General features: G+C 63.4%; 103 protein-coding genes, 23 pseudogenes and 2 riboswitches (2 of these 128 only partly in view). Of the genes and pseudogenes, 62 read left to right on the top strand and 64 right to left on the bottom strand.

Features of this window, described 5'->3' with window-relative positions:
• The 6 genes and pseudogenes from H9L14_RS08455 to folP form a co-directional block, all read left to right on the top strand.
• Positions 1 to 570: the 3' portion of an HlyD family secretion protein gene (locus H9L14_RS08455; protein WP_187709924.1), read on the top strand. Its footprint begins 384 nt before the window's first position; 570 of the gene's 954 nt are visible here — the last part of the coding sequence; its start codon lies off the left edge, out of view; its stop codon occupies positions 568 to 570.
• 1 nt (position 571) lies between these two features.
• Positions 572 to 1,785: pseudogene (locus H9L14_RS17415) on the top strand (DHA2 family efflux MFS transporter permease subunit).
• Positions 1,758 to 2,117, top strand: a complete 360-nt coding sequence (locus H9L14_RS15790) for an MFS transporter (protein WP_246444001.1) — start codon at positions 1,758 to 1,760, stop codon at positions 2,115 to 2,117. The pseudogene H9L14_RS17415 and the gene H9L14_RS15790 overlap by 28 nt, the downstream one beginning before the upstream one ends.
• Positions 2,118 to 2,183: 66 nt before the next feature.
• Positions 2,184 to 2,819: a hypothetical protein gene (locus H9L14_RS08445; RefSeq protein ID WP_187707757.1), complete on the top strand. Its 636-nt coding sequence runs from the start codon at positions 2,184 to 2,186 to the stop codon at positions 2,817 to 2,819.
• 77 nt (positions 2,820 to 2,896) lie between these two features.
• Positions 2,897 to 3,313 (top strand): ExbD/TolR family protein, encoded by a 417-nt coding sequence (locus H9L14_RS08440; protein WP_187707756.1) that lies wholly within the window; start codon positions 2,897 to 2,899, stop codon positions 3,311 to 3,313.
• A 55-nt stretch (positions 3,314 to 3,368) separates the two neighbouring features.
• Positions 3,369 to 4,448, top strand: a complete 1,080-nt coding sequence (gene folP, locus H9L14_RS08435) for a dihydropteroate synthase (protein ID WP_187707755.1) — start codon at positions 3,369 to 3,371, stop codon at positions 4,446 to 4,448.
• A gap of 15 nt (positions 4,449 to 4,463) precedes the next feature.
• On the opposite strand, the gene H9L14_RS08430 is transcribed toward folP, so the two are convergent.
• Positions 4,464 to 5,204 carry a phosphodiester glycosidase family protein gene (locus H9L14_RS08430; RefSeq protein ID WP_222949792.1) on the bottom strand — a complete coding sequence of 247 codons (741 nt, stop codon included), beginning with the start codon at positions 5,202 to 5,204 and terminating at the stop codon, positions 4,464 to 4,466.
• A gap of 18 nt (positions 5,205 to 5,222) precedes the next feature.
• Complete coding sequence (locus H9L14_RS08425; protein WP_187707753.1) at positions 5,223 to 6,659, bottom strand: sigma-54-dependent transcriptional regulator; 1,437 nt, start codon at positions 6,657 to 6,659, stop codon at positions 5,223 to 5,225.
• Between the two features lie 124 nt (positions 6,660 to 6,783).
• Between H9L14_RS08425 and H9L14_RS08420 the strand changes: the two genes are divergently transcribed.
• The 4 genes from H9L14_RS08420 to H9L14_RS16640 are packed head-to-tail and all read left to right on the top strand — an operon-like array spanning position 6,784 to position 9,202.
• Positions 6,784 to 6,933 (top strand): aa3-type cytochrome c oxidase subunit IV, encoded by a 150-nt coding sequence (locus H9L14_RS08420; RefSeq protein ID WP_187707752.1) that lies wholly within the window; start codon positions 6,784 to 6,786, stop codon positions 6,931 to 6,933.
• A 6-nt stretch (positions 6,934 to 6,939) separates the two neighbouring features.
• The gene (locus H9L14_RS08415) at positions 6,940 to 8,076 is read left to right on the top strand and encodes an NAD(P) transhydrogenase subunit alpha (RefSeq protein WP_187707751.1); all 1,137 of its coding nucleotides are present in this window, start codon (positions 6,940 to 6,942) and stop codon (positions 8,074 to 8,076) included.
• Positions 8,073 to 8,954 carry an NAD(P)/FAD-dependent oxidoreductase gene (locus H9L14_RS08410; protein WP_187707750.1) on the top strand — a complete coding sequence of 294 codons (882 nt, stop codon included), beginning with the start codon at positions 8,073 to 8,075 and terminating at the stop codon, positions 8,952 to 8,954. Before H9L14_RS08415 ends, H9L14_RS08410 begins: the two co-directional genes overlap by 4 nt.
• Complete coding sequence (locus H9L14_RS16640; RefSeq protein WP_187709923.1) at positions 8,855 to 9,202, top strand: FAD-dependent oxidoreductase; 348 nt, start codon at positions 8,855 to 8,857, stop codon at positions 9,200 to 9,202. The genes H9L14_RS08410 and H9L14_RS16640 overlap by 100 nt, the downstream gene beginning before the upstream one ends.
• Here the strand turns inward: H9L14_RS16640 and H9L14_RS08400 are convergent.
• From H9L14_RS08400 to H9L14_RS08385, 4 genes are all read right to left on the bottom strand, one after another.
• Entirely contained in the window at positions 9,167 to 9,649 is a 483-nt protein-coding gene (locus H9L14_RS08400; RefSeq protein ID WP_187707749.1) for a YbaK/EbsC family protein, read from the bottom strand. The two genes, H9L14_RS16640 and H9L14_RS08400, sit on opposite strands and share 36 nt — an antisense overlap.
• On the bottom strand, positions 9,646 to 10,068 hold the full coding sequence (locus H9L14_RS08395; RefSeq protein ID WP_187707748.1) for a secondary thiamine-phosphate synthase enzyme YjbQ: 423 nt from the start codon (positions 10,066 to 10,068) through the stop codon (positions 9,646 to 9,648). The genes H9L14_RS08400 and H9L14_RS08395 overlap by 4 nt, the downstream gene beginning before the upstream one ends.
• A 462-nt stretch (positions 10,069 to 10,530) precedes the next feature.
• Positions 10,531 to 12,009: an EAL domain-containing protein gene (locus tag H9L14_RS08390; RefSeq protein WP_187707747.1), complete on the bottom strand. Its 1,479-nt coding sequence runs from the start codon at positions 12,007 to 12,009 to the stop codon at positions 10,531 to 10,533.
• 14 nt (positions 12,010 to 12,023) lie between these two features.
• On the bottom strand, positions 12,024 to 12,833 hold the full coding sequence (locus H9L14_RS08385) for a CHASE2 domain-containing protein (RefSeq protein WP_187707746.1): 810 nt from the start codon (positions 12,831 to 12,833) through the stop codon (positions 12,024 to 12,026).
• A gap of 263 nt (positions 12,834 to 13,096) precedes the next feature.
• Here H9L14_RS08385 and H9L14_RS08380 point away from each other — a divergent pair, with 263 nt between their 5' ends.
• From H9L14_RS08380 to apaG, 6 genes and pseudogenes are all read left to right on the top strand, one after another.
• The gene (locus H9L14_RS08380) at positions 13,097 to 13,378 is read left to right on the top strand and encodes an NAD(P) transhydrogenase subunit alpha part 2 (RefSeq protein WP_187707745.1); all 282 of its coding nucleotides are present in this window, start codon (positions 13,097 to 13,099) and stop codon (positions 13,376 to 13,378) included.
• A 3-nt stretch (positions 13,379 to 13,381) separates the two neighbouring features.
• A pseudogene (locus H9L14_RS08375) lies at positions 13,382 to 14,789 on the top strand (NAD(P)(+) transhydrogenase (Re/Si-specific) subunit beta).
• Between the two features lie 208 nt (positions 14,790 to 14,997).
• A complete protein-coding gene (locus H9L14_RS08370) occupies positions 14,998 to 15,714 on the top strand; it encodes an aspartate/glutamate racemase family protein (RefSeq protein WP_187707744.1) in 717 nt (238 codons plus the stop codon).
• Positions 15,715 to 15,753: 39 nt separating this feature from the next.
• Positions 15,754 to 17,695 (top strand): annotated as a pseudogene (gene uvrC / locus H9L14_RS08365) (excinuclease ABC subunit UvrC).
• 3 nt (positions 17,696 to 17,698) lie between these two features.
• Positions 17,699 to 18,436 carry a DNA repair protein RecO gene (recO, locus tag H9L14_RS08360; RefSeq protein ID WP_187707743.1) on the top strand — a complete coding sequence of 246 codons (738 nt, stop codon included), beginning with the start codon at positions 17,699 to 17,701 and terminating at the stop codon, positions 18,434 to 18,436.
• Between the two features lie 63 nt (positions 18,437 to 18,499).
• Positions 18,500 to 18,886 carry a Co2+/Mg2+ efflux protein ApaG gene (apaG, locus tag H9L14_RS08355; RefSeq protein ID WP_187709922.1) on the top strand — a complete coding sequence of 129 codons (387 nt, stop codon included), beginning with the start codon at positions 18,500 to 18,502 and terminating at the stop codon, positions 18,884 to 18,886.
• A 9-nt stretch (positions 18,887 to 18,895) separates the two neighbouring features.
• On the opposite strand, the gene H9L14_RS08350 is transcribed toward apaG, so the two are convergent.
• From H9L14_RS08350 to rsmI, 4 genes and pseudogenes are all read right to left on the bottom strand, one after another.
• Complete coding sequence (locus H9L14_RS08350; protein WP_187707742.1) at positions 18,896 to 19,399, bottom strand: hypothetical protein; 504 nt, start codon at positions 19,397 to 19,399, stop codon at positions 18,896 to 18,898.
• Between the two features lie 43 nt (positions 19,400 to 19,442).
• Complete coding sequence (locus H9L14_RS08345; RefSeq protein ID WP_187707741.1) at positions 19,443 to 20,051, bottom strand: DedA family protein; 609 nt, start codon at positions 20,049 to 20,051, stop codon at positions 19,443 to 19,445.
• Positions 20,052 to 20,055: 4 nt separating this feature from the next.
• Positions 20,056 to 21,018 carry a glutathione synthase gene (gshB, locus tag H9L14_RS08340; RefSeq protein WP_187707740.1) on the bottom strand — a complete coding sequence of 321 codons (963 nt, stop codon included), beginning with the start codon at positions 21,016 to 21,018 and terminating at the stop codon, positions 20,056 to 20,058.
• Between the two features lie 257 nt (positions 21,019 to 21,275).
• A pseudogene (gene rsmI, locus H9L14_RS08335) lies at positions 21,276 to 22,111 on the bottom strand (16S rRNA (cytidine(1402)-2'-O)-methyltransferase).
• A gap of 125 nt (positions 22,112 to 22,236) precedes the next feature.
• Here rsmI and H9L14_RS08330 point away from each other — a divergent pair.
• A complete protein-coding gene (locus tag H9L14_RS08330; protein WP_187707739.1) occupies positions 22,237 to 22,554 on the top strand; it encodes a hypothetical protein in 318 nt (105 codons plus the stop codon).
• A 3-nt stretch (positions 22,555 to 22,557) separates the two neighbouring features.
• Here H9L14_RS08330 and hemW read toward each other — a convergent pair whose 3' ends face one another.
• Genes hemW through rph form a run of 3 tightly spaced genes read right to left on the bottom strand, consistent with a single transcriptional unit; the run spans position 22,558 to position 25,012 of the window.
• Positions 22,558 to 23,694 carry a radical SAM family heme chaperone HemW gene (gene hemW, locus H9L14_RS08325; RefSeq protein WP_187707738.1) on the bottom strand — a complete coding sequence of 379 codons (1,137 nt, stop codon included), beginning with the start codon at positions 23,692 to 23,694 and terminating at the stop codon, positions 22,558 to 22,560.
• Positions 23,691 to 24,299, bottom strand: coding sequence for an RdgB/HAM1 family non-canonical purine NTP pyrophosphatase (gene rdgB, locus H9L14_RS08320; protein WP_246443996.1), 609 nt, complete (start codon positions 24,297 to 24,299; stop codon positions 23,691 to 23,693). Before rdgB ends, hemW begins: the two co-directional genes overlap by 4 nt.
• Positions 24,296 to 25,012: a ribonuclease PH gene (gene rph / locus H9L14_RS08315; protein ID WP_187707737.1), complete on the bottom strand. Its 717-nt coding sequence runs from the start codon at positions 25,010 to 25,012 to the stop codon at positions 24,296 to 24,298. The genes rdgB and rph overlap by 4 nt, the downstream gene beginning before the upstream one ends.
• Positions 25,013 to 25,085: 73 nt before the next feature.
• Here rph and hrcA point away from each other — a divergent pair, with 73 nt between their 5' ends.
• Both hrcA and grpE read left to right on the top strand, forming a co-directional pair.
• Positions 25,086 to 26,120, top strand: a complete 1,035-nt coding sequence (gene hrcA / locus H9L14_RS08310; protein ID WP_187707736.1) for a heat-inducible transcriptional repressor HrcA — start codon at positions 25,086 to 25,088, stop codon at positions 26,118 to 26,120.
• The gene (grpE, locus tag H9L14_RS08305) at positions 26,117 to 26,671 is read left to right on the top strand and encodes a nucleotide exchange factor GrpE (RefSeq protein WP_187707735.1); all 555 of its coding nucleotides are present in this window, start codon (positions 26,117 to 26,119) and stop codon (positions 26,669 to 26,671) included. Before hrcA ends, grpE begins: the two co-directional genes overlap by 4 nt.
• On the opposite strand, the gene H9L14_RS16635 is transcribed toward grpE, so the two are convergent.
• From H9L14_RS16635 to H9L14_RS08285, 5 genes are all read right to left on the bottom strand, one after another.
• The gene (locus tag H9L14_RS16635; RefSeq protein WP_187707734.1) at positions 26,668 to 27,093 is read right to left on the bottom strand and encodes an FAD-dependent oxidoreductase; all 426 of its coding nucleotides are present in this window, start codon (positions 27,091 to 27,093) and stop codon (positions 26,668 to 26,670) included. The genes grpE and H9L14_RS16635 overlap by 4 nt on opposite strands.
• Positions 27,000 to 27,833 carry an FAD-dependent oxidoreductase gene (locus tag H9L14_RS08295; RefSeq protein ID WP_187707733.1) on the bottom strand — a complete coding sequence of 278 codons (834 nt, stop codon included), beginning with the start codon at positions 27,831 to 27,833 and terminating at the stop codon, positions 27,000 to 27,002. The genes H9L14_RS16635 and H9L14_RS08295 overlap by 94 nt, the downstream gene beginning before the upstream one ends.
• 189 nt (positions 27,834 to 28,022) lie before the next feature.
• Positions 28,023 to 29,411, bottom strand: a complete 1,389-nt coding sequence (locus H9L14_RS15785; RefSeq protein ID WP_281389365.1) for a TonB-dependent receptor — start codon at positions 29,409 to 29,411, stop codon at positions 28,023 to 28,025.
• Complete coding sequence (locus H9L14_RS15780; protein ID WP_246443993.1) at positions 29,408 to 30,541, bottom strand: TonB-dependent receptor plug domain-containing protein; 1,134 nt, start codon at positions 30,539 to 30,541, stop codon at positions 29,408 to 29,410. Before H9L14_RS15780 ends, H9L14_RS15785 begins: the two co-directional genes overlap by 4 nt.
• A 125-nt stretch (positions 30,542 to 30,666) precedes the next feature.
• Positions 30,667 to 31,065 carry a vgr related protein gene (locus tag H9L14_RS08285; RefSeq protein ID WP_187709920.1) on the bottom strand — a complete coding sequence of 133 codons (399 nt, stop codon included), beginning with the start codon at positions 31,063 to 31,065 and terminating at the stop codon, positions 30,667 to 30,669.
• 187 nt (positions 31,066 to 31,252) lie between these two features.
• On the opposite strand from H9L14_RS08285, the gene H9L14_RS08280 reads away from it, so the two are divergent.
• The 3 genes from H9L14_RS08280 (at position 31,253) to mltG (ending at position 33,824) form a co-directional block, all read left to right on the top strand.
• On the top strand, positions 31,253 to 31,489 hold the full coding sequence (locus tag H9L14_RS08280) for an acyl carrier protein (protein WP_187707732.1): 237 nt from the start codon (positions 31,253 to 31,255) through the stop codon (positions 31,487 to 31,489).
• Positions 31,490 to 31,596: 107 nt separating this feature from the next.
• Entirely contained in the window at positions 31,597 to 32,856 is a 1,260-nt protein-coding gene (fabF, locus tag H9L14_RS08275; protein ID WP_187707731.1) for a beta-ketoacyl-ACP synthase II, read from the top strand.
• Positions 32,856 to 33,824 (top strand): endolytic transglycosylase MltG, encoded by a 969-nt coding sequence (gene mltG, locus H9L14_RS08270; RefSeq protein ID WP_187707730.1) that lies wholly within the window; start codon positions 32,856 to 32,858, stop codon positions 33,822 to 33,824. Before fabF ends, mltG begins: the two co-directional genes overlap by 1 nt.
• On the opposite strand, the gene H9L14_RS08265 is transcribed toward mltG, so the two are convergent.
• The 3 genes and pseudogenes from H9L14_RS08265 to H9L14_RS08255 all read right to left on the bottom strand — a co-directional run bounded on the left by H9L14_RS08265 (position 33,825) and on the right by H9L14_RS08255 (position 36,023).
• Positions 33,825 to 34,220, bottom strand: coding sequence for a hypothetical protein (locus H9L14_RS08265; RefSeq protein WP_187707729.1), 396 nt, complete (start codon positions 34,218 to 34,220; stop codon positions 33,825 to 33,827).
• Positions 34,129 to 34,476, bottom strand: coding sequence for a MarR family winged helix-turn-helix transcriptional regulator (locus H9L14_RS08260; protein ID WP_187709919.1), 348 nt, complete (start codon positions 34,474 to 34,476; stop codon positions 34,129 to 34,131). Before H9L14_RS08260 ends, H9L14_RS08265 begins: the two co-directional genes overlap by 92 nt.
• Before the next feature lie 135 nt (positions 34,477 to 34,611).
• Positions 34,612 to 36,023 (bottom strand): annotated as a pseudogene (locus H9L14_RS08255) (leucyl aminopeptidase family protein).
• 109 nt (positions 36,024 to 36,132) lie between these two features.
• On the opposite strand from H9L14_RS08255, the gene H9L14_RS08250 reads away from it, so the two are divergent.
• On the top strand, positions 36,133 to 36,591 hold the full coding sequence (locus tag H9L14_RS08250; protein WP_187707728.1) for a PilZ domain-containing protein: 459 nt from the start codon (positions 36,133 to 36,135) through the stop codon (positions 36,589 to 36,591).
• Here H9L14_RS08250 and rimO read toward each other — a convergent pair.
• From rimO to H9L14_RS08235, 3 genes and pseudogenes are all read right to left on the bottom strand, one after another.
• Positions 36,588 to 37,984, bottom strand: a pseudogene (gene rimO, locus H9L14_RS08245) (30S ribosomal protein S12 methylthiotransferase RimO). The gene H9L14_RS08250 and the pseudogene rimO overlap by 4 nt on opposite strands.
• Positions 37,985 to 38,029: 45 nt before the next feature.
• Positions 38,030 to 38,362, bottom strand: a complete 333-nt coding sequence (locus tag H9L14_RS08240) for a cupin domain-containing protein (RefSeq protein ID WP_187707727.1) — start codon at positions 38,360 to 38,362, stop codon at positions 38,030 to 38,032.
• Positions 38,363 to 38,398: 36 nt separating this feature from the next.
• Positions 38,399 to 38,968 (bottom strand): isochorismatase family protein, encoded by a 570-nt coding sequence (locus H9L14_RS08235; RefSeq protein WP_187707726.1) that lies wholly within the window; start codon positions 38,966 to 38,968, stop codon positions 38,399 to 38,401.
• Positions 38,969 to 39,111: 143 nt separating this feature from the next.
• Here H9L14_RS08235 and H9L14_RS08230 point away from each other — a divergent pair, with 143 nt between their 5' ends.
• On the top strand, positions 39,112 to 40,425 hold the full coding sequence (locus H9L14_RS08230; protein ID WP_187707725.1) for a UDP-glucose dehydrogenase family protein: 1,314 nt from the start codon (positions 39,112 to 39,114) through the stop codon (positions 40,423 to 40,425).
• On the opposite strand, the gene H9L14_RS08225 is transcribed toward H9L14_RS08230, so the two are convergent.
• Complete coding sequence (locus H9L14_RS08225; RefSeq protein WP_187707724.1) at positions 40,422 to 41,096, bottom strand: HAD family hydrolase; 675 nt, start codon at positions 41,094 to 41,096, stop codon at positions 40,422 to 40,424. The two genes, H9L14_RS08230 and H9L14_RS08225, sit on opposite strands and share 4 nt — an antisense overlap.
• Positions 41,093 to 42,370: an MFS transporter gene (locus H9L14_RS08220; protein ID WP_222949978.1), complete on the bottom strand. Its 1,278-nt coding sequence runs from the start codon at positions 42,368 to 42,370 to the stop codon at positions 41,093 to 41,095. Before H9L14_RS08220 ends, H9L14_RS08225 begins: the two co-directional genes overlap by 4 nt.
• A gap of 88 nt (positions 42,371 to 42,458) precedes the next feature.
• Between H9L14_RS08220 and H9L14_RS08215 the strand changes: the two are divergent.
• From H9L14_RS08215 to H9L14_RS08200, 3 genes and pseudogenes are all read left to right on the top strand, one after another.
• A pseudogene (locus H9L14_RS08215) lies at positions 42,459 to 44,014 on the top strand (putative bifunctional diguanylate cyclase/phosphodiesterase).
• 35 nt (positions 44,015 to 44,049) lie between these two features.
• The gene (locus H9L14_RS08205; RefSeq protein WP_246443991.1) at positions 44,050 to 44,547 is read left to right on the top strand and encodes a PilZ domain-containing protein; all 498 of its coding nucleotides are present in this window, start codon (positions 44,050 to 44,052) and stop codon (positions 44,545 to 44,547) included.
• Positions 44,548 to 44,615: 68 nt separating this feature from the next.
• Positions 44,616 to 46,520 (top strand): TIR domain-containing protein, encoded by a 1,905-nt coding sequence (locus tag H9L14_RS08200; protein WP_187707719.1) that lies wholly within the window; start codon positions 44,616 to 44,618, stop codon positions 46,518 to 46,520.
• Positions 46,521 to 46,539: 19 nt separating this feature from the next.
• Here H9L14_RS08200 and H9L14_RS08195 read toward each other — a convergent pair whose 3' ends face one another.
• Positions 46,540 to 47,196 carry a DUF4142 domain-containing protein gene (locus H9L14_RS08195; RefSeq protein ID WP_246443987.1) on the bottom strand — a complete coding sequence of 219 codons (657 nt, stop codon included), beginning with the start codon at positions 47,194 to 47,196 and terminating at the stop codon, positions 46,540 to 46,542.
• Positions 47,197 to 47,295: 99 nt separating this feature from the next.
• Positions 47,296 to 49,292 (bottom strand): annotated as a pseudogene (gene parE, locus H9L14_RS08190) (DNA topoisomerase IV subunit B).
• Positions 49,293 to 49,473: 181 nt separating this feature from the next.
• Between parE and H9L14_RS08185 the strand changes: the two are divergent.
• Positions 49,474 to 49,983, top strand: a complete 510-nt coding sequence (locus H9L14_RS08185; RefSeq protein ID WP_187707717.1) for an Hsp20 family protein — start codon at positions 49,474 to 49,476, stop codon at positions 49,981 to 49,983.
• Positions 49,984 to 50,087: 104 nt separating this feature from the next.
• On the opposite strand, the gene H9L14_RS15065 is transcribed toward H9L14_RS08185, so the two are convergent.
• The 5 genes from H9L14_RS15065 to H9L14_RS08160 are packed head-to-tail and all read right to left on the bottom strand — an operon-like array spanning position 50,088 to position 52,906.
• Positions 50,088 to 50,498 carry a hypothetical protein gene (locus H9L14_RS15065; RefSeq protein WP_222949791.1) on the bottom strand — a complete coding sequence of 137 codons (411 nt, stop codon included), beginning with the start codon at positions 50,496 to 50,498 and terminating at the stop codon, positions 50,088 to 50,090.
• A 22-nt stretch (positions 50,499 to 50,520) separates the two neighbouring features.
• A complete protein-coding gene (locus tag H9L14_RS08175) occupies positions 50,521 to 51,354 on the bottom strand; it encodes a class I SAM-dependent methyltransferase (protein WP_246443986.1) in 834 nt (277 codons plus the stop codon).
• A gap of 56 nt (positions 51,355 to 51,410) precedes the next feature.
• A complete protein-coding gene (locus H9L14_RS08170; RefSeq protein WP_187707715.1) occupies positions 51,411 to 51,974 on the bottom strand; it encodes an OsmC family protein in 564 nt (187 codons plus the stop codon).
• A 27-nt stretch (positions 51,975 to 52,001) separates the two neighbouring features.
• The gene (locus tag H9L14_RS08165; protein ID WP_187707714.1) at positions 52,002 to 52,175 is read right to left on the bottom strand and encodes a hypothetical protein; all 174 of its coding nucleotides are present in this window, start codon (positions 52,173 to 52,175) and stop codon (positions 52,002 to 52,004) included.
• A 38-nt stretch (positions 52,176 to 52,213) separates the two neighbouring features.
• Positions 52,214 to 52,906, bottom strand: a complete 693-nt coding sequence (locus H9L14_RS08160) for a diiron oxygenase (protein WP_187707713.1) — start codon at positions 52,904 to 52,906, stop codon at positions 52,214 to 52,216.
• Between the two features lie 322 nt (positions 52,907 to 53,228).
• Here H9L14_RS08160 and H9L14_RS08155 point away from each other — a divergent pair, with 322 nt between their 5' ends.
• Positions 53,229 to 53,777 (top strand): cupin domain-containing protein, encoded by a 549-nt coding sequence (locus H9L14_RS08155; protein WP_187707712.1) that lies wholly within the window; start codon positions 53,229 to 53,231, stop codon positions 53,775 to 53,777.
• Positions 53,711 to 55,933 (top strand): alpha/beta fold hydrolase, encoded by a 2,223-nt coding sequence (locus tag H9L14_RS08150; RefSeq protein ID WP_187707711.1) that lies wholly within the window; start codon positions 53,711 to 53,713, stop codon positions 55,931 to 55,933. The genes H9L14_RS08155 and H9L14_RS08150 overlap by 67 nt, the downstream gene beginning before the upstream one ends.
• A gap of 3 nt (positions 55,934 to 55,936) precedes the next feature.
• On the opposite strand, the gene H9L14_RS08145 is transcribed toward H9L14_RS08150, so the two are convergent.
• Positions 55,937 to 56,596: a GcrA family cell cycle regulator gene (locus H9L14_RS08145; protein ID WP_187707710.1), complete on the bottom strand. Its 660-nt coding sequence runs from the start codon at positions 56,594 to 56,596 to the stop codon at positions 55,937 to 55,939.
• A 15-nt stretch (positions 56,597 to 56,611) separates the two neighbouring features.
• Here H9L14_RS08145 and H9L14_RS08140 point away from each other — a divergent pair, with 15 nt between their 5' ends.
• Positions 56,612 to 57,496: an ABC transporter permease gene (locus H9L14_RS08140; RefSeq protein ID WP_187707709.1), complete on the top strand. Its 885-nt coding sequence runs from the start codon at positions 56,612 to 56,614 to the stop codon at positions 57,494 to 57,496.
• Positions 57,497 to 57,499: 3 nt separating this feature from the next.
• On the opposite strand, the gene H9L14_RS08135 is transcribed toward H9L14_RS08140, so the two are convergent.
• On the bottom strand, positions 57,500 to 58,036 hold the full coding sequence (locus H9L14_RS08135; protein WP_187707708.1) for a carbohydrate binding domain-containing protein: 537 nt from the start codon (positions 58,034 to 58,036) through the stop codon (positions 57,500 to 57,502).
• A gap of 192 nt (positions 58,037 to 58,228) precedes the next feature.
• Between H9L14_RS08135 and H9L14_RS08130 the strand changes: the two genes are divergently transcribed.
• From H9L14_RS08130 to queE, 6 genes and pseudogenes are all read left to right on the top strand, one after another.
• Positions 58,229 to 58,708 carry a hypothetical protein gene (locus H9L14_RS08130; RefSeq protein ID WP_187707707.1) on the top strand — a complete coding sequence of 160 codons (480 nt, stop codon included), beginning with the start codon at positions 58,229 to 58,231 and terminating at the stop codon, positions 58,706 to 58,708.
• Between the two features lie 133 nt (positions 58,709 to 58,841).
• Positions 58,842 to 60,032, top strand: coding sequence for an aspartate aminotransferase family protein (locus H9L14_RS08125; RefSeq protein ID WP_187707706.1), 1,191 nt, complete (start codon positions 58,842 to 58,844; stop codon positions 60,030 to 60,032).
• Between the two features lie 39 nt (positions 60,033 to 60,071).
• Positions 60,072 to 60,973 (top strand): annotated as a pseudogene (gene hslO / locus H9L14_RS08120) (Hsp33 family molecular chaperone HslO).
• Positions 60,974 to 61,069: 96 nt separating this feature from the next.
• Entirely contained in the window at positions 61,070 to 61,414 is a 345-nt protein-coding gene (locus tag H9L14_RS08115) for a hypothetical protein (protein ID WP_222949790.1), read from the top strand.
• Between the two features lie 167 nt (positions 61,415 to 61,581).
• Positions 61,582 to 62,288, top strand: a pseudogene (gene queC / locus H9L14_RS08110) (7-cyano-7-deazaguanine synthase QueC).
• A pseudogene (gene queE, locus H9L14_RS08105) lies at positions 62,288 to 62,919 on the top strand (7-carboxy-7-deazaguanine synthase). Before queC ends, queE begins: the two co-directional pseudogenes overlap by 1 nt.
• 1 nt (position 62,920) lies before the next feature.
• On the opposite strand, the gene H9L14_RS08100 reads toward queE, so the two are convergent.
• From H9L14_RS08100 to lipB, 3 genes are all read right to left on the bottom strand, one after another.
• Positions 62,921 to 63,241: a membrane lipoprotein lipid attachment site-containing protein gene (locus tag H9L14_RS08100; protein ID WP_187707703.1), complete on the bottom strand. Its 321-nt coding sequence runs from the start codon at positions 63,239 to 63,241 to the stop codon at positions 62,921 to 62,923.
• 97 nt (positions 63,242 to 63,338) lie between these two features.
• Entirely contained in the window at positions 63,339 to 63,596 is a 258-nt protein-coding gene (locus H9L14_RS08095; RefSeq protein ID WP_187707702.1) for a hypothetical protein, read from the bottom strand.
• 87 nt (positions 63,597 to 63,683) lie between these two features.
• A complete protein-coding gene (lipB, locus tag H9L14_RS08090) occupies positions 63,684 to 64,403 on the bottom strand; it encodes a lipoyl(octanoyl) transferase LipB (RefSeq protein WP_187709917.1) in 720 nt (239 codons plus the stop codon).
• Positions 64,404 to 64,442: 39 nt separating this feature from the next.
• Between lipB and H9L14_RS08085 the strand changes: the two genes are divergently transcribed.
• Both H9L14_RS08085 and H9L14_RS08080 read left to right on the top strand, forming a co-directional pair.
• Positions 64,443 to 64,652 (top strand): hypothetical protein, encoded by a 210-nt coding sequence (locus H9L14_RS08085; protein WP_187707701.1) that lies wholly within the window; start codon positions 64,443 to 64,445, stop codon positions 64,650 to 64,652.
• Positions 64,613 to 65,263 carry a DUF7847 domain-containing protein gene (locus H9L14_RS08080; RefSeq protein ID WP_187707700.1) on the top strand — a complete coding sequence of 217 codons (651 nt, stop codon included), beginning with the start codon at positions 64,613 to 64,615 and terminating at the stop codon, positions 65,261 to 65,263. The genes H9L14_RS08085 and H9L14_RS08080 overlap by 40 nt, the downstream gene beginning before the upstream one ends.
• Here the strand turns inward: H9L14_RS08080 and H9L14_RS08075 are convergent.
• Both H9L14_RS08075 and hemF read right to left on the bottom strand, forming a co-directional pair.
• Positions 65,260 to 65,840, bottom strand: a pseudogene (locus H9L14_RS08075) (GNAT family N-acetyltransferase). The gene H9L14_RS08080 and the pseudogene H9L14_RS08075 overlap by 4 nt on opposite strands.
• Complete coding sequence (hemF, locus tag H9L14_RS08070; RefSeq protein WP_187707699.1) at positions 65,837 to 66,700, bottom strand: oxygen-dependent coproporphyrinogen oxidase; 864 nt, start codon at positions 66,698 to 66,700, stop codon at positions 65,837 to 65,839. The pseudogene H9L14_RS08075 and the gene hemF overlap by 4 nt, the downstream one beginning before the upstream one ends.
• A gap of 175 nt (positions 66,701 to 66,875) precedes the next feature.
• Here hemF and petA point away from each other — a divergent pair, with 175 nt between their 5' ends.
• From petA to H9L14_RS08050, 4 genes and pseudogenes are all read left to right on the top strand, one after another.
• Entirely contained in the window at positions 66,876 to 67,448 is a 573-nt protein-coding gene (petA, locus tag H9L14_RS08065; RefSeq protein ID WP_187707698.1) for a ubiquinol-cytochrome c reductase iron-sulfur subunit, read from the top strand.
• Positions 67,449 to 67,465: 17 nt separating this feature from the next.
• Positions 67,466 to 68,776 (top strand): cytochrome b, encoded by a 1,311-nt coding sequence (locus H9L14_RS08060; RefSeq protein WP_187707697.1) that lies wholly within the window; start codon positions 67,466 to 67,468, stop codon positions 68,774 to 68,776.
• Positions 68,777 to 68,790: 14 nt separating this feature from the next.
• Positions 68,791 to 69,626: pseudogene (locus tag H9L14_RS08055) on the top strand (cytochrome c1); the annotation flags it as partial.
• A 228-nt stretch (positions 69,627 to 69,854) separates the two neighbouring features.
• Positions 69,855 to 70,481 carry a hypothetical protein gene (locus H9L14_RS08050; protein WP_187707696.1) on the top strand — a complete coding sequence of 209 codons (627 nt, stop codon included), beginning with the start codon at positions 69,855 to 69,857 and terminating at the stop codon, positions 70,479 to 70,481.
• A gap of 41 nt (positions 70,482 to 70,522) precedes the next feature.
• Here H9L14_RS08050 and H9L14_RS08045 read toward each other — a convergent pair whose 3' ends face one another.
• Entirely contained in the window at positions 70,523 to 70,975 is a 453-nt protein-coding gene (locus tag H9L14_RS08045) for a MaoC family dehydratase (protein ID WP_187707695.1), read from the bottom strand.
• A 62-nt stretch (positions 70,976 to 71,037) separates the two neighbouring features.
• Here H9L14_RS08045 and H9L14_RS08040 point away from each other — a divergent pair.
• The 4 genes and pseudogenes from H9L14_RS08040 to H9L14_RS08025 all read left to right on the top strand — a co-directional run bounded on the left by H9L14_RS08040 (position 71,038) and on the right by H9L14_RS08025 (position 76,197).
• A pseudogene (locus tag H9L14_RS08040) lies at positions 71,038 to 72,626 on the top strand (tetratricopeptide repeat-containing sulfotransferase family protein).
• Between the two features lie 111 nt (positions 72,627 to 72,737).
• Complete coding sequence (locus tag H9L14_RS08035) at positions 72,738 to 75,347, top strand: TonB-dependent receptor (RefSeq protein ID WP_187707694.1); 2,610 nt, start codon at positions 72,738 to 72,740, stop codon at positions 75,345 to 75,347.
• A 111-nt stretch (positions 75,348 to 75,458) separates the two neighbouring features.
• A pseudogene (locus H9L14_RS17015) lies at positions 75,459 to 76,006 on the top strand (phosphatase PAP2 family protein).
• Entirely contained in the window at positions 76,003 to 76,197 is a 195-nt protein-coding gene (locus tag H9L14_RS08025) for a hypothetical protein (protein ID WP_187707693.1), read from the top strand. Before H9L14_RS17015 ends, H9L14_RS08025 begins: the two are co-directional and overlap by 4 nt.
• Here the strand turns inward: H9L14_RS08025 and ychF are convergent.
• Entirely contained in the window at positions 76,187 to 77,287 is a 1,101-nt protein-coding gene (gene ychF / locus H9L14_RS08020) for a redox-regulated ATPase YchF (protein WP_187707692.1), read from the bottom strand. The genes H9L14_RS08025 and ychF overlap by 11 nt on opposite strands.
• A gap of 155 nt (positions 77,288 to 77,442) precedes the next feature.
• Between ychF and H9L14_RS08015 the strand changes: the two genes are divergently transcribed.
• Together H9L14_RS08015 and H9L14_RS08010 are read left to right on the top strand one after the other, a co-directional pair.
• Positions 77,443 to 78,141, top strand: a complete 699-nt coding sequence (locus tag H9L14_RS08015) for a glutathione S-transferase N-terminal domain-containing protein (protein ID WP_187707691.1) — start codon at positions 77,443 to 77,445, stop codon at positions 78,139 to 78,141.
• A gap of 136 nt (positions 78,142 to 78,277) precedes the next feature.
• Positions 78,278 to 78,964 carry an alternative oxidase gene (locus tag H9L14_RS08010; RefSeq protein ID WP_187707690.1) on the top strand — a complete coding sequence of 229 codons (687 nt, stop codon included), beginning with the start codon at positions 78,278 to 78,280 and terminating at the stop codon, positions 78,962 to 78,964.
• Here the strand turns inward: H9L14_RS08010 and H9L14_RS08005 are convergent, their stop codons facing one another.
• From H9L14_RS08005 to H9L14_RS07980, 7 genes and pseudogenes are all read right to left on the bottom strand, one after another.
• The gene (locus tag H9L14_RS08005; protein WP_187707689.1) at positions 78,965 to 79,564 is read right to left on the bottom strand and encodes a TIGR02466 family protein; all 600 of its coding nucleotides are present in this window, start codon (positions 79,562 to 79,564) and stop codon (positions 78,965 to 78,967) included.
• Complete coding sequence (gene pth / locus H9L14_RS08000; RefSeq protein ID WP_187707688.1) at positions 79,561 to 80,142, bottom strand: aminoacyl-tRNA hydrolase; 582 nt, start codon at positions 80,140 to 80,142, stop codon at positions 79,561 to 79,563. Before pth ends, H9L14_RS08005 begins: the two co-directional genes overlap by 4 nt.
• An 86-nt stretch (positions 80,143 to 80,228) precedes the next feature.
• A complete protein-coding gene (locus tag H9L14_RS07995) occupies positions 80,229 to 80,909 on the bottom strand; it encodes a 50S ribosomal protein L25/general stress protein Ctc (RefSeq protein WP_187707687.1) in 681 nt (226 codons plus the stop codon).
• A 110-nt stretch (positions 80,910 to 81,019) separates the two neighbouring features.
• A pseudogene (locus H9L14_RS07990) lies at positions 81,020 to 81,289 on the bottom strand (TraB/GumN family protein); the annotation flags it as partial.
• A gap of 56 nt (positions 81,290 to 81,345) precedes the next feature.
• Positions 81,346 to 81,534: pseudogene (locus H9L14_RS17410) on the bottom strand (TraB/GumN family protein); the annotation flags it as partial.
• Positions 81,501 to 81,830 (bottom strand): TraB/GumN family protein, encoded by a 330-nt coding sequence (locus tag H9L14_RS07985; protein WP_187707685.1) that lies wholly within the window; start codon positions 81,828 to 81,830, stop codon positions 81,501 to 81,503. The gene H9L14_RS07985 and the pseudogene H9L14_RS17410, both read right to left, overlap by 34 nt.
• A gap of 242 nt (positions 81,831 to 82,072) precedes the next feature.
• Entirely contained in the window at positions 82,073 to 82,972 is a 900-nt protein-coding gene (locus tag H9L14_RS07980) for a TraB/GumN family protein (RefSeq protein WP_187707684.1), read from the bottom strand.
• A gap of 132 nt (positions 82,973 to 83,104) precedes the next feature.
• Between H9L14_RS07980 and H9L14_RS07975 the strand changes: the two genes are divergently transcribed.
• Both H9L14_RS07975 and glyS read left to right on the top strand, forming a co-directional pair.
• Positions 83,105 to 83,965, top strand: coding sequence for a glycine--tRNA ligase subunit alpha (locus tag H9L14_RS07975; protein WP_187707683.1), 861 nt, complete (start codon positions 83,105 to 83,107; stop codon positions 83,963 to 83,965).
• Between the two features lie 47 nt (positions 83,966 to 84,012).
• Entirely contained in the window at positions 84,013 to 86,043 is a 2,031-nt protein-coding gene (gene glyS, locus H9L14_RS07970; RefSeq protein ID WP_246444584.1) for a glycine--tRNA ligase subunit beta, read from the top strand.
• Positions 86,044 to 86,079: 36 nt separating this feature from the next.
• Here glyS and H9L14_RS07965 read toward each other — a convergent pair whose 3' ends face one another.
• The 8 genes and pseudogenes from H9L14_RS07965 to H9L14_RS07930 all read right to left on the bottom strand — a co-directional run bounded on the left by H9L14_RS07965 (position 86,080) and on the right by H9L14_RS07930 (position 93,422).
• The gene (locus H9L14_RS07965; protein ID WP_187707681.1) at positions 86,080 to 86,349 is read right to left on the bottom strand and encodes a hypothetical protein; all 270 of its coding nucleotides are present in this window, start codon (positions 86,347 to 86,349) and stop codon (positions 86,080 to 86,082) included.
• Positions 86,350 to 86,466: 117 nt separating this feature from the next.
• Complete coding sequence (locus tag H9L14_RS07960; protein ID WP_187707680.1) at positions 86,467 to 87,456, bottom strand: type II secretion system F family protein; 990 nt, start codon at positions 87,454 to 87,456, stop codon at positions 86,467 to 86,469.
• Between the two features lie 15 nt (positions 87,457 to 87,471).
• A complete protein-coding gene (locus H9L14_RS07955) occupies positions 87,472 to 88,443 on the bottom strand; it encodes a type II secretion system F family protein (protein ID WP_187707679.1) in 972 nt (323 codons plus the stop codon).
• A gap of 54 nt (positions 88,444 to 88,497) precedes the next feature.
• A complete protein-coding gene (locus H9L14_RS07950; RefSeq protein WP_187707678.1) occupies positions 88,498 to 89,781 on the bottom strand; it encodes a pilus assembly protein CpaE in 1,284 nt (427 codons plus the stop codon).
• Entirely contained in the window at positions 89,781 to 90,419 is a 639-nt protein-coding gene (locus H9L14_RS07945; protein ID WP_187707677.1) for a CpaD family pilus assembly lipoprotein, read from the bottom strand. Before H9L14_RS07945 ends, H9L14_RS07950 begins: the two co-directional genes overlap by 1 nt.
• Before the next feature lie 29 nt (positions 90,420 to 90,448).
• Positions 90,449 to 91,876, bottom strand: coding sequence for a type II and III secretion system protein family protein (locus tag H9L14_RS07940; protein ID WP_187707676.1), 1,428 nt, complete (start codon positions 91,874 to 91,876; stop codon positions 90,449 to 90,451).
• A pseudogene (gene cpaB / locus H9L14_RS07935) lies at positions 91,877 to 92,904 on the bottom strand (Flp pilus assembly protein CpaB). It lies immediately after the preceding gene.
• A gap of 44 nt (positions 92,905 to 92,948) precedes the next feature.
• The gene (locus H9L14_RS07930; RefSeq protein WP_187707675.1) at positions 92,949 to 93,422 is read right to left on the bottom strand and encodes an A24 family peptidase; all 474 of its coding nucleotides are present in this window, start codon (positions 93,420 to 93,422) and stop codon (positions 92,949 to 92,951) included.
• A gap of 50 nt (positions 93,423 to 93,472) precedes the next feature.
• Here H9L14_RS07930 and H9L14_RS07925 point away from each other — a divergent pair.
• Both H9L14_RS07925 and H9L14_RS07920 read left to right on the top strand, forming a co-directional pair.
• Positions 93,473 to 94,566: pseudogene (locus H9L14_RS07925) on the top strand (NAD(P)/FAD-dependent oxidoreductase).
• Positions 94,567 to 94,723: 157 nt separating this feature from the next.
• Positions 94,724 to 95,767: a rod shape-determining protein gene (locus H9L14_RS07920; protein ID WP_281389361.1), complete on the top strand. Its 1,044-nt coding sequence runs from the start codon at positions 94,724 to 94,726 to the stop codon at positions 95,765 to 95,767.
• Here the strand turns inward: H9L14_RS07920 and rnhA are convergent.
• A pseudogene (gene rnhA / locus H9L14_RS07915) lies at positions 95,764 to 96,233 on the bottom strand (ribonuclease HI). The gene H9L14_RS07920 and the pseudogene rnhA overlap by 4 nt on opposite strands.
• A pseudogene (ispH, locus tag H9L14_RS07910) lies at positions 96,233 to 97,188 on the bottom strand (4-hydroxy-3-methylbut-2-enyl diphosphate reductase). The pseudogenes rnhA and ispH overlap by 1 nt, the downstream one beginning before the upstream one ends.
• A 92-nt stretch (positions 97,189 to 97,280) precedes the next feature.
• Between ispH and H9L14_RS07905 the strand changes: the two are divergent.
• From H9L14_RS07905 to H9L14_RS07870, 8 genes and pseudogenes are all read left to right on the top strand, one after another.
• Positions 97,281 to 97,913 (top strand): hypothetical protein, encoded by a 633-nt coding sequence (locus H9L14_RS07905; RefSeq protein WP_343070168.1) that lies wholly within the window; start codon positions 97,281 to 97,283, stop codon positions 97,911 to 97,913.
• Positions 97,914 to 97,996: 83 nt separating this feature from the next.
• Positions 97,997 to 98,099, top strand: a riboswitch (glycine riboswitch).
• Between the two features lies 1 nt (position 98,100).
• Positions 98,101 to 98,193, top strand: a riboswitch (glycine riboswitch).
• Between the two features lie 126 nt (positions 98,194 to 98,319).
• Complete coding sequence (gene gcvT, locus H9L14_RS07900) at positions 98,320 to 99,372, top strand: glycine cleavage system aminomethyltransferase GcvT (RefSeq protein ID WP_343070167.1); 1,053 nt, start codon at positions 98,320 to 98,322, stop codon at positions 99,370 to 99,372.
• Positions 99,369 to 99,739 (top strand): annotated as a pseudogene (gcvH, locus tag H9L14_RS07895) (glycine cleavage system protein GcvH). The gene gcvT and the pseudogene gcvH overlap by 4 nt, the downstream one beginning before the upstream one ends.
• Entirely contained in the window at positions 99,721 to 100,485 is a 765-nt protein-coding gene (locus H9L14_RS07890) for a class I SAM-dependent methyltransferase (protein WP_187707674.1), read from the top strand. The pseudogene gcvH and the gene H9L14_RS07890 overlap by 19 nt, the downstream one beginning before the upstream one ends.
• Entirely contained in the window at positions 100,486 to 101,844 is a 1,359-nt protein-coding gene (gcvPA, locus tag H9L14_RS07885; RefSeq protein WP_187707673.1) for an aminomethyl-transferring glycine dehydrogenase subunit GcvPA, read from the top strand. It begins immediately after the preceding gene.
• Positions 101,841 to 103,404 (top strand): annotated as a pseudogene (gene gcvPB, locus H9L14_RS07880) (aminomethyl-transferring glycine dehydrogenase subunit GcvPB). The gene gcvPA and the pseudogene gcvPB overlap by 4 nt, the downstream one beginning before the upstream one ends.
• Positions 103,405 to 104,055, top strand: coding sequence for a DUF938 domain-containing protein (locus tag H9L14_RS07875; RefSeq protein ID WP_187707672.1), 651 nt, complete (start codon positions 103,405 to 103,407; stop codon positions 104,053 to 104,055).
• A gap of 35 nt (positions 104,056 to 104,090) precedes the next feature.
• Positions 104,091 to 104,501: a PilZ domain-containing protein gene (locus H9L14_RS07870; protein WP_187707671.1), complete on the top strand. Its 411-nt coding sequence runs from the start codon at positions 104,091 to 104,093 to the stop codon at positions 104,499 to 104,501.
• 2 nt (positions 104,502 to 104,503) lie between these two features.
• Here the strand turns inward: H9L14_RS07870 and H9L14_RS07865 are convergent, their stop codons facing one another.
• From H9L14_RS07865 to H9L14_RS07845, 5 genes are all read right to left on the bottom strand, one after another.
• Positions 104,504 to 105,169: a PilZ domain-containing protein gene (locus H9L14_RS07865; RefSeq protein ID WP_187707670.1), complete on the bottom strand. Its 666-nt coding sequence runs from the start codon at positions 105,167 to 105,169 to the stop codon at positions 104,504 to 104,506.
• A gap of 69 nt (positions 105,170 to 105,238) precedes the next feature.
• Complete coding sequence (locus tag H9L14_RS07860; RefSeq protein ID WP_187707669.1) at positions 105,239 to 105,694, bottom strand: TonB-dependent receptor; 456 nt, start codon at positions 105,692 to 105,694, stop codon at positions 105,239 to 105,241.
• Positions 105,695 to 105,738: 44 nt separating this feature from the next.
• A complete protein-coding gene (locus H9L14_RS07855) occupies positions 105,739 to 106,299 on the bottom strand; it encodes a hypothetical protein (RefSeq protein ID WP_187707668.1) in 561 nt (186 codons plus the stop codon).
• A complete protein-coding gene (locus H9L14_RS07850) occupies positions 106,236 to 106,904 on the bottom strand; it encodes a hypothetical protein (RefSeq protein ID WP_187707667.1) in 669 nt (222 codons plus the stop codon). Before H9L14_RS07850 ends, H9L14_RS07855 begins: the two co-directional genes overlap by 64 nt.
• Before the next feature lie 65 nt (positions 106,905 to 106,969).
• The gene (locus tag H9L14_RS07845) at positions 106,970 to 107,734 is read right to left on the bottom strand and encodes a TonB-dependent receptor plug domain-containing protein (protein WP_222949789.1); all 765 of its coding nucleotides are present in this window, start codon (positions 107,732 to 107,734) and stop codon (positions 106,970 to 106,972) included.
• Positions 107,735 to 108,370: 636 nt separating this feature from the next.
• Here H9L14_RS07845 and H9L14_RS07840 point away from each other — a divergent pair.
• Positions 108,371 to 110,653, top strand: partial view of a TonB-dependent receptor gene (locus H9L14_RS07840; protein ID WP_343070166.1) — the 5' portion only. It continues 561 nt past the right edge of the window; the window shows 2,283 of its 2,844 coding nt (coding positions 1-2,283); the start codon lies at positions 108,371 to 108,373; its stop codon lies off the right edge, out of view.

Below are 110,653 nucleotides of genomic sequence, written 5' to 3'. Positions count from 1 at the left end.
ACACGCGCCGACTATGAGGACGCCCTCAACGAGGTGCGCACGGCCGAGACTTCTCTCGCCGACGCCCGGGCACGCGCCGCCAATGCCCATGCCGCGATTGCGCCGGGCGAGCAGCCGTCGATCGCGCAGGCCCAGGCCGCCGTCGACAAGGCTCGGCTAGACCTTTCCCGCACCGAAGTTCGCGCTCCGATGGAGGGTACGATCGCCAATTCCGACCGGCTTCAGGTGGGCCAGATGGCCGTCCAGGGCGTCGGCATGCTGTCGCTCGTCCATGACCAGACCGCCTGGGTCGAGGCGAACTTTAAAGAGAAGGACGTCGGCAAAATGGTGCCCGGACAGAAGGCCAAGATCGAAATCGACGCCTATCCCGGCATGGACTTCAAGGCTCACATTCAGAGCGTCGGCGCAGGCACGGGCAGCGAATTCGCCATCATTCCGGCCCAGAATGCCAACGGCAATTGGGTCAAGGTGACTCAGCGCGTCCCCGTTCGGATCGCGTTCGACGGCAACCCGGGCAAGCCGCTGATCGCCGGACTTTCCACCACGGTGACGGTCTACCTCGACAAGTAGAATGGCCGACACCCCGGCAAATGTAGCGTCGCACCCGCTTCCCGCGGGAGAGCGGATCATCGTCACGATCGGCGTGATGATGGCCGTGCTGTTGCAGGTGCTGGATACGACTATTGCGAACGTCGCACTCCCGCACATGCAGGCGAGCCTCAGCGCGACGCAGGAAAGCATCAACTGGGTGCTGACCAGCTATATCGTCGCGTCGGCGATTGCCTTGCCGATCAGTGGCTGGCTCGCCGACCGGGTCGGCCGCAAGCGGCTGCTCCTCATCAGCGTTGTCGGCTTCACGATCGCGTCGGTGCTCTGTGCTTCAGCGGTGTCGCTGACCGAGATGGTCATGTTCCGCGCTCTCCAGGGCGTAAGCGGAGCGTTCATCGTTCCGCTCGCGCAGGCGACCCTGTTCGACATCAACCCGCGTGAAAAGCACGGCCAGGCGATGGCCCTGTTCGGGGCGGCGTGATGATCGGCCCGATCCTCGGCCCGGTCCTCGGCGGCTGGCTTACCGACAATTACAATTGGCGCTGGGTGTTCCTCGTCAACCTGCCGGTCGGCGTGATCTGCACCTTCATAATGCTGCGGTTCATGCCGAAGGCTGAGAAGCATCGGCGCAGCTTCGATATCCTCGGCTTTGCTCTTCTCGCCATTGCGCTCGGCGCCCTGCAGATGTTCCTCGACCGCGGCGAGCAGAAGGACTGGTTCGAAAGCTGGGAGATCATTTTCGAGGCGGGCCTCGCGATTGGTGCCGCCTGGATGTTCGTCGTGCACATGATCACGGCGAAGAATCCTCTGTTCGACCGCTCGATGTTCACCGACCGCAACTTCTCGACCGGATTGATCTTCATGGCGGTTACCGGCGTACTTCTGCTCGCCGGCCTCGCGCTCCTGCCACCGCTACTCCAGAACCTGTACGGCTATTCCGTTCTCCAGTCGGGATTCCTGACGGCACCACGCGGGGTGGGGACCTTGATCTCCATGCTTCTTGCAGGGCGATTGACCGGAAGGATCGACGCCCGATTGCTTGTCGGGATCGGCGTCGCCCTGATGGGTATTTCCCTATGGATGATGACCGGCTTCGCGCTGGATCAGCCGTCGCAGCCGGTGATTATGAGCGGCGTGGTGCAGGGCCTCGGCCTTGGCCTGATCTTCGTGCCGCTGCAGAGCCTGGCCTTCGAAACGCTGGCCCCAAGATGCGGACGACCGCTGCCGCGCTCCTGAACCTGTCGCGCAACATCGGCGGCTCTGTGGGCATTTCGATCGTCAGCGCCCAGCTCGTGCGGATGACCCAGGTTGCGCACGCCGACATTGCGAGCTCGATCACCGAGCAGACGATCCCGACCGTCGATCCGACGCTTCTCCAGACGATCGCTCCGCAGGGCTCTACAGCCCTGGCGGTCATCAATGCGGAAGTGACGAGGCAGGCCTTGTTCATCGCCTATCTCGATGACTTCAAGCTGATGATGCTAGTGACCTTCGCTGTGTTGCCGCTGCTTCTGCTGATGCGCCGCGGTCAGCAGACCGGCGGACCGCCCCAGGTGGCAATGGACTAAGCCGATAGACCCACCGCCGCGCTGCGTTTAAAGGACGACGCAACGAGGCGGGGAGGCCTCTCGAGAATGACTGCGGCGACGATTTCCGACTCCTATTTGGCGGAGCAGCAGAAGCTTCACAAAAACCCGAAATACGGCGTCGCGTCCCTGTCGTTCGCCCCGGTCGTCCGGTCGCTCCTGCGGCTCGGAAAGTGCGAGAGCCTGTCCGACTATGGCGCTGGCAAATGCAACCTGAAGAAGGCACTGCATCTGCGCGACGGGGGGAAGGTCCGTTACCAGCCGTACGATCCCGCTTTCCCTGAATATGGCACGCCGCGGCCTGCTGACCTCGTGACCTGCATCGACGTGCTGGAACATATCGAGCCAGCGTCGCTGGACGCCGTGCTGTCCGAGATCTCTTCCATCTCCCAGCGGCTGGCGTTTCTGACGGTCCACACCGGCCCGGCGAAGAAGGTGCTGACGGACGGGCGCAACGCCCATCTGATCCAGGAAAGCACAAGCTGGTGGCTGTCCAGGTTCGAGCCCCATTTCGACATCCTCCACGTTCAGCAGGTCCGCAAAGGTTTCTTCGTCATCGCATGCCCAAAAGGCGCGTACCGGACGCTTGGCGCGGACCTCGACCTTCCGGCGATCTCGAAAGAAGCTGCGCGCCGCGCCAATCGCAAGCGGGGCTTCAAGGCGCTCTTCCGGGCCTTCTCCTGAATTAACTCTACATTCGCACTTACGCTTGCGATCCAGTGAAGAATGTGATGATGTAACATCAATCGCAGGAGGCAGGCATGGCTCTTATCGCTGCGGCTGAATCATCCCCGATGCGGGAGATCAACATGACCCCACTCATCGACGTGATGCTCGTGCTGCTGGTGATGTTCATCATCACAATCCCGCTTCAGACGCACGCGTTGAAGCTCGATCGTCCGCAGGACTGCCCGACGTGTCCGGAGGTTCGCCTGCTGAAGAACAAGATCGTGGTCACCAATGGAGGTGCGATCCTCTGGAACGGAACGCCGGTTTCCCAAGACACGCTAGCCCACAACCTTGCCGCGACGACCCGAATCTCGCCGGAACCCGAGCTGCATCTCCAGCCTGAGTCGGAGGCGCGATACGAATTGGTGAACGACGTCTTCGTTGCCGCGAAGCGCGTTGGAGTGACCCGCTTGGGGTTCGTCGGAAACGAGACTTACCGAGCCTTCTAGGGCGAGATCGCCTGCAGGACTTGAACATCCGCTCTCGTCCCGACACTAGCGGCAGATGGCCGCACGCACTCTTGTCCGCCCCACCGGTTTCGTTGATGCCCCGTTCGGCCATGACGGGAAGGTCGCCAGGCTTGCCGGCGGGCTGAACTTCTTCGCGAGCGTCGAGTTGCTCCGCGTCGAGGGCAGCCGGCGTGTTTCGGCCGAGTTGCTCCCCGTGGAAGCGATCGAAGGACGCCTCGGCGGGGACACCGCAGCCCAATGGGCGGCACTCACTGCGCCCCGGCAACCACTGCAGTTGGGCGATCGCACGGTCCGGCTCGACCAACCGCAGGTCATGGGCATTCTCAACGTTACGCCCGATAGCTTTTCCGACGGCGGCCAGCTCGCCGACGCGGGCTCAGCCGTCGAAGCGGGGGTGCAGATGGCCAGCGAAGGGGCCGCGATCCTCGACGTCGGCGGGGAGTCCACCCGTCCGGGCGCGCAGACCGTCTGGGCACAGGATGAGATCGAGCGCGTCCGACCTGTAGTCGAGCGCCTCGCTGCGGGCGGTTCGGCCGTCTCCATTGATACGCGCAAGAGCGAGGTGATGACGGCTGCTCTCCAGGCCGGCGCGCGGCTTGTGAACGATGTGTCTGCTCTGACCTTCGACCCGCGCGCGGCGGAGGTCGTCGCTGCCTCGGGCGCGCCGGTGATACTGATGCATCATCTCGGAAGTCCCGAGACCATGCAGGAGGACCCGCGCTACGACGATGTGCTGGTCGAGATTTATGTTTGGCTTGAGGAGCGCATCGCCGCTGCCGAGGCCGCCGGAATCGACCGGTCACGAATTCTGATCGATCCCGGCTTCGGCTTCGGAAAGACCGTCGCCCACAATCTCGAGTTGATGAACGGGCTCGCTCTTTTCCATTCGCTCGGTTGCCCGCTGGTCGTTGGTGCGAGCCGAAAGCGCACGATCGGCGCGCTATCGAACGAAGCGCCGGCCGACCGGCGTCTCGGCGGCAGCATCGCTTTCGCGCTCAAGGCAGCGGAACAGGGCGCTCAGATCGTCCGCGTCCACGATGTGCCGGAGACCGTGCAGGCGCTCAGGATCTGGCGAGGACTTCGCGACCAGGCGCTAACCCCTCGGCTCGGCTAGAGCGCGTCGCACACCTTACCGCGGCCTGTACGCAACTACCATCGGTCCCAGCGGCTTGGTAAGGTCCCGCCTCCCATTCGCCGGGTCCCAGAGCGCGCTCACCGAGCCGTCGAAGAAGAGCGCATTGCGCGCCTTCAGCCGGTCGCGGAAGAAGCGGGCGAACTTCCCGAATGAGACGGGATCGTCGCTGATGACGAACAGGGCCTTGCCGCTTGTCACTCCCACGCCGTTCCGAATGTTCCGGGACATGCCGTCGTGCTCGAATGCGGGGTGAAGCTTGCCGTCGATTACGAGCATCGGTCCCGATTGGGTCGCGATGCGTATGTCGGGCGAGGGGCGCCATTTGTCGCTCGTCACGACCTCGGCACTGCAATTCTTGCGAACCTGGAACACGCCGTTCGGCATCAGGTGAAAATTGCCGCCGCCCTTCCGGCGGTTGATCGCGTGTTTCTGGCGTCCTTCGACGATTGCGAGCCCGATCGGCCGCCCGTCGTCGTCGTACATTCCGGCATTCATCGCGAAGGCGACCGTGCCGGCTTTGGGGCCGAGATTCGTATCCAGGTCGGCCAGCCGCCGAACCGCTGGCTCATCACGACCCGCGGCGATCAGCTCGAGATTGCCTTTTCCGGGATCGCAGACCGTGAATCGGCTCTCTTCGAACATTTCCACACGACAGGCAGACTGCGCCGCTTCGGCGGTCGCACCGGTCTTCGCGCAACCGGCCAAGAAAAAGGCAAGAAAGAGGAACACTCGCACCCGGCGAGTGCTAGCGCCTCAGGCGGCGGTGTCGATGCCGATGTCGCTCAGCTTGCGGTAAAGCGTGGAGCGGCCAATGCCGAGCCGGCGCGCTACCTCGGTCATGCGGCCGCGGTAGTGGCCGATGGCTAGGCGGATGATGTCGGCCTCGATCTCCTCGAGCGTGCGCAAATGTCCGTCGTTCGTGAACAGGGTCACTCCGGAAACGCCGCTCATCGCAGCTTCGCTGGATTGGGCGCTCAAGGAAGGAGCGAAGTCGCTCTTGCGCCCGGTGAAGCGCGACTGCGACGCAATGTGAGGGAAGTCTTCGGCAGTCAGGCCGCCGCGGTCGCATTGGAGTCCTGCGCGAAAGAGAACGCTGGCGAGTTGCCGGACGTTGCCCGGCCAGCCATACCGCATGAGGACCGCGAGCGCGTCGTTTCCGATCGACAGCGGCGGGATCAGCTCCTGCTCGGCAAAGCGCTGAAGGAGGTGCCTGGCCAGGTTCGGAATATCCGCGCTGCGGTCGCGCAGCGGCGGAAGATTCACGACGGTGACGGAGATTCGCTCGCCGAGCATCTGGTTGAAGCTTTCGGCCAGCGGAGCGCTTGTCGTGGCGATCAGCCGGATATCAACGGAGGAGCTGCCGTTGCATCCGACCGGACGGACTTCGCCGGTGGCGAGCACGCGATCCAGCGTTTCCTGGGTCGACTGCGGCAAGGCGCCAATCTCGTCGAGGACAAGCGTGCCCATGTCCGCTTCGAGCATCCGGCCCGACTTCTCCGCGAAGGCGCCGGGGAAGGCACCCTTCACGTGGCCGAACAGCTCGCTGTCGACGACGTTGCCGGGAACGGCCTTGCAATCGACGATGACCAGCGGACCGCGGGCCCGAAGACTTGCTGCATGGATAGCCCGCGAGACCGTCTCCTTGCCCGTGCCGGGCTCGCCGACGATCAGGATCGGAAGGCGATTGCGCGCGGCCTTGGCTGCGACGGCGAGGGCGGCCCGATACTGCGGAGAGGAGCCTACGAGCTGTTCGAGCGACAGCGCCGGAGCAAGCTTCTCGGAGACCGGGATCAGTTCGCCGGCGGGCTTGCGGCGGTCGGAATTGGCCGCAAGCGCCTCGACGAGCCGCTCGGGCGCGACCGGCAGGGTCAGGAAATCCGTGGCGCCTGCGCGCATCGCGTTGACCGCCTGCGCCACCGATTCGCCTTTGGCGGCGACAATGACGGGCAGGGATGGACGGCTGGATCGCAGTGCGGCAATGGCCGCGGGACCCGATCCCTCATCCCAGTTCGCGAGAAAGGCGGCCTGGACTTCTCGCCCATGCGGCCCCTGGAGAAGGCTAATCGCCATCTCCGTGCAATCCGCACCGACCGTGCTCCAGCCGGCGCGCGCTGCGACCGCCGAAACGAGACGCCGTTCGGCTGGATCGGCTTCGACCAACAGGAGAGATTTGGTTTCTTGCTCGCGCATCGCAGTTCCTGCGCGTGTCCTACGACGAAAGGAGTAAATGCCGTCTTAAGACTTCAGGGGTTGGGGCGGCGAACCTGCTTGTTATGGACAGCTCCAACACTTTGAATTCGAAGAGGGGTAAGACATGGCGCATGAGGAGCCGTTGCTGAACAATCCGCCGACGCAGGAAGTCGCTCACCACGTGAAGGACTATGAGCGTTTCACGAAGCTGCTGAAGTGGGGCGCGATTGTTTGCCTGGTTATCGCGTTCCTCGTAGTCATGATCATCAGCTAGGCGCCGATGAAAATCGCAGTCGTCAGGGAGACCGCGCCGGGGGAGACGCGGGTCGCCGCAACGCCGGAAACCGTGAAGAAATTCATTGGGCTGGGCGCCGAGGTCGCCGTCGAGACCGGATCGGGTGAGTCGGCGTCGATTTCTGACGCAGACTATGAAGCGGCAGGCGCGTCTGTATCGCCGCGTGCAAAGTCCCTCGACGGTGCCGACCTTGTTCTCTGCATCGGCGGTCCTGATGCCGGCAGCCTGAAGGGCGCCAAGCCGGGTGCGATTCTCGTCGGTGCTCTCGATCCGTTCCGACGCCGCGAGAAGATCGACGGATACGCTTCGGCGGGACTCGAGGCGCTGGCGATGGAATGGATGCCGCGCATCACTCGCGCACAGTCTATGGACATCTTGTCGTCGCAGTCGAACCTCGCCGGCTACAAGGCGGTCGTCGACGGTGCAGCAACTTACGGCCGGGCATTCCCGATGATGATGACTGCTGCGGGCACGATCAGTGCCGCTCGCGTCTTCGTGATGGGCGTGGGCGTCGCAGGGCTTCAGGCGATCGCAACTGCCCGCCGCCTTGGCGCGCAGGTTAGCGCGACCGACGTTCGATCCGCGACCAAGGAGCAGATCCAGTCTCTCGGCGCCAAGCCCATCTTCGTCGAGAATGTCGCGGGCATCGAGGGCGAGGGGAGTGGCGGATACGCCACGGAAATGTCCGAGGATTATCAGAAGGCCCAGGCCGAACTGGTTTCCGGACATATCGCCAAGCAGGACATGGTCATCACGACGGCCCTGATTCCCGGAAGGCCTGCGCCGCGGCTGATCAGCGATGCCCAGCTCGCGACCATGCGTCCGGGCAGCGTGGTCGTCGATCTTGCCGCAGATGCTGGAGGAAACGTCGAGGGCTGCGTCGCGGGGCAGAATGTCGTGAAGCACGGCGTCACGATCATCGGTGCCTCGAACCTTGCCCGGACGCTAGCAGCCGACTCCTCGGCCTTGTTCGCGCGCAACCTGTTCAATTTCCTGTCCGCCTTCTGGGACAAGGAGCAAAACAGGCCGGTGCTTCCGGACGATGACGAGATCGTCAAGGCGATCCGCCTCACGCACGGCGGGAAGGTCGTAAACGAAAGGCTGACGGGCCCGGCGAGTTGAAGTCGAGCGACATCATCGTGATAGGCGGGGGGATTGCGGGGCTTTCCGCTGCCTCGACTCTCTCGAAGCATGCCAGAGTCACCGTCCTCGAGGCCGAGGGAGCAGTCGGTTACCATTCGTCGGGCCGAAGCGCGACGATGCTGCATTATGCGCTCGGCGATCCGCTCGTCCGTGCGCTGACACACGCGAGCCGCGGATTCTTCGAAGCACCGCCGAGGGACTTCACCGACGTCCCGTTGGGACATCGCATGCCGGTGCTGATCCACTCCCGCGAGGATGAGCTCGCCGCTCTGGATCAGCTCGAATCCGCGATCGCGCCGTTCGCGCAGTTGGAGCGCGTAGACGGGGCTGGCATCTGCGAGCTTTGCCCGGTCGTTCGAACTGGCGAGGGCGCCGCAGTCGCGGGGCTGGTCGATCGCAATGGCATAAGGCTCGACACGCATGCGCTTCTGCAGGGACACGTTCGCGCGCTCCGCCAGAACGGCGGTGAAATCGTCACGGTCGCGCGCGCGATTAAAGTGGAACGTTCGGGAGAAGTCTGGACTGTCACGACCGAGCACCGGGACAGCCTCGCTGCGCCCATCCTGATCAACGCGGCTGGCTCTTGGGCCGACGCAGTCGCGACGCTAGGTGGCGTTCGGCCAATTGGTCTTGCCCCGCTTCGCCGCACGATCATCACGTTTGACGCACCGGACGGCGAGGACCTGTCGGGCTGGCCGTTCGCGAAGACAGTTGGCGATGAGCTCTATTTCGCGCCGGAGTCCGGGCGCCTGTTTGCATCGCCGATGGACGAGGGCCTACCGACCCCTGCGACGCCCAGCCCGATGAATATGAGATCGCGCTCGCGGCTCACCGGATCGAGGAACGCACCACCATGAAGGTCGGCCGGATCCAAAGCCGATGGGCGGGCCTGCGGACCTTTGCGCCCGATCGTCATCCAGTCGTGGGGTTCGACCAGCAGGCCGAGGGGTTCTTCTGGCTCGCGGGGCAGGGCGGTTACGGCCTCCAGACATCCCCGGCCATGGCGCAGATTGCGGAATCCTTGATCGCCGCGACGCCCTGGCCACTCGAAGCGGCCACCGCCGCACAGCTAAGCCCCGGCCGCTTCCTCGGGCAGGCGGCATAGGTCGACCCATTTCTTCCCGACCAGTTCGAACAAGCGGTTGGTCGAAACCTTGACCGACGTGTTCAGCGAACCGCCCGCCGGGTAGACTACGTCGAAAGCCTTTAGCGACTCGTCGACATAGATCGGCAGTTCCGTCGCCAGGCCGAACGGGCAGACGCCGCCGACCGGATGGCCAGTGAGCGCAAACGTCTCCTCTGGCCCAAGCATCCTCGGCCGCGCTCCGAACGCCCGCTTCGACTTCCCATTGTCGAGCCGCGCATTGCCGCGCGTGACCAGTAGAAACGTCTCGTCCCCCGCGCGCACGGCGAGCGTCTTGGCGATCCGCCCCGGCTCGACGCCAAGAGCCTTGGCCGCCGTATCGACTGTCGCCGTGGTCTCCTCGACTTCGATCAGGGTCAGGTCGGGCGCGTGCTTTGCGAGCCAGGCGCGGACGGACCCGAGGCTCATTCGCCGACCAGGTGCAAAGCGATTTGCCGGAGCGACGGCTCGCGGCGATGCTCGAAGAGGTAGATGCCCTGCCACTTCCCGAGCACCATCCGGCCGTCGCCGACGGGGATTGACAGCTGGGTCTGGGTGAGTGCGCTTCTCAAATGCGCCGGCATATCATCGGGACCTTCATCATTATGCGTGTAGAGCGCCGGGTCTTCAGGCGCGATACGGCTGAAATAGGTTTCCAGATCTCGCCGGGCTGCGCTTGCGGCGTTCTCCTGGATCAGCAGCGATGCCGAAGTGTGCTTGCAGAAAATCGTTAGTAAGCCGGTCCCGAAATCCTGATCGCGGACCCAGGAATCGATCTCGTCAGTGATCTCGTGAAGCCCCTGTCGAGGGCCGGAAAGATTCAAAGTCGTGGACGCCTGACGAAGCATTTTGCAGCGTTAGTCGCGCGATTTCGACATTTCCAGCGAATCGGATGGTTAACGAGTCGCGCCGCTGAGTCGGAGATCGGGCGCCAAATCACTTCACCAGTGAGCGGAAGAACGTGGGCTGATTGAAGAGCTGCGCAATAGGACGCACGAAAGCGTCCGATGTTACACGGACGCCTTAGCTAACTAGTTGTAATATGTAACAAAAAACGGCCGCTTAAGAGCGGCCGTTTTCGTTAACCCTGGCTACCAGCGTTGCTCCAGCCTTGGCCGAGGAGCCAGCTCCAGAGACCCTTGGTCTGTGCTTGCTTCTTCATGTTGAACCCCTGTCCTTCGAACTGCGATTCGGCAGCTGACAGGGACGTTAACCCTAATAAAATTGGTTAGCAACAAGTTAACCTTTATTAACGCGCAGTCGTTACTTGGGCAGAACTGCCCTCACATTTGCGTGGAAATTGGGGAGTCTTAGGCGACGCTGGAGCGGCGGTCGGCGGACAGGCGCTTCGTTAGGCTGTCGATACTCATCGGACGGCCGATGATGTAGCCCTGCGCGACGTCGCAGCCCATGTCGACCAACGCGTCGAGCACACCCTGGTGCTCGACGCCCTCGGCGACGACCTTGCGGCCGAGCGAGTGGGCCAGGGCGATCGTCGACTGGACCATCACCAGGTCGCTGCGGTTGTCGAGGATCGTCTTCACGAAGCTCTGATCGATCTTGATTTCGCTGGCCGGGATCTTCTTCAGATAATCGAGAGTCGATAGGCCGGTGCCGTAATCGTCGATGGCGATCGTGACGCCCAGATCTCGAAGCGACGAGAGCATGTCGAATGCCGCCCCGCTGCCAGCGAGTTCGGCCGTCTCGGTCAGCTCAAGAGTAAGAAGGTCAGGCGACAGATGATGGCGAGCCATCATCGCGCCAAGTCGAAGCACGAGACTTCGATCGGTAAGAAGCCGGGCGGAAAGGTTTACGGCGATGCCGAAGCCGGGGTGCTTCCGGTTCACGATCGCGGCAGCGGAAATCGCCTGCTCCAGCACGAAGTCGGTTAGCTTTCCGATGCGATCATGCTGCTCGGCGGCGGCAATGAATTCGGACGCGGCGATCGGCCCCTTCTCGGGGTGAGTCCATCGTGCAAGCGCCTCGGCGCCGACGATCTTGCGCTGCTTGAGGTCGAATTTCGGCTGGTAGGCGACCCAGACCTCGCCCTTGTCGACGGCGCTGTCGAGCTGGCTGAGGATCGACAGTTTCCAGGAAGCGTCCTCAAGCGCTTCCGGATCGTAGTATTTCCACTTGAGGCCGTCGTGCGCGGCTTCTTCCGCGGCGACGAGCGAGCTCGCCAGCCGGTTGGTCAGCGAGCGGCCGCTTCCAATCTCCACGCCGAAGCTGATCGCCAGATCGATCGACTGCCCCTCGACCCGTGCGGGGTTGCGGAACAGCGCGTAGAGCGCCTCGATATGGTTGGCGAAGGGCAGTTCCGGTTCTTCGAACCAGGCGAAGATTCCACCGTCGCCTTCGTACAAAGTACGATCGGGAGCGCCGACGCGGAGGCGCGACACGATCTGGTCGACGAGCTGGCGTTCCTGCTCCGGAGGCAGTGCGGCGGCGATTTCCGCATAGTTCAGCACGCGGGCCGCGATCAGCGCCTTATCGCGGCCAGCCTTGTTGGCCTTCAGCGCGCTCAGGTTCGGCAGACCCGAAACGGTGTTCACTAGCCCACGCTGTTTCCACCGGCGAAGTGCGAGCACGGTCGAAACAACGATGACAGCGAAAAGCGCAGGCGTGACATCGACAAAAATCAGCGCGCTCTCAAGGCCGACCGGAGCAAACAGAAGAAGCAGCACCGCGCTCAGCAGGATCGAGCCAACCTGTCCCGCCGACTTGCGGGTCGCTGCAGCCCAGCAGGCGCCGAGCGCGAGAAGCAGAGGAGCCAGCCAGCCGAAGGACATTGGCCGACCGGACTTCAGTGTCTCGGCTCCGATGATGTGAACGTACGCACCGGCCATCTTCCCCAGCCGGGAATGAAATACTGATCGCCGATCCCCTCGGAGGCGGTCCCGACGACGACGTCTTTGCCCTGGACCGACTTGGGGTCGAACCGGCCGTTGAGAATGTCTGCCGCCGCAATGACCGGCACCGTCGTCGGGTCGGTCGAGTAATCGGGCATGAAGTCGCCGTTCAGCCGCGAATCCACCTTCGCGAGCTTGGCCGAGAACGATTGAACAGCCTTGCCCTGGACCTTCCTCGAATAGTCGAGGTGCCAGACCGCGTTCTGGTAATTGTACGCAACGCTGATCAGGCCGAGCTCCGCATGCTTACTGAACATTTCGGGAGGCAGCAGGTCGGGGTCGCCGGACCCGGTGATACCGGTCCTCGTAATCCCCGATCGAGTGCTGACTGCAAGGGTTACGTTGCGGGCGTTGCTGACGGCATCGGCCAATTTCGCATCGTCTGTCGAATCGCTCCGGCCGTTAAAGACGATGTCAACGAACGTGCGATTTGCGCCGGCCTGGCTGAGCTTGTTGATGATTTCGGCATGCCGGCTGCGCGGCCAGGGCCAGCGTCCAACTTCTCGCAGCGACCGATCGTCGATCGCCACCAGCACGATATCACCGGTGGCTTTGTGCTGATGAAGGCTGTTGCGGCTCGCCCGCAGCATGTCTTCGGGCAGTTCGCCGGCTCCGATCAGGCCGAAGATGATCGCAGCCACTGCCGTCCAGAGCAGTAGCTTCCAGCTTGGGGCCTCACCCTTTTGTGGCCTGCGCAAGCGCACCGAGCACGAATCCTTCAACTTTCGTGCTTCGGGTCTGCCGAATAAAGGTTATCAAATCGGAAACCGTGACTCGGTTAACGACAAAAATCCTCCTCCGATTTGGCACTGTCCTATCGCTGCCGAATTGTGCATGGTCGCGCCCGGATGACCTGCAATCACAGCGCACCCGTTCCCGTTACCTTCGCTCCAATCCGCCGCGCGCGCGTGCGAACTCGCGCGTTGAAAAGCGAACTTGGCGAACTTCCATTCTCGGAGAGGCCCTGATGGAATTCATCTCGATCCTGTCGATCTTCGTTCTCGCCTGCTTCGTCGGCTATTACGTCGTCTGGTCGGTTACCCCGGCACTCCACACGCCTCTGATGAGCGTGACCAACGCCATCTCCTCCGTGATCATCGTCGGCGCACTGATCGCAGCCGCTGCTGGCGGAAGCCCTTCGTCGAAGTGGCTCGGTCTTATCGCGGTAGCGCTTGCGAGCGTGAATATTTTCGGAGGCTTCGCCGTCACGGCGCGAATGCTCGCCATGTACAAAAAGAAGGAGCGCTAGAGCGTGGAGGCCGTGCACGACACGCCCGCCTGGGTGCTTCTCGCTTATCTCGTCTCCGGCATCTGCTTCATCCTCGCGCTAAGGGGGCTTTCGAGCCCGGTCAGTAGCCAGAGAGGCAATCGCGCCGGCATGATCGGCATGGCGATTGCGGTCGTGACGACACTCGCCGTCCACCAGATTGCGAGCTTGCCCGAGATCATCGGAGCGATGGTGATTGGCGGGGCATAGGTTTGGTCACCGCTCGCAAGATCCAGATGACGGCGATGCCGCAGCTGGTCGCGGCTTTTCACAGCCTCGTTGGTATGGCTGCCGTGCTCGTCGGCGCGGCTGCGTTCTTGAATCCCGACGCGTTCGGGATCCTGGGCCCTGACGGCATTCTGCAGGTCAGCCGGGTCGAAATGGGCCTCGGCGTCGCTATCGGCGCAATTACGTTCTCCGGCTCGGTGATCGCCTTTCTGAAGCTCAACGGAAACATGTCGGGCAAGCCGATCCTGCTGCCCGGCCGCCATGTCATCAATCTCAGTACGCTCGTCGCGATCCTCGGGCTCATCGCCTATTTCACGCAGGATCAGGCGCCGTGGATCTTCTTCACGGTCATGGCGCTCAGCTTCGCCATCGGCTTCCTGCTGATCATCCCGATCGGCGGAGCCGACATGCCGGTGGTGATCTCGATGCTGAACAGCTACTCGGGCTGGGCCGCGGCGGCGATGGGCTTCACGCTGCACAACAGCGCGATGATCATCACCGGCGCTCTGGTCGGCAGCTCGGGCGCGATACTCAGCTACATCATGTGCAGGGCGATGAATCGCAGCTTCATCTCGGTCATCGCGGGCGGCTTCGGCGGCGATGCAGTGGCGGGCGCAAGTGGCGAGGTCATCGACCGTCCCTACAAGCGCGGCTCGGCCGAGGACGCTGCATTCCTGATGAGCCAGGCCGACCAGGTCATCATCGTCCCCGGCTACGGCATGGCGGTCAGTCAGGCGCAGCACGCGCTCCGTGAGATGGCCGACCTGCTCAAGGAACAGGGCGTGCGTGTGAAATATGCGATTCACCCGGTCGCAGGCCGCATGCCGGGCCATATGAACGTGCTGCTTGCCGAAGCGAACGTCCCCTACGACGAGGTCTTCGAGCTGGAAGACATCAACAGCGAGTTCGCTCAGACAGACGTCGCCTTCGTCATCGGCGCCAACGACGTTACCAATCCAGCCGCCAAGACCGACAAGAGTTCGCCCATCTACGGAATGCCGGTCCTCGACGTTGAGAAGGCGCGAACCGTGCTGTTCGTGAAGCGCTCGATGGGGGCGTCGGCTATGCCGGCGTCGACAACGAACTCTTCTACCGCGACAACACGATGATGCTCCTCGCCGACGCCAAGAAGATGGTCGAGGAGATCGTGAAAAATATTGGCTGAGTCCGGGGACTTAGCCATTTCACGATCTGGCAAGAACATCGGTTGATGCCTGCGATAAACGGCTCGGCGCAAACCTGATTCATTTCGCGTAAATTCAGAAGTTTAAGTCTTGCCAATTGCTGCGAGCGCGAGACAATTCGAGAGTCGGAGCCAGGTGTCGCGTCTGCTCCGTTCACGACAGAGCGAGAGTGGGGAAGGGGCAGGCGTCTTGCGCAAGCTGGGGATCATTGGCGGGACGAGCTGGTCCTCGACCGCCCTTTATTACGAGCACATCAATCGGGGCATCGCCCAACGCCTGGGAGGATTCCATAGCGCGCGGCTGACGATCGAGAGCGTGGACTTCGCCGATCTCGTCTCGCTCGAGGACGCAAACGACTGGGACGGCGTCGCCAAGCTCAACGTCGACGCAGCGCAGAAGCTTCAGGCGGCGGGCGCGGAAGGCGTGCTGATCGCCTGCAACACGACACATAAGGTCTACGACGCCGTTGCCGCGAACGTTGACGTGCCTGTGCTGCACATTGCCGACGCGGCAGGCGACAAGCTCGTCGCCGATCGCTTGTCGCGCGTCGCCTTGCTGGGCACGCGCTTCACCATGACCGAGCAATATGTTCGGGGCCGGCTTGAGGTTCGAGGAATCAACCTCGTCCCGATCGAACAGTCGTGGATTACGGAGGTCGACCGCATCATCTTTGAGGAGCTGGCACGGGGACGGGTTGTCCGCGATAGCCAGCGCAAGCTGAAGACCCTCATCACCGAACTTGCGAAGCTAAAGGTGCAGGCGGTTGTCCTCGGCTGCACGGAACTCGTGCTCGCCGTCGACACGCGCGCGAACGTGCTGCCAGTCTACGACACGACCGCGATCCACGCCCGGGCCGCAGTCGAATGGATGCTCACGGAGGAAGAGCAGGCTCGGGCGGCAGCCTGACCCCTCGCGTCAGCACTGGCTAGCGCCTATCTCGTCCGGGTGAGCAAGGCCGACCGTCCCGATCAACCAGGAGCGCAGGAGCGCTTCAACGAGGATCAGGCGACCTATGCCGTACGCGGTGCGGAACAACCGGACCTTGAGAAAGGCGTCGCCGCAATCCGCGAGGTGCTGAAGACGCTGCCAGTCAGGCCTGGTGTCTACCGGATGCAAGATTCTCGCGGGGACGTGCTCTACGTCGGCAAGGCGCGCGCGCTGAGGAACCGCGTAACCAACTACACGCAGGTCGCCCGGCTGCCGAAACGGCTGCAGCGGATGGTGGCCCAGACGCGGTCGATGACGATCGTGACGACCCGAACCGAAGCGGAGGCGCTTCTGCTCGAAGCGCAGCTGATCAAGCGCTTCCGTCCGGCTTACAACGTCCTACTCCGCGACGATAAAAGCTTCCCTTCATCCTTCTCCGCGAGGACCACGCCTTTCCAAGAGTGCAGAAGCACCGCGGGGCACGGCGGGCGAAGGGTCAGTATTTCGGGCCGTTCGCGAGCGCCGGGTCGGTCACTCGCACGCTCAACGCGCTGCAGAAGCTGTTCCTGTTGCGGAGCTGCTCCGACAGTTATTTCGAGAACCGCTCGCGGCCTTGCCTGCTTTATCAAATCAAGCGCTGCTCGGCCCCTTGCGTCGGCCGCATCAGCGAAGCCGATTATGATGAACTGGTCGACGACGCGAAGAACTTCCTGTCGGGCAAGTCGACCGGCGTTCAGGCTCGCTTGTCGAAGCAGATGGCCGAGGCGGCGGAGAAGCAGGATTACGAGCTCGCTGCGGTCTACCGCGACCGGCTCCGCGCGCTGACTTACATCCAGGGATCGCAGACGGTGCACGCCGAAGGGCTGGGCGATGCAGATGTGTTCGCTCTGGCCTGCAAGGCCGGGACCATGTCGATCCAGGGCTTCTTCATCCGCGGCGGCCAGAACTGGGGCCACCGCGCCTTCTTTCCGGCGCATACCAGCGATGTCCCCGAAGCCGAGGTGATGTCGAGCTTTCTCGTCCAGTTCTATGAGGACATGCCGCCTCCCAAGCGCATTCTCGTCGATCGCGAGGTAGCTGACACCGAGGTCCTCGAAGAAGCGCTGTCGGAGCGAGCAGGGCGTCGCGTCGCGATCGAGATCCCGAAACGCGGCGACCGCAAGAAGCTGCTCGACCAGGCTCGCCGGAATGCGGAAGAAGCGCTAGACCGCCGCCTTGCCGAGGCGACCACGCAGGGCAAGATCCTGCGCGAGCTGGCCGACACGTTCGAGCTTCCGGACGTGCCGAAGCGCATCGAAGTCTACGACAACAGTCACATCATGGGCACGAACGCGACCGGTGCGATGATCGTCGCGGGCCCGAGGGTTTCCGCAAGAACAGCTATCGCAAGTTCAACATCAAGCGGCCCGAGACGAATCCAGGCGACGATTACGCGATGATGCGCGAGGTCCTCGAACGCCGTTTCGCTCGCCTGGAGAAAGAAGACCCCGATCGGCAGAGCGGCGAGTGGCCTGACCTGCTGCTTATCGACGGCGGCAAGGGCCAGCTGTCGTCGGTCTGCGAAGTGATGGAGGATGCTGGAGTCCACGACGTACCGGTTGTCGGCGTCGCAAAGGGTCCGCATCACGGTCGTGAAGGCCGGGAGGTCTTCCACTTCCCCGGCGGCCGCGAGATCACGCTGCCGCCGAACTCGGCCTTGCTCTTCTACATCCAACGGCTGCGCGACGAGGCGCATCGCTTCGCGATCGGCACGCACCGCGCGAAGAGGGCCAAGAGCCTGACGACGTCGACGCTCGATGATGTCCCAGGCATCGGCCCAAACCGGAAGCGAGCGCTGCTCATGCACTTCGGGACTGCGCGGGCGGTGAAGGGAGCCGCTCTTGAGGATCTTGAGCGCGCACCAGGTATCAGTAAGACGATGGCGCGACAGCTGTACGACTATTTCCACCCGGCCGGCTGACGCGTGAACATCGAAACGCCCGCGATAGTCTGTGCCCTGAGAATGCACGCTGAGCACGGCGCGGTGGTCCGCCTGATGACGCCCGACGATGGCCTTCAGGCCGCCTATGTGCGCGGTGCCCGTGGGCGGCGGATGCGGCCGGTCGTCGTTCCGGGAAACCAGGTCCAAGCTCGCCTGCGCTCGCGGACCGAAGAACAACTGGCGCATGCCGAGCTGGAGCTGGTGCACAGCCGCGCGCCTTTGCTGTCCGAGCCACTTCCGGCTGCGGCAATCGATTGGGTCACGGCGCTGACCGCGACCGCGCTTCCGGAAGGACAGCCCTATCCGCGACTATACGCCGCTCTCGATGCGCTGCTGGCTTTGATCGAGGCCGCACCGTCAGCGCTTGGCTGGGCGAGCCTTCTCGTTCGGTACGAGTTGTTGGTTCTAGCTGAACTCGGTTTCGGTCTCGACCTCGACCGCTGTGCGGTCACCGGCTCGAACGACGATCTGGTGGCCGTAAGCCCGCGCTCGGGGCGTGCGGTCAGCGCAACGGAGGCGGAGCCATATTCGGGAAAGCTGCTATCACTGCCGAAGTTCGTCCGCGAGGGCGGCGCCGCCAACTGGCCGGAAATTCGCGACGGCCTGGAGTTGAGCGGCTACTTCCTCCTTCGCGACGTTCTGACCGGCCGAACGGCTGGGCTCGCGGAAGCGCGCTCCCGCCTCGTTGAGCGCCTTCTTCGCGCGGGCGGCCTCATCTAGCCGTTGTTTGCGGGGCTAACCTGTCTTAGCGTTTCAACCGTGACTGGTCTCGATACGCTCGCGATGCTTTTTCCGAACGTCGCGACGACGCACGGAATCACCGTGCGGGTCGCAGTCAGCTACCTCGCCGAGCAGTCAGACCCTTCGATCAACCGCTGGTTTTGGTCCTATCACGTGCGGATCGAAAATGGCGGCGGTCGTTCAATCCAATTGCTTTCGCGAAGCTGGACGATCACCGACGGACGCGGAGCGGTTCACGAAGTACAAGGCGAAGGCGTAGTCGGCGAGATGCCGCTGATCGCTCCCGATGGCAGCTTCGACTATGTTTCCGGATGCCCGCTCGACACGCCCATCGGGTCGATGAGCGGAAGCTATCGGATGGTCGATGAGGACGGTGGAACTTTCGACGTCGAGATTCCGAAGTTCGCGCTTCTCGCGCCTACGAACTGAGGCGGTGGCTTAGCCGCGTTCTCCGGCGCCCTGCTGAACTGGCGCAGCTTGGTTCGTTCCGAGCGCTGTCCACCTGGAGGCGGAGTTGCAGCTGCTGGTCAGGCTGATCTGCTGACCGGGTTGGAACGGCCGGGAATAGGGCCAGCATTCCTGCGCCGCGCCCGTGGTCAGGCAAAGCTGACCGTTTGCCGCCGCCCACGTCCCCGGGACCGATTTTCCGCTGGAGTCTGGGTTCGCGCGACTCCGCCCGGGTCGAAGAAGACGGTGTTGGTGCCGGCGGATCTCCCGCAAAGATCGCAGCATCGCGGGCGAATTGAGGCTCGCACTGACGAGCGGGAACTCGCGCGGCTCGGCTCCATCGCCTTGAGCTGTTCTGCAACCTCGGTGGAAATCGCCGGCGCGGCGGCGAAGACCGTATGTCCCCCGCTCGACCGTCGCGGCGATGAGCGCGCCGCGGAAGTGCACGAGCGACGGCGCGTAGGAACCGAGGATAAGAACCGTCTTGCCGCTCATGGCTTAACGCTGGCGGGCGACGCCCTCATTTGCAACGGCGGGTCTATTCGCCCTCTTCCACACGAAAATGCGTCCAGAGGCGCCAGAAGTATCCGGCGACGAGCACCACCAGGATCGCGTTGGATGCCGCGCCGACATACTGGTCGATCTCGCTGAAATTCTCGCGCAGCTTGAAGCCTGCGGTCGCGAGCAAAGCGGTCCATCCCGCCGTACCCAGCGTCGACGCGAAGAAGAAGGTCTTGAACCGCATCTTCAGCAGGCCGGCTGGAACCGACACGAGGGACCGTACGGTGGGAAGCAGCCGTCCCAAGAAGACGAAGAACACGCCGTTCCGGCGAAACCAGACCTGCGCTCGCTCGACTTCCTTCCAGGTCATCGTGATCCAGCGGCCGTAGCGCCGGATGAGCGGCTCCAGCCGGTTCACGCCCAGCGCCCGGGCCGCAAGATACCAGACGATGTTGCCCAGCATCGCGCCCGCGGTCCCGCTGGCAACCACGAGCGGGAAGCTCATCTTACCCTCTGCAGCGGCCATGCCCGCGACGGGCATGATCACTTCCGACGGAATCGGCGGGAAAACCGTTTCCAGGAACATCAGGAAGCCGACGCCGAGGTAGCCTGATTGCTCGATCAGGCGGATGACCCAGTCACTCATGCGATCAGGCGCTCCGCCTCAGTTCCAGGCTTGCTTCGATCGCATCCCAGATGAGGCCCGGCGTGTCTGTGCCGTTGAACTTGTCGATGGCGACGATGCCGGTCGGAGACGTGACATTGATCTCGGTCAGCCATCTGCCGCCGATCACGTCGATCCCGACGAAGAGCAGACCTCGGCGCCTGAGCTCCGGGCCCAGGACCGAACAGATTTCCAGTTCCCGCGGCGTCAGCTCGGTCTTCTGGCCCTTGCCGCCGACGGCCAGGTTTGACCGGATCTCGCCTTCGCCGGGTACCCGATTGACCGCGCCTGCGACTTCACCATTGACGAGGACGATACGCTTGTCGCCCTCCACGATCTCCGGAAGGAATTTCTGGATTACGTGCGGCTCGCGATACGTCCGGTTGAACAGCTCTATCAAAGACGCCAGGTTCCGGCCGTCCGAGCTGACCCGGAAGACCGAGCCTCCCGCAAAGCCGTGAAGTGGCTTCACGACAATGTCGCCATGCTCGGCGAGGAAGTGTCTAGCGGCACCGATCGACCGCGTGACCATGGTCGGCGGCATAAAGCGCGCGAAATCGAGGACCCAGACCTTTTCCGGCGAGTTCCGGACTGCCGCTGGGTCGTTGACGACCAAAGTCTCGTCCTGGATCCGCTCGAGCAGGTGCGTCGCGGTGATGTAGCCGAGGTCGAACGGCGGGTCCTGCCGCATCAGGACGACGTCGACGTCCTTGCCCAGGTCGAGGATGGCGAAGTTGCCCTTGCGGAAGTGGTCGCCCGCCACCGGCTGGACCGTCACCTCGTGAGCACCCGCGTAAAGCCGGCCATCCTGCCAGGTGAGGTCTTCCGCGAGATAGTGGAACAGCTTGTACCCGCGCTGCTGCGCGCCGAGCATGATGGCGAACGTTGAATCGCCGGAGATATTGATGCTCTCCAGCGGGTCCATCTGAACGGCTATGCGCAGCGACATTGCCGCCGCCTAATTGACGCCCAAGGCTTTGTCACCCTTGCCAGATGTTCGGGACGTGGCGGGGGAGGCGGCCCGGAACGATGAAGATTGCGTCGATGCGCACATCGTCATCGGGCTTTTGGTAGCGCGCCGTGAGACGCTCCGCCCTCGCCGCCGGGAAAGCTAGCGCGCCAGGCGACGATGCGCCAGCCGTGGAGGCAGAGCCACACGTAGGCGGGTCTCCGCCCCGCGGCCGCGCTTTTCGGCTGCTTCGCGGTTCACTTCGAGAGTTCGAGGGCGCGGGCGTAGGTGCGCTTCCTTGGGACGTTGAGAGCAGCGGCCACCTCGGCTGCCGCGCGCGAAGGGGACATACGCTTCAGCGCCTCGTCGAGTGCGGCATCCAACTCGTCGTCGGTTGCTGCTACACGTTCGGCCGGAGGGCCGACGATGATCACGATCTCGCCCTTGGGCGGATGGTCTGCATAGCGATCCGCAAGCTCGCCCAGCGACCCCGTTACCGTTTCCTCGTGAAACTTGCTGATCTCGCGAGAGACTGCCGCCTCCCGCTGCCCGAGCCCGTCAGCAAGCGCGGCCAGGGCGTCCGCGAGGCGCGGACCGCTCTCATAGAACACCAATGTCGCGCGAACGCCTGCAATCTCCGCAATTGCGTCAGCCCGGGCCTTGGCCTTCGACGGCAGAAACCCCGCGAACAGGAACCGGTCGGTCGGAAGGCCTGCGAGAGTCAGCGCCGCGATCACGGCCGACGGACCCGGCAAGGTATGAACGGGGTGACCGGCTGCCCGGGCATCGCGCACCAGCTTGTAGCCCGGATCGGAAATCAGGGGGTCCCGGCGTCGCTGACGAGCGCGATGGCCTGCTCGCCCAGCTGTGAAACGATCCTTGCTCGCTCGGCTTCGTTCGTATGATCGTTGTAATTCGCGAGCCGTGTCTTCGCGCCCGAATGGGCCAGCAGCTTGGCAGTCACTCTTTTGTCTTCCGCCAGCACGAGATCCGCGCGCCGGAGCACGTCTGCCGCGCGCGGCGTCAGATCGCCGAGGTTCCCGATCGGCGTCGCAACGATGTAGAGCCCGGGCGGTAGCCGATCTTCGTCCATTCCCGACCGTGCATCGCACCCGCGGTGGCGCCCATGCAAGCTACGTTTAACCCCGTATCGCTAGGCTCTTTTAAACCAGAGAGAATAGGTTCATCTTCAGTACCTAAGGCCTTGGGGAGAGGGTCATGTTCGAGTTGGCGATCGCATCGGCAATTTTTGCGGCGGCGTTTCAGACGGCGGCCGCGGATGGCGCCCGAACCGCGCTCAGGACCTGCATCAAGCAAGCCACCGTCGAAGCAAAAAGCGCGAAGGTGACGAACGACGGCTTCACCGCCTTCGTTCGGCAGAAATGCTCGGCGCAGGAGACGAGCTTCAAGTCAGCGGTCTGGGCGTTCGATTCCAAGAACAAGGTGTCAAAGAAGCAGTCGGAATCCGACGCGGAATTCCAAATCGAGGATTTCCTGTCGATGGCAGCTGATCACTACGCGAACGATCCGCAGTAAGGTCTAGTCCGCGGCAATCTCCGCAAGCACGCGGTCGAGCAGCAGACGGCCCGACGCCGTTGCGCGAAGACGACCGCCTTCGCGCTCCAGATGGCCCGAAGCGAAGAGGCGCTCCACGGCGGGGTCATCGACGACCGGCCTCCCGAACCGATCGGACAATGCTGCGGGATCGATGCCTTCCGACAGTCTCAAGCCCATGACCAAGGCTTCGTCGGCTGCCTCACGCGGATCGAGCATTTCTTCCTCGACCATGCCGTGACCGTTCCGCTTCATCCCGGACAGGAAGTTCTCGGGTTTGCGATGCCGAACCGTGCGCTTGCCGAGCCTCCGTCCGTGCGCTCCGGGTCCCACGCCGGCATAATCGCCGTAGCGCCAGTAGGTGAGGTTGTGGCGGCTCTCCTGGCCGGCACGCGCGTGGTTGCTGACTTCGTATGCCGGGATGCCGGCGGCGGACGTACGCTCCCAGGTCACTTCGTACAGGCCAGCCGCTTCGTCGCAGTCGAGCGGTTCAAACTCGTGCTTTGCGACCATCGAAGCAAATCGCGTCCCCGGCTCGATGGTCAGTTGGTAGAGCGACAGATGCGACGTGCCCTTTTCGAGCGCGCAGTCGAGCGTCTTGGCCCAACTCGTCTCCGTGTCCCCCGGCAAGGCATAAATCAGATCGAAGCTGACGCGCGGGAAGTGCTTCTGGGCGATATCGAGAGCGCGATGTCCTTCGTCGGCTGAGTGAGCTCGTCCGAGGAACGCGAGGGCGGTGTCGTCAAAGCTCTGGAGCCCAAGTGACAGGCGATTGACGCCTGCTGCAGCAAGGTCCGCAAAGCGATCAGCTTCCACTGAGTTCGGATTCGCCTCGAGCGTGATCTCGATGTCTTCCGAGGCCTGCCAGTGCTCGCGCGCACGGCCGATGATGGCGGATACGGTTGCTGGGTCCATCAGAGATGGTGTGCCACCGCCGAAGAAGATCGAGGTCAGGCGCCGGTAGGGGAGCAAGCTCGCTTCGTAGGCGAGGTCGGCGAGCAGCGCGTCGCGCCATTCATTCTGGTCGATGGTCGACCGGACGTGGCTGTTGAAGTCGCAATAGGGGCATTTACTGACACAGAACGGCCAGTGGACGTAAAGCGCCAGAGGCTCGACGGTCACTTCAGCGCTTTCACCAGCTTCCGGAAGGCGTCGGCGCGGTGGCTGATGCCGTGCTTTTCAGCCGGATCCATCTCGCCGAACGTCACCTCGCGACCATTCGCGACGAAAATCGGGTCGTATCCGAATCCGTTGGCGCCGCGCGGCGGCCAGGTCAAAGTGCCATCGACGCGTCCTTCGAAATTCTCGACCTGACCGTCGTTCGGCCATGCGATCGCCAGCGCACAGGCGAAGTGGGCGTCGTGGCCGGCGTCAGGGCCGGCTGCCTCGACCTCGCGCCAGACGCGCTCCATTGCGCGCATCCAGTCGCGATTGCCCTGCTCGTCTTCCGCCCAGCGCGCGGAGAAGATGCCCGGCGAGCCCTGGAGAGCATCGACGCAAAGTCCGCTGTCATCGGCGAGGGCGGGAAGGCCCGAGAGGTCGGCCGCCTCGCGGGCCTTCAAATCGGCATTGTCGACGAACGTGTTCCCGATCTCCTCGGGCTCCGGAAGATCCAAATCCTTCGCGCTTACGCAGGTTATACCGAGCGGTTCGACGAGATCCGCGATCTCTCGAAGCTTGCCCGGATTGTGCGTCGCAATGACAAGCTTGTCGCCGATCGGCCTCACCGGCCGGCGGCCTTGAGCTGTGCGGCGAAGATTTCGGTGCAGCCGATGCGCGCGAGGCGAAGCAGTCTCAACAGGCCCTCTTCGTCGAAGGTTTCGCCTTCAGCCGTCAACTGCGCCTCCACGATCGCGCCGTCGGCGGTCAGGACGAAGTTGCCGTCCGACCCCGCCGTGCTGTCCTCGTCGTAATCGAGATCGAGCACTGCGGTTCCCTGATGGATACCGCAACTGACCGCCGCGACCTGCGTCCGGATGGGATCTTCGGCGACGGACTTAGACGCAATCAGCTTGTCCACCGCGATTCGAAGCGCGACCCATGCGCCCGAGATCGATGCGGTGCGGGTTCCACCGTCGGCCTGGATCACGTCGCAATCGACGATTATCTGCCGCTCGCCGAGTTTCGGAAGGTCGACCACGGCGCGAAGGCTGCGACCGATCAGTCGCTGGATTTCCTGGGTCCGGCCCGACTGCTTGCCCTTGGCCGCTTCACGATTGCCGCGCGTGTGGGTGGCGCGAGGAAGCATGCCGTATTCGGCGGTGACCCAACCCTGTCCTTTACCGCGGAGAAAGGGCGGGACCTTGTCGTCGATCGACGCAGTTACGAGCACGCGCGTATCGCCGAATGAGACGAGGCATGAGCCTTCCGCGTGGCGGGTGAAGCCGGGCTCGAAGGTCAGAGTTCGCATTTGGTCGGGGGCGCGGCCGCTCGGGCGCATTGGGTGCTCCTGATGGTGGATTCGTGGGCTCCCCTAGACCGGGCGGCACGCCAATCCTAGATGCGGGACTGGAATGGCCCAGCATATCGGCGAGCTTAGCGATCGGATGCGCGAGATCTTCGGCCGTGTGGTCGAAGCCTATCTCGAGCGCGGGATTCCGGTTGGGTCAAAGACGCTCACCGGGACCGTGAACTTGTCGCCGGCTTCGATCCGGGGCGTGATGCAGGATCTGGAGGAGCGGGGCCTGCTCACCCATCCGCACACGTCCGCCGGACGGATTCCGACCGAGACGGGGCTGAGGCTGTTCGTCGACGGCATCATGCAGGTCGCTGCACCCGATCCGCGCGAGCGGCGCGAGATCGAGCGGCAGATCGCCCGCGACCAACCGGTCGAGGATGCGCTTGCAGCCGCCTCTGCGGCACTCTCAGGACTGTCGCAGGCGGCGGGCGTGGTCCTGGCTCCGAAAAGCGAGATGCGGCTGAAGCAGCTTGGACTGGTGCCGCTCGGGCCGGATCGCGCGCTGGCCGTACTCGTCGGCGCCGACGGGAATATCGAGAATCGGATCGTCAATCTCGACGGCGTGACGAGTTCGGAAGCGCTGAACGAGGTCACCAACTTCATCAATGCGCGCCTGTCCGGGCTGACGCTTCAGGAGGCGCAGGCGCGGCTCCTGGCGGAAATTCGCGACCGCCGCGAAGCGCTGGATCGCGCCGCCGCCGAGTTGATCGCATCGGGCCTCGCCGCCTGGAGCGAAGATCACGCGCGGCGCCCAGTGTTGATCGTCCGCGGGCAGGCGAACCTGATCGACGACAATGCCGCGGCCGACCTCGAACGCGTTCGAAGCCTGCTTGAAGAGCTTGAGAACAGGCAGGAAATCGCCCGCCTGCTCGAAGGCGCACGCGATGCTCCGGGCTGCCGTATCTTCATCGGCAGCGAGAACCGGATGTTCGCCCTTTCGGGCTCGTCGGTGATCGCCGCGCCTTATCGCGGGAGCCAGGGCGACGTTGTCGGCGTTGTCGGCGTCATCGGCCCCACGCGCTTGAACTACGCGCGCGTCATCCCAATGGTAGACTTCACGGCGAAGGCCCTTACGAGACTGATGGCATGAACGAGAACGACGACAAACTTGGAGAAGAAGCGGAGGAAATCCGCCGCGAAACCGCTGAAGGCGCGCCCGAGGTCGCCGAGCACGACCGCGTTGCGGAGCTCGAAGCTGCCCTGGAGGAAGCGAACAGCAAGGCGCTTTACGCTGCCGCGGAAATCCAGAACGTGCGCCGCCGGCTGGAAACGGAAAAGCAGCAGGCTGCGAACTATGCGACCACGCAGTTCGCTCGCGACATGCTCGCCATCAAGGATCACCTCGAACGGGCTCTCGACGCGGTGTCTAAAGAGCTTCGGGACGACAAGGTGGCAAGCAGCTTCCTCGCGGGGATGGAATCGACTGCGCGCGAGCTGGAGGCGGTCTTCACCCGTCACGGCATCACCCGCATCGCCGCCCTCGGCGAGCAGCTGGACCCGCACAGGCACCAGGCGATGATGGAGATCCCGGACGGGGACGCCGAACCGGGCACGATCGTCCAGGAAATGCAGCCCGGCTACATGCTCAAGGATCGCCTGCTGCGGCCCGCGCTCGTCGGGGTGGCTCGCAAGCCCGACTAATGGACCTCGCGGTGCTGGGTCTCGCCCTTGGTGGAGAGGCTGAAGCGCGGTTCTTCCTTCAACGCTCCGAAGAGGCGCGAAGCGGCATAGCGTCCGACCTCCGGGCCGTGCTTGAAGCCGTGTCCTGACCCGCCGCCGACGAGCAGCACGTTCGACAGGCTTGGGTGCGTGTCGATCAGGAAATCGCCGTTCGAGCTGTTCTCGTACTGACAGACTTCCGCTCCGATGAGCGGAGCATTGCGCAATCCCGGGAAGCGGCGGTCGCGGAAGGCGATGATCTCGTCGAGAGCCGCCTGCGTAGGGCGGCGATCATGCGTATCCGGATCGACTAGGACGCCATGCTTGTCATGGGCGAACTTCGCCCGCGGTTCTCGAGGTCTGGGAACCCGTAGAAGATGTCCCCGTCGTTGAAGTCCGCCCATCCGGGCATCGCTTCGGGAGAATAGCTTTTGTCGCCGGCCGGCTTTGCGAAATAAAAGACTTCCTGACGGGTGGCGAAAATCTTCTTGCCGAGCACATCTGGGAAGATTTTCGGCAGCCACGGACCGAGCGCGAAGACATAACGGTCCGCCATCAGGGTCTCGCCCGACTGGAGCTTAACGCCATTGAGCCTCGAGCCGCCCGCGTGAATAGGTAGTGCAGACCCCAGCCGACATTCGCCGCCGGCCCGGACGAAGCGGTCGACGAGCGTTTGCACCGAACGCCGCGCCATCAGTGCACCGAACTTCGCCTCGAACAGACCGAACTCGATCCCGGTGAAGTCGATCATCGGGAAGCGGCGCTGCATCGTCGCACGGTCCATCTGCTCGATCGGCAGGCTGAGCTGCTTGTGCACTTCCATGCTGCCGCGGAAATAATCGTCTTCCACAGCGCTGAAGAACAAAACTCCGCACGGGATGAGGATTGGCAGTCCCGAGACTGCGCTCAGCGCCTGCCATTGCGGGAGGCTCTCGGACGCGAACCGCGTGTAGATCGCGTCCTTGCCGTACGCGGCGCGGGTCAGGCGGGATTCGCCTCCGGACGAAGCCCGGCTGTGCGATGCGCCCCAAGCGTCGATCAGGGTAACTCGGTGCCCGGCATTCTGGAGGTGATGAGCGGTCCAGGAACCGAACACGCCAGCCCCTACAATGGCGACATGCTCACCCTTCTTCCCTTGTGCCATCGCCGAACTCCCAGCCGCCAAAACGGCAGCGCCGCCCGCCCCCTGTAGGAGCGAGCGGCGCGATACCTTGAACTTCGGCTTGGCTGAAGCTTCGCCGTTGCTCATCCCAGTCCGATCAACCGCGTTCCGGAGCCGGTGGCGGCGGCGGAGGAGGAGGCGGCGGAACCGGGCAGGCCTCGGTCGCCAGGATCACCGATCCGTCCGCGCAGGTCTGCGTCGCCGGAGGCGGCGGAGGCGGCGGGGCGGAGGAGGCGGCGGCGGAGCCGCTACCGGCGGTGCTTCCCTGAACTTGTACCGGGCGGTCAGGCCGATCGTACGAGGGGTTCCGATGTTGTAGCCGATACGGGCGCGCATGCCGCGCTCGCGGTCGAATGACAGCTTCGGGTTCGTGTCGAACAGGTTTTGGACGTAGGCGACGAGCTCTAGGCCACTGTCCCATTCGATTCCGGTCGACAGGTTGACCAGATTGTATGCCTTGAGCCTCAGCGAGCCGAAGTCGTTGACGCCCGAGCCGAAGTCGCCGGTGATCGGATCGTAGAACAAGGCATTGCCGACGAAGCCGGCACCAGGCTCCTGGTCGCTCGGCTGCGTGTATCGGCTGCCGACGTACTGATAGCTTGCAGTCGCATACCAATCGGCATTGTCGCTGAAGCGCGTGCCATAGGTTGCGCTCGCAGCCAGCTGGTATTTCGGAACGGTCGGCAGGCGGTTGCCCTTCCGAATGCCGGTCCGGGTTGCCAACGGTTCAGGCACGGTTGAGTCGAACTCGGCGCTGACGATGCTGCCCGCAAGCGAGAGCTCGAGACCCGGTGCCGGATGCGCCGCAAACTCAGCCTCGAAGCCCACCGTATGGGCCTTCGGAACGTTGAGCACGATGCGCGACGAGCAGCTTCCGGCGTCCACCGTGACCTGCAAATCCCTGATCTGGCTGGTGAAGGCCGCCGCATTGAACGTGATGCCGCGACGCTGATACTTCACGCCGGCCTCGTAGTTCCACAGCGATTCATCGTCGTACGAGTTCGACTGGAATGGGCCGTAGATGGAAACGTCCTGCGCGCTGCAGAGCGGGAGGTTGAGCGGATCGTTGATGCCGCCAAGCCGGAAGCCCTTCGCCGCCTGGACGTTGACGCTGAGATTGTTGGTCGGCTCCCACGTCGCAATCACGCGCGGGTTGAAGCCGTTCGACTTGGTCTTGTCGCCGATGCGGGTGTCGCCGTTGGCGAAGATGCCGCCCGAGATGAAGTCGCGGGTTTCTTTGAAGTCGTAGTAGCGTCCGCCTGCGGTCAGCTTGAACTGGCCGAAGTCGTAGCTCGCTTCGCCGAACAGGGCGCCTTGCTTGATGTCGTATGGAAGGTCGGCGTTGTACGGCGAATCTGCCGGGAAGCCGTTGCGCGTGTCCGCGATATCTACTCCCGGCGCGATCACGTCGAGGAAGTCCTGACCGAACTCATCTGAGCCCGGAGTTGGGAGCCGCTGGGCATACTTGCGGTCGACCTTCGAATAGAATCCGCCGAAGACCCACTGGAACGGCCCGCTGCCGGTTGAGGCGAGGCGGAGTTCCTGCGTCCACGTCTTCAACTTGGTGGTGTCGCGGAGATTGGAGGCCAGATCCGCGCCGCCGATCGCAAGGGAGCGGCGCCCGCGAACGAGACATAGACGGAGGCCGTGAGCGCCGATGCGTCGCGGCTGACCAGGATGTCGCGATTGATGTAGCTGGTGACCGAGGTGAGCTCGACGCCGCCAAGGTCGACGGCTGCCGTCAGGTCGGCGAGGAGCGTGTCGTCCTTGAACTTCTCGCGAAGCCGCAGGTACTGCTTGCGTTTTCCGATCAGGTCGCCGCCAGTCGTCGTGAACTGGTTGTCGAAGAGGTTGTAATGCTCTTCGCGGTTGAAGCCGTCTGCCCGAATCTGCTGGTAGACGACGCGCGGCGTGATGCGGATATTCGCCGTGGGTTCCCACAACACCGCAACGCGGCCGCCGACGCGGCTGCCGTCGTTGATATTCTTTCCGCCGGCGGGGCCGGCCGCGTCGATGAAGCCGGCATATTTGGTGCCGTAGGCGACTGCGCGTAACGCGGCGGTGTCACCCAAAGGCACGTTGATCGCGCCCTTCATGTGATAGCCGATGTCGCTTTCGTCGACGGTGTTGATATTGGCCTCGACCAAGCCCTCGGTCGTGCCGAGCTTCGGCTGGTTGGTGATGTAGCGGATGGTGCCGCCGACCGATCCCGAACCGAACAGAGTGCCCTGAGGGCCGCGAAGGGTTTCGACGCGGTTCAGATCGAAAAGATCGAGGTCGGGTGTGAACAGCGAGAGCGAGATCACGCTCTCGTCGAGATAGACGCCGACCTGCTCCTTCACGCCCGGCTGGTCGCGGACGATTTGGCCGGCCGAGACGCCGCGCACGGAAACCTGGCTCTGGCCCGGCCCGAGGTTTTGGACGGTGAGGCCCGCGATGTTGCGGCTCAAGTCCTCGATAGTCTGGGCGTTCGCGCGCTGGATGTCCTGCTCGGTCTGTGCGTTGATCGAGAAGGGAACGTCCTGGACCGTCGTGGCGCGCTTGGTCGCCGTGACGATGATTTCGTCGCCCTGCATGTCTTCGGGCTGGTTTGCCGCTTGCGCGGTCGCCTCCGGAGCGGTTTGGGCGAATGACGGTGTTGCGAGTGCGACGGCAGCGGTGCCGACGAGAAGAATTGCCGAGCGGCGCATAGAAAGCCCCTTTGTTTGCGCGGACCCGTAATGATTAGGCGGAACGGCCGTGTATGGGAACCGAGGCTAACAAATGTGTCAGCTTTGTCCCCTCTGTGTTGCTGCCGGGTGACACGGCAATTTTCCTAGTAAAACGGCAGGATTTCGCGCGGCGGGCAGATGGTCAGCGCGCGCCCATGGTCGGCAAGAAAGCGGTGGCGGACGATTTCGGCTTGCTGCTCAAGGCCATAGTCCTCGAACCGCCGTCCGGGCTCGAGGTCGTAGCCGTATCTGCAGAACGGATGGCGCATGAGCGGAAGGTAGAAACGCCCGCGCTTCTGAGTCTGCCACACGTGGGTCAATTCATGGATGAATAGGCCTTGCCGATGGAGCGGCTCGCGCGAGAAATCCTCGGACCAAAGGTCGGAATGGGGATGAAAATGGATGTTGCCCATCGGAGCCATCGCCACGCTCTGGGGCTGGAACGGCCACCACTTGCGCCGCACCATCCTTACGCGGCCGTAGTCGATCGCGTCGCCGAACATCGATCGGGCGAGCACGATTTCGCCGGGTGTCAGCGGTCGTGAGGCATTCCCTCCGTTCAAGCGTTCATCCCTCAATCCAGCCCTCCGTAGCGTCCACGGGCAGTAGCGGAACCCTGATTTGCGCTACTTGCCGGGAAACAACTGCGGGGCTAGGGCAGGCCAAAATCAGAAAACGGAGGAATCTTCCATGAGCGAGACTGCCGATCGGGTGAAGAAGATCGTCGTCGAACATCTCGGTGTCGAAGCTGACAAGGTTACCGAGGACGCGAGCTTCATCGACGATCTCGGCGCCGACAGCCTCGACATCGTCGAGCTGGTGATGGCGTTCGAAGAGGAATTCGGTGTCGAGATTCCCGACGATGCAGCCGAGAAGATCAGCACTGTTAAGGACGCGATCGACTATATCGAGCAGAACAAGGGCTGATCGGGTCCGATAACTGCCGCCGCTGCATTTGATGCTGGCGGTACGAACGGCTTCCCGCAGCCTGTCGGGAGGCCGTTTGTTTTTGATGTCTATAGTGGAGTGAAGACATGCGCCGTGTCGTGGTGACTGGTCTCGGCCTCGTAACGCCGCTTGGCGGCGACGTTGAAACGACCTGGAAGAATATCCTTGCGAGCAAAAGCGGCGCCGGGCCGATCACCCATTTCGACGCCAGCGACCAGAAATGCCGGATCGCCTGTGAGGTAAAGCCGACCGATCACGAATATGGCTTCGACCCGTCGAAGCGCGTCGATCACAAGGTCCAGCGTCAGGTCGACCCGTTCATCATCTACGGGATCGATGCGGCCGGTCAGGCGATCGAGGACGCGGGCCTCACCGACATGGACGAAACGACCCGCCTTCGCGCCGGGGTCTCCATCGGCTCGGGCATCGGCGGTCTTCCGGGGATCGAGAGCGAAAGCCTCGTCCTTCACGAGAAGGGGCCGGGCCGCGTCAGCCCGCACTTCGTTCATGGCCGCCTGATCAACCTCATCTCCGGACAGGTCTCGATCAAGTATGGCCTGATGGGCCCGAATCATGCGGTCGTAACGGCTTGCTCGACCGGTGCGCACTCGATCGGCGACGCCGCGCGGATGATCCGCGACGACGATGCCGACATCATGCTCGCCGGCGGCGCGGAGGCGACCATCTGCCCAATCGGAATCGCCGGTTTCGCGCAAGCTCGCGCACTGTCGACGGCGTTCAACGACCAGCCCGAGAAGGCGAGCCGTCCCTACGACAAGGATCGCGACGGTTTTGTCATGGGCGAGGGCTCCGGCGTCGTCGTGCTCGAGGAATATGAGCATGCGAAGCGCCGCGGCGCGAAGATCTACGCCGAGGTTGTCGGCTACGGACTTTCGGGCGACGCCTATCACGTGACCGCGCCGCACCCCGAAGGATCGGGTGGCTATCGGTCGATGGAAATGGCGCTGAAGAAGTCGGGCCTGCAGCCGTCCGATATCGACTATATCAACGCGCACGGCACTTCGACGCCGCTCGGCGACGAATTGGAGCTCGGGGCTGTCCGCCGACTGTTCGGCAATGCCATCGGCACCGTCTCGATGAGCTCGACCAAGTCGGCCATCGGCCACCTTCTCGGCGGCGCCGGTGCGGTGGAGAGCATCTTCTGCATCCTCGCGCTTCGCGACCAGATCGTCCCGCCGACGCTCAACCTCGACAATCCTAGTGAGGGCACCGCCGGCGTCGACCTCGTTCCACACAAGGCGAAGGAACGCTCCGTCCGCGCCGTCCTCAACAACAGCTTCGGCTTCGGCGGCACGAACGCCTCGCTGATCATGAAGGCCGTCTAATGCGCACTCTCTGGCGCCGCCTGGCGCTGGGGATTGCTATCGCGGTGGGCATCCCCGTCGCGATACTGCTTTACGGCTGGTACGGCCCGGGACCTAGCGCGCGGGTTTCAGACTTCACCGTGGAGGAAGGATCGAGCGTCGCGGCGGTCGCCGGTCAGCTCGAAAAGGCGAAACTTATATCTTCCGCACGGCGCTTCAAAGTCGGTGCCCGGCTGTTCGGTGGCGCCGATCCGGTTCAGGCCGGCGAATTCGAGATTCCGAAGGGCGCCAGCGCTGCGAGCATTCTCGACTTGCTCCAACACGGCAAGCCCTTGCTGCGGCTGATCACCGTCACGGAGGGAATGCCGTCGATCATCGTCCAGGAGAAACTGGCGGCAAACCCATTCCTGACCGGCCCCACACCGACGATCGCTGAAGGTTCGGTTCTGCCCGACAGCTACAGCTATGAGCGCGATGAAAGCCGAGCGGCGGTCGTCGCTCGGATGCAAGTGGCAATGACGAAGACTCTCGACCAGCTGCTCAGGAAGCCCGCGAACTGCCCCGTCGCGTCACGGCAGGAGGTCGTCATCTTGGCCTCGATCGTCGAGAAGGAAACCGGGAAGGCGTCCGAGCGCCGGATGGTGGCGGGCGTTTACTGCAATCGCCTGCGCATCGGCATGAAGCTCGATGCCGACCCGACCGTCATCTACCCGATTACCAAGGGCAAGCCGCTCGGCCGAAGGATCAAAAAGTCGGAGCTAATGGCCATTACCGGCTACAATACGTATCGCGAGCCCGGCCTACCGATGGGACCCATCGCCAATCCGGGTAAGGAAAGCATCGCCGCGGTCCTGAATCCGGAGCAGACGAAGGCGCTCTACTTCGTCGCGGACGGCACCGGGGGACATGTGTTCGCTGACACGCTACAGCAGCATCAGGCCAATGTTCAGCGTTGGTATGCGATCCGCCGCCAGCGCGGCGAGATGTAGCTAGCCGCTCAGCGCTTCCGAGCGGACGTAGCCGACCCTGCGATCCCGCCCCGCATAGCCCCATGCCCAGCCGAGCGTGTCGTCGAGCATGCTGAACGGGTCGTCGACCTCCAACTCCGCGAGCTCCTCCGCTTCATCGGACGCTGCAATGCGTAGCGGTGAATTGGCGATAACGATCTTGTCGATCGGCTCCGCATAGTGCGACGCGATGACCTGACCGGCGAGCGCGACGTCGGCGAGGTCTGGGCGATAGGCGTGGGAGGCTGGATCGGGCGGGCTCGAACGGCCGCTGAGGGCGAACCCGCTAACGGTGCGCGTAGGCCGGCTGCTGTCCGATGACCGGCCGGTGCGAGGCGAGCCGGTCGCTCTCGCGGAGGTTTCGTTTGAACCCTTCAAGAAAGTTCGCCCCGTTGCTGGTGCGGACGACGAACACGTTTCTTCGATCGTCCTGATCACGTTCGCGGCGCAGATAACCGAGGGTACCCAAGGTGTTCAAGGCGCGGGTGACGACGGGCTTGGACACGCCAAGCACCTTGGCGAGGCCGCGGACCGTATGGGGCCCGGGCGTCAGATAGACCATCATCAGGAGGGCCATTTGCCGGTTGGTGAGGTCCGGCTCGCCAGATCGGACATAGGCGATAAGCGCCCGCATCCAACCAGCTAGCGATTCGTCGCCCATTTCGGCTCTCTCTCCCGTCCATCCCGTGATGGGCAAGTAAACAGGTGAGTTGCCGAAATGTTGCAGGTGCGGTCCGGTTTTAGGACCGGAAGACCGCAAAAAGGGCTGTTACCGTTGGGTCGGTAGCGGTCGGTAACGTTCTTCTAGGACGGCGAAAAATGCCCTTAGCCCAAGGGCTTCGCCTCCCTTGGGGCGCCCCGGCTTGGCCTTGTCCCGCCACGCATAGGTATCGAGATGGGCCCAAGGGGTCTCTTTGGGCACGAAGCGCTTGAGGAACATTGTGGCGACGACCGCCCCGGCCATCGGCGATCCGGCCGCATTGGCCAGGTCCGCGACATCGCTCTTCAGCATCTCCTCGTAAGCGTCCCAGATGGGCATCCGCCATGTAGGATCCGCAATTTCTTTGCCCGAGCGAGCCAGCTGGTCCGCCAGCTCGTCATTGTTGGAGAAAAGGGCAGGGAGGTCCGGGCCCAGCGCAACCCGCGCCGCGCCCGTAAGCGTTGCAAAGTCCACGATCAGCTCGGGCTCGCTCTCGCCTGCCTTGGTCAACGCATCGGCGAGGACCAGCCGGCCCTCTGCATCCGTATTATCGATCTCGACGTGAAGCCCTTGGCGGGACTTCACGATGTCTCCCGGCCGCAGGGCATTGCCGGACACGGCATTCTCGACAGCCGGAATCAGGAGATGGAGCCGGACAGGAAGCCGCTCTCCCGCAACGAGCCTTGCGAGCGCGAGGGCGTGGGCTGCTCCGCCCATGTCCTTCTTCATAAGCCGCATTCCGCTGGCCGGCTTGAGATCGAGGCCGCCGCTGTCGAAACAGACGCCCTTGCCGATCACGGCCACGCGCGGGTGATCCGGGCGTCCCCATTCCAGCTCGATCAGGCGCGGCGCACGCTCCGCCGTCGCCGCGCGCCCGACCGCAGCGATAAGGGGATAGCCTTCGTCGAGGTCCTTGCCGGAGGTGACTCGAATCTCGGCGCCGATCAGTTCGGCGACCTGTCTCACGGCCTTTTCAAGTTCGGCCGGGCCGAGGTCGCCAGCCGGCGTGTCCACCAGATCGCGAACCAGCGATACCGCTTCCGCCTGCCGGACGGTCGGGTCGACCCTTGCCGGTTCGCCCGTCACCAGGATGCGTGGGCCGCGTTCCGGCTCGTCGTTTTTAGAGCGGTAGGCTTCGAGGCGGTGCTGCGCGAGCAACCAGCCGAGCGCTGCCTGGCCGGGCTCTCCCGATGCAAGCTTGTAGGTCCCTCGGGCAGGCTTTCGCCGAGTTTCGCCAGACACCAGGGTGACAGCGACTCGGTGTCCGCGACCGCGCTCACGACTTCCAGCTCGTCCGCCTTTCGCGGGAGGATGACGAAAGCGAAACCCGTCTTCCCGTCGAACCGGTGGGCCTTGAGGAGCGCGAGATCCTCGGCCGGGCGGGTCTTCGCCCAATCCTCGAAGCTGTTCTTGTCGACGAGATGAATCGGATGCGCCTTCTGGCCGCGGTCCGCCACGAGCAGGGAATTGAAGTCGGTCATGGGTCCGACGCCTTAGCGGGATGCACGAACAGGCGAAATGCCCGACTGCCAAGCCAAACGGCCAAGCATGTTAACCTCTTCTTAGCCATGACGGGCCAGCTTCGCCCGAATGTCTTTGCGCGCCCAACTCGATACCGAACCCGACAAGGGCGAACGTAGGTCGGCCAGCCGCCGCAAGCTTCGCCTGGAGGTGGAAGGAGTCAGCGCCTCGACCTCGCAGACTCAGGTCGTGATCCACGATCTCTCGGAAGAGGGCCTGCTCGTCGAAAGCCCGATCGACCTGGTTGCAGGCGAGCTTCTCGAGGTGGTCATTCCCGAAGCGGGAACGGCACAGGCTGAAGTTGCGTGGAGCAGCGGACGCTTCTTCGGGTGCAAATTCACCCAATCCGTTTCGACGGCGGCCGTCAGCGCGGCGCTCTTGCGAAGCCCGTCCGAGAACCAGAAGGCCCCTAATGCCGAGGTCGTCGAAAAGGCGCTGATCGAGCTCGAAGCCTTGTCGTTCGCGATCCGGCGGGTGACGAAGGCCGTCGACCAGGCGATCGATCGTCTCAACCAGAAAAAGGACTAAGCCGGCACTCCGAACAAATCGTGCTCGTCGCTGTCCTCGACCTTTACGCTGACGATGTCGCCGGGCGACAGGTGGCCAGCGTCACGCAAGTGAACTTCCCCATCGATCTCCGGCGCATCGGCCTTCGAGCGGCCTGTCGCGCCGATGCCATGATGATGTTGAGGATGGGGAGCATCGAAATGACCCCTGTCCGCGCCTTCCTCCGGCGGAGGAACTTCATCCACCCGATCAATCAGCACCTCGATCGTCTTGCCGACCTTGGCGGCCAGCTTCTCGGCGCTGATGCGAGCGGAAATCTCCATCACGCGGTCGTAGCGCTCCTGCTTCACTTCCTCCGGCACGGGGTCGGGGAGGGTGTTCGCCGCAGCACCTGATACCGGCTCGAACTTGAATGCGCCGACGCGGTCGAGCTGCGCTTCTTCGAGCCAGGTGAGCAGGTACTGGAAATCCTCTTCCGTCTCGCCGGGGAAGCCGACGACGAAGGACGAGCGAACCGCCATGTCGGGCACTATCAAGCGCCAGCTCCTCAGCCGTTCGAGCACCTTCGCTTCATTCGCAGGCCGCTTCATCGAGCGAAGCACCTTCGGGCTCGCGTGCTGGAATGGGATGTCGAGGTAGGGGAGGACCAGTCCCTCAGCCATTAGCGGGATGACCTGGTCGACGTGCGGATAGGGATAGACGTAGTGCAGCCGCACCCACGCGCCGAGCTTGCCAAGCTCACGCGACAGGTCGGTCATGTGAGCGCGGACTTCCTCGCCTTTCCACATGCGCGGCTGGTGGCGGATGTCGACGCCATAGGCCGACGTGTCCTGGCTGATGACGAGCAGCTCCTTCGTGCCCGCCTCGATCAGCTTTTCCGCCTCGCGGAGGATCGCGTCGGGGCGACGGCTGACGAGGTCGCCGCGGATGCTCGGGATGATGCAGAAGCTGCAGCGGTGATTGCAGCCCTCTGAAATCTTCAAGTAGCTGTAGTGGCGCGGTGTCAGCTTCAGCCCGCTTCCGGGACTAGGTCTAGATAGGGCGAAGGGGCAGGGGGCGCTGCTTCATGAACCGCCGAAACCACTTCCTCGTACTGCTGCGGCCCGGTGATCGCGAGCACATCCGGGAAGCGCTTGCGGATGACATCCGCCTCATTGCCCATGCAACCCGTGACGACGACGCGGCCGTTCTCGGCGATGGCCTCACCGATCGCTTCCAAACTCTCTTCCTTTGCGGAATCGAGGAAGCCGCAGGTGTTCACGAGCACGACGTCCGCGCCCGCATAATCGGGCGACATCTGGTATCCGTCAGCGCGTAGCTTGGTGATGATCCGCTCGCTGTCGACCAAAGCCTTGGGACAGCCAAGCGACACCAGGCCCACGCGCGGGGGTCGAGGCAGAGTTGTCGTTTCCATCGGGAAGGGAGCGCCCTTAGTGAAAAAGTGCGGCTGAATCGAGGCTTAAGATGATTTTACCTCGACGGCGATGATGTGCAGGTCCGAAGACCCGACGTTTTCCACATAGTGCGGAGGCAAGGGCTCGATCCATAGAGCCTCTCCGGCGGCAGGCGCCGGCTTGCCGCGGCTGTCGGCAAGAATGTTGCCCTGATCGTCTCGCCGGATGAAATCGCTCCAGCTCAACACGTACAGCGCGGCCGGCCACTCATGCGCGTGGACGGGCGTACGATCGTCGGCAGCCAGGCGTGTGTCCAGGATCCTGACTTTTTCGTTTTCGTAGAGGACGTCGTGGTGATCCGGCGCGGACTGCATTGCGTCGAGAGGATGCACTGCCATGCAGCGAGAATGTCCTACGACACGTTTCTCGGCAATCTAGGCAGCGACGCGCAGACCCGTCAGCTCGGCCGTCGGCATCAAACGCGCAAACTCGAAGCCCAAAGTCGCCACGTGCGCACGCTGGACATCTTCAGCCGCGATCGTGCCGCCGTGGCCGTCCGGCAGGTCGAAGCAATCGCTGGCATCGGGCACCAGGATCATGTCCCAGCCCATGTTCGCGCCCGTTCGAACGGTGGTCGACACGCACATGTCGGTCGAAATCCCGAACGTGACGACATGCTTCGCGCCAAGCCGCTTCAGCCTGAGGTCGAGGTCGGTTCCGATGAAGGCAGAGTTCACGCTCTTGGTGACCAGCTGCTCGCCTTTTTGCGGTTCGAACCCGGGGCGGAAGGCATTTCCGGGAGCGCCAGGAGCGAGCGACGAGCCCGGCTGAACGGAATCATGCCGCACGTGGATGATCGGCCGTCCGGCGGCGCGCCACGCGGCGAGTAGGGCCAGTCCATTCTCATCCACCTTGTTGTTCCAGCGGCGCGGCCATGACGGACCGTCGAAAGCCTGCTGCATGTCGATGGGGAGGAGGACGGCGCGGTCGAGATCGAGTTTCATAGCGCTTCAATACGCTCGCGGCTGTGGCGATGCTCACAAAAACGACTGACCGTCCCATAAGTGGAGCCGTCGAACCGCTCGCTGGCAATGGGCGGAACTGCCGTCTAAGACGCGCCCGCTCAGCCCCTCCCCAGGAGTGAAGAATGCGCATTGCGATGATTGGCACCGGCTATGTTGGGCTCGTATCCGGCGCCTGCCTTGCCGATTTTGGCCACGAAGTGACCTGCATCGACAAGGATTCGAAGAAGATCGAGGCGCTGAAGAATGGCATCATGCCGATATGGGAGCCGGGCCTCGAGTCCCTGGTGAAGGCCAATGTCGAGCGCGGGCGGCTCAACTTTACGACCGATCTTGCTGAAGGCGTCCAAGGAGCCGAGGCGGTCTTCATCGCTGTCGGAACTCCGGCGCGCCGCGGCGACGGCCACGCCGACCTGACTTACGTTTTCGAGGCGGTCCGGGAGCTTGCCAAAGTCCTGAAGGGTCCGGTCGTCGTCGTCACCAAGTCGACCGTTCCGGTTGGCACCGGCGACCGCATTACCGAGCTCCTGGCCGAGGAAGGCGCGCCCGCCGGCACGACGGTTGCGTCGAACCCCGAGTTCCTGCGCGAAGGAGCCGCGATCCGCGACTTCAAGATTCCGGACCGCATTGTCGTCGGTGCAGAGGACGAGAGGGCCCGCGAAGTGCTCCGCGAAATCTATCGTCCGTTGTTCCTGAACCAGGCGCCTTTGCTGTTCACCGGCCGCCGTACTTCCGAGCTGATCAAATATGCGGCGAACGCCTTCCTCGCGATGAAGATCAGCTTCATCAACGAGATGGCCAATCTCTGCGAAGCGGTGGATGCAGACGTGCACGATGTCGCGCGCGGCATTGGCCTCGACAACCGCATCGGACCAAAGTTCCTGCACCCCGGGCCTGGCTACGGTGGAAGCTGCTTTCCCAAGGATACGCTGGCGCTGCTACAGACGGCGGCAGATGCGGGTGTCGAGCAGCGCATTGTGAAGACGGTCGTCGAGGTGAATGACGATCGCAAGGCGAGCATGGCCGACCGGGTTGCCAAGGCCCTCGGTGGCAGCGCCAAGGGCAAGCGCATCGCCATCCTCGGGCTGGCATTCAAGCAGAACACCGACGACATGAGGGATGCGCCCTCGATCCCGCTGGTGACCAAACTCCTCGAAATGGGCGCAAGTATTTCAGCTTATGATCCGGTTGCTGCCGGAAATGCCCGCAAACTTTTGCCGGGCGCAGAATTCGCGAAGGACGCCTACGGGGCAGCGAAGGATGCCGATGCCCTCGTTGTCGTGACCGAGTGGGACGAGTTCCGCGGCCTTGATCTGGATCGCTTCGCCAAATCGATGCGGGGCAAGCTCATCGTGGATCTGCGCAACGTCTACAACCGTGCCGACGCGGAAGAAGCGGGCCTCTCTTACATTGGGCTCGGCCGCGGCCGGATCGATTAGTCGCGCGTCCTTGGCGCGATCTCATCCAGATGCACGAGCAAGTCGGCAGGGTCGTCGTAGACCCTGATGGCGCCCGACCGCTCCAGCTCGTCGCGGCCGTAGCCGCCTGACAGCAGTCCGATGCCAAGCGCCCCGCAACGGGCAGCGGCAATCATGTCCCAGATGCTGTCTCCGATAACGTATGAGCCGGTGGTCGTCGTCCCGAGCCGCCTTGCGGCTTCGACGAAAAGGTCGGGGTCCGGCTTGGCGTATTTTACCTGGTCGCGGGTGACGACGACCGCCTTGTCGGGGTCCACGCCGACGCTTTCGAGGTTGGACCGCGCGGTCTCCATCCGCCCGCTGGTCGCGATGGCCCACGGCAGTTCGAGGCGCGTCAGCTCCTTCAGAAGCTTCACCGCGCCGGGAAGCGGGGCGACATCCTCGGACAACTCGACGAACTTCTCCGCGTGGCGCTTGCGCAGGCGATCGATCGTTTCCTTGTCGATCTCCCGGCCGACCTCACGGAGGAGCTGGTGCGTGAACAGACCGCCGCTCATCCCGATTTTCCTGTGGATTCGCCAGACGGACAGCTCGATGCCTTCCTCGCGCAGTGCCAAATGCCAGGCGCGGACATGGTTGTAGACGCTGTCGACGAGCGTCCCGTCGAGGTCGAAGAGGAAGGCCGTGTTCATCGCTGTCCTACCGGGGGAGCGGTTTCCTTCATGATCAGGAAGATGGGCAAAACACACAGACTCACGAGGGCGATCATTGCTCCCGGCGCCATCTCCCAGCCTGTCCGCTCGACCAGCAATTGTGCGGCATAGGGCGTCAGGCCGCCGAAAATCGCGGTCGCCATCGTCGCGCCGAGAGCAAGGCCGGTAACTCGGGCCTCGCCGGGGAATTGCTCGGCGGTGGCCACCGCGCCAACAGCGCTGACGCCTCCGGCGAGCGAGGCGAGCACCAGGGCACCTGCCAGGGCCTGAAGATGGGACCCACTCGCCATCAGCGCGAACATGGTCGCGGGAAGAAGAGCGCTTCCAACTGCGAGCGAGATGAGAACCGGTTTTCGGCCGATGCGGTCGGACAGGATCCCGACGAGCGGCGTGACGAGAATCACCATCACAGCCGCGATCGTAGACAGCCAAAGCGACACTTTTTCGCTGAGCGCGCCCGCTGAAGTCATGAAGGCCGGCACATAGGTGATGCCGACGTAATAAGTGATTGACCCGAGCGCCGAGATTGCGAAGGCGCGGCCGATCGCTCCGCGATGATTGCCGAAGCTGTGGCGCAGGGGGCTTTCGGGGATGGTCCGCTCCCTGACCTGCCGATGGAACTCCGGTGACTCCTCCATGGTCGATCGGGCGATCCACACGGTTCCTGCGAGCGCCGCGCCCACGAAGAAGGGAATCCGCCAGCCCCAACTCGCGAGGTCCGCTTCGCTCATCGACGCGACGGTTAGCGCCGATACGCCGACGGCAAGCAACGCGCCGACCTCGCTTGCCGCCGAGGCGGAGGAGGCTATGAGGCCCCGCCGGTGCGGTGCAGCGCCTTCCAGCAGATAGGCGACGACGCCGGTATATTCTCCGCCGACCGAGAACCCCATCACGCAGCGGAGGAGGATCAGGAGCAACCCCGCGGCAGGACCGATCTGGGCGTAAGTTGGAAGTAAAGCGGTCGCGAGCATGGCCGCCGTCATGAGCGTGACCGACAGCAGGAGCATGTGCCGCCGGCCCCGGCGGTCGCCGATATGGCCGAAGAAGACCGCGCCGAGCGGCCGCATCAGATAGGCGATCGCGAACCCGCCTAGCGCGACCAGCAGCGATGCCTCGCCCGGCCCGAAAAAGACGCGCGCCAAAACGGTCGCGAAATAGAGGTAGAGCGTAAAATCATACCATTCGACGATTGTCGAAAAGGCGGCGATCGCGAGCGAGCCGCGAGAAACAGGTCGATGGCCGGTAGCATCGATCGATGGCACAAATTCACTCCGTTACCGGATGGAAACTAACTCAATTTAAACCACAATCTTCTAGGCTTCAGCGCGACTGGAGTAATGAGTGGCGAGCATTAGAAACCTGTTGAGGACGGGGAGCAGCTCTTCGCATGAAGAGTCGCGTCCGTCGAACTCACGGGCAGAAGGGCTGATCCAGGAATTCGAAAGTAGCGAGAAAGGCTGGTTCTGGGAGACCGGCCGCGAGGGTACTCTGTCCTACATCAGCGACAGCGTTGCCACTGCTCTCGGCCGGGAGCCCGCCGAGCTGATCGATCGGCCTTTCACAGATCTGATCTCGACGGAAACCGCGGACGGAAGCGCGACCTCCGAAAGGAGCCTCGGCTTCTACCTCCTGTCACACGTGGCGTTCCAGGACCTCATCGTCCGGGCGAAAACGAAGAATGAGATTTGGTGGTCGATTTCCGGCCGACCCGTCCACGACGAGGTCGGACGCTTCTTCGGCTACCGCGGCTTTGCATCCGACCTGACCAAGGTTCGGCAATCGGAAGTCGAGCTCGATCGGCTCGCCCGGCAGGATTCGCTGACTGGACTCGCGAACCGTGAAGCGCTGCGCCGGGCGCTGGACGATGCGCTGGTCGGAGCGGCCCGCCGCAAGCACCGTTGCTCCGTCTTCCTGCTCGACCTCGACCGGTTCAAGGCGGTGAACGATACGCTGGGCCATCCTGCGGGCGACACCCTGCTCCGGCTTGTGTCGCTCCGGCTTCGCGACGTCATCGGCAAGTTTGGGCAGGTCGGCCGACTCGGCGGCGACGAGTTCGAGGTGGTGCTTCCATCCACGTCGTCCAAGGAAGACCTGTCGCGGCTCGCCCAGGGGATCATCGACAGCCTCTCGCGCCCGTATACGATCAACGGGACCGCGGTTTCGATCGGCGCGTCGGTCGGGATCGTCACATCCGACTATGACGACCGCACGTCCGACGATTTGATGCGCGACGCCGACCTTGCACTGTACGCAGCCAAGGCCGCGGGCAAGGGATGTTTCCGCTTCTTCGCGCCGGAGATGCACGAAACGGCCCGCGAGCGGCAGCGGATGGAATCCGACCTGCGCGTCGCACTCGAGAAAGGCCAACTGAGGGTCGTCTTCCAGCCCAGCGTCGATGCATCGAGCGAGAAGGTGACCGGGTTCGAGGCCCTGATCCGCTGGGACCACCCCGAGCATGGAGCGGTTAGTCCGGCGCTGTTCATCCCGCTTGCTGAGGAAATCGGGCTCATCAACGAGATCGGCGAATGGGTGCTTCGGACCGCCTGCGCTGAGGCTACGAACTGGCCGCCACAGGTTTCGGTCGCGGTGAACATGTCCCCGTCCAATTCAAGCTGCCGTCGCTTCCCTCGACTGTGCGGGCGGTGCTCAACGAGACCGGGTTGGCCGCGAAACGGCTGGAGCTCGAGATCACCGAAGGCGTGTTCCTAAGCAACGACGAGCACGTCCATGAGATGATCCACAATCTGAAGAAGATCGGCGTGAAGCTCGCGCTGGACGACTTCGGCACGGGCTATTCGTCGCTCAGCTATTTGCTTCGGGTTCCGTTCGACAAGATCAAGATCGACCAGTCCTTCGTTCGCGGTGCCTCGGGCCCGAAAGCCGGAACGCGGCGCTGATCAAAGCGATGGTGGGCCTCGCGGCCGACCTGCAAATGGAGACGACGGCCGAAGGCGTCGAGACGCAGGAAGAGTTGATGCTGATCCGCAATCTCGGCTGCTCGCTCATCCAGGGCTATTATTTCGGCAAGCCGATGCCGGCTGAAGAGGCTGCGGAGCTTGCGGCGAAAGGCGCTGCTACCCGACCGGATGCCCATCTGATCCAGCGCGAACCGCGCATCCGCATCATTCGCGCGGCATTGCTTCACTATCATGGTCGAGTGAAGGGCGCGCGACTGCGAAACATCTCCAGCGGAGGCGCCCTGGTCGAGTGCCGCGACGAGGTCGAGGTCGGTACGGACATCGGGCTCGATTTCGGCGCCGGCGGCGTAATCGCCGGAAAGATCGTGTGGGCGAAGGGTACGCAGTTCGGTGTGCAGTTCGCCGAAAAGTTCGACCTCAAGCTTCTCCAGGTCGCCGCGGCTCCCTTGCCGAAAGGCGCGAAGGTCATGCGACCGAACTATCTCAGCGGCGACTCCTCGCAAGCAGGCTGATTGTCAGCCGCTTGTTAAACCGCAGTCCTGCCGTAAACTCGTAAGGCCGACGTTGCGCGGGGGATGCGGTGCCCGGGTCAGATGCGGACATTTTCGTATCCTATAAGGCCGAGGACCGCGCTCGGCTGGCGCCGCTCGTCAAATCACTTGAAAGCGAAGGTCTGAGCGTCTGGTGGGACGCCGACATCGGCGGTGGTAGCAGCTGGCGGCAGGAAATCCAGGAGCAGCTGGAAGCCGCGAAGTGCGTCATCGTTGCGTGGAGCAGGCGGTCGGTCGGCCCGGAAGGCGAATTCGTCCGCGACGAAGCGGAGCGGGCGAGGCGGCGGGGCACCTATCTCCCCGTCTGTATCGACGACGTCGCCCCGCCGCTCGGGTTCGGTGAAGTCCAGGCCATTAAGATCAAGGGCTGGAAAGGCGACCCGGCCGACCGGCGGTACCAAGCAGTGCTTGCGGCTACGCGCGGGATTATTGCCGGTGAGCGGCCTCGAGGGCCAGCGTCTACGCACCGGCCGGTTGTCGGCAGGCGCGCTCTCGTGGTTGGCGGCGCAGCGGCGACCCTAGCGTTAGCATCCGGAACCTGGTTCGTGTTTGGCAGGCGAAGCGCCGGCGAATCCAACAGCATTGCCGTGCTCCCGTTTGCCAATCTCAGCGGCGATCCGGACCAAGCCTATTTTTCGGACGGCATTGCGGAAGAGCTTCGCAGCGCCCTGTCCCGCATTCCCGGGCTCAAGGTGATCGCACGCACCTCTTCGGAGCTGGTTCGCGATGTCGACGCTAGGGCCGCTGCGAGCACGCTGGGAGTGGGGGACATTGTCACTGGAAGCGTGAGACGGTCGTCCGAGATGATCCGTATCACCGCTCAGCTCGTCGACGGGGGAGACGGCAGCGAACGCTGGTCGCAGGTCTATGACAGGCCGATCGGGGACACGCTCCGGATCCAGACCGAAATCGCCAATCAGGTCGCGCAAGCGCTTAGTCTGACGCTCGCGGAGGACGGTGTCGGTGAACTTTCCGTCGGTGGAAGCGCCAACCAGAAGGCGCACGACCTGTTCCTCCAGGCTGAGGCGGTCCTCCAATCCAGCCCCAATGTGGGAACGTTCCGCCGGGCAATCACACTCTATGACGCCGCTATCCAAAACGATCCGAACTACGCAAAGGCCTACGCCCGAAAGGCCGTGGTGCTCACGGAGCTTACCGGCTCCGAATCAAATTTTGCCGACTGGGATAAGGGATTCGCCGACGCCGAGGCGTTCGCGAGGCGGGCAATCCAGCTCGCTCCGAACCTTACGAACGGGCATTCGGCGTTGGCCTTCGTACGCTGGTATCGCCTCGATTTTCGAGGAGCGCTGGCGGAATTCCGAAGAGCCAATTCTCTCCCCGGCGCTGATGGGGAGTCCTTGGCGAATTATGTGTTCTTCCTCGGGGCTCTCGGATTTAGCGCGGAAGCGCGAGACCTCGCCGACAGGTTCATCGCTCTCGATCCGCTCAATCCGCGAGCTCATGGCACCAAGGCGCGGATGCTGTTCTACGCTCATCGCTACAACGATGCCCTCAAAGCGGCGCAGATTGCTTTGAAGTTGGTTCCCGATCGAGAGCCGACCATCTCCGTCATGGGCGACTCGCTTTTGCTTCTCGGCAGGCTCGACGAGGCCGAGGCGGCCTATTCCCGATTGCCGCCCGACGATCTCTACGGACTGGCCAGCAGGGCAATCGCCGCGGAGCGGGGTGGCGATCATGCGGCCTCGACGATGCTCTTGGAAAAAGCGAGGCGGCTCTACGGCTTGTCGGCGATCTATCAGATCGCGGAAGTTCATGCGCAGCGCGGAGAAATGTCAGAGGCTTTCGCGGCTCTCGACGAGGCGCTGCGTGTACGAGATCCCGGGCTGACGGGCTTGCGCAAGGACCCGTTCATGGACCCGATCCGCAACGATCCGCGATATGCGTCTTTGATCGCGAAATTGAACTTTCCGTAGTCGCGCAGGTCGGCGACCGTCATTGGGCGTGAGGGCCGATCTTTCCGGTCAGGGTCCTAGCCTTCTCAAGGTGCTCGGAAACGGTCGGGATTAGCCCTGCGGCGAACTCCTTGAGCGCGGGATTGTCGCCTGACGCCGCGTAATTCTTAAGCTTGGTCAGGGTCTGGTCGTGGCCGTGCGCCAGCGCCGCCAGATAGGCCGCGTCGAAGATATAGCCCTTCTTCGATTTCATGTCCTCGAGGGTGGCCTGCTGGGCGGTGCTCAGCTGATCGTCGATGACGATGCCGGACGGGTCCTTCGCGACAATGGCTTTCAGCTTGGCAGTCGAGGCGGTGTGAGCCGCGATCAGCTGCTTGGCGAAATCCATCACCTGCGCCGAAGCTGCCGAGCTGGGGACGAGCTTCGACGTCTCGATTTCGAACCGGTCGCTGGCGGCGACTGTGTTGACGAAACCCTGGGCGCCGGACGCGGCGACGGGAGCGCTGTCGTTGGCGGAAGCGACTTCATTTGCCGCCGTTGCGTCGTTCGCTTCGGCTGTGGTCGCTGTCTCGCTCTGACCGCAGGCGGCAAGCGCAAAAGGCAAAGCGCCTGCCAAAACGAGTGCTCCGAAACGCATTCCAATCTCCATCCTTTTTGTGCCGGCAAAACGTGCAGCAGTGCCGCCCGTTCCTGTCATCACAAGGAGGTATGCAACTGCAATTGCAGCCAAGAAGAACACGCCAATTAAAATACGCTTGGCAATTATGAATTTCTTCGCTGACGCTAGCTGTATTAGCTAAGCATCAATCTCCTCTTCATCCACCGCGCTCGCTCGCGACTGGATGAACTTGAAGCGTTCCGCCGGGTCCTTGCCCATCAGGCGTTCGACCAGGTCCTTGACCGGCTGCCGATCCTCATAGGCTGACGGGAGCGTCACCTTCAGCATGGACCGCGTCTTCGGGTCCATGGTGGTTTCCTTGAGCTGGTTCGGGTTCATCTCGCCGAGGCCCTTGAAGCGGCTGACCTCGACCTTCTTGCCCTTGAACTCGGTCGCTTCGAGCTCGGCGCGGTGGGCGTCGTCGCGGGCGTAAAGCGTCTTCGCTCCGGCGGTCAGGCGGTAGAGCGGCGGCTGGGCGAGAAAGAGGTGGCCGCGGCGGACCAGCTCCGGCATTTCCTGGAAGAAGAAGGTCATCAGCAAGGTCGCGATGTGGGCGCCGTCTACGTCCGCGTCGGTCATGATGATGATCTTTTCGTAGCGCAGCGAATCCTCGTCGAACTTGTCGCGGTTGCCGCAGCCCAGAGCGAGGTTGAGGTCGGCGATTTCCGTATTGGCGCGGATCTTGTCGGCGGTAGCGCTGGCGACGTTGAGGATCTTGCCGCGGATGGGGAGGATCGCCTGCGTCTTGCGGTCGCGCGCCTGCTTAGCCGAGCCGCCGGCGCTGTCGCCTTCGACGATAAACAATTCGGTGCCTTCGGGATCGTCGGACGAGCAGTCGGTGAGCTTGCCGGGGAGGCGGAGCTTGCGGGCGCTGGTCGCGGTCTTGCGTTTGACCTCGCGCTCTGCGCGGCGGCGGAGGCGCTCCTCCATCCGCTCGAGGATCGAGCCGAGAAGAGCGCGGCCGCGGTCCATATTGTCGGCGAGGTAATGGTCGAAATGGTCGCGGACCGCATTCTCGACGAAACGCGCGGCCTCGAGGCTGGTGAGGCGGTCCTTGGTCTGGCTCTGGAAGTGCGGGTTGCGGATGAACACCGACAGCATCAGCTCGACGCCGTTGAAGACGTCGTCGGCTGTAATCTCCTTCGCCTTCTTGTTGCCGACCAGCTCTCCGAAGGCGCGCAGGCCCTTAGTCAAAGCGGCGCGAAGGCCCGCTTCGTGCGTGCCGCCGTCGGGCGTGGGGATGGTGTTGCAGTAATAGCTTTCGGAGCCGTCCGAATAGAGCGGCCAGGCGACCGCCCATTCGGCGCTGCCCTGCGACGCGCCGTCGGCTGCGGGGAAGTCCTGCTTGCCGACGAAGGGCTGGTTGGTGACGGCGGGGCGGTCGCCGATCTGCTGCGCGAGACTGTCGGCGAGGCCGCCGGGGAACTGGAAGGTAGCGCTTTCGGGGACGTCGGCGGAGGCGAGCGACGGGTCGCAGCGCCAGCGGATCTCGACGCCCGCGAAGAGATAGGCCTTGGAGCGGACGAGGCGGAGGAGGCGGCCGGGGTCGAAGTTGGACTCGGCGCCGAAGATCTCCGGGTCGGGGGTGAAGGTGACGGTGGTGCCGCGCCTGTTGGGGCAGCGCCGACCTCTGCGAGCGGGGAGGTGGCGACGCCCCTGGAGAAGGCCTGGCGGTAGAGTTTCTTGTCTCGGGCAACCTCGATGATCGTCTCGGTCGAGAGCGCGTTGACGACGCTGACGCCGACGCCGTGGAGGCCGCCGGAGGTGCTGTACGCCTTGCCCTCGAACTTACCGCCCGAGTGGAGGGTGGTCATGATGACCTCGAGCGCGGACTTGCCCGGATACTTCGGGTGCGGGTCGACGGGAATGCCGCGGCCGTTGTCGAAGACGGTCAGGCGGTTGCCCGGCTCGAGCGTGACCTCGATGCGGCTGGCGTGACCGGCGACCGCCTCGTCCATCGCATTGTCGATGACCTCGGCGGCGAGGTGGTGGAGCGCCCGGGCGTCGGTGCCGCCGATGTACATGCCGGGGCGGCGGCGGACGGGCTCCAGGCCCTCAAGGACCTCGATCGAGGAAGCGTCGTAGCTTTCAGGTGAGGGCGCAGCGGCGGGGGAAGCGAACAGGTCTGCCATGATGTGGGAACAGCTATAGGGCGCGGATTCAAGCCGTGCCAAGCTTGCGACTAGGTGTTTTCCACAGGCTTGAAATTGGAAAGGGCGTTTCCAAATCCACTGTGCCGGGCGCCACACGGGTCCGGTGACGGGGCCGAGGCCTCATGCCCAAGCCCGCCTTGTTGCTCAAATTGGAGGACAAGACATGCGTAGTGCTTTCGACTTTGCGCCGTTCCGGCGTTCCACCGTCGGCTTCGACCGGCTGTTTGACATGCTCGAGAACAGCAGCGCCAGCCAGACCCAGGAGAACTATCCCCCGTTCGACCTGATCAAGCTTGGCGACAACGAGTATCGCATCGAGCTGGCCGTCGCTGGCTTCAAGCCCGAAGAGATCGACATCACTGCCCAGCAGAACGTGCTGCTCGTCAGCGGCAAGAAGAGCGAGGAGTCGGAGAACCGCGGCCAGGACTATGTGTATCGCGGGATTGCGACGCGCTCGTTCGAGCGGCGTTTCGCGCTCGCCGACCATATCCAGGTGCGCGGTGCGGACCTGAAGGACGGCCTGCTAGCAATCGAGCTGGTGCGTGAGATCCCCGAGGCGATGAAGCCGCGGAAGATCGACATCGGCGGTGCCGAGGGCAAGCAGTCTGCAATCGAGGGCGGTGAGAAGCCTGCTTCGAAGCAGACAGTGGATGCCGAGGCTGAGCACGCGTAAGGCATTGGCTTAGCGAAAAGAAAAGGCCCCGGAGCGTGATCGCGCTCCGGGGCCTTCCTTTTTGCGTCGGCGGGGGGTGTCGAGGGGAGAGCCGACGCGGGGAGTTACCAGATCCGGGTCTCGGCGATCTCCATCTCGCCGACCACGGTAATCAACGCTTCGACCAGATCGTCGGCGGTGCAGTTCGCCCGGCGATCACCGCCGAATGAGACGCCCAGCACGCGCTCGCCCTGCCAATCACCGAGACCGACGGATTTCCACCCGCGCGATTTGAGCCGGGCGTGGATCTCCTTGGTCCTGGCGCCGAAGGTAACGGTGACGATGTCCGGCATCAGGTCGTGAAGCATCGTTGTTCCGCCGATCCCGGCGCAGGTCTCCGCGAACCGGCTCGCGGCCGAGGAATGCGGCAGCGACGGCGAAGTGCGCGGGCGCGGTGAAATACGATGCCGCTCGTGGCGTCGGTTGGGCCGATCGAGGAACTGGCGGTTCGTGCGTTCGATGAGTGCGTGGAGCATGGAGTTTCCCGGGCGCGAGCGCTCAGCCTTTCTTTGCTGTGACTTTGAGGAAGGTGGCGGGCACTTCCGTGCTGTCGCCGCCGCGGTTCTGGGACTCGAACAGGGCCATGAGCTCGGCCTCCAGCTGATCGGCTCGGCCAGCCTTCGAGGCCGCTTCGAAGGCGTTCATGGTCGGACCGTAATAGTCGCGGAAGGTCGCCAGCAGCTCGCGCGGCGGTCCCGGCAGACGGAAGAGCCATGTCACCCGCTCGAAACCGACGTTCTCCGGCTTGATTCCTGCGGTCTCAAAGCGCTCGCGGACCTGGTTTTCGTCGCCCCAGGTCATCGGCGAAACGAAGCCCTCGGGCGGGGGTGGAGTGTAGGCGGCGCTGATCTTCAGGATCTGAGCGACGAGCGTCGGGTCGCCGGGGATCCAGTTGCCCATGACGATGCGGCCGCCGGGCTTGGTGACGCGGACCATCTCCTTGGCCACGTCGAACGGCCGAGGGGCGAACATCGCACCGAAGATGCTGACGACCAGGTCGTACTTGTCGGAATCGATGCCCTCGAGGTTCGACGCATCGCCTTCGCGGAAGTGAAGGTTGGTGAGGCCGGCCGAGGCAGCGCGCTTATTGCCTGCAGCAACGAGGTTGGCCGCAATGTCGACGCCGGTGACGGTTGCGCCGAGCTTCGCGGCCGGAAGGGCGGTCGTTCCGTCGCCGCAGCCGAGGTCCAGCACGTTCATGCTCGGCGTGATGCCGAGCGTGCTCACGAGCTCCTCGCCGCTCTGCCGCATCGTGTCGGCGATGCGGGTGAAGTCGCCCTTTTCCCAAAGGGCCTTGTTCGGATTGATCTTATCGATAACCAGGTCTGACATTCTCACACCCCTTATTGAGTGGCGCCGCGCCCGGAGACGCGGCGCCGTATCGTGCGTCAGCCGACGCTGAGCGTTCCGTTCAATTTGATCGGACGGCTCATGTTGAAGTAGTTGGGCGACGTCTTCATGACCGTCTGGTGGATCTCCTCGAAATCCGCGGCCGATCCGTCACCCTTGATGACGACTTCGTAGTCGACGTGCTCGTAGCCCGGGGGCACCGCGTCGCTGAGGCCGAGGAAGCCGCGCAGGTCGAGTTGACCCTTGGTGCGGATCTCGAGCGATTCCAGCGTGATTCCCTTGAGCGACGCACCGGCGACGTAACCAACGGTGATGCAGGCATTGAACGCCGCCATCAGCAGTTCCTGCGGGTTCGGGGCGGTGTCGGCGCCGAGCAGCTCGTACGGCTCGTCGGCAACGATCTTGTGGCTGCGCTCGACGCGCTCGCCGCCGATGTCGAAGCCGGTCACGGTCGTCTCGCTGCGCGTCTGGCCTTTCCAGCGGGTGACGACGTCAAAGCCGACGATGCCCTTTGACGAGTCCTTCTCGATCGCTTCGACGACTTCGCCGAGGGCTTCGAGGTCGAGCCCGTTCACGGGCGCATTCTTTACGGTGTCCAACATTCACATTCTCCTTTGGGTTCATCGGGTTCAGGCGAAGACGGGAGCGGCTTCCGCCATGCGGGCCGCGGCGTTCGCCGAGATGTTCAGAAGCGTCGCCTTGAAGCGCTCGTGGACCATGCCGGAACCGATGTAGGTCCAGCGTGCGGCCTGGTGCTGCTGCTCCTCAATCTCCGCGCGGTCCTCGAGCTTGCGGCCGATCACCTTCTCGAGCGCGTCTAGATTGTAGGCGGCCTGGGCTTTCAGTCCGTTGTCGAGGAACCCCCGATCTCGAAGAACTCGTCGATTGCGGCGTCGATCTCCTCCTCGGTACGGCCTTCCGCAAGAGCGTCGACGATCAGGGTGTCGAGCTTCGCGTGCTGGGCTTCTTCGACCCAGTGATTCTTCATCAGGCTCTTGAACAGCGGGTCGATGTCGCCATCGTCCTTGATGCTGCCCAGGTAGTGCTGCTGGGTCATCCACTCGATCATCAGAATGACGAGACCGACCGCGAGCGGGTCGTGGCGGAGCACTTCCGCGCCGATCGCCTCGGACGGACCGATCATTTCGCATTCGACCGGGAAGCCCCGTGCGAACGCCGCATGATAGCGCTTGAACAGGTGGATGTGCTTCGCTTCCTCGCTCGCGAAGTTGAGGATCGCGCGGACGCGCCAGTCGTCGTTGAGCAAGTGCGGACGAGCATGATCGAGCAGGAACGGAAGGATGAATTCCTCGACCACCCCGAAGATCGTCAGATACTGGTGGGCCGAGATCTGGTTCAGGACCTTTTGCTCGAAAGCATTCAGGCTGCTGATCGCGCCGGTGCGAGCCAGGCTCTCCGGCATGAAGTTACGGCTGAAATCCAGCTCCTGGTCTTCCCGAAGGACGTCGTCGAGCTGCCACTGGGCCCTAAGCGACGATGAGAGCGTCGCTTCATAGTTGAAGTCGTGATACATGATATTCCCTTGGTTTGACTTAAGCGTGTACAATCGCGGGCATCACCGCAGTCGCAACTGCAGAGACCCCGGAAACAACGGCGAAGAAGAGCACCACTGCTCTTCGCGCACGTATATCCCTTTCAATACTTGGCATTTCAGATCCCCTTGATTTTTCTAGGTACAAGAAGCCACGTCTTCGGAAGCAATGCTTTCCGAACCAACTGGACGGGCTTTCAACTCGATGATGCGGTCTCTACACTTGCGACTCGTTTGCAAACATGACCGGCTTGCCGGATAACTTGACTGAAACGCCGCATACGTATGCGCCGCGGAGCTATCGATGGACGTTCTGGACGATATCCTGAGCTCGCTTCGCCTCAGAGGGGGCGTGGTCGTCGACGGGGAGTTCAGTGGAGACTTTTGCGTCGCCGCCGAGTTCACCCCCGGGCATTTCGAGCCCTTCTTCCCGGTGCCCGACAAGCTCATCAGCTATCACTATGTTCGCTCGGGCAAGCTGATCGTCGAAGTCGAGGGCATGGCTCCGGTGACACTTGAAGCGGGCTCCGTCGCCATCATTCCGCGAAATGAACCTCATAGGTTGGCGAGCAGGGCCGGCCTTCCCCCGACGGACGCGAACGAAATTAGCAAGATTACGGCCGATGGGGTCCACCGGGTCTCGACCGGGACCGACGGTGCGAAGGCCGAAGTGTGGTGCGGCTTCCTCGAGGCCGCGAACAGCAGCGACCATCCCCTTCTCGATGCTCTTCCACCGCTCCTGACCCTAAAGATCGTTGGGGGGAGGCCGAATGGCTCGACACGTCGATGCGCTTCCTGGCCGAGCAGAAACCATCTTCGGAAGTCGTGGCGAAACTTGCCGAGCTATTCCTGACGCAGGCCGTCCGGGAATATGTCGATCACCTGCCGTTCGGCGCGAGCGGCTGGCTTCGCGGACTGACGGACCCGGCAGTGACCAAGGCGCTGTCGATTATCCACAGCCGCTACGCCGAGGACCTTGATGTCGAAAGCCTCGCGCGCGAGGCGGGCGTTTCGCGAACCGTCCTGGGCGAGAAGTTCGCCGAGCTGATCGGCGAGCCTCCAATGCGTTACTGCGCGCGGTGGCGGATGCGCATGGCCGCGAACATGCTTCGGGACGGCAAGCAGAACGCATCGAACGTGGCCTATTCAGTCGGCTTCAATTCGGAAGCCGCGTTCACCCGTGCCTTCAAGCGCGAATACGGAGTGCCTCCAGCGACCTGGCGCCGCCAGTTTGAGGAAGACGCGAAGTCGCGCGGCGAGGCCCAGCGCATTGGCCTTCCGAAGCAGCTCGTCCGTCATGCGATGGCCAAAGATGGCACCCGCCTGGCCTATTCGGTGATGGGCGAGGGGCCGCCGCTGGTGAAAGCGGCCAACTGGCTCAATCACCTCGAGCATGATTGGAAGAGCCCGGTCTGGAAGCACTGGCTCCACGAGTTCACGCGCGGCCATACTTTGATCCGCTACGATGAGCGCGCGAACGGCCTGTCCGACTGGGATACGCCGGAAATCTCTTTTGACGCCTTCGTCGACGACCTCGAATGCGTGGTCGAGACGACCGGCCTCGAAAGCTTCGACCTGCTTGCCATCAGCCAGGGCGCCGCCGTGGCGATCGCCTATGCGGTCCGCCATCCGGAGAAGGTGCGCCGGCTGCTGATTCTCGGCGGCTATTCGGCAGGGTGGGCGGCGCGCGGTGATCCCGGGGAGATCGCCCGGCGCGAGGCGCTACTCAAGCTGACGGAGGTCGGCTGGGGCTCGGACCACCCGACCTACCGTCAGGTCTTCACGAGCCTCTACATTCCGGAAGGTACGCCGGAGCAGATCAAGTGGTGGAACGAGATGCAGCGGGTCAGCTGCTCGCCGGAGAATGCTGTGAAGCTGCAGCGTGCGCTGTCGCTGATCGACGTCCGCGACCTATTGCCGAAAGTCACGGTCCCGACCCTGATCTTCCATTCGCGGGACGACCAGGTCGTGCCGTTCACCGCAGGCGAATATTTGGCCCAGCACATCCCGGGCGCGACCTTCATCCCGATCGACGGCGAGAATCACCTCCTTCTGGAGAAGGAGCCAGGGTGGCACGAGTTCGTGAAGCACGCTCGGCAGTTCCTGAAGTCCGAGGGCGAGGGGAGCGATGCCGTGATCGCGGAGGCGAAGACGGCGGAGCAGAATGAGGTCTGCACTTCCTCGGATGGCGCGAAGATCGCATGGTCCAGCGTGGGCGATGGCTTCCCCATGGCCATGCCCGCGGTCTGGTTTCATCAGGTTGAGAAGGACTTTGCTGCTCCGACCTGGAGCCACTGGATGGAAGAGGCGTTGCGCGGGCGGCGCCTGATCCGGTCGGATATGCGCGGCGTCGGCCTGTCGGACCCGGATCCGCAGCGCTGGGACTTCGAGTCGCTACTTGAGGACTTCATCGCCGTCGTGGACGACGCGGAGTTGGAGACGTTCGACATCTTCGGGATGTCCCATGGCGTTCTCGTCGCGATCGCATTCGCAGCGCGCTTTCCGGAGCGGGTCCGGAGGATGGTCCTGGTCGGGGGCTATGCCGAAGGCTTCGGAGTACGGGCTGATCCCGAGGAGATCCAGCGGCGTGAGACCCTGCTCAATCTCGGTCGCGGCTATGCGCCGAGCGACCGGGTTTCGTTCGCTCGTATGCTCGGCGCGCTCTACTGGCCCGACGCGAGCAACGAGATGATGGACTGGTTCGTGGACCGCCTCGGAACGATCAGCGTGCTGAGCGAGCAATTGCAGGACGTCTTCAGGACCATCGACCTGCGACCCCTACTGGCGAAGATCGAGGCGCCGACCTTGATCATGCACAGCCGCGGGGACCGGATCATCCCGCCAAGCTGCTCCGAGACGCTGGCAGCGCAGATCCGGAAATCGGAGCTGGTGATGATCGATTCCGAAAACCACATCCCTCTCGAGCACGACAAGGGATGGCCGGCAGCACGCGCGGCGCTTCGAACTTTCCTGAAAGCTCAAGAGCGCGCCCTCGCGGACGCGCGCTAGGCTTTAGCGGACGCGGGGGCCGCCGAACGGAAGCGGTGGCGGCGGGCGACGGTCGCGGCGCGGAAGCTGCGCCTGGTAGGCCACTCCGCAATGCTCGACGCAATACGGGAAGCCTGGGTTCGAGGCGTTGCCGCAGAAGTGGAAGTCGGGCTCGCCGGGGTGACCCATCGGCCACTTGCAGATGCGGTCGTTGAGATCGAGCAGGCTCGTCTTGTCGGCGACCTCGGGGCTCGGCTTGGCTGGAACGAGCCGGCGCGGTGGAGCGGGCGGAATCGGCGCCTGCTGGTCGCCTGGGCCCTGGCGGATAAAGCCGCCCGGACCGATCGAGCGGTACTGAATATTGTCGGACTGGGCGCGCTGGCGCTGCGGCGCCGGATGAGCGGGCGCTGCCTGCTCGGGCGCGGCGGCAGCCGCTGCCGGGCGAGGCGCGGGACGCTCGGCCGGAGCGGGCTTCGGCGTTGGCGCGGCGGCGGCGGGACTGCGATGCTCTTTCTCTTCGCCCGGCTTCACGGGCGACGGACGGGCTTCGAGGCCGAGGCGATGCGCCTTGCCGATGACCGCGTTGCGGCTGACGCCCCCAAGCTCGTCGGCGATCTGGCTGGCGGTCGCGCCTTCCGTCCACATCGCCTTCAGGCGCTCAATCCGCTCTTCAGTCCACGACATCTAAATGCTTCTCCAATGCCGCTCGGCTTGCCGCGACAAGCGCCAACCGATAGGCGCACCCGCGTGACCACTCCGAGCGAGCAATCTCCAATCTGGGTTCAAACGCCACCAGGAGAGCCGATATTGCACGGCGTCAACTGGGGCGGGCTCAAGACCCTTTATATCAAGGAGGTGCGCCGGTTCTTCAAGGTCCAGATGCAGACGGTCTGGGCGCCGGCCATCACGACGCTTCTTTACCTGGCGATTTTCACGGTGGCATTGGGCCGCGGCGGACGTACCGTGATGGGAGTCAACTTCGCCGATTTCATCGCTCCGGGCCTGATCGTCATGGCGATGATCCAGAACGCCTTCGCCAATGCTAGCTTCTCGCTGCTGGTCGGCAAGATGCAGGGGAACATCGTCGACTATCTGATGCCGCCGCTATCGACCGGCGAGCTGATTGCGGGACTCGTGGGAGCGGCGGTGACGAGGGCTTTCCTGGTCGGCTGCGCGGTCTGGCTGGCGATGCTTTTGTGGCCCGGCGTTCACGTTGGCGTCGAGCATCCGCTGTGGGCCTTCTGGTTTGGCCTGATGGGCGCGCTGCTGCTCAGCTTCCTCGGCCTCCTCACATCGCTGTGGGCCGACAAGTTCGATCATGCGGCAGCGGTGACGAATTTCGTGGTGACCCCATTGTCGTTGCTGTCCGGCACTTTCTATTCGGTCGAGCAACTCGCGCCCTCGTTCCGGGCGATCAGCCACGCCAACCCGTTCTTCTACGTGATCTCGGGATTCCGGTACGGGTTTCTTGGGATCAGCGATTCGCCGATCGTGATTGGAGCGACAGCACTTCTCGCGGTGAACGTTGCGCTTTGGGCTCTCTGCTATTCGCTCCTGAAGCGCGGCTGGAAAATCAAGCAGTAGGCCCTACGAGCCGGTCTTCGTGAACCGCACGTCATCGAGGTAGATCACGCCACGTTTCGCGGTTGCGGTCGTATCCTCGATGACGAGGACAAGTTCCTTGAGCTTCCTGGGGTTTGCCATCCCTTCGAAATCTTTCAGGGGGATGGTGATGTCCTGCCACTGATCGGTGATGCCGCGCACGTAATAGTGACTGCCCACGTCCATGGCGTCCTTGAGTTCGACCTTGAAGACTTTGGTGTAACCCATGCCGGCATCGCCTTTGACTCGAAGTGCCAGCGTATCGAACTTCGCCGCATCGAGATTCTGCAGCCGCATCCACAAGCCACCGAAGGCGGGCTTGTCCGAATCCACGCTGTAGATGATCCGCAATGCGTTCCCGTTGGCGCCGCGATCGAATGATTCGATGCAGCCCTGCATGGGATCGCCAGGATCCTTGATCCAGCAGCCGAATTCACCGCCGAGATTGTTCGGTTTGTGGCCCGAATCGAAGTCCGCGACCATCAGCTCGGTAGATGCTGCGGACACATTGCCCGCCGCCATGCTGATAATGGAAAGCGAGAGAATTGAGCGGCTGAGAGAGACCAGGACCGTTCTCCACGCAGGGAGTTCGACCTTACAATACCGCCTAGGCCTCGTTTACGAAATTGAACGGCTGATAACTGACGCGTTCAGGGTGCGGGCAACAGCAATGGCCCAGAAGATGCGCATTCAACGCTCAGTAGGAGAGCCACAATGCGTAAAGTTCTTTTCACGGTTGCTGCAGCCGCCTCGGCTCTCGCATTCGCCGCGCCGGCTTCGGCTCAGAACTACCCGGGCCAATACTATCCGGGTCAGCAGGCGCCGTACGGTAATGCCTATGGCTACAACAATTACGGGCATGTCCGCAGCCTGCAGGCGCATATCGACCAGGTTCAGCGGCAGATCAGCCGTCTCGACCAGCGCAATATCCTGAGCGAACGCGAAGCCTATCGCCTTCGCAATGAGTCGCGCGATATCGAGCGCCAGCTTCGATACATGGCCCGCAACGGCCTGAACCCGAACGAGGCGAATTCGATCAACTATCGAATCAACCGCCTTGAGCAGCGAGTTGCGTACGAAGCTCGCGATGGCAATCGTTGGGGTCGGAATGACCGGCGTGACAACTGGTCGGATCGCGACCGTGACGGTCGGAATGACCGGTGGGAAGACGACGGTGGTTACCGCCACGACTAAGCGTCTTCGCTAGGTCCAAACGAGAGGCGCGCCCGGCAGTCCCCGGCGCGCCTTTTCCTTTGTCGGCCGTCTGGCTATAGCGCCGAGCCGGTAATCAGCCGTATCCCACAGACCACAGAAGGACCCGCCCGAGATGGCCATCACTCCGCTCATGCCCGTTTATCCTCGTTGCGAGGTGAGGCCGGTTCGAGGCGAAGGCGTCTATCTCTACGGCGAGAATGGCGAGAAATATCTCGACTTCGCCTCGGGCATCGCGGTGAACCTTCTCGGCCACGGTCATCCGCACCTGACCGAGGCGATCCAGAAGCAGGCCGCGACGCTGATGCACGTGTCGAACCTGTACGGCAGCCCGCAAGGCGAGGCGTTCGCGCAGCGGCTGGTCGACCTGACCTTCGCCGACACTGTCTTCTTCACCAACTCCGGCGCGGAAGCCGTCGAGTGCGCGATTAAGACGGCGCGCCGCTACCATCATGCCAAGGGCAATCCGCACAAGCACGACCTGATCACCTTCTCGAACGCCTTCCATGGGCGGACGATGGCGACGATCAGCGCGACCAATCAGGAGAAGCTTCGCGACGGTTTCGCGCCGCTGCTTCCGGGCTTTAAGGTCGTCGAGTTCGACAATCTCGACGCAGCGCTGGCCGCGGTCGACGAGAATACGGCGGGCTTCCTGCTTGAGCCGGTCCAGGGCGAGGGGGGCATCCGTCCGGCCAGCCACGAGTTCATTGCCGGCCTTCGCGCCGTTTGCGACGAGAAGGACCTGATGCTGGTGTTCGACGAGGTGCAGTGCGGCGTCGCCCGTACCGGCACGCTCTATGCCTACGAGCAGTATGGCGTGGAGCCGGACATCATGGCGTCGGCCAAGGGCATTGGCGGCGGCTTCCCGCTCGGCGCCTGCCTCGCAACCGAGAAGGCCGCCAGCGGCATGGTCATCGGTACGCACGGATCGACCTACGGCGGTAACCCGCTGGCGATGGCGGCGGGGCAGGCCGTGTTCGACGTGGTCGCCAACGAGGAATTCCTCGCGAACGTCCGCCAGATGGGCGAGCGCCTGCGCTCCGCGCTCGAGCAGATGATCCCCAACCACGATCACATCTTCGAGAGCGTCCGCGGCAAGGGCCTGATGCTCGGGATCAAGATGAAGACGGACAGCCGCGCCTTCGTGAATTGGCTTCGCGGCCAGGGCCTGCTGACGGTCGCCGCCGGCGACAATGTCATGCGCGTCCTTCCGCCGCTGGTCATCGACGAGGGCCATATCAAGGAATTCGTCGAAGGCCTGTCCGCGGCCGCAGCGCAATATGAGGTTCCTGCCGCGGCTGCCTGAGCAGTTGGAAGGCGGCCAACCGGCTCCTATCTAGGCGTCATGCCCGCAGAAAAACTGTCCCTTGACGTCGCGATCGGCGTCACGATCCCGGCGCGTGACGCCCGTGGCCGCGCTGCGCGCATCGGGCCTGTGCTCGATGAGATTCTGGCCAACCACAATTATCCGCCGGTCGTCGAGCGACTGCTTGCCGAGGCGCTGACGCTGACCGCGCTGCTCGGTACCCTGTTGAAGGATCCGCAGGGACAGATGACGCTCCAGGCGCAAACGGAGAATGGCGCAATCGACCTTCTGGTCTGCGATTATCTCGGTGGAGAGCTTCGCGGGTACGTCCGACACGACCCGGAGCGGCTTGCCGACGCGGGCCCGAATCCGTCGCTATTTGCCCTGTTCGGGAAGGGCTATCTCGCAATCACGTTCGACCAGCCGCTCAGCAACGAGCGTTACCAGGGTATCGTGCCGCTCGAGGGCGACAGCCTGGCTCACGCGGCGCAGAGCTACTTCGCCCAGTCGGAGCAGATTCCGAGCCTGGTGAGGCTCAACGCCGAGAAGCACGATGGGAAGTGGATTGCCGGTGGAATCCTCTTCCAGCACCTGCCGGAAGGCGAGGAGGGGCGCGAGCGAATCCACACGCAGCTCGACCATCCGGACTGGCCGCACGTCGCGATTCTCGCCGGTTCGGTGAAGGAGGGGAACTGGTCGATCCCGATCTTCCTCTCGACGACCTCATCTGGCGGCTGTTCCACGAGGAGGCCGAGGTCCGCACCTACACGCCCGTGCACCTGCGAAAGGGCTGCCGGTGCGATCCGGACTATGTGCGTTCAGTGATCGCGCGCTTCCCGGAAGAGGAGCGCGAAGCGATGGTCGGGCCGGACGGGTTCATCACGGTGGACTGCGCGTTTTGCTCGCAGAGCTTCCCGATCACGTTGGAAGATGTGTCCTGAGCCATTGAACCGTCTCCCTCTTGTTAATGGTTTCGTGCTAAATGGTGCACGATGAAGCGACCTTTGAGAACGACAGTCCGAGTGGCGGGGGCAGCATTGGCGCTCCTCGGCCTGGCGGCTGCCGTTCGTCCGACGATCTTCAGCCAGACGACCGGCGGCTTATGGGAAGTCAGCCGTGGTAACGAATTCCGTCGCAGCGTCTGCGTTCCCGACCCCGTCGTCCTGGCCCAGTTCGAGCATCTGCGTGCGAATTGCGCGCGCGACATCGTCCGCGATCAACAGCGCCGCGCCGAGATCCATTACACGTGCGCGGGTGGCGCTTTTGGACAATCGACCGTCGACCTGATCACTCCGCGCGCATTGCGGATCGAAACCCAGGGAATTTCCGGCAACGCGCCGTTCCACTACGTGCTCCAGGCACGAAGAGTTGGGAATTGCTGAGAAAATTCCCGGTTCATTAAGCAAGGGTTTAACCAGCATGAGGTAGGAAAGGGTTGTGCCGGATTCGGCACGCTTTCCTCCCAAACGGGCTTTGTCCCGGAACTGGGCCGCTCACCACCGGTGGGCGGCCCTTCTTTTGTCGCCGATCACCGCCTAGATGCGCGGCCATGGCGGCAACGCAGATAGGCCATGGACGAAAAGCGGTCGTGCTCCTTTCGGGGGGCTCGATTCCATGGTTTGCGCCGCGCTGGCGCGGGAGCAGGGCTATTCGGTCCTCGCGCTGACGGTCGACTACAACCAGCGCCATCGCGTCGAGCTCGAGGCGGCGAGGCGAATCGCCTCCGCGCTGGCCGATCGGCACATCGTTCTTCCGCTGGATTTGCGCGCCTTTGGCGGCTCGGCCCTGACCAGCGACGAATCCGTTCCCAAGGACGGCGTGCAGCCCGGGATACCCGTGACCTACGTGCCGGCCCGCAATCTCATCTTCCTGAGCCTCGCGCTGGGCTGGGGCGAGGCCGAAGGCTCACGCGACCTGTTCATCGGCGTCAATGCGCTCGACTATTCCGGCTATCCCGACTGCCGGCCGGAGTTCATCGAGGGATTCGAGGCGCTCGCGCGGCTTGCGACCAAGGCGGGTACCGAAGGACGCGAGTTCACGATTCACGCCCCGCTACAGCATATGACCAAGGCCGACATTGCGCGCGAAGCACAAAGGCTCGGGCTCGACGCCGCGCTAAGCCATAGCTGCTACGATCCCTTGCCGGATGGCAGCCATTGCGGACTTTGCGACGCGTGTCGGTTGCGGGCGAAAGGCTTTGCCGAGGCCGGGATCACCGACCCAACGCGTTACGCGGCGGTCACGGACGAAGCCTGATGGCGTACGCAGTCAAGGAATGCTTCCTCACCCTCCAGGGCGAGGGGGTCCAATCGGGCAGTCGGGCAGTCTTTCTGCGGTTCGCCGGGTGCAATCTGTGGTCGGGTCGCGAGCAGGATCGCGCGACGGCCCCATGCCATTTCTGCGACACGGATTTCGTCGGCACGGACGGTGAGGGGGCGGCAAGTTCGCCGACGCCGATTCGCTGGCGGAGCGGGCGCTGGCCACATGGGGTGCGGAGGAAGGGGCGCGGCTGGTGGTGATCACCGGCGGCGAACCGATGCTCCAGCTCGACCCGGCCCTCATCGACGCCCTGCACGATCGCGGCTTCCGAATTGCCGTCGAAAGCAATGGAACGCTGCCCGCCGTCGAGGGCATCGACTGGCTGTGCATCAGCCCGAAGGCCGGGACCGATGTCGTTCAGCGCAGCGGCGATGAGTTGAAGCTGGTCTGGCCCCAGGAGGGCGTGGATCCGGCGGAATTCGAAAGCTGGAACTTCGCCAACTTCCTCATTCAACCGATGGATTGCGAGGCGCGCGAACAGGCGCTCGATGCGGCGATCCGACTGGTGATGGATCGCCCCAAATGGCGCCTTTCATTGCAGTCGCACAAACTGATCGGCCTGCCTTAGCCTAGTCCGAATTTCCGGCGGCGTTCGTGTCGGCCTGGTCCGCATTCGCAGCGGAATTTGAGTCGCCCTTGTCCGCCTTCGCGGGGGCGTTCTTGACCGCGTTCAATTCGGCGGAATTGTCAGCTTCGACCTCGTTGGCCCCTTCGGCGGCCGCAAGTCTGGAGCCCTCTGCTTCCACCGCTTCAAGCGCGCTGGCATCATTTGCGGGCTTCGAATCGAACGAGAGGTTCTCAGCCAGGCTCCCGTTCTCGGCGACCTCGCCTTTGCCGCCGCAGGCGCTCAGCGCGACCGCAGCGCCGGCGATAAGAAACAAACGTCTCATGTATTCTCCATACCGCTCGCGACAGCCAAAAAAAGAGGCTGCCGGACGAACCGGCAGCCTCTTAAGTCGTCGGCACTCCAAACGGAGAGCCGTCGAATTACATCGCGTTGTTCGCGGCGCTGTTCGCGGCGTCGGCTGCGGTGTTCGCGGCGTCGGCAGCGGTATTGGCTGCGTCGGCTGCTGCATTCGCATCGGCAGTCGCGTTCATGTCCATATTCGCGTCCATACCCGTGTCGTTAACGACCAGGTTGTCGACAGCGAGGTTGTCAACGTTCATCGTGTTGTCTGCGGCTTCGTTGCTGCTGCAAGCCGAAACCGCCAGGGCCGCACCGGCGACCAGGATAAGAGCACGCATTCAAAACTCCCTAGATTATCCGATCTGAAAGTGAGCGGCGCCCACCTCACAAATCGCGCGCACAATAGTCTGAAGCGTCCGCCGCCATCAAGCTACTTTGCACGACTGTGACAAGTCTTTGATAAACAGCGGAAAAGCACGTCTCAGACTGTCATCAACGCGCGTCATCGGCATTTCTTTGCCGAGCGCCTGAAGGCTCGTCACGCCGAACTCGCTGATGCCGCAGGGGACGATCCCGCCAAAGTGCGAGAGGTCCGGCGACACGTTGATCGAGAAGCCGTGGAGGGTCACCCAGCGCTTGATGCGGATGCCCAGCGCGGCGATTTTCGCCTCTTCGCCGCCTTCGCCGACCCAGATGCCGATCCGGCCCTCCGCGCGATGGGCTGAGACGCCGAGATCGGCGAGGGAAGCAATAATCCAGCCTTCGAGGGAATGGACAAGGCGGCGGACGTCGCGACCACGCTTTTCGAGGTCGAGCATGACATAGCCGACGCGTTGGCCGGGTCCGTGATAGGTGTAGCGGCCGCCGCGACCTGCATCGTAGACGGGGAAGCCCGACGGATTGAATAGCTCGGCGGGGTCGGCGCTCGTGCCGGCGGTGAACAGAGGCGGATGTTCGAGCAGCCAGACGCATTCGGCGGCTTCCCCGGCGCGGATTGCCGCGGCGCGCTGCTCCATGAACCCGCGAGCCTCCTCATAGGGAATGATGCCCTCACTGACGCGCCATTCTACTTGGTCGATCGTCTCCACGGGCGGCAGATGGCCTCTGGCCGCCTTCACCGCAAGCGCGTTGCAAGCGGAGCGCATGCCCGCATAACCAGGCGGCAACAGGAATAGGGGTACGTGGTGGCAAGCAGCCTTTCGATCTCGCGGGCTTGGGACGAGACGCGAGAAATCTTTCGGCGTGACGGCGGACTTCTCGTTTCGGTCGCCCTTGCACTGATCGTCCTCCCAGAGGTCGTCGTCGGAATCGTCTCGCCCCGCAAGCGACAGTGGGCGCCGATGCGCCGGCTTCGATGCAACTGCTACGGTTGGCCGTCGCGCTCATTTCACTGATTGGTCAGCTTGCCCTCATCCGCCTTGCCCTCGGGCCTTCGACGACGGTCGGGGCGGCCATCGGACACGGCGCGCGGCGCTTTCCGTCGGCTTTGGGAGCGGTCGTTCTTCTGATCGTCGGCTTGGCTATCCTAGCGGTACCGCTGATCATCATCCTGTCTCTGGGGCTGGGAGTCGACCTCGAACATTTGAGCGGCCCGCCCAGTGGTCCGGCCGCGCTGATGTTCGGGATCATCGGGCTTGCGGCGCTTATTATTTCGGTGCGCTTCACCCTGGTCTCGCCGGTTGCGAGCGCCGAGAACATCGGTCCGCTGGCGATCATCAAGCGGAGCTGGCGCCTCACCTCCGGAAACTACTGGCGCCTTCTAGGTTTCATCCTGCTGCTGATCGTCGCGACCCTGATCCTGATGATGGCGGCCGGAGTGGTCGGCGGTTTGCTTGCCCGCATGTTCAGCCCCTCGATCGAGCCGATGTCGATCGGGGCACTGATCCTCGCTTCCTTCGCGGGGGCGGCGCAGGGGGCCTTTTCAATCCTCGCCTCGGTGATGCTCGCCCGGGTCTATGCCCAGGCGGCCGGGCAGAGCGAGAATATCGAGGAAGCGCTGCGCTAGCCGATCAGGGGGATCTGCGGCGCGCAGTCCCGCGGCAGGAAGCCGAGCAGGCGAGGGTCCGGGAAGCGCTCGACAGAGCGGCGGTACGGCACGAATCCGGCCCGCCGGTAGGCGCTGAGCGCTGCGGGGTGATCGAGCGTGCAGGTGTGGACGTGGACGCGGGACACACCTTCCCGCCACGCCCGGCTGATCGCCTCGGCCAGCAGCCAGCGGCCGTGGCCTTGCCCTGACAGTTCGGGGACCAGTCCGACGAAAGACAGCTCGCACTCTCCGGGCTCGCGGTAATCCAGTTCGAGCATGCCGACCTCGCTGCCGCTTTCGTCGACGACCGTGAAGAGCTCCACCGCAGAGTGCTGGATGATGGCCGCCAGCGCTGCGTCGTCCATGACCAGGCGTGAGAACCACAGCCAGCGGGCCCGACCTTGCGGAACAGCTCCCGGTAATCGTCAGGCCGGGGATATTCGCTTCGGCGGAGGGAGAGCGGGGAAGGGGGGACATCAGCGCGAGGTGATTCGCGCATCTCGAGGAAAGTGACGACGGCGGCGAGCTCGCCGTCAGCGACCTTCTCGTAGCTCATTTCCAGGCCGCCAGCGGCGGCAGGCTCATCAGGATGGCGTCGATGTTCCCGCCGGTCTTCAGCCCGAACAAGGTGCCGCGATCGTAGAGCAGGTTGAATTCGACGTAGCGGCCGCGGAATTCGAGGAGGCGCCGCATGTCTTCCTCGGTGAACGGCGTGTCCACGCGCTTTCGGACGATCTTCGGGAAGGCGTCCAGGAACGCTTCGCCGACATCCCGGGTGAAGGCGAAATTGGCGTCGAACGTCGGCCCCTCGCCAGGCTCGAAACATTCGAGATGGTCGTAGAAAATGCCGCCGACGCCGCGCGGGACGCCCCGATGTGGAATGAAGAAATAGTCCTCCGCCCACTTGGAAAAGCGCGGATAGAAGGTGGGATCGTGAGCCGCGCAGGCGGCGCGGAGCCTGGCGTGAAAGGCTTCCGTGTCTTCCACGTAAGGGATGGCGGGGTTGAGGTCGGCGCCTCCGCCGAACCAGCGTTTGGTCGTCGTCAGGAACCGCGTGTTCATGTGGACTGCGGGGACGTGCGGATTGGCCATGTGCGCGACGAGACTGATTCCGGTCGCGAAGAATCGCGGATCCTCCGATGCTCCGTGGATGCTCGCGGCGAATTCGGGCGAGAAGCTGCCGCCAACGGTCGAAACGTTTACGCCGACCTTCTCGAAGATCTTTCCGTTCATCTGGCCGCGGACTCCGCCGCCACCCGGACCTTCGCCGGGGTCGGTGCGCTCCCACGGAGTGAACTGGAAGGAAGCCTCGCTGCCGTGCTCGCGCTCGATCTCCTCGAAGGCGGCGCAGATGCGATTGCGCAGCGATTCGAACCAGTCGCGCGCCGCCTGCTGCTGTTCGTCGAGTTCGAGCATGGACCGCTCACATAGCGTCGTGCGCGCGAATGCCAATTGTGCCCTTGGCAGCCCCGAAACGCCTCGCTATCAGGCCCGCCACTCGCCCTTGAGGTCCTCTCTCGGGCGAATTCGTTATGTGCCTGTCGGGCACGTGCAGCACATCGCGTCAATCTTGGGCGTTACAAGGGGAAGCATGGCCACGCTGGAACAATCCGCTCAGGGTTCGGACCCGGCTGAAACGGAAGGCGGCGCACGCCGCAGGGATTTCCTGAACGTCGCAGCCGTGAGCTTCGCCGGGATGGGCGTCGTGGCGGTCGCGCTCCCGCTGATTACTCAGATGAATCCGCCGGCCGACGTGCTCGCACTGGCGTCGACCGAGGTCGACATCTCGAAGATCGCTCCGGGACAGGCCATCAAGACCGTTTGGCGCAAGCAGCCGGTGTTCATCCGCAACCTGACTCCGGCCGAGATCCAGGCCGCCAATGCGGTTCCGCTGTCCGAGCTTCGCGATCCGCAGTCGCTCGCCGAGCGGACCAAGCCCGGCAAGACCAACTGGCTGATCACGCTCGGCGTCTGCACGCACCTTGGCTGCGTGCCGCTTGGCACCGGTGAGGGCGAGAATCGCGGACCGTTCGGCGGTTATTTCTGCCCGTGCCACGGTTCGGCCTACGACACGGCCGCACGTATCCGTCAGGGGCCCGCGCCGAAGAACCTGATGGTTCCCAACTATGAATTCGTATCCGACACGACCGTTCGCATCGGCTGAGGGGAAAGAGCCGTAAAATGAGCTTTGCCTGGGCAAAACAGTACGAACCGAAGGCGCCGCTGATGCGCTGGCTGGACGAACGTCTTCCGCTTCCGCGCCTCGTCTACGGCGCGATAGGGGGCGGCTATCCGGTTCCGCGCAACCTCAACTACTGGTGGAACTTCGGCGTCCTCGCCGGCCTGTTCCTGACGATCCAGATCGTCACCGGCATCGTCCTGGCCATGTGGTATTACGCAAGCGCGGACGGAGCCTTCAATTCCGTCGAGCACATCATGCGCGACGTGAACGCCGGCTGGGCGCTCCGCTACATCCACATGAACGGCGCGAGCTTCTTCTTCATCGTCACCTACATCCACATCTTCCGCGGGCTCTACTACGGATCGTACAAGGCGCCGCGTGAGCTGGTGTGGATGCTCGGCCTCGTCATCTACCTGCTGATGATGGCGACGGCGTTCATGGGCTACGTCCTTCCCTGGGGCCAGATGAGCTACTGGGGTGCGCAGGTCATCACCGGCTTCTTCTCGGCATTCCCGCTGGTCGGCGAGCCCGTCCGCGTCTGGCTGCTGGGCGGCTATGCTCCTGACCAAGCAGCGCTGACCCGCTTCTTCTCGCTTCACTACCTGCTGCCGTTCGTGATCGCGGCGGTCGTGATCCTGCACATCTGGGCGCTTCACATCCCCGGATCGAGCAACCCGACCGGCGTCGACGTGAAGGAAGAAAAGGACACGCTTCCGTTTCACCCGTTCTACACGGCGAAGGACGGCTGGGCGGCCGCGGCATTCCTGACGGTGTTTGCTCTGTTCGTCTATTTCGCGCCGAACTATCTCGGGCACCCGGACAATTACATTCCTGCGAATCCGCTGGCGACGCCTGCGCACATCGTTCCCGAATGGTACTTCTGGCCGTTCTACGCGATCCTTCGCGCTTTCACCGTCGACTTCATCCTGCCGGCGAAGCTGTGGGGCGTGCTGGCGATGTTCAGCTCGATCCTGATCCTGTTCTTCCTGCCATGGCTCGACAAGTCGCCGGTTCGCTCGGGATCGTACCGTCCGGTGTTCAAGCGCTTTTTCCTGCTGCTGGTGCTGGACGTCCTGATCCTTGGCTTCTGCGGCGGCGCTCCTGCCACACCGCTGTATGTGGCGATCAGCCAGTTGGCCGCAGCTTATTATTTCGCGCACTTCCTCATCATCCTGCCGCTGGTGTCGGCGTTCGAGCGGACGCTTCCGCTGCCGGACTCGATCAGCTCGTCGGCGCTGCACGGTGAGAAGAGGGAAGCAGCGCCCGCGGGCATTATGCCTCGGCGCGGCGCCACGGCGATCGCCGAGTAGGGGGACAGAAGCGAATGCGTTACATCCTGGGCCTGGTCGGCGCCGTATTCTCGGTGGTCTTGCTGATCTCGTTCTTCAGCAACGTGTCGACGTACCTCACCAGCCCGCCCCGGCGACGGCTGAGGAGGAGTTCCACCTGCATCCGAAGCACCTGCAGCTCGCGAGCGACGGGCCGTTCGGCAAGTTCGACCGCAAGCAGGTCCAGCGCGGCTTCCAGATCTACAAGGAAGTCTGCTCGGCTTGTCACAGCCTGAACCTGGTCGCGTTCCACGACCTGGAAGCGCTCGGCTACAACGAGGCCGAGGTGAAGGCGATCGCCAACCAGTGGCAGACCGAAGTTCCGACGGTGAATCCGGAGACGGGTGAAGCGTCGACGCGCAAGGCGCTGCCGTCCGACCGCTTCCCGAGCCCCTATGCGAACGAGACTGCGGCTCGCGCGGCGAATAACAACGCCCTTCCGCCCGATCTTTCGCTGATCACCAAGGCTCGTGAGGGTGGCGCTGCGTACGTCTACTCGCTGCTGACCGGCTATCGCCAGCAGCCGGCGGAGCTCATCCAGAAGTTCCCGGCCTCGAAGACGCCGCAGGGCCTGCACTACAACCCGTACTTCGCGAACCTGAACCTCGCCATGCCGCAGCCGCTTACGAGCGACGGGCAGGTCACCTATGCTCCGGGCAATCCGAAGCCGACGGTCGACCAGATGGCGAAGGACGTCGCGGCGTTCCTCGTGTGGACGGCCGAGCCAAAGCTCGAGAAGCGCCACGCGACGGGTCTTGCTGTCGTAGTGTTTCTGCTGTTCGCGACTGTCTTCGGTTACCTCGCGTACCGGAATATCTGGTATGGCGAAAAGGCGGTCGTCCGCGCGACGGGCCCGCTCGATCCGAAGAACCAGGCTAAGGCACGGAGCGCCAAGCGTAAGGCCGGCGTCACGGGCTAAGCATTGGGGCCGCGTCCGCGCGGCCCCTTTTGCTGCATTTGGCGGCCTGTGATTTCCCACCGTGTTTCAGCGACTTAGTTCAGTCGCCATTCACCTCATAAAGCAGAATGCGCTGGTAACTCCTTTGCTTGGAGATGTATCATGAGCGTATTCAATCTTAAGACTGCCGCATTGGCGATTGCTGCGGGTGTTGGCCTCAGCGGCTGCGCCTATGGCCCGTACGGCGGGCTCGGCGTTGGCGTCGGTTACGGCGACGGCTACGGTTACGGCGACCCCTATTACGGGAACGGCTACTACGGTGGCGGCTACCCGTACGGTTATGCGGGCTACGGGTCGCCCTACGGCTATGGCTACGGCTCGCCGTACTACGGCTGGTACGACGGCTACTATTATCCGGGCACCGGCTATTACGTGTACGATCAGTACCGTAACCGCACACGGTGGTCAGACGCCCAGCGCCGCTATTGGGAGCGTCGTCGCGGCACTGCTAGCTCGACGGGCGGCGTTGCTCCGGTGATCGAGAACTGGGCAGATTTCCAGAATCGGACGCCGACGACCAACCAGACCGTTCGTCAGGTCAACAATCAGACGTTCCGCGATCGGCCCGACGTGCGCCGCCAGGTGCAGATCGAGCAGCAGCAGGTTCGCAGCGAACGCCAGCAGATGCGGATCGAGCGCCAGCAACAGCGGCAGACCGTCCAGACCGAGCTTCAGCAGCAGCGACGCAACAATCGCGGCGGCCGCAACCACAAGGTCGACAACGACTAAGACAATCGCCGAGGCGGCTGCGTGCCGCTCCGGCGTTTACTTCAGGCTTGGTCTGGCCGGCGCAGGATCAGCACGATCGACGCGAATCGCATAACCGGGACGTCGTCCTGGTTGGTGACCGTCGTCTCCGTTCGGAACGACCCTAGATGCGGCTTCGACTGCGAAGGCCGTGTTTCAATGATCTTTCCGCGGACGTGAAGCGTGTCGCCCGGATAGACGGGCTTCAGCCACCGGAGCTCGTCGACGCCCGGCGAGCCGAGGCCGGCCTGCTCTTCCTCGACGACGTGGCGGGCGATCACCGCCATTGTCATCGCACAAGTGTGCCAACCGCTTGCCGCGAGGCGCCCGAAGTGCGTCCTGGCCGCTGCCTCGTCGGAAAGGTGGAAAGGCTGCGGATCGTATTTCCGCGCGAACTCCAGGACTTCCTCGCGAGTGACTGCATACGAGCCGAAGTAGGTCTCGGCCCCGATTTCCAGATCCTCGAAATAACGCATCGGCAGCGCATAGCTGGCAGTACCGCTTGGCGCGAGGCCAAAGGGCAGGCTACGAAACAGGCGTGGGGACCGAGGCAACAAGGGCAGGGCATTGGCATCCGCGGCTCATCGAGGCCGCGGCCGCGCTCAACGAGAATCGCCTCGACGTAGCCGAGCGCTTGCTGAAGCCGCACCTGCAGGACGATCCGTTCGACGTTCGCGCGATCCGCATGCTCGCCGAACTGGCGGCGCGCATCGGACGGCTCAAGGATTCCGAAACACTGTTGCGGCGCGCACTGGAGATCGACCCGAATTTTACCGCCGCGCGAGCGAACCTCGCGATGGTCCTGGGGCGGCTCGGGCGACCGTCGGAAGCGCTCGGGCTGCTCGACGAAATATTCGAGGCGGAACCCGACCGCGTCGGACACCTGAACCTCAAGGCGGCCACGCTCGGTCGGCTCGGTGATTTCGAGCAGGCTTTGGAACTCTATCGGCAAGTGCTGGACCGCGCGCCGAACCAGCCTCGAGTGCTGATGAGCTATGGCCACATGCTCAAAACTGTCGGGCGCCTGGACGAGGCGATAGCGGCCTATCGCCGGGCGATCGAGCTAAACCCGGCCCTTGGAGAAGTCTGGTGGAGCCTGGCCAATCTCAAGACCGTCCGTTTCTCCGAGGGGGACATTGCGGCGATGGAGCAAGCGCTCGGGCGCTCAGACCTCAGGGACGACGACCGGTTCCATGTCGAGTTCGCGCTGGCCAAGGCGCACCACGACCTTGGCCGGAGCGATACCGCCTTCGCACATCTCGAAGCGGGGAATAGGCTTCGGCGCAAATACCACCCGTTCAACGCCGGCCATTTGAGCCAGCTCGTCGATCGAAGCATCGAGCTTTTCACTGCCGAAGTCCTGAAGAGCCCTGGCGGAAGCCCGGCCCCAGACCCGATCTTCATCGTTGGCATGCCTCGCGCCGGATCGACCCTGGTCGAGCAGATCCTGTCCTCGCACAGCCTCGTCGAGGGAACGTCCGAACTGCCGGACATGCCGGCGATCGCTCGCGGGAGAGGGAATTATCCGACATCCGCGGTCGGGCTCAGTGTCGAAGAGCGGAAGGAAGCCGGAGAAGAGTATCTGAAGCGAAGCGCTGTGCAGCGCCGGACTGATCGGCCGTTCTTTGTCGACAAGCTGCCGAACAACTGGACGTTCGTGCCGTTCATCCAGCTCGTGCTTCCCAATGCGAAGATCATCGATGCGCGGCGGCATCCGCTCGGCTGCTGCTTCTCGAATTACCGCCAGCATTTCGCGCGGGGCAGGACTTCACCTACGACCTCGAAGATCTCGGCCGCTATTACTCCGACTATGTCCGGCTGATGGCCCATGTCGACAATGTCCTTCCGGGACGTGTCCACCGGGTGATCTACGAGCGGATGGTCGACGATACCGAGCGTGAGATTCGGGCGCTGCTCGATTATTGCGGACTCGAGTTCGAGCCGGCGTGCCTGTCGTTCTACGAAACCGACCGGGCGGTGAGGACTCCGAGCTCCGAGCAGGTCCGCCGGCCAATCTACCGCGACGCGACCGAGGAGTGGATTTCATACGAACCGCACCTCGGGCCGCTGAAGGAGGCATTGGGGCCGGTTCTCAATGCTTATCCGGACGCCCCGGTCACATTCTGAAGCGGCGAGGTCACAGTTCGCCGAGTATGTGTCGGCTACGCAACGTTTGGCCGTTGACAAGCCGTCGTGGCTCTGCCGCTATGCGGACACATTGGTCGATTGGGGGCAATCATGACCGCTCGCACACTGCGCGCTTTTACGTTTGGACTTCTCGCAACGACGGCGATCGCTACGCCAGCCTTTGCACAAACTACCACCGACACAACCCAACCTACAGCGCCTGAAGCGGCACCCGCGCCGACGGCGCCTGCTGCGACTCCGGCCTCTCAGCCATCGGACTCCGACGAGATCATCGTCACCGCGCAGAAGCGCGAGGAGAATCTCCAGGACGTCCCGATTAGCGTGCAGGCGATCGGCACTCGCCGCCTCGACCAGCTGAACATCTCGAACTTCGAGGACTACACGAAGCAGCTGCCGTCGGTCAGCTTCCAAACGGCGGCGCCGGGCTACACGGTCGTTTACATGCGCGGCGTCGCGACGGGCGGAGATGGCAACCACACTGGCTCGCTGCCTTCAGTTGGCTCCTATCTCGACGAGCAGCCGGTCACCACCATCGGCGGTACGCTCGACGTCCACATCTACGACATCGCCCGCATCGAGAGCCTCGCCGGCCCGCAGGGCACCCTGTACGGTGCATCGAGCGAAGCCGGCACGATCCGCATCATCACCAACAAGCCCGAACTCGGGGTGACCGATGGCAGGGTTGATGCAGAGCTCAATACGGTCGCGAACGGCGGCGTGGGCGGAAGCCTCGAAGGGATGATCAACCTCCCCGTGTCGGACAACATCGCATTTCGCGGTGTCGCTTTCTGGCAGCGTGACGCAGGATACATCGATAACGTTCGCGGGACCCGCGATTATTGCGGCGACGTAGTCACCGACCCCGACACAGGCGACACCATCGGCTGCGTTCGAAACGGCTTCCACGCTGACAACGCGGCCTTCGTAAAGAAGAACTTCAACACCAACACCACCTATGGCGGGCGCGCTGCGCTGAAGATCGACCTCAACGAGAATTGGACCGTCACCCCGACGATCATGCACCAGAATTCGAAGACGCGCGGGGTCTGGTATTACGACGAGCGGCTAGGCGATCTGGAAACCCAGCGGTTCCGCAAAGAGCCGGGCCGGGACAAGTTCACCCAATATGCGCTGACCGTCGAAGGCAAGGTCGGTAATTTCGACATCACCTACGCCGGTGCTTACATGCATCGCCCGAACCACGGGACCAATGATTACACTGATTACGCGGACGCCTATGATGCCTATTACGAAAGCTACGGCGGCATCGCGAACTATCAGTATTATTTCGATAATAACGGCGATCCGATCGATCCGCGCCAGTACATCACGGGCGGCAACAACTTCAAAAAGATGAGCCAGGAGCTGCGCGTTTCGTCGCCGGCGGACAAGCCGTTCCGGGTGATCGCAGGCGCATTCTACCAGCGCCAATCGAACGACATCCTCCAAGAATATCACGTCGATAATTTGGCTGATAGCCTGTCGGTCAATGGACGTCCCGGCCTGATCTGGCTGACCAAGCAGAAGCGTATCGATCGCGACTATGCGATCTTCGGCGAAGCCAGCTTCGACGTAACGCCGCAAATCACGCTCACCGGCGGTGGCCGCTGGTACAAGTTCGACAACACCGTGTTCGGTTTTGCCGGGTTTGGACGCGACCCGCTGTTTATTCAGGACGCTAACGGCGATCCTATAGACCCGTCGATCGTGCCGAATGCGGTGTACAGCACCAAGACCGGCGTGGCTCAATGCTACACAACCAGCGGCGACACGCTTCGGGAATCGCAGATCAACGGTACCGACACGACGCTCATCCTCGACGGCGTTCTCTCGGGCACTCCGTGCATCAACGTCGCGACGTTCGCAAACGGGAAACTGAAGCCGAAGCAGAGCAAGGATTCAGGTTGGACCTATCGATTCAACGGCAATTGGAAGCCGCGCGAGGGCCTGTTGTTCTATGCAACCTGGTCGAAGGGCTTCCGGCCTGGCGGCATCAACCGGCAGCCGGGCCTCGCGCCTTACGATCCGGACTTCCTGATCAACTACGAGCTGGGCTGGAAGACTACACTCGGACCACTGCGTTGGAACGGCGCCATCTATCACCAGGAGTGGAAGAAGTTTCAGTTCAGTTTCCTTGGTGAGAACAGCCTGACCGTCGTTCAGAACGGCCGCGATGCCAGGATCAACGGTATTGAGACCGACATCAATTACGTGCACGGCGGGCTCACGCTGAACGCGGCGGCGGCATATACCGACGCCAAGACCAAGCAGAACATTTGCGCAATAGCCGCCGACACAGCGCCGAACTGTGACGGCGTGCCGGACGACGAAATCACGGCACCGAAGGGATCGCGTCTTCCGGTCACTCCGAAGTTCAAGGTGACTGGAACCGCGCGCTACACCTGGAACGTCGGACCGGGCAGGGCACATGGACAGGTGGCGATTGTCCACCAGGGCTCGGCTCGTTCGGCTCTCAGGATTGACGACAATCTCGTGACCGGGACGTTGCCTTCGTACACATTGGTCGACCTGTTCGCGGGCTTTGATTGGAGCAAGTACAGCGTCGAGTTGTTCGCCACGAACGTGTTCGACAAGCGCAACCAATTGTCGCGTTCTGTGTCGTGCAGCATCTGTACGAACGTCCACATCGTCCCGGGCCGGCCGCGTACTCTCGGTATCAGGGTCGGCACGAAGTTCTAAGGCGGGGAGCAGGAAGGCGCCTGACAGCGTTGGGCGCCTGACGTGACTGAAATCCGATTAAACAAGCCGGTCCTGGGACTGGTCGGCGGCCTCGTGCTGGTCTGGCTGAGCATGCTGTTGTTCGGCACCGGTAATATGGACCGCGACGTTCTCAACGAAGTCTATGGCGGACATCGTCCGGCGCTGGCCGATTCTGCGCGGCTCATCACCATGTTGGGCGACGGCCGCATTGTGGCGTTGCTCACGGTGATCGGGGGATTCGTCCTGGTCGTTCGGAAGCAGCATTGGCCGGCGGTCATCCTGGTCGTCGGTCCATTGCTGGGGAAGGCAATTACGGAAGTTCAGAAGTATGAATTCAACCGGATGCGCCCGGCGGAAGATCCGCACTTGGTCGTCGTTCACAGCCTGAGCTTTCCTAGCGGTCATTCCGCCAATGCGATGATGACCTACGTCGCACTCGCGCTCTTTCTGGCCCGCAGGAGCGGCGGCAGATATGGCTCGGTATTGCCGTCCTGGCTGCCCTCCTCGTGGGGCTTAGTCGGGTCGTTCTTGGCGTACACTGGCCGAGCGACGTGATTGGGGGCTGGTCCTACGGGCTGGTGTGGGCGCTGCTTCTTTACGCTATAAGCCTGAGGTTCAACCCAGGGAGGACGGCATGACTGCTCGACGCCCCTTTACGATGTTCGCTGCGGCGATCTTCCTGCTGATCGCGCTGGCGCACCTCTACCGACTTGTCGTCGGCTTCGATGTCTCGGTCGCAGGCACGCACATCTCGCAGTCGCTCCGCTGGATCGCCTTGGTGTTCACCGGATTGCTTGCGGCGATGCTGTTCCGCGAAGCTAGACGTTGAAGCGGAAGAGCAGGATGTCGCCATCCTGCACGACATACTCCTTGCCTTCCGCGCGCATTCTGCCCGCTTCCTTCGCGCCCGTCTCTCCGCCGAACTTGATGAAATCGTCGTAGGCGATGGTCTCGGCGCGAATGAAGCCGCGCTCGAAGTCCGAGTGGATGACGCCTGCCGCTTCCGGAGCCTTGGCGCCACGGCGCACCGTCCAAGCGCGCGACTCCTTCGGGCCGGCGGTGAAGAAGGTAATCAGGCCGAGAAGCTCGTAACCTGCCTGGATCATGCGGTTGAGACCGGTTTCGTGCAGGCCGAGGTCCGACAGGAAGGCGTCGCGCTCCTCGGCTGGAAGAGTAGCGATCTCTGCCTCGATCGCGGCGGAGATGACGGCCGCCCTTGCGCCCTCCGCGGCTGCTTTCTCGAACACGCGTTCGGATAGGGCGTTGCCGGCTGCTGCTTCGCCTTCGTCGACATTGCAGACGTATAGAATGGGCTTCGCAGTCAGAAGCTGAGCGCGGGCGAGGGCCCTTTCTTCTTCGGCGTCCTTCGGCTTTGTCAGGCGGGCGGGCTTGGATTCCCGCAAAAGATCGAGCGCCTGGCCGAGCACGGAAGCCTCGATCTTCGCTTCCTTGTCGCCCTGCTGCGCCTTCTTGACGAGGTTCGGCACGCGGCGCTCGAGGCTGTCGAGGTCCGCGAGCATCAGTTCCGTCTCGACCGTTTCGGCATCGGCGATGGGATCGACGCGTCCCTCGACGTGGGTCACGTCGCCGCCCTCGAAGCAGCGCAGGACGTGAATGATCGCGTCAACCTCGCGGATGTTTGCGAGGAACTGGTTGCCGAGGCCTTCGCCCTGCGATGCGCCGCGGACGAGTCCGGCGATGTCGACGAACTCGATTTGGGTCTCGATTTCCTGGGCCGACTTGGCAATGTCGCGGACGCGGTCCAGCCGCTCATCCGGAACAGCGACGCGGCCGACGTTCGGCTCGATCGTGCAGAATGGATAGTTGGCCGCCTGCGCGGCCGCAGTCTCGGTCAGCGCATTGAAGAGCGTGGATTTGCCGACATTCGGCAGGCCGACGATGCCGCAGCGAAAGCCCATGAGTACTCCGAGATCTTGTCATCGTGGCGCGGCAATCCACCGCTGGATCGCGTCACTGCGTTTCGAATGACGGGGTTTGGCGGGCATTTAGGCAAGGCGGAGGAATTCCTCAACAGCGGTTTGCAACAGCGCTAGCGGCTCCCTAGCTGAACTTCATGGCCGACCTCTCCGCATTCCCGATTTCGCGCCGCTGGCCGGCCGAGAATCCCGACATCCTCCAGCTTTATTCCATCAACTCGCCCAACGGCGTGAAGGCTTCGATAATGCTGGAAGAAACGGGGCTTCCGTACGAGCCTCACCTGGTCGTGATCGGCGACAATGAGAGCTGGACCCCGGAATTCCTGTCGCTGAACCCGAACGGGAAGATCCCGGCGATTATCGATCCGAACGGGCCCGACAGGAAGCCGCTCGCGCTGTTCGAATCCGGAGCGATATTGACCTACCTCGCCGACAAGACGGGTATGCTTCTGCCGGAGGGAGCCCGCCGCTACGAGACGCTTCAGTGGGTGTTCTGGCAGGTCGGCCACATCGGTCCGTTCTTTGGCCAGGTCGGTTTCTTTCACAAGTTCGCCGGACGGCACTGGGAGGACAAACGCCCGCTTCAGAGGTACGCCGACGAGTCAAAGCGGCTGCTGAACGTTCTCGACAACCGGCTCGCGGGCCGGGAATGGGTGATGGACGATTATACCATCGCCGACATCTCGCTGCTCGGATGGGTCCGCAATCTGATCACCTTCTATGATGCAGCCGAACTGGTGGACTACGCGCCGATGAAGAACGTTCAGGCGTGGCTCGAGCGCGGTCTCGACCGTCCTGCCGTCCAGCGCGGCCTGAAGATCCCGTCAAAGGACTGACGGTCGGCGTTACGCCGGGCGTACGTATAATCCTCTATCCACGCGCGCCTGGCGCTCTTCTAATCCGCCCTCGCCGAGCAGATGCCGGGATGATCCCTCGCATCTGCTTCTGTTTGTAGAGACGGGAGAATGAAGAGTGTCGGCCCCAATCGTTGATCTGTCAGTCCACCATCAGCCCACCGGCGTTTCGGACCGAATTGCCTATGGCTTCACCAAGATGCTGCGCTTCTGCGCCGATACCTTTTTCGCCAAGCGCTACGGCCATCGCGCGATTGTCCTGGAAACAGTCGCGGCGGTCCCCGGAATGGTCGGCGCGACCATCAACCACCTCAAGTGCCTCCGCCGCATGTGCGACGACAAGGGTTGGATCCGCACCCTGATGGACGAAGCCGAGAATGAGCGGATGCACCTGATGACCTTCATCGAGGTTGCGAAGCCGACCATGTTCGAGCGCCTCGTCATCATGGGCGTCCAGTGGGTGTTCTACCTGGCCTTCTTCGCGCTCTACCTGGTCTCTTCGAAGACTGCGCACCGGATCGTCGGCTATTTCGAGGAGGAGGCGGTGCTGAGCTACACTCTCTACCTCAAGGAGATCGATGAGGGGCGCAGCAAGAACGTGCCCGCGCCCGAGATCGCCAAGCGCTACTGGAACCTGCCGGAAGGCTCGACTCTGCGGGACGTGGTTCTGGTCGTCCGGGCGGACGAGGCGCACCATCGCGATGTCAACCACGGCTTCGCCAACGAGCTTGACGGGCTGCCTGTCGACAAGGCCAGGATTGCGCCGTCGCCGTACCACGACACCGGGATCAAGCTGGCCGCCTGATCAGGCGAAATTGAAGGAAATGCTGAGCCGGTCGCCCTTCGCGGCGGCAGGCAGCACTTCATGCCGAAGCCAGCTTTCCCACAGGAGCAGGAGCCCGGGGTAGGGCTCCACCGCGACGAAAGGCTGAAGCTTTTCCGGCGAGTTTGCCTGGCGGGTCGGGGCGGCCATCATCATCGGCAGCCGCGGATCCTCGAAGCGGATCGCGCCGGAGCCTTTCGGCACCTCCACGTAGAGCGTTCCCGAGATGATGCTGTGCGGATGGATGTGTGCGCTGTGATGACCCGAGCCGCGTAGAAGGTTCGCCCAGAGGCTGTCGAGGCGCGGCTTGCGTGGAAGATCGAACGCGCAGTCGTCGGCGAAAGCCGCGGCGTGCTTCGTTAGGATCTTGGCCAGGTCGCCGATGACTGGGTCGCGCTTCGGAAGGTCATTGAGCGACGCGTAGCTGGTGTAGCCGACATAGCGATGCTCCTTCGACCAGCGCTGTCCGGCCTCATCGTCTTCGGCGAGGCTGCGGATTGAATGGGCTAGCTCCGCCAGCAATGCGTCGTCGGCAATCTGAGCTTCGTAAAGTGGGGTCACGAAGAGATTACGGACGGTCATGTCTCGTCCTGCATCCGGCGGGCGACTTCGCTCATGAAGCGCACTTCGTCACCGTCCGCCAGCCAGTTTGCTTCGGCTGCGATCGCGGCCAGCATGTCGGAGAGATCCTCCATCTCCGCTTTGTGATAGTTGCCAAGCACGTGCGGCGTGACCTTCTCCTTCTGGCCGGGGCCGGGGTGGCCGATGCCGATGCGGACGCGGCGGAAGTCTGGGCCTAGCGAGGCATTGATCGAACGGAGGCCGTTGTGGCCCGCCAGGCCGCCGCCGACGCGTACCTTCACCTTGAACGGTGCGAGGTCGAGTTCGTCGTGGAAGACGGTCAGCGCCTCCTCGTCGAGCTTGTAGAAGTGCAGCGCCTGCTGAACCGCGTCGCCGCTGTCGTTCATGAAGGTCTGCGGCTTTACCAGCAGCACCTTGTGGCGGCCGATCCGGCCTTCCGAGATCAGGCTTCGGAATTTCTTTGTCCAGGGGCCGAAGCCATGCACCTCGGCGATGATGTCGGCAGCCATCATCCCGACGTTGTGTCGGTGAAGCGCATATTTCGCGCCAGGATTTCCGAGGCCCACCCAGATCTGCATCGCGTCCACCTAGCGTGAGCGGCCCACAAAAAGAAACCGCCCACCCTTTCGGGTGAGCGGCTTCCGTATTCGCAAGTTGAGGAAGCTTAGGCTTCTTCGCCGCCCTCGGCAGCTCCGCCTTCGCCTTCGCCTTCTTCACCTTCCTCACCGACGGTCGGAACCTCGCCCTCAGCCGCGGCTTCTTCCTCTTCGGCCTTCATCGCCGACGGGGCGACAATGGTGGCGACGGTGAAGTCTTCGTCCTGATTGGCGACGGATACGCCGTCAGGCAGCTTCACTTGGCTGATGTGGATCGAATCGCCGATCTCCAGTCCGTCGAGCGGGATGTGGATCTCGTTCGGGATGTGCGCCGCGTCGCAGACCAGCTCGAGCTCGTGCTGGACAACGTTGAGAACGCCGCCGCGCTTCAGGCCCGGTGAGTCCTCTTCATTGTCGAAGCGGACCGGAACGTTCACGTTCACCTTGGTGTGCTCGCTGATGCGCAGGAAGTCGACGTGGATCGGACGGCTCGTGACGGGGTGGAAGTCCACCGCCTTCGGCAGCGTGCGGGTCGGCTTTCCGCCAACCTCGACCATCACGACCGAGTTCATGAAGTGGCCACTCGAAAGCATCTTGGAGAGGAGCTTCTCTTCGACGTGAATCGAAAGAGGGTCCTTCTTCTGGCCGTAAACCACGGCGGGTACCCGTCCATCACGACGCAGTTCACGGGAGGCTCCCTTGCCGTTCCGTTCGCGCGTCTCGGCGGGCAGCGTCAGCTGATCGCTCATGTTGCGTATTCCTTGATAGAGTTACTTCCCGCCACGCCTCCAGGGATGACCATGGCCAGGAAGGGCGCGCCTATAGGTTAGAGGCGCCTCTAAGGCAAGTTACGGTGGTGTCAGTTAATCCGGGCGGTTCGGATGCCGTATTGGCCCAGTTTATGCTGGACGCTGTCCTTGCCTGCGAGATGGCCTGCGCCGACCGCGACGAAGACCACGCCCGGCTGCTGTAGACGGCGCGCGATCCATTGCGCCCAGCGGCTGTTCCGGTCGTTGAAGAGCAGCTTGTACGTTTCCGGCGAGCGCGCCTCCATCTGCTCCAGCATCGGCGTGAAGCTCTCGATGTCGCCGCGGTTCCAGGCGGCCTGGAGCTGCTCGAGCATCGCCGCGACGGAAGCTTTTGTCCGGGCGGCCTCTTCGGGGTTCGAAGGCCCTTGGCGCCGGGCATCCTGGCGAACATCCCAAGCTGGAACTCGAAGCTCTCGAGCCCGCCGACCGGCATTCCGATTTCATCGGCGGCTTCGCGAAGGACGGCGTCTGCGCCCTGGTCGGTCGACATGCCCTGCGAGCGCCCAGCCGACATGACTGTCTTGCTGGTCGTCAGGAAGGACGCAGAGCCCGCGAAGGGACCCACCGGCTGAATGCCGAGACCCTGAGGGGCGTCCGTTGGACGGGCGGCTTCTTGAGGAGAAATGTCGGAACGAGCGTTTCAAGGACCAACTCGTCAGAGCCGCTGAAGGCCGTCCGGACCTCGTCGTTGAACCATTCGCTCTTGCCGTCGAGCGCGTGGAAGGTGCCGAAGAGATAGATGACCGTGTCTTCGTCGTTCACGACGTAAAGCGCGGGGCGGGCGTTCGGGACCGACGCCTGCACGGGTGGTCCGGCAGGTGCCGATGTCGAAATCGCGGCGGCAATCAGCGCAGCAATCATCCCAGGTCTCCACACCCAGACGGCGGGGGAGGTGGGACGCATCGGTTACCAGGACATCATTCAGCGTTCGCGGGCGCCTAAACGCCCCGTTTCGCCTCCTGCACGCAAATGCGCGTCCCAGTATCCGGTTCATCGTGGCCCCCAGCCCGATACCCGGCAATGATGGTCACTGAGTGATTAAGAAATGTCTAGCAAAAACAGCGGGAAGCGAAGAATTCGCGACGAGCTGAAGCGCCGGCCGCTTATTGCAGGCGTTTTACCTTGTAACCGCGGCTTTGGAGATACTTCTGGACCGATGACTCGCCCGCCAGATGGCCGGCGCCGACGGCGACCATTACAGTGCCCGGCTGAGCCATCCTGCGCTCGATCCACTGGCTCCAATTGAAGTTGCGGCGGGTGAGCAGCGCGGCCCTCAGTTCGGGCGAGCTTTGCAGGTCGCGGTTGAACGAATTGCCAATCTTGTCGACGTCGCCGCTCAGCCACGACTGGAGCATGTCGCCGAACTGCTTCTTCATCTCGACCGGGTTCTCGATCGCGCCTTCGAGAAGCTGACGTTGCGCATCCTCGGGAAGCCGGTCGAAGAAGGTGAGTTGCTCCTGGTTCGTCTCGAGCTGCCCGACCGGCTTGCCGGCGGCGGTGAAGGACTGGCGCAGAACTGCTTCGACGCCCTGTTCGCCTTCGACTCCAAGCGTCTGGAATTGCACGCCGAGCAAAGTGAACGAGGCCGCCCAGGTCTCCATCCGGTCGAACATCGGGCGCGGGATCTGGGTCTTCGCGATTGCTGCTTCGAGCGCGGCGCGCTTGTCCGCAGGCACACGGCTGGCGATCGGCGGAAGGCCGCTGGAGAAGCCGAGCGCGGCCATGATTCCGGCGAGCTGCTGCGGGTTGGCCGTGTCGATCAGCGTCTCAAGCACGAGCGATTGCGAGCCTTCCACCGCCTTCTCGAACTTCGGGGTCCGCCAGCGGGAATCCTTCGGCAGGAGGTGGATGGTACCGAACAGGTAGATCGTCGTGTCCTTGTCGGAGACCTGCCACAACGCAGGGCCGCTGTTCGAACGAGCGAGTGCGGTCGCCGTCGGCGCAATGGCCATCGTCGCAAGGCCAAGGGCTGCAAGCCCGCGCCGGATCAGTTTGGAGAGCATGGAATTCCTTTGGAGACGCGTTCCTTGACCCCGGATGTATGAACGCAACTGCCCGGCGTCCACTTGCCGGGTCGCGGAGGATGCGCCAAAGCCTCGCGGAAACTCCAGACCAACAGTGAAACGCGAACCGCCTTGGCCCTCAGCTTTCAGGACCTGATCCTCACGTTGCATCGCTATTGGAGCGCGCAAGGGTGCGTGCTGCTGCAGCCGTACGACATGGAGATGGGGGCGGGGACGTTCCACCCGGCGACGGTGTTGCGCGCGCTCGGGCCTAACCCGTGGAAGGCGGCCTACGTCCAGCCTTCGCGGCGGCCAACCGACGGCCGCTATGGCGAGAACCCGAACCGGCTCGGGCACTACTATCAGTACCAGGTATTGCTGAAGCCGAGCCCGCCGGACCTTCAGCAACTCTATCTCGGGAGCCTTGCCCAGATCGGGATCGATCCGTTGAAGCACGACATCCGTTTCGTCGAGGACGATTGGGAGAGCCCGACACTCGGCGCCTGGGGGCTCGGCTGGGAAGTCTGGTGCGACGGGATGGAAGTCACCCAATTCACCTATTTCCAGCAGGTTGGCGGCTTCGACTGCAAGCCCGTCTCAGGTGAACTGACCTACGGGCTCGAGCGGCTGGCGATGTACATCCAGGGCGCCGACAACGTCTTCGACCTCAAGTTCAACGATGCCGGCGTGAGCTACGGTGACGTCTTCCTCGAGAACGAGAAAGAGCTGTCGCGCTACAATTTCGAGGTCGCCAACACGGAGAGCCTGTTCGATCTCTTCCGCAAGGCCGCCGCCGAAGCCGAGAATTGCGTCGCGAACAAGCTGCCGATCCCGGCCTATGAGCAGGCGATCAAGGCCAGCCACATCTTCAACACGCTGCAGGCGAGGGGCGTGATCTCCGTTGCCGAGAGGCAGGCCTACATCGGCCGGGTGCGCGACCTCGCGAAGGCGGCGTGTGCGACCTGGATGGAAACCAACGGGTGGCAGGCGTGAGCGCGGACTTCCTGCTTGAGTTGCGGTCCGAGGAGATCCCGGCACGCATGCAGGCCGGAGCGCGGAACGACCTGGCTCGGCTGGTCGCGCAGGAACTGGATGCGCTGGGTGTGGCGGCCGAAGCGATCGACGTCTGGTCGACGCCGCGACGGCTTGCGCTGGTTGCCCGTGGCCTGCCGCTCGAAACGCAGGCGGTCAGCGAAGAGCTGAAGGGTCCTCGGACGAGCGCTCCGGAGCAGGCCCTCGACGGGTTCCTACGCAAGACGGGTCTGACACGCGAACGGCTCGAGGACCGCGATGGCGTCTATTTCGGGGTGGTCGAGAGGCCGGGGCAGGCGATGCGCGACCTGCTCGGCCCGATCGTCGAGAGAATCGTCGCGGGCTTTCCGTGGCCGAAGTCGATGCGCTGGGGTGCAGCATCGGAAAGCACGGCCTCCCTGCGCTGGGTGCGACCGCTTCACGGCATTGTCGCCCTGCTTGGCGAGGACATCGTCCCGGTGCAGATCGACGATATTGCGTCCGGGGCGACGACGGTTGGTCATCGCTTTCATCATCCGGGTCCGATCACCATCGGCGGTGCGCACGATTATGCGCAGAAGCTGCGCGCCTGCCACGTGATCGTCGATCAGGAAGAGCGCGAGCGGATCGTCCGCGACGGTGCTGCGAAGGCGGCAGCGGACGCGAAGCTGCAGCTCGTCCCCGACGAAGGGCTGGTCGTTGAGAATGCGGGCCTGACCGAGTGGCCGGTGCCTTTGCTCGGGCGCTTCGATCCCGACTATCTCGACGTGCCGCGCGAGGTGATCGTCCTCACCATGCGGACGAACCAGAAATATTTCGCCTGCACGGACGACCTGGGAGTGCTCGCGCCCGCCTTTGTCTGCGTCGCGAACATCGATGCAAAGGACGGCGGAGAGGCGATCGTCGAAGGCAATCGCCGAGTGCTCGCTGCGCGCCTTGCCGACGCGCGCTTCTTCTGGGAGCAAGACCTCAAGGTTTCCCTCGAAGAGCAGGCCGTGAAACTCTCCGGGATCGTCTTCCACGAGAAGCTCGGGACCATCGCCGACAAGGTCGAACGTGTGGCGAAGCTGGCTCGGTGGCTGGTCGAAGAAGGCGTCGTGAAGGACGCGGACGCAGGCCAGGTTGAGCGCGCGGCAAGGCTGGCGAAGGCGGATCTCGTCACTGGCATGGTCGGCGAGTTCCCCGAGTTGCAGGGCGTCGTCGGTGGCTACATCGCAGAGCGGCAGGGCGAGCCAAAGGCAGTCGCCGAAGCTATCCGCGATCATTACAAGCCGGCGGGGCAGGGTGACAACGTTCCGACATCGCCTGCGACCATTGCTTTGGCGCTTGCCGACAGGTTGGATTCTATCTCCGCGTTCTTTGGCGTTGAGTTGAAGCCAACCGGGTCAAAGGACCCATTCGCACTTCGCAGAGCCGCAATCTCGTCGATCGAGCTGATCGTACGCAACTCGCTGCGGCTTCCGCTCATCACCGCAGTGCGCGGAACATTGGCGAACCGCGCCGGTCAATCGGGAGAGGCTGCGGACGCGCATCGACTGGATCGGACAGCGCCCGACATTCTGGACTTCTTCGCTGATCGTCTGAAGGTGCAGCAGCGCGATGCTGGCGTTCGACACGACCTGATCGATGCGGTGTTTGCGCTTGGAGGTGAGGATGATCTCGTCCGGCTTCTGGCGAGGGTGAAGGCGCTGCAGAGCTTCGTCGAAGGCGAAGACGGTGCGGACCTGCTCACGGCGTACAAGCGGGCGGCCAATATCCTGAAGAAGGAGAAGTGGGAGTCGACCGCGGCTTCAGGCGGGCAGGAGCTGGAGCCGGAAGAGGCGGCGCTCATTCAGGCGCTCGATGCAGCCGACCCTCAAGCAAGCAAGGCTGTCGAGGCCGAGGACTTCACCGGAGCGATGCGAGCACTGGCGCAGCTTCGCCGTCCGATCGATGCGTTCTTCGACAAGGTCACCGTTAACGATCCGGATGCCGCCAAGCGCGAGCGCCGGCTAAACCTGCTCGCACGGTTCCGCGACGCCGTGAACCGCGTCGCGGACTTCTCGAAGATCGAAGGATAATGTGCTCGCCTAGTCCTCTGGACTAGGCTGCGCGCATCATAGCGGCCGTTCGTCGGCCGGGTCACCGCGGTCCTTGATCGCTGCGGCGCGCAGGCTGTCACGCTCGCGCCATTCCTTTTCCTGGTTTGCCCAGTGCGTTTCGCGGTCGTTGTACTCGCGCTCGCGAGTCTCGAGCCGCGTGCGCTCGTCGTAATAGCGGGTCTTCCACTTCTTGCGTCCGCCGGCGGTCAGGAAGATGCCGAGCAGAATTCCTAGGACGAAAACCAGCGCAAGGATGATCCACTGGTCCTGGGTAAAGGCGGTCATTGCGCAATCCCTCGATTGTTCCGTTCAGGTAACAAGCGCGGGCGCGGGCAATGGTTCCAGCACAAGCGGAAACCGCCCGCGTCTTTCGACGCGGGCGGCACCCCCACTCAGCTTGGATCACGTGTTCAGGAAGTTATCGCTGATCGCGCATGCCGCCGGACCCAGGATGACGATGAAGAGGGTCGGCAGGATGAACAGGATCAACGGAACGGTCATGATGGCCGGAAGGCGCGCGGCCTTTTCCTCGGCGCGCATCATGCGCTCGTTGCGGAACTCGGCCGACAGCACGCGAAGTGCGGACGCCAGCGGAGTACCGTATTTCTCGGTCTGGATCATGGTCGTGACCACGCCGCGAACCGCTTCCAGATCGACGCGGGTGGCGAGGTTCTCGAAAGCGTTACGGCGTTCGGCTAGAAAGCCCAGCTCGATCGCGGTCAGGCCGAACTCGTCGCCCAGCTCCGGATAGGCCTTGCCCAACTCCTTCGCGACACGGCCGAAGGCGGCGTCGACGGTGAGGCCGGCCTCGGCGCAGATGACCAGGAGGTCGAGCGCGTCGGGGAGGCCCTTGCGCACCGCATGGCTGCGCTTGGTGACCTTGTTCTTCAGCCAGATGTCCGGCGCCTTGTAGCTGCCGACCAGGATGGCGGCGACCGTCATGTAACGGCGCAGCCATGACCATGCCGGCCAATAATCGACGACGTAGATCAGCACGACGGCGGTCAGGCCGAGCGCCACCGGCAGGAGGAACCGCGCGGCGATGATGAAGAAGGCGAGATCCTTGGTACGGATACCTGCTTGCATCAGTTTGGTCTGGACCTTCTTCAGCTGATCGTCCTGAAGCATCTTGAACTGGCTCAGGATCGAACGGACGCGGTCCGCCGCCTGGCTCTTGTTCGTGAGCTTCTTGCGCTTGTTGGTCGACGCAACGATGCCGGCCTTCAGCTGCTCGCGGCGCTCGTTGAGCGCCTTGACGCGGCGGGCCATGGGATCCTTGACGGTCGTCGCCGCATAGATTGCGGTCATCACCGCCATTGTCGCGATACCACTTAGGATCGTCGCGATCAGGATGACGTCGAAGCCGAGAAGAGTGGGGCCTCCAGTAGGCATGTCTAACCGTCCCCCTCAGATCTCGAAGTTAACCATTTTGGCCATGATGAAGACGCCGATGCCCATCCAGCAGAGGGCGCCAAGGCCGGCCACGATCAAGCGCTGGTCGACAAAGAAGCCGCCCATGTAATCGGGGTTCATCATGTAAACGAGGCCGAACACGATGAAGGGCAGGGCGCCGACGATGTACGCCGATGCCTTTGATTCCGAGCTCATGGCGCGGATTTTCAGCTTCATCTGTGCACGCTTGCGAAGCACGTCGGCCAGGTTCGAGAGAGTCTCGGCGAGGTTGCCGCCGGTCTCGCGCTGGATGGCCAGAGTGATCACGAAGAACTGGAACTCGGGCGTGCCGAGGCGATCTGCAGTCTCCTGCAGGGCCGCTTCCATGGTGCGGCCGATTTTCATCTTGTCGGATACGGCGCGGAACTCGAGTCCAACCGGGCCCGGGATTTCGCTCGACACGATGCCGAGCGTCTCGGTGATCGGAAGACCGGAGCGAAGCCCGCGAACCATCAGCTCGATCGCATCCGGGAAGTTCGAATTGAACTTGGCGACGCGGCGCTTGATCATCTTGCCGATGACCATGTGCGGCAGGCCGATGCCAACGAACAGGCCGGCAAACAGTCCAAGCAGGAACGGTGCTCCGCGCATCAGTAGCAGGACCATCACGACGACCGCGAGGCCGACCGAGATCATGAGGTAGCGCGCGAGCGTGATGTTTCGGCCCGTCATCTCGATACGCTTGCGCAAGAGCGCAGGCTTCGGGATGATCGTCGACGCCAGACCTTCGATGTGGCTGGTTGTCCGGTTCGCAAATAGCTTGCGAATCTGCGCCTGGGCGCTGGCGGCGATAGCATCGCCGTGTCGCTCCTTGATCATCTCGACGCGGCGCTTGAGGGCCTTCGATGCCGAAGGGCCGCGCGCGGCGTTGAGCATGAGCACAAGCGCTGCGACGCCGCCCAGGACGATGATGAGGGTCAACAGCATTCGACCATCCAATCCTTCCCCAATGCGCCCGGCAGGAAGCCGAGCGCAGCCCGATTAAGCCGCTTTTGCCTTAGGCTTGTTGAGCATCGACTTAAGATTATCGACCAGCGACTTGGCGCCAGCGGCGACTCCTTCGCTGCTGCTGCCGGCGCTTCCGCTCGCACCCTCTTCGGTCGCATGGCTCAGAACCATGTTCGCGAGGGTCGAGAAGGGCGCAGCCATCTTGCCTGTCGCAACTTCCGCCATCGGCTTGCCGAGCTTGGCAGCCTGGGCAGCCAGCTTGCCGTCATGCGGGATGACGATGTCGACAGGACGCTCGATCGACTGCTCGAAGTCCTTGCGGCTGATCTCCAGCGCGCCGCCCGAGGGGACGCCGTTGGCAACGACGATCACCTTGGTCTGCGGGGCATTCGACTTCAGCCAGGCGAGGATACGGATGGTGTCGCGGGTGGCGGCGAGCGTGAGCTCGGAGACAACCACGGCAACGTGCGCATCGTGCACCATGTGCGGATACTGGATCAGCATGTGGCGCGGCAGGTCGAGCACCGTCGATTCGAACGCGTTCCGCATCTCTTCCTGAAGTTGGAAGAAGGCGGTGCCGTCCGTAATCAGCGGCTGATGGATCGGAGCCTCGGCCGAAAGGACCGAAAGACGCTCGTTCGCACGAACCATTGCGCGCTCGATGAACAGGCCGTCGATGCGGCTTGGGTTCTCGATCGCGTCGGTCAGACCGCGGCCCGGCTCCAGGTCGAGCGCAAGGGCGCCGGTCCCGAAGTGGATGTCGAGGTCGAGCAGAGCGGTGGAGCGATGAGCCTTCTCACCAAGCAGCCATGCGAGCGAAGTCGCGATGGTCGAGGCGCCGACGCCTCCACGGACGCCCATGACGGCGGCCATGATGTGCGGCTTGTCGACTTGCGCCTCGCCGCGCGGCCCCGATAGAATTGTCTGGGCGTGTGCAAAGGTGTCTCGCAGGTGATCGACCGTGAATGGCTTTAGAAGGTAGTCGTGGATGCCGCTGGCGACGAGGTCGCGATACAGGCGGACATCGTTGACCTGGCCCGATGCGATCACGATCGTCCCCGGCTCGCAGACTTCCGCAAGCGCGTTGATGTCGTTCAGCGGGTCAGCGGACTCCGACAGGTCGACGAACAGGATGTTCGGGCTCGCGGAGACCGACAGCGACTGGACCGCATTGCGCAGACCACCCTTGTTGACCTTCTCCGGCGACCAGCCGTGCTCGACAGCCACGGGACGCAGCATGTCAGCAGTCGCATCGTCGCAAACGAAGGCCTGGAATGGATCTCGCAGCCCGGCGCGTGCCTGGAACGGAGCGTTCATCACTTTTCTTCCTTCTTCGTGCTGATGTCCTGCAGACCCTTGCTGCCGGTCGTCGGAGCGGTGCGGTAGGCGTTGATCGCCCGCGAAGCCGTTGCCGCATCGCCAATGCCGCTGCCCTCACGCCCGTGGATCAGATCCTCGGGGTTCGCGACCATCGCGGCGAGGTTCGAGTTCACGCCGCAGCCGTAGTTCGGAAGCATCCGGTTGTTGTAATTGGGCTGCGACTTGCGCTCCCAATTCGGGCAGTCCGGAACGCTAGCGACGTTGCGGCTGACGACAACGCGGACATTGCCTGAGCCGACGGCGCCGGCGGTCACCGGAGCTCCTTGCGAGACCAGCATTCCGTAGTTGCCGGCAATGTCGGCAACCTGGGCCCGAGCGGCTTCCGAGTAGGGGCCCCCGTCAACGTAGACGCTGTCGCCGTAACGAAGGTCCAGGCTGTTGAACCAGGCGTCGAGACGCGCTGCTTCCGAGGGAGCAAGCGTTCCGCCGGGGGCGGCCGCATCGAACACATAGTCCGCGCGGCTGACGACCGGAACATGCACAGCCGCCATGCCCGCCTCGGGATCGGGTCCCGGGTGGTATGCACAACCCGAGAGTGCCGCTGCGACGAGCAGGAGTGCGGTTTTCGAAGCCATCTTGGCATCCTTCCTGATGAAGCGGCGGATCACAGCTTGAACCCCGGAGTTGCGGCAGCCGCTGCGCCACCGAAGGCAGGAGCGGGTGCCGGAGCCGAAGCCGCCGGGCGGCCCTGGCTGCTGTAGGACTGGCCCTCGATCACACGTACCGGGTCGGACGGCATGCGCAGTCCATCGGTCGGCAAGGCGAGCTGGTTGGAAACCGGCCGGACGAGATACGGAGTGACGACGATCACCAGCTCCGTCTCGGCGCGACGGAAGCGCGTCGAGCGGAAGAGGGCGCCGAGGATCGGCAGGTCGCCGAGGAACGGAGCTTTCTCGATGTCATTGGACGACGAGTTCCGAAGCAGGCCGGCGATCATGAAGCTCTGGCCGGAGCCGAGCTCCACCGTCGTTTCAGCGCGGCGGGTAGTCAGCGCTGGAACGGTGAAGTCGCCAGTCTTGACGCTGCCTTCGTTCGAAAGCTCGCTGACCTCGGGACGGACGCGCATCGAGATCCGGCCGTCCGCAAGGACGATCGGTGTGAAGGCGAGACCGACACCGTATTGCTTGTACTCGATCGAGATCGAGTCGAGCGACTGCGAGATCGGGATCGGGAATTCCCCGCCTGCGAGGAAGCTTGCGGTTTCTCCCGAGAGCGCGGTCAGGTTCGGCTCCGCGAGCGTGGTGACGAAGCCGTCGGTCTCTGCGAGATCCAGAGTGCTCAGGATGTCGAGGCCGAACAGCTTGCCGGCAGCGCCAAGAGTGGTGCCGACGGAGCTGACATTGAACGTCTTTCCTGCGCCCGTAATCGTGCCGGGATTGCCCTGGCCGATACCGAACTGGAAGCCGCCGGTGAGATCCTTCGTCAGGAGGTTGACGCCAACCTGCTTGAGCAGGGAGCGGTTCACCTCGGCAATGCGGACCTTCAGGTTGACTTGCAGCGGTGTCGCGGAACGCAGGCGGCTGACCACCTGGGTGCCTTCACCGACATAGGCCTGGACCAGGCGCTGGGCCTCCTCGACGTCGGTCGGCGAAGCGACCGTGCCGGTGAGGAGCACGAGGTTGTTCATCGGGGTTGCACGGACGTTCGCTTCCGGCATTGCCAGGCGAAGCATCTCGTCGACCGAACCAAGGTTGTTGCCGACGCGTACATTGGCTGCGTAGACAACCTTGCCATTGGCGCCCGTCGCATAGACGGTGGTTTCGCCGCGGCCCTTGCCGAAGATGTACAGCTGGCGGTTGGAGCGAACCTGGACGTCTGCGACCGCATCGTTGGCGACGAACACGTCGCTCATCGGGGCGGGCAGGCGAACGAGGGTCCCCGTGCCGGCGCTGAGGTTCAGCGTTTCCGACGGACGCGCCGCGCCCGACTGGGCAACGGCCGGGGCCGGAGCCGCCACCGTGCCGAGGCCGATCGCCAGGGCCACGAAGGCGGTGCCGAGACGAGCCCGGCGAGTTTTGGAACGACAGGTCATTTAGCGAGCTCCCACCGGAACGACGGTGACATTATTGCCGCGGGCAACACGAACGACCGGACCGGCCGCAACTCCCGCTGACGCTCCGCCCGCAAGGGCGGCATTCGAGACCTGGCCACCACCCGAAGCGGGCGCGCGGGCAGGGACGCTACGGCGCTGGAAGCGCGAGACATCACCACCGGTGGAATAGGTCGTATTGGTATCGATCGGCCGATTGGCGACCGCCAGCAGCATCTGGCGCTCCTGGGAGGGGTTGGTGCCTTCCGGGACCTTCACCTCGCCCGAGGCGATCGCGCGCTCCAGCTCCGACGTATTGTCGGCGATCGAGCGCAGCGACAGCGACAGCTGACCGATGCTCTGGGCGACGGCGACCTTCTCGGCGATGCGCGGAGTTGCCTCCAGCGTGACGTTCGAGAAAGTCTTGACCAGGGTCTTGCCATCTTCGCCCTTGCTGTCGGTGCGCTGGTCGGTCGCGAGGACGCGAACGTTGCGGACGACAGTCTCGGAAACCTTGAGCGGCGGGCCATCGCCACCGCCCGCGACTTCCTGGGTCAGGACGATGTCGACGCGGTCACCCGGGAAGACGAAGCCGGCGACGCCGGTCGACGAGTTCACCGGAACCGTGATCGCACGCATGCCCGGGCCAAGCGCCGCGGCAAGGAAGCCGCGATCGTTCGGGCCGACAAGGGCGCCGCGGGTCATCGGCTGGCCGGCAGTAACGGGATAGCGCACGACGGTACCCAGCAGCTTGGACATATCAGCGTCCGGAGCGCCTTCCGTGTAGTACGCACTCTGCGTCATTTCCTTCGGCCAGGGCTGGAAGGTGAGGCTCTCGGCATCGATGATGGTGCCGACCGGCAGGTCCTTGCGGGCCACCAGAACCTTCGGTCCGACCGGAACGGCCGGAGTTGCCGCTGCTGCCTGCGCCTGCTCGGCACCGGCCCCGCGAACATGTTCTTGGCCATGATTGCGGTTACTGCCGCGATCACGAGCGCTCCCACGAGCAGCATGATCTTCTTAACATTCATGGCGAAATCGCCTCCCCTTTTCGGGCCCAGTACGCTGACAGACATCAGGCAAATTGGTTAAGAAACCGTTGGATAAGAATGAGGAGGCCGCCGGCGGCGATCGCTACGCCGTACGGAACTTCCGGTTTTCCGGGCTTTTTCTTCAGCCGGTGAAGGCCGACGACGACCAGAGTCAGCACTCCGCCCGCGATCGACATGAAGACCAGGAATCGCAATGTGGACTGCGGCGAAAACCAAAGCGCGAGTGCCGCGGCGAGCTTGACGTCACCGCCGCCCATCATCCCGGCGTAGAAGGCCACGGCGAGCAACGCGAAGACGCCGGCTGCGATCGCGACCTGGATCCCGATGTCCGGCCAGAGCGGCAAATGAGCCGACCACCAGTAGAGGGGCGCCATCAGCGCCACTCCCAGGTTCAGCCGGTTGGAAATCGTGAACGTGCGCACGTCGATCACCGCCGCCAGGACGAGCAGCAATGCGAGAATTCCAAGCAGGATTTCGGTAAACGCGCCGTTCGTCATGCCGCCAGACCTAGACGGCAGGGCTTTCCAAACCGTAACCGCGCTCAAGAATGGCTGAATTCGATGTCCTGATTGTCGGCGGCGGAATCGCCGGGGCGAGCCTTGGCGCCGAGATCGCGGGGCGGTCGAGAGCCGCGATCGTCGAGGCGGAATCCCACTGCGGAATGCATGCGACCGGGCGCTCGGCGGCGTTCTGGCTTGAGAGTTACGGCGGCCCGGATGTCGCGAAGCTGAGTGCTGCCTCGCACGACTTTCTCGAGCGGCCTCCGGAGGACTTTTCCGATCGCGGATTCCTTCGGACCCGAGGAGCGGTGCATCTCACCCGGGACGAGTTGCCGGAGCTACCGAACGGCGTCCGTTCCCGGGTGGTCGAGCGCGGCGAGCTGGAGCTGCTAGTTCCCGGCATAAAGTCGCAATGGCGCCGGGCACTGCTCGAACCGGGCTGCGCCGACATCGACGTTGCAGCGCTGCATTCGGCCTATCTTCGCCAGTTCCGACTCAATGGCGGGACAGTTTCTACGGATTCAGCGCTTCAAAGGGCTGCGTTTCGGCAGGACGCGTGGCGCGTCGAGCTGCGCGATGGATCGAGCATTTCGGCCTCCATTCTCGTCAATGCGGCGGGTGCTTGGGCGGATACGGTCGCCGAGGCGTGCGGTGTTCGCCCGCTCGGTATCGCGCCGAAGCGTCGGACGATGGTGCAGCTGAGGGTCGGCCATTCGGGACTGCGCGATCTCCCGCTCGTCGACGACGCCTCGGGCACATTCTACTTCAAAGGCGAGAGCGACCGAAGCATCTGGCTCAGCCCGCACGACGAGATCGACAGCGATCCCTGCGATGCCGCTCCCGAAGAAATCGATGTGGCGACGGCGATCGATCGGTTCGAGCAGGTTGTCGACTGGCCAGTAGAAGCGGTCGAACGAAGTTGGGCCGGCCTCCGGAGCTTCGCGCCCGATCGCAAGCCTGTCTACGGGTTCGACACGGATGTCCCGTTGTTCTTCTGGTGCGTGGGCAGGGCGGGTTTGGCATCCAAACCGCCCCCGCCGCCAGCAAGCTCGCGGCCTCACAGCTGTTAGGGGCCGAGCCGGATTCGATGGTCAGCAGGATCGATCCGCAGCCATATCGGGCGTCGCGCTTCGTCCGTTAATTCTTCCGTCCGTGCAACGGCTTATCGTTTACGATGAGACGAAAGCTGAGGTGGTTCGGCCGCATCGCGAACGACTAGTCGCCACGGCGCATCTGTCTACTCCTTTGATATTCCTGGCTTGAGCGGGCCGGGTGTTTCATCCGGGGGATATCGCGCAGTGGGCGTGACCAGCATCTTCAAGTTCGCTTCGCGCGACATCGCCATCGATCTCGGCACCGCGAACACCGTCGTCTACGTGAAGGGCCGCGGGATCGTCATCAACGAGCCCTCTGTTGTCGCGATGGAATGGTTCAACGGCCTGCGTAAGGTGCGGGCCGTCGGCGACGATGCCAAGCTGATGATGGGCAAGACGCCAGAAGGCATCAAAACGATTCGTCCGTTGCGGGCAGGCGTGATCGCCGACCTCGAAGTCGCCGAGCAGATGATCAAGCATTTCATCAGCAAGGCGCAGGCCGGCGGAAGCCGCTTCACGAGCAGTCCGGAGGTCGTGATCTCCGTCCCGTCAGGCGCGACGTCCGTCGAGCGACGGGCGATTCGCGACGCAGTTTCCAATGCTGGAGCGGGCAAGGTCTCCCTGATCGACGAGCCGATGGCTGCCGCCATCGGCGCCGGCCTTCCGGTCCGCGACCCGATCGGATCGATGGTCGTCGACATCGGCGGTGGGACGACCGAGGTCGGCGTCATCTCGCTGCAAGGACTGGCTTATTGCGAGTCATCCCGAGTCGGCGGCGACAAGATGGACGAGGCCATCTCCTCCTATGTGCGACGCAACTACAATTTGCTGATCGGCGAAGGCACGGCCGAGCGGGTGAAGATGGAAATCGGCGCGGCCAAGAGGTCGCAGGAATCGGACAATGTCTCGACCTATGTGCGCGGGCGCGACGTTGCGCGTGGTGTGCCCAGCGAGATCATGCTGACCCAGGCGCAGGTCGCCGATGCGGTGGCGGAGCCGGTCGCCCGGATCGTCCATGTCGTCCGCTCGGCGCTCGAGCACACGCAGCCGGAAATCGCGGCCGACGTGATCGATGCCGGGATCACGATGACCGGGGGCGGCTCATTGCTCCGCGAGATCAGCACCGTTCTCGAATATGAGACCGGCCTGCCGGTGCGGGTTGCCGACTCACCCCTAGATTGCGTCGCCTTGGGCGCCGGCCAGACGCTTGAGGATCCGACGTATCGCGGAGCGCTTGTCGCGTTCTAGGCGGCGGGCGGCTCGATTCGCGAAGCCTTGAACTTGTCGGCTTCGGCGCAGGCCAGCGCGTCGGCGCGGTCGTTCTCTGAATGGCCGCTATGGCCTTTCACCCAATGCCATTCCACGCGGTGGCGAGCGGAGGCGTCGATCAATTCTTGCCAAAGCTCGGCATTCTTCACCGGCTTCTTGTCGGCAGTCTTCCAGCCATTACGCCGCCAGCCGTGGATCCACTTGGTGATGCCGTCGCGGACATAATTGCTGTCGGTGTGAAGCTGGACTCGGCACGGCCGCTTGAGCGCCTCCAGTGACTTGATCGCAGCAGTGAGCTCCATCCGATTGTTGGTCGTCAGCTGCTCGCCACCCGAAATCTCGCGCTCCTTCGTTCCATTGCGAAGGATCGCGCCCCAGCCTCCCGGCCGGGGTTCCCGCGGCAAGCTCCATCCGTGAAGATTTCGACGAGCGGGAGCTCCGCCACTAGGTGACGAGCTCGCGCGGCAGCTTGAAGGTCATTCGCTCCGGCGTGTGGTCGGCGATTTCTTCCGTTACGTCGAAACGCTCGCGCAGCGCGTCGAACACCTCCCGGACCAGAAGCTCGGGTGCCGACGCACCCGCCGTGAGGCCGATGGTGGAGGGCTGACCGAGCCAATCCCAGTCGATGTCCGCTGCCCGTTCGATTAGCCGCGACGAGACGCCCATACGCTCGGCAACCTCGGCGAGGCGAAGTGAATTGCTGCTGTTGGGCGCTCCGATGACCAGAAGCCGCTCACATTCAGGCGCGATCGCCTTGACGGCCGCCTGTCGGTTCGAAGTGGCGTAGCAGATATCCTCGCTGCGGGGCGCGCGGATCTCCGGGAAACGAGCCTTGAGGGCGCCCACGACCGCCGCTGTGTCATCAACCGAAAGCGTGGTCTGGGTGAGGAAAGCCAGATTGCTGGGGGAACTTCGACCGCCTCGGCATCCTCCACGGTCTCGACAAGGGTCATCGATCCGGCGGGAACCTGGCCGAACGTGCCGATCACTTCCGGATGGCCCGCGTGGCCGATGAAGAGGATGTGGCGCCCTTCCTCGATCAGGCGCTCGGCCTGGCGATGGACCTTCGACACGAGAGGGCAGGTGGCATCGACATAGGTCAGCCCGCGGCCCTGCGCCTCGGCTGGCACGGCCTTCGGGACCCCGTGGGCGGAGAAAACGACCGGGCGATCGTCCGGTACTTCGTCCAGCTCATCGACGAAGATGGCGCCCATTCCCTTCAGCCGTTCGACGACGAAGCGGTTGTGGACGATCTCGTGGCGCACGTAGACAGGTGCGCCGAAACGCTCGAGCGCGAGCTCGACGATCTGGATCGCACGATCGACGCCGGCACAGAATCCGCGCGGGGCCGCAATCAGGACGCGCAACGAAGGCTTGGGGTTAGGCTTAGGTTCAGGCATTGGCGGGCCATGTAAGCCATCGCTTGCAGCCTTTGAAGGCGCTTCCTATGAACTGCTGCGACTTGCCCAGGCCGACAAGGAACCCAATCCCAGTGAAGCTTCGTCTAATTCCGCTGATGATTCTCGCCCTCCTGCCGGCCTGTTCGCGCGAGGGTAACCCCGAGCAGGGCGGAATTTACGTCCGCCGAAGCGCTTGCCCGATCCCCGGTATTCCTGCCGGCACAGGCGATGTCACCATCTTCGATCCCGCGAACAGCATTACAGCGGACGCGATCGATGTGACGGCGACGATCACCAACCTTCGCGCCAACTGCCAGGAAGCAGGGGACCAAATCATCTCGACGGTCACCTTCGATGTGGTTGCTACGCGCCGCGATCCGACGGCCGCCCGTCAGGTTGTGCTTCCGTATTTCGATGTCGTCCTCCAGGCCGGCAATCAGGTCGTCGCCAAGCGCGTCGGTCGCGTCGGTCTCGACTTTGCGCCGGGTAGCCTGCGCGCACAGACCAATGGCCAGGCGACCGCACGAGTGAGCCGCTCTTCTGCGCAGCTTCCGGCCGACATCGAGAAGCAGCTTACCCGCCCGCGCAAGGCCGGCGATGCGTCTGCCGCAGTCGATCCGATGACCGATCCGGCCATTCGGTCGGCGGTCGCCAATGCGACGTTCGAGCATCTGGTCGGCTTCCAGCTGACCGAGCAGCAGCTCCGCTACAACGTCACCCGCTAGGGAGTCCGGCTGCCCGATTAGCGCGTTGACTTCGCGTGCGCGTGAAGCCAAGGCTCCGCCCGTCTCCGGTGGCTAGTTCGCCGGAAGGCCGCGCGGGAGAGTTCGTGATAGCCCTCAACGGGTTGTCGCGGCGCCGAAGGAGCAACCGCCCCGGAATCTCTCAGGCAAAGGGACCGCGCGCGCCTGACAGTCTGGAAAGTGTCCGTCACGACGATGACGGACCACCGAAGGGTAAGCCGGCCTCGGGCTGGTGAAAGCTCTCAGGTCGCGCGACAGACGGGGGCGACGGCGTCGGACGGGATCCACCCGTGCGGCTGTCGCAACCGGAGTGCGCGATGAGCGAAGTCGATCAAGAGCAACTTCAGAAGCTTCCGCTGGACGAATGGCATCGCGCTCAGGGGGGCGCATGGTTCCCTTCGCCGGCTACGAAATGCCCGTCCAGTACGAGGGCATCATGGCCGAGCACCTGTGGGTGCGCGAGAACGCCGGCCTGTTCGATGTCAGCCACATGGGCCAGATCCTTTTCCATGGCAGCCAGGTCGACGCCGCGCTGGAGACGCTGCTTCCTGGCGAGCTGAAGCTGCTCGGCGACATGAAGCTGCGCTATTCCATGCTGCTGGCCGAAGACGGCACGATCATCGACGACCTGATGGCCACGCGCCGCGGAGAGGAATTCTACGTCGTCGTCAACGGAGCGACCAAGCACGGCGACCTCGAAATTTTCGAGAATCTCATGCCGCGCAGCACGGTCATGGACCATATGAAGGGACAGGCTTTGCTCGCCCTGCAAGGGCCGAAGGCAGTCGAAGTTCTTGAGGCCATCGCTCCTGGCGTCTCCGAGCTTGGCTTCATGCAGGGTGGGCCGTTCCGGGTGGTCGGCCACCAGGCATGGATCAGCCGCTCCGGCTATACCGGGGAAGACGGATTCGAGATTTCCATCCATTCGGCCGCGGCTCAGACCATCGCTGACTGGCTGGTGGGTGATGAGCGCGTGAAGCCGATCGGCCTCGGCGCGCGAGATTCGCTGCGGCTCGAAGCCGGACTTCCGCTTTACGGGCACGACATCGACCGGACGACGACCCCCGTGATGGCCGGACTGACATTCGCGATCGGCAAGCGTCGTCGGGCCGAGGGCGGGTTCCCCGGCTACAACCGGTTCCTCGCCGAAATGGAGAATGGGCCGGCCCAGAAGCGCGTCGGGTTCGAAATCGACGGTCGCCAGCCGGTTCGTGAAGGCGCGCTGGTGCTGGACGGCGAAGGCAATGAAATCGGCCGGATTACCAGCGGCGGTTTCTCACCCAGCCTGCAGCGGCCGATCGCCATGGGCTATGTCGCAAACCATCTTGCGGAAGTCGGCACGGCGCTAAAACTCGAACAGCGCGGAAAGCTGTTCGACGCACGCGTTGCGGCGCTTCCGTTCGTACCCCATCGATATCACCGCAAGGGAGCAAGTGCATGACGGTCTACTTCACCCGTGAGCATGAATGGATCCGCGTCGAAGGCGACAAAGCGACCGTCGGTATTTCCAACCACGCGCAGGAAGCGCTTGGCGACATTGTTTTCGCCGAAGTGCCCGAAACGGGCCGCAAGCTGAACAGGGCCAGGAAGCAGCCGTCGTGGAGTCGGTGAAGGCAGCCTCAGATGTATATTCGCCGGTCGCGGGCGAGGTGACCGAGGGCAACCAGGCGGTTGCTGACGACCCGGCGCTGATCAACCGCGACCCGGAAGGCGAGGGCTGGTTCTTCAAGATCAAGCTCGACAATCCGGGCGAGGTCGAGGGCCTGATGGACGAGGCCTCATATCGGGAATGGGTGGCGACGCTCTGAGCGACGTCATCGCCTCGACGAGCCGCTGGGACGCGGCTGACTATGCCCGGGTCGGACGGTTCGTTTCCGATCTTGGAGAAGCCGCGCTCGATCTGCTTGATCCGAAGATGGGAGAGCGGATCCTCGATGTCGGCTGTGGCGATGGTGCACTGACCCACAAGATCGTCGAGCGCGGATCCGATGTCGTTGGTGTCGACAACTCGCCCGAGCTGGTCGCCGCGGCGCGGGCGATCGGGCTCGACGTGCTCGAGATGGACGCGGCCGATATGACGTTCGATGCCGAATTCGACGCGGCTTTCTCGAATGCAGCCCTTCACTGGATGCTCGACAAGGACCGAGTAGCCCACGCGACCATCCGCGCTCTCAAACCGGGTGGCCGATATGCCGGTGAGATGGGAGGCGACGGCAATCTCGCGAAGCTGCGGCAGACGCTCGACGCCGAGCTGGTCGCACGAGGCTATCCGCCCCCGCTGGAATCGTCGAACTGGTATCCCTCGGTCGAAGACTTCGCCGCTGTCTACGAGGCCGCTGGTTTCACCGAGCTCGATGCCCGCCTGATCGAACGTCCCACCCCCATGCCCAACGGTATCGGCCAGTGGGTCACCACCTTCCGCCGCGGCTGGCTCGACCGCGCCGGCGTGCCCGAAGACGAACGCGCCCAGATCGGCGAGGCCGTCGCCGAAGCCGTGGGCACCAACAATGCCGATTATGTCCGCCTTCGCTTCATCATGAGGAAGCCCAACTAGATGCGTTACTTGCCCCTGTCGGACGCCGACCGCAGCGCGATGCTGCAGACGATCGGCGCCACGACTGTCGATGACCTGTTCAAAGATGTGCCGGCCAACGCGCTGCTGTCCGGGCCGATTGCGGAGCTTCCGCCGCATGCCTCCGAACTGTCCGTTGAGCGCCAGCTTGGAGCCCTTGCCCGCAAGAATTTGGCGGCTAGCGAGGCGCCGTTTTTCCTCGGCTGCGGTGCCTACAAGCATCACATTCCGGCGAGCGTGGATCACATCATCCAGCGCGGTGAGTTCCTGACGGCTTACACGCCGTACCAGCCGGAAATCGCGCAGGGCACCCTCCAGGTCCTGTTCGAGTTCCAGACTCAGGTCGCGCGGCTGTTCGGCTGCGAAGTCGCGAACGCGTCGATGTACGACGGCTCGACCGCGATGTGGGAAGCGATCGTCATGGGCCACCGCATTACGCGGCGGAACAAGACGATCATCTCGTCGGGCGTGCACCCGCATTACGTCAGCGTCGCGATGACGATGGCGAAGTTCACCGAGGACCGGCTTGAGACCTCGCAGCCGGACCTGAGCGCTGAAACGGACGCGGAAAAGCTGATCGCCGCGATCGACGGCGAGACCAGCGCGATTGTCGTCCAGTATCCCGACATTCTCGGCCGTATCACCGATCTGACCCCGATTGCAGAGGCCGCTCACGCCAACGGGGCAATTCTGATCGCGGTTGTAACCGAACCGGTGGCGCTCGGCTTGATCAAGTCGCCGGGCGAAATGGGCGCGGACATTGTGGTGGGTGAGGGCCAATCGATCGGCGTCGGCCTTCAATTCGGCGGCCCGTATGTTGGGCTTTTCGCAACCCGTGAGAAATTTGTGCGGCAGATGCCGGGCCGCCTAGCGGGCGAGACCGTCGACGCGGGTGGCAAGCGCGGTTTCGTTCTGACGCTCTCGACCCGCGAACAGCACATCCGCCGTGAGAAGGCGACATCGAATATCTGCACGAACTCTGGTCTCTGCGCCTTGGCTTTCTCGGTGCACATGAGCCTGCTTGGCGAGAAGGGTTTGAGGCAGCTCGCTCAGCTGAATCACGCGCGCGCGTGCGAAGCTGCGGACCGGCTGTCGGCAATTCCGGGTGTGAAGCTGATCAACGACAGCTTCTTCAACGAATTCACGATCGAGCTTCCTGTCGAAGCCCGTCCAGTGGTCCGCGACCTTGCGGAGAAGGGCATTCTCGGCGGCGTGTCGCTCGGGCGGCTATATCCGGGCGCGAACGCGCTGCAGAACGGGCTGATCATCGCAGTGACCGAAACCGTGACCGACGAGGATATCGCGGCCCTGGAAGCGGGTCTGAAGGAGGTGTGCCAATGACCGTCAATCCTTCAGGCTGGCGGCCGTCCACTCCTGCGAACGAGCAGGGCGAGGCGCAGACGGTGACCGGTAACCGCGCGCTGATGCTCGAGGAGCCTCTGCTGTTCGAGATCGGGTCGACCGAGCAGACCGGCGTCGATTTCCCTGAGTTCAAATCGAATGCAGGCCGTCTCGGCGGGCTGGATCGGAATCGCGAGATCGGCCTTGCCGGTCTCAGCGAGCCGGAAGCAGTGCGTCATTACACGCGCCTTTCGCGGCAGAACTACGCAATCGACCTCGGGCTCTTCCCGCTCGGGTCGTGCACGATGAAACACAATCCGCGCCTCAACGAGAAAATCGCGCGGATGCCCGGCTTTGCCGACATCCATCCGCTTCAGCCGACCGACACGGTGCAAGGCGCGTTCGAGGTCATCGATCTCGTCGGCCGCTGGCTGACGACGCTGACCGGGATGCCGGCAGTCGCGATGAGCCCCAAGGCCGGTGCCCATGGCGAACTCTGCGGCTTGCTCTGCATTCGCGCTGCGCTCGAGGCCCGCGGCGACAAGCGGGAGGTCGTGCTGGTTCCGGAGAGTGCGCACGGCACCAACCCGGCGACCGCAGCCTTCGCCGGCTATCGCGTCGAGAACATCCCGGCGAACAAGGCCGGCCGCGTCGACCTTGAAGCGCTGAAAGCGCGGCTCGGGCCCGACGTCGCGGCGGTGATGATCACCAACCCGAACACCTGCGGCCTGTTCGAGCCGGACATGAAGGCGATCAGCGATGCCGTCCATGCGGCCGGCGCTCTCGTCTATTGCGACGGCGCGAATTTCAACGCGATCGTCGGAAAGGTCCGTCCGGGCGACCTCGGCGTCGACGCGATGCACATCAACCTGCACAAGACTTTCTCGACGCCGCACGGCGGCGGCGGTCCGGGTGCGGGCCGGTCGTGCTCAGCGCGGCGCTTGCACCGTTCGCGCCGCTTCCGTTCGTCGAGAAGCAGGGCGACCGCTTCGTTCTCGTAGAGGAGGAGACGGCGGGCGAGCATCACTCGAAGAGCTTCGGCCGGATGGTCGCGTTCCATGGCCAGATGGGCATGTTCACGCGCGCTGCGTCCTACATGCTTAGCCACGGTTCGGATGGACTTCGCCGCGTCGCGGAGGATGCGGTCCTTAACGCCAACTACATTCTCCGCTCGCTCGAGGACGTGCTCGAAGCGCCGTTCGGGGCAAGCGGACCGTGCATGCACGAAGCACTTTTCTCGGACCGTGGATTCGGGAGGGCCTCAGCACGATCGATGTGGCTAAGGCGCTGATCGACGAAGGCTTCCACCCGATGACCATGTACTTTCCGCTGGTCGTTCACGGCGCGATGCTGGTCGAGCCGACCGAGACGGAGTCCAAGGCGAGCCTCGACCAGTTCATCTTTGCCCTGCGCTCGATCGCTGGGCGGGCGAAGTCGGGTGATCAGGCTCTCAAAGCCGCTCCGGTCCATGCGCCGCGCCGCCGTCTCGACGAGACGCTCGCAGCCCGGAAGCCTGTGCTGGTCTACAAGGATCCGGAGCCGGCCCAGGCGGCGGAGTAAATGAACGAGCGCCGCTTCTACGAGGGACCGCCGGCAGAGGACGCTCGCCGGTCGGCTCCCGCGGCGCTCCGCAACCGCGAGCCGATCGCGGAAGTGCTCGCCGACTGGCTTCCTGAAGGCGGCACCGTTCTCGAGGTTGCAAGCGGAACGGGCGAGCATGCGGCCTGGTTTGCCGAGCAGTTTCCGAAGCTCGATTGGCAACCGAGCGACATGCACCCGGACGCGCTCGCTTCGATCGAAGCGTGGAGAGCGGCTTCAGGTGCGTCCAACATCAAGCCTCCTATTGCCCTGGACGCGAGCGCGGGCGCCTGGCCGATCGAACGGGCGGATGCGGTCCTCAACATCAACATGGCGCACATCAGCCCGTGGGCGGCGTCGCTTGGACTGATTGTCGGGGCTGCGCGCATCCTGCCCGAAGGCGGTCCGCTCATCCTCTACGGTCCGTGGCTCAAGGACGACCTCGAGACGGCGCCGTCGAATCTTGCTTTCGATGCAGACCTAAAGGCTCGCGATCCGAAGTGGGGCTTGCGGCGGGTGGAGGATTTCGAGGCCGCCGCCGCCTCTCACCGGTTCCAGCTCGTGGAGTGGCGCCGGATGCCCGCGAACAACTTGATGCTGCTCTTTCGGCTGACTGGCAGCCAACGCACTTAAGCAAAGCTTTACCGTGGTCGTTTATCTGAACGGACATGGACGAAAGAAATTGCCAGAACCGCCGCTCGCGTCGCTCGCAGGTTTTGCTCGTAGCCAAGCTCGAGCACGGCGGCACTTCGCAGGCCGTGAAGCTGCGCAATCTCTCGGCTGAAGGCGCGCTTGTCGAAAGCGAGAAGCTGCCGATCGAAGGCACGTCGGTGCATTTCGTCCGCAATGAGTTGAACGCGCAGGGCCGGGTGGTGTGGGTCAACGGCCACTACGCCGGCATTGCATTCGATTCGAAGCTGGAGCCGAGCGAAGTACTTCGCCACGTTCCGGTGCCGCGTCCCAAGCTCCAGCCACGCTACTGGCGACCCGGTTTCACCGCTCGCGAAATGACGTCGGAGCAGCAGAGATTGGCGGAAAGCTGGGTCTGGAGTCCGTCGGCCAGCCGACCGGGCGAATAAGATCAGTTCTTGGAACGCAGCAGCTCGCGCTGCTCCCTCAACCAGTCGACAAGTTCCTGAAGCGCCAGCAGGCGCTGGAAAGTGATGCCGTAGGCATTGCCTTCGCGCCAACGGACGACCGCCGCCTTTGAAGGCAGGCCAGGAAGAGTGACGAGTACCTCGGCTCCAACATCGAGGTCTCGGTTCGATTCGACCTTGATTCCGCCCTGCGAAATGTCGTGGGCGCGCATGCCGTAGACGTTCGATCCCTGGCGGATCGAGGCGATGCACCGAACCTCGACTCGCGGCATGCGAGGGCGGGGCCCTTCCATCGAGCTTGCGAGCAATTCCACGACATCGATCGGCTGCTCAAATTCCACCCCGGCGGAATCCTCGCGGACCCAGCTAATCATTCCGGGTATCTGTTCGCCTCTCTTGAGCTCGACCGAGACGCGCGTGCCCTCTTCCAGCTTGCAATAGGGCCGGATCATCATCCCGCCGGCTGAGATGTTCTTGATGAGACAGAGCTCGCGCCTGTCGCCGATCATGACCGAGCCAACCCTGAACAGAGTCAGGTAGCGCTCGCCATCCCGCCGTTCGGCAGGATTCGGTGTACGATCGGACAGCGAATAAAGCGTCGTCTCAACCGGTTGTTCTTCCACCAACGTCTCCGGCTTCCGGTCGCTCATATCTTCAGGCGTAACTGCTTACGCTTACCAGATCGTTGACCCTCGCTCCGCAATGGCGAATTTGTTCTCTCAATCCTGTCCTTCCGCAGCTTGTCGCCTGAAGAAGCTGCGCGGAGGCAGGAACAGTTTCCTGAAAGAGATCGAGATCGTTCGGCCAAGCGGATCCAGCAGGTCGGACTGGTAATTGAACGGCACCTCTCCGGCGGCGCCGCGAACGCGCGGCCTCGAATTGAAAATGTTGTTCACCTCGAAACGAAGCGACGTTCCTCGAAGCACCGGATATTTCGACACGAGATCGAAGCGCTCGCCGAGATTGGCGAAGAGCCTGAGGTCGAAAGTGGCCAGAGGCGAGAAGCGAAGGTCGTCGCCAGTGCTGCTGTCGACGCGCGTTCCACTGCGCCAGTTGGCGGAGACGCGGGCGCCGAGGCCGTTGTTGAAATAACCCCCTTGCGCCTCGACCTGGTGGCGAGGGCGCCCGCCGGTCGAACCCAAGGCATCACCGTGGAGATAGTCGAGCTTCGGCACGCCCTGCCGGATCGTTACCTCGTCGATGAGATTGACGGTGTGTGTCAGCGAGAACTGAAGCCGGCCGCCTTGGCGTCCGCCGCCGAACCGTCCGCCGAATCCCCGCCGGGACCGAATCCGCCGCCGCCGGGGCCGCCCGAGGACGGACCGGCGCCTTCCGGCGGTGGGCCACCCTCTGGCGGTGGTCCGTCGGGCGGCGGGGCTCCCCGAGGCGTATTGGCGGCTTGGCCGGCATCGGCCGCTCTGCGAGCGCGGAAGCGGTCGATTGCGGCTTGCGAAGGCCGCGCCGACGTTAGCGGCATCGAGAAATCAAAGCCCCAGCGCAGTGTGTCGCGCCGTGCCTCGTCATAGTTCACCGGCCGGAAGTCGACGCTGACAAGCTGGCCGGACAAATCCCGGACGAAGCGTTCGGGGAAGGCGGCTTCGAGCGCTTCGCTAACGCCGGGAAATGTGGAAACCGGGCGGTCCAGGCGCGAGCGGACGTACTCGGCTCGAAGCCCGAGGTCCGTCTTTTCCAGCGGCTTCCAGTTGCCACCGATCTTCAGAACGTTGCGCTTGTCGGCGAGAAGGTCCGGATTTCCGCCAGTGATCGCGTTGACGAGCACCGTTTCCCCGGTCGTAAAATCAAACACGCGCGTTTCGGGGTCTCCAGGATCGGGTCGCCAAGCTGCTGAACGGTCGGCGCGCCTTCTTCACGGGTCCAGCTCGCGAGGAAGCTGAGGCGATCGACGGGCGACCAGTTCACGCCGGCTCCGATCGTCGTCAGCGTTCCGAAGTCGGAAAGCTGCTCGATCTCGGCATTGGCGTTGAGCGTAAGATTGCCTAGCGCGCTGAAATCCCGATTGCGGCGCGAGATCGGAAGGTCGAAATTCGCGCTCGCGCTTCCGCGGGTGCGGCTCAGATCATTGTCGGAGAAGCCGCCTGCATTCCGCCGCTCGCTGTCCAAGTGGAGCGTGCTGGCCCCGATGCGGACAGTCATGCTGGCGTCACCGGCGGGCACGGCGAACATAGGGCCGTTGGCGGTGAGATCGACGTCGCCCGAAATCGTCACGCTTTCTGAACGATCGCGTTCGGTCTCGTCCTTGCGGTCGCTTCGCGTGAGGGAGCGGCCGACGTCGCCGTTGCCCGTCGCCGACCAACGCCATTTTCCCTTGTTACCGTTGAGGGCCAAGCCGAGGTGCGCGCTGTCGGTGCTCGTGTTGCGGACCAACGGGTCAATCGCGAAGTCGGATAATCCGAACAGGGATCGTCCCTGGTTGTGCTCGACTTCCGCGTTCAGCGTTGCACCAACGTCGTTCCAGATTGTCCGGTTGAGCGTGGCGGCACCGCGCAGGAGTTGCTTCGAGCCGATGAGGGTTCTTGCCGATCGCTCGTCAGGAGAGGATGTATCCTCAAGGCGGATGTCTCTCTCATTTTCTGTAAGCGGCGAATTGGCTTCGCCCGCACGTTGAATGTCGTCCGGCCGTTCCTCTGGATTCGAAGCTGGGTCAGTTCCCCGGTTCCGCCCAGATAGCCACCCTCGGTCGCGGTATTGCCTTCCAGGCGCGCAACGGTGGAACGGAAGCGTTCCCGAAGGACGATGTTCACGACCCGCTGATCGGCGCGATATCCGTACTTTAACGCGACTTCTTCAGGCAGGATCTCGACCCGCTCGATGGCTTCGGTTGGGATGTCCCGCATTTCCCGGAAACTGGAAACGCGCTGCCCGTTTAGGAGCAGGATGGGGCGCTCGCCGCCGCGACCGCGAGCGCTTCCAATCTGTGGGGCGAGCGCATCGAGAAGCTCGTTGATATCGGTCGCGCCCGTCGCCCGCACGTCGCGGCCACCGAGCACATTCTCCGGAGGGATGTCGCCGACGACGCTGCCGCGGCGGATGCCGGTGACGACGATCGCGTCGCCTTCCTCGCCGTAAATGTCTTCTTCGGTTGCTGGCGCTTGCTGAGCGGCCGTCGCCGGGGCTTGGGCTTCCGCCGCTGTTGTGGTGACAGGGACGTCGGTCGCCGTGGCGGCCTGCGCGTATGCAGGTGTGGAAAGGGCCAACGCGATCGCGGTGGCGGTCCAGGTTCCAACGGGAACTAACGGATTACTATAATCTCGCATGCATCGTCCGGTTGACGGTCGAGGCTGAACGTCTCCTGACCTGACCTCTTCCTTCGGCAAACGGGCGGGCTCATCCGACGTACGGCCTGCAAGGCCAAGGAACCGTTCTCGAGCAGTTTCATGCCGGGAACATATCATCGAAGCTTTGGTGGTCCCACCTAACCAAGGTTGAGAATTCACCACTTTGCTCGCTCCGCCGAGAGAAATGCCCCCGGATGAGCGCCCAAATCCGGCTGGAAAGCTCCGACCGGCTTCGTCGGGGCTTGACAAACAGGGTGTGGCGCAATGAAAAGTGAACGTTCTCAATTTCGGTGGGAAGGGAGACCGCGCCGATTCTTGAGGGGGAGATATATCGATGCGTCGAACTGCCACTCGCTCGCCTTTGCACTTCTTCGTTGGCGTTTCTGCAATGGCGATTGCCGCGGTTCCCGGAACCGCTTTCGCCCAGGATACGGCACCAGCAGCCGGCCGGCCCGAAAGCTCGGAAGTGCCCCGCCTCCGGCGGCCGCCTCGACCGCCGAGCCCGAGAGCGAAGCGATCGTCGTTACCGGCATCCGCGCCAGCTTGAGGGCATCGATGGACATCAAGCGTGATTCCATCGGCGTCGTCGACGCGATCTCCGCCGAGGACATCGGCAAGTTCCCCGACACGAACCTTGCAGAATCGCTTCAGCGCATCACCGGCGTGTCGATCCAGCGCGACAACGGCGAAGGATCGTTCGTGACGGTTCGCGGCTTTGGCCCTGAATTCAATATGGTCACGCTCAACGGCCGGCAGATGCCGACGTCGAGCCTTGGCGACGGTGCCAGCCCGCCTTCGTCACGTTCTTTCGATTTCGCCAACCTTGCCTCGGAAGGGATCGCGGCCGTCGAAGTCTACAAGACCGGCCGAGCATCGGTCGCGTCGGGCGGCATCGGATCGACCATCAACATTCGGACGCCGCGCCCGCTCGATCGGCCGGGATTCCGCGGCAGTATCGCAGCCAAGGGCGTCCTCGATTCCTCGCGGAACGACGGCAACCCGATCACACCAGAGATTTCCGGAATCATCAGCGACACGTTCGCCGACAACAGGATCGGAATTCTCGTCACCGGCGCCTACCAGAAGCGCAAGGCGAGCGTGAACCAGGCCAATGTCGGTTGGCGCGACGGCTATCTTGGTTCGGAAAACAATTGGGGTTCGCTCGCGCAGGTGGGCGATCCACGGTACGTCAATATTACCAACCGCCCGGGACCGAACGACGTCTACGAAGTTCCGCAGAACGCGTCGTACGATCTCAACGATATCGACCGCGAGCGGATCAACGGCCAGCTCGTGCTCCAATTCAAGCCGACGGACTCGCTTTCTGGAGCAATCGACTACACCTATTCACAGAACACGGTTGAAGTTCGGAACAGCAACGTCGGCGTGTGGTTCAACCACGGCGACACGTCGAGCGAGTGGACCGACGGCCCCGTTGCCGGACCGGTGTTCTACACTGAGCGTTTCACTGCGCCCGATCCGGGTTGCGTTGCGCCTTCCGGCACCTGCAATATCGGTAAGGACCTGTCCTACAGCGGCGCGCTGACCGCCAATCGCAGCATCAACAAGTCGCTTGGCGCGAACCTTTCCTGGAAAGGGCTCGGCGGCCTGACCCTTACCGTCGACGCTCACCATTCGACGGCCGAATCCAAGCCGAGCAACAAGTATGGCAGCAGCGTGGCCGTCGGTAACGCGATCTTCGGGGTCGCAAATCAGACAATCAATTTCGACAACGATTTGCCGGTCATCTCGTACAATATGGCGCCGGGCATCGATCCGCTTAATGCGTCGCTGATCACGCCGACCGGCAATGCGTTCCGCAACGCATACTTCAAGGACAGGATAAACCAGGGGCAGCTGATCGGCCGTTACGACTTCGACAATAGCGTCGTCGACAGTCTCGATTTCGGCGTGTCCTACATCGATAACAAGATTCGTTCCGCCTACGGGTTTATTCAGAACGATACGTGGGGCGGGGCCGGACCGGCATCCGACATCCCGGACGACATCTTCCAACTCCAAAGCTTGCCGGATCGCTTCGACGGTGTCTCGGGTGCCGACGACCCGAGCATGATCCAGAGCTTCTACACCTTCGACTTCGAACGCATGGTAGACCTCATCCAGGACCTGTACGGCACGTGCAGCAACCCGCTGACGGGAAGCTCGCAAGCGAACAGTTGCCTTGCCCAATTCACTGTCGACCGCCGGACGAAAGAGCGGACCTTCGCGCCGTACCTTCAGATCAACAGCCAGTTTGATCTGCTCGATCACCCGGCACACCTTGTCGCGGGCATGCGCTACGAGAAGACAAAGGTCACCTCGTCGGCGCTCGTCCCGGTGCCGTCCGGCACGCGCTGGGTCGCGGACAATGAGTTCGGGATTATTTATTCGGGCGACAGCGACTTCACGACGTTCAAGGGCAGCTACAGCAATTGGTTGCCGTCGATCGATTTCGACATGTCGCCGATGAGAGACGTGAAGCTGCGCGCCTCTTACAGTCACACGATCACGCGCGCCGACTACGCGAGCCTGCAGGGCGGCCGCACGCTCGACTCCCTGTTCCGGGTTGGCGGCGGCACGGGCAGCCAGGGCAATCCCGGCCTGCTTCCGTATTTGTCGAAGAACTTCGACCTGTCGGCGGAGTGGTATTACGGGCCGGCGAGCTACGTTTCGGTCGGCTATTTCCACAAGAGCGTCAGCAACTTCCTGTCGACGACGCAGATAAGCTCCGACGCATTCGGTCTGCGAACGCCAATCGGCGGACCGCGTTATGAGGCTGCGATCGCGGCGCTGGGCCCGAATGCCAGCGCGACCGACATCAGGCAGTATATTGCGACC

Origin of the sequence: Sphingomonas sediminicola, from assembly GCF_014489515.1 — a bacterium.
GTDB lineage: Bacteria > Pseudomonadota > Alphaproteobacteria > Sphingomonadales > Sphingomonadaceae > Sphingomicrobium > Sphingomicrobium sediminicola.
The sequence above is the reverse complement of the archived record's forward strand: the minus strand, read 5'-3'. Positions and strand labels throughout refer to the sequence as shown.

Bases quoted from the DNA above. Each gene is read 5' to 3' on its own strand.
- H9L14_RS15790 (WP_246444001.1), top strand. From the start codon at position 1,758: ATGCGGACGACCGCTGCCGCGCTCCTGAACCTGTCGCGCAACATCGGC.
- H9L14_RS08445 (WP_187707757.1), top strand. From the start codon at position 2,184: ATGACTGCGGCGACGATTTCCGACTCCTATTTGGCGGAGCAGCAGAAG.
- H9L14_RS08440 (WP_187707756.1), top strand. From the start codon at position 2,897: ATGGCTCTTATCGCTGCGGCTGAATCATCCCCGATGCGGGAGATCAAC.
- folP (WP_187707755.1), top strand. From the start codon at position 3,369: ATGGCCGCACGCACTCTTGTCCGCCCCACCGGTTTCGTTGATGCCCCG.
- H9L14_RS08425 (WP_187707753.1), bottom strand. From the start codon at position 6,659: ATGCGCGAGCAAGAAACCAAATCTCTCCTGTTGGTCGAAGCCGATCCA.
- H9L14_RS08420 (WP_187707752.1), top strand. From the start codon at position 6,784: ATGGCGCATGAGGAGCCGTTGCTGAACAATCCGCCGACGCAGGAAGTC.
- H9L14_RS08415 (WP_187707751.1), top strand. From the start codon at position 6,940: ATGAAAATCGCAGTCGTCAGGGAGACCGCGCCGGGGGAGACGCGGGTC.
- H9L14_RS08400 (WP_187707749.1), bottom strand. From the start codon at position 9,649: ATGAGCCTCGGGTCCGTCCGCGCCTGGCTCGCAAAGCACGCGCCCGAC.
- H9L14_RS08395 (WP_187707748.1), bottom strand. From the start codon at position 10,068: ATGCTTCGTCAGGCGTCCACGACTTTGAATCTTTCCGGCCCTCGACAG.
- H9L14_RS08390 (WP_187707747.1), bottom strand. From the start codon at position 12,009: ATGTCCTTCGGCTGGCTGGCTCCTCTGCTTCTCGCGCTCGGCGCCTGC.
- H9L14_RS08380 (WP_187707745.1), top strand. From the start codon at position 13,097: ATGGAATTCATCTCGATCCTGTCGATCTTCGTTCTCGCCTGCTTCGTC.
- apaG (WP_187709922.1), top strand. From the start codon at position 18,500: ATGCTTTTTCCGAACGTCGCGACGACGCACGGAATCACCGTGCGGGTC.
- H9L14_RS08350 (WP_187707742.1), bottom strand. From the start codon at position 19,399: ATGAGCGGCAAGACGGTTCTTATCCTCGGTTCCTACGCGCCGTCGCTC.
- H9L14_RS08345 (WP_187707741.1), bottom strand. From the start codon at position 20,051: ATGAGTGACTGGGTCATCCGCCTGATCGAGCAATCAGGCTACCTCGGC.
- gshB (WP_187707740.1), bottom strand. From the start codon at position 21,018: ATGTCGCTGCGCATAGCCGTTCAGATGGACCCGCTGGAGAGCATCAAT.
- H9L14_RS08330 (WP_187707739.1), top strand. From the start codon at position 22,237: ATGTTCGAGTTGGCGATCGCATCGGCAATTTTTGCGGCGGCGTTTCAG.
- rph (WP_187707737.1), bottom strand. From the start codon at position 25,012: ATGCGCCCGAGCGGCCGCGCCCCCGACCAAATGCGAACTCTGACCTTC.
- hrcA (WP_187707736.1), top strand. From the start codon at position 25,086: ATGGCCCAGCATATCGGCGAGCTTAGCGATCGGATGCGCGAGATCTTC.
- grpE (WP_187707735.1), top strand. From the start codon at position 26,117: ATGAACGAGAACGACGACAAACTTGGAGAAGAAGCGGAGGAAATCCGC.
- H9L14_RS16635 (WP_187707734.1), bottom strand. From the start codon at position 27,093: ATGGGCGGACTTCAACGACGGGGACATCTTCTACGGGTTCCCAGACCT.
- H9L14_RS08295 (WP_187707733.1), bottom strand. From the start codon at position 27,833: ATGGCACAAGGGAAGAAGGGTGAGCATGTCGCCATTGTAGGGGCTGGC.
- H9L14_RS15780 (WP_246443993.1), bottom strand. From the start codon at position 30,541: ATGCGCCGCTCGGCAATTCTTCTCGTCGGCACCGCTGCCGTCGCACTC.
- H9L14_RS08285 (WP_187709920.1), bottom strand. From the start codon at position 31,065: ATGTTCGGCGACGCGATCGACTACGGCCGCGTAAGGATGGTGCGGCGC.
- H9L14_RS08280 (WP_187707732.1), top strand. From the start codon at position 31,253: ATGAGCGAGACTGCCGATCGGGTGAAGAAGATCGTCGTCGAACATCTC.
- fabF (WP_187707731.1), top strand. From the start codon at position 31,597: ATGCGCCGTGTCGTGGTGACTGGTCTCGGCCTCGTAACGCCGCTTGGC.
- mltG (WP_187707730.1), top strand. From the start codon at position 32,856: ATGCGCACTCTCTGGCGCCGCCTGGCGCTGGGGATTGCTATCGCGGTG.
- H9L14_RS08260 (WP_187709919.1), bottom strand. From the start codon at position 34,476: ATGCGGGCGCTTATCGCCTATGTCCGATCTGGCGAGCCGGACCTCACC.
- H9L14_RS08250 (WP_187707728.1), top strand. From the start codon at position 36,133: ATGTCTTTGCGCGCCCAACTCGATACCGAACCCGACAAGGGCGAACGT.
- H9L14_RS08240 (WP_187707727.1), bottom strand. From the start codon at position 38,362: ATGGCAGTGCATCCTCTCGACGCAATGCAGTCCGCGCCGGATCACCAC.
- H9L14_RS08235 (WP_187707726.1), bottom strand. From the start codon at position 38,968: ATGAAACTCGATCTCGACCGCGCCGTCCTCCTCCCCATCGACATGCAG.
- H9L14_RS08230 (WP_187707725.1), top strand. From the start codon at position 39,112: ATGCGCATTGCGATGATTGGCACCGGCTATGTTGGGCTCGTATCCGGC.
- H9L14_RS08225 (WP_187707724.1), bottom strand. From the start codon at position 41,096: ATGAACACGGCCTTCCTCTTCGACCTCGACGGGACGCTCGTCGACAGC.
- H9L14_RS08205 (WP_246443991.1), top strand. From the start codon at position 44,050: ATGGAGACGACGGCCGAAGGCGTCGAGACGCAGGAAGAGTTGATGCTG.
- H9L14_RS08195 (WP_246443987.1), bottom strand. From the start codon at position 47,196: ATGACAGGAACGGGCGGCACTGCTGCACGTTTTGCCGGCACAAAAAGG.
- H9L14_RS08185 (WP_187707717.1), top strand. From the start codon at position 49,474: ATGCGTAGTGCTTTCGACTTTGCGCCGTTCCGGCGTTCCACCGTCGGC.
- H9L14_RS15065 (WP_222949791.1), bottom strand. From the start codon at position 50,498: ATGCTCCACGCACTCATCGAACGCACGAACCGCCAGTTCCTCGATCGG.
- H9L14_RS08175 (WP_246443986.1), bottom strand. From the start codon at position 51,354: ATGTCAGACCTGGTTATCGATAAGATCAATCCGAACAAGGCCCTTTGG.
- H9L14_RS08170 (WP_187707715.1), bottom strand. From the start codon at position 51,974: ATGTTGGACACCGTAAAGAATGCGCCCGTGAACGGGCTCGACCTCGAA.
- H9L14_RS08160 (WP_187707713.1), bottom strand. From the start codon at position 52,906: ATGTATCACGACTTCAACTATGAAGCGACGCTCTCATCGTCGCTTAGG.
- H9L14_RS08155 (WP_187707712.1), top strand. From the start codon at position 53,229: ATGGACGTTCTGGACGATATCCTGAGCTCGCTTCGCCTCAGAGGGGGC.
- H9L14_RS08150 (WP_187707711.1), top strand. From the start codon at position 53,711: ATGCGCTTCCTGGCCGAGCAGAAACCATCTTCGGAAGTCGTGGCGAAA.
- H9L14_RS08145 (WP_187707710.1), bottom strand. From the start codon at position 56,596: ATGTCGTGGACTGAAGAGCGGATTGAGCGCCTGAAGGCGATGTGGACG.
- H9L14_RS08140 (WP_187707709.1), top strand. From the start codon at position 56,612: ATGCCGCTCGGCTTGCCGCGACAAGCGCCAACCGATAGGCGCACCCGC.
- H9L14_RS08135 (WP_187707708.1), bottom strand. From the start codon at position 58,036: ATGGCGGCGGGCAATGTGTCCGCAGCATCTACCGAGCTGATGGTCGCG.
- H9L14_RS08130 (WP_187707707.1), top strand. From the start codon at position 58,229: ATGCGTAAAGTTCTTTTCACGGTTGCTGCAGCCGCCTCGGCTCTCGCA.
- H9L14_RS08125 (WP_187707706.1), top strand. From the start codon at position 58,842: ATGGCCATCACTCCGCTCATGCCCGTTTATCCTCGTTGCGAGGTGAGG.
- H9L14_RS08100 (WP_187707703.1), bottom strand. From the start codon at position 63,241: ATGAGACGTTTGTTTCTTATCGCCGGCGCTGCGGTCGCGCTGAGCGCC.
- H9L14_RS08095 (WP_187707702.1), bottom strand. From the start codon at position 63,596: ATGCGTGCTCTTATCCTGGTCGCCGGTGCGGCCCTGGCGGTTTCGGCT.
- lipB (WP_187709917.1), bottom strand. From the start codon at position 64,403: ATGCGCTCCGCTTGCAACGCGCTTGCGGTGAAGGCGGCCAGAGGCCAT.
- H9L14_RS08080 (WP_187707700.1), top strand. From the start codon at position 64,613: ATGCAACTGCTACGGTTGGCCGTCGCGCTCATTTCACTGATTGGTCAG.
- hemF (WP_187707699.1), bottom strand. From the start codon at position 66,700: ATGCTCGAACTCGACGAACAGCAGCAGGCGGCGCGCGACTGGTTCGAA.
- petA (WP_187707698.1), top strand. From the start codon at position 66,876: ATGGCCACGCTGGAACAATCCGCTCAGGGTTCGGACCCGGCTGAAACG.
- H9L14_RS08060 (WP_187707697.1), top strand. From the start codon at position 67,466: ATGAGCTTTGCCTGGGCAAAACAGTACGAACCGAAGGCGCCGCTGATG.
- H9L14_RS08050 (WP_187707696.1), top strand. From the start codon at position 69,855: ATGAGCGTATTCAATCTTAAGACTGCCGCATTGGCGATTGCTGCGGGT.
- H9L14_RS08045 (WP_187707695.1), bottom strand. From the start codon at position 70,975: ATGCGTTATTTCGAGGATCTGGAAATCGGGGCCGAGACCTACTTCGGC.
- H9L14_RS08035 (WP_187707694.1), top strand. From the start codon at position 72,738: ATGACCGCTCGCACACTGCGCGCTTTTACGTTTGGACTTCTCGCAACG.
- H9L14_RS08025 (WP_187707693.1), top strand. From the start codon at position 76,003: ATGACTGCTCGACGCCCCTTTACGATGTTCGCTGCGGCGATCTTCCTG.
- ychF (WP_187707692.1), bottom strand. From the start codon at position 77,287: ATGGGCTTTCGCTGCGGCATCGTCGGCCTGCCGAATGTCGGCAAATCC.
- H9L14_RS08015 (WP_187707691.1), top strand. From the start codon at position 77,443: ATGGCCGACCTCTCCGCATTCCCGATTTCGCGCCGCTGGCCGGCCGAG.
- H9L14_RS08005 (WP_187707689.1), bottom strand. From the start codon at position 79,564: ATGACCGTCCGTAATCTCTTCGTGACCCCACTTTACGAAGCTCAGATT.
- pth (WP_187707688.1), bottom strand. From the start codon at position 80,142: ATGCAGATCTGGGTGGGCCTCGGAAATCCTGGCGCGAAATATGCGCTT.
- H9L14_RS07995 (WP_187707687.1), bottom strand. From the start codon at position 80,909: ATGAGCGATCAGCTGACGCTGCCCGCCGAGACGCGCGAACGGAACGGC.
- H9L14_RS07985 (WP_187707685.1), bottom strand. From the start codon at position 81,830: ATGATTGCTGCGCTGATTGCCGCCGCGATTTCGACATCGGCACCTGCC.
- H9L14_RS07980 (WP_187707684.1), bottom strand. From the start codon at position 82,972: ATGCTCTCCAAACTGATCCGGCGCGGGCTTGCAGCCCTTGGCCTTGCG.
- glyS (WP_246444584.1), top strand. From the start codon at position 84,013: ATGCAGGCCGGAGCGCGGAACGACCTGGCTCGGCTGGTCGCGCAGGAA.
- H9L14_RS07965 (WP_187707681.1), bottom strand. From the start codon at position 86,349: ATGACCGCCTTTACCCAGGACCAGTGGATCATCCTTGCGCTGGTTTTC.
- H9L14_RS07960 (WP_187707680.1), bottom strand. From the start codon at position 87,456: ATGCCTACTGGAGGCCCCACTCTTCTCGGCTTCGACGTCATCCTGATC.
- H9L14_RS07955 (WP_187707679.1), bottom strand. From the start codon at position 88,443: ATGCTGTTGACCCTCATCATCGTCCTGGGCGGCGTCGCAGCGCTTGTG.
- H9L14_RS07950 (WP_187707678.1), bottom strand. From the start codon at position 89,781: ATGAACGCTCCGTTCCAGGCACGCGCCGGGCTGCGAGATCCATTCCAG.
- H9L14_RS07945 (WP_187707677.1), bottom strand. From the start codon at position 90,419: ATGGCTTCGAAAACCGCACTCCTGCTCGTCGCAGCGGCACTCTCGGGT.
- H9L14_RS07940 (WP_187707676.1), bottom strand. From the start codon at position 91,876: ATGACCTGTCGTTCCAAAACTCGCCGGGCTCGTCTCGGCACCGCCTTC.
- H9L14_RS07930 (WP_187707675.1), bottom strand. From the start codon at position 93,422: ATGACGAACGGCGCGTTTACCGAAATCCTGCTTGGAATTCTCGCATTG.
- gcvT (WP_343070167.1), top strand. From the start codon at position 98,320: ATGGTTCCCTTCGCCGGCTACGAAATGCCCGTCCAGTACGAGGGCATC.
- H9L14_RS07890 (WP_187707674.1), top strand. From the start codon at position 99,721: ATGGGTGGCGACGCTCTGAGCGACGTCATCGCCTCGACGAGCCGCTGG.
- gcvPA (WP_187707673.1), top strand. From the start codon at position 100,486: ATGCGTTACTTGCCCCTGTCGGACGCCGACCGCAGCGCGATGCTGCAG.
- H9L14_RS07875 (WP_187707672.1), top strand. From the start codon at position 103,405: ATGAACGAGCGCCGCTTCTACGAGGGACCGCCGGCAGAGGACGCTCGC.
- H9L14_RS07870 (WP_187707671.1), top strand. From the start codon at position 104,091: ATGGACGAAAGAAATTGCCAGAACCGCCGCTCGCGTCGCTCGCAGGTT.
- H9L14_RS07865 (WP_187707670.1), bottom strand. From the start codon at position 105,169: ATGAGCGACCGGAAGCCGGAGACGTTGGTGGAAGAACAACCGGTTGAG.